This is a genomic window from Lutibacter profundi, from assembly GCF_001543325.1.
Classification (GTDB): Bacteria; Bacteroidota; Bacteroidia; order Flavobacteriales; family Flavobacteriaceae; genus Lutibacter; species Lutibacter profundi.
In genome coordinates, this window is record NZ_CP013355.1 from 57,672 (window position 1) to 173,014 (window position 115,343).

Here is a 115,343-nt window from a genome sequence, read left to right on the forward strand (position 1 = left end):
TGGAGGAGCAACATTATTTGTATTACCACTAATATATATATTTGAAAAAATGTTTGGCTTGGTTTCAGATGAGTCTTTGAAAGAATTATCTGACACCAATTCAAAGTTATTGAGGCAATTGGCTGAAAAAGCTCCAGGAACTTTTCAACATTCTTTGCAAGTGGCTAATTTAGCAGAAGCTTCGGCAAATGAAATTAATGCAAATTCGGTACTAGTTCGAACAGGAGCTTTGTATCATGATATAGGAAAAATGGATAATCCAATGTATTTTACTGAAAATCAATCAACGAATGTAAATCCGCATAATGAACTTACCCCAAAAGATAGTGCGCATATTATAATTAACCATGTAATTAAAGGGGTAGAATTAGCAAAAAAGAATCATATACCAGATAGAATTATAGATTTTATTAGAACACACCACGGAACTTCACTAGTCTATTATTTTTACAAAAAAGAAGAAGAACTAAATGGAGGAGAAGTAGATAGTACTTATTTTCAATATCCAGGTCCAATACCTTTTTCTAAAGAAACTGCCATATTAATGATGTGTGATGCTGTAGAAGCGGCTTCACGAAGTTTAAAAGAGCCTACGGCTCAAATGTTAGATAATTTAGTTGAAAAAATAGTTAGCAAGCAGTTAGAAGATGGGCAATTTATGAATGCAGATATTACTTTTAAAGAATTGCAGACTATTAAGAAGGTTTTAAAAAAGAAGTTGAAAAATATATACCATTTAAGAATTGACTATCCAGAATAAATAAGTCTATTTTTCTAATAAAAAGAGTGAAAAATGTTGTGTAAATGCATTTCTAATGTTACATTTGCACTCGCAAAAATAAGTTCAGATACATATTTTTAGGAGAGGTGCCAGAGTGGTAATGGAGCAGATTGCTAATCTGTCGACGGGTAACTGTCGCCAGGGTTCGAATCCCTGTCTCTCCGCTTTTTTATTTTTCGGGGTGTAGCGTAGCCCGGTCATCGCGCCTCGTTTGGGACGAGGAGGTCGCAGGTTCGAATCCTGCCACCCCGACAAAGTAAAAATAATGGTCGCGTAGCTCAGCTGGATAGAGCATCTGCCTTCTAAGCAGACGGTCACAGGTTCGAATCCTGTCGCGATCACGAATGAATCAAAAAAAAGATTTAATTACAAGCGAGTTTCAAAATGAAGCTCGCTTCTTTTTTTGAAATGAAGTGCCGTAATTATTTTTTTTGATTCTCAGCACGGAGTGCTAAGGAGCTATAATCCTGTTTTAGTTGTAAATTGTAAAACATACAATTAAATTGAGTTTCAAAATGAAGCTCGCTTCTTTTTTTGAAATGAAGTGCCGTAATTATTTTTTTTGATTCTCAGCACGGAGTGCTAAGGAGCTATAATCCTGTTTTAGTTGTAAATTGTAAAACATACAATTAAATTGAGTTTCAAAATGAAGCTCGCTTCTTTTTTTGAAATGAAGTGCCGTAATTATTTTTTTTGATTCTCAGCACGGAGTGCTAAGGAACTATAATTCTATCATTTCAATAACCATTCTAAATTAAGAAACCCTATAAATTACATCTCTTTTTTTATTAAATTAGCATTAAAATAAATTGAATCTCAATAACTTTTTAAATACAGTTATAATCATTTGTTCAAAGTAATTATAGGTTGTAATAGTATTATATAAGGAGTTGTGCTTTATTAAAAAATTAAGGTATGAAAACAAGAACACTAATTAAACAGATATCTATATTTAGTTTGTTTGTTTGTTTGTTTGTTTGTTTGTTTGTTTGTATTTTTAATCTATTCGTGTATTCTTGATGATTACAATAAGCCTAATTCTGGCTATAAATATTTTATAGGAGAATTCCCTGAAACCCCTACTAATTTAACCGATTTTAACACCCAATATGATGATTATAATTCCACTGCGCCAAGTTTAGGAGAAACCTTCCCTTTTTGTTTTTCTTCTAATAGAAGAAGTAATGGAAATAATTATGATATTATATATAAACTTATGTCAATTGATTTTTCCAAAACAAGTGGAATTCTAAATGTTTTTAATAATACAAATGGGAATTTAAATGTTGTTATTGAAAATAGTAATTTAACTATTGCATTAAATATAATAAACACAACATCTAATGAATTTGGCCCATATTTAATTCCAAAAGGAAGGAAACAAGGAGGAACAAATATTAATGGACGATATGAATCCTATATTTTCTTGTATTCAAGCGGAAGTTCTGGAAATCAAGATATCATGTACACACATAATCTTGATAGAGAAGCATATGTTTTACCAAAAGGAGTAGATTTTATGAACTCTGAATTTGATGATGCTTACCCTACTTTTAATAAAGATAACTCAAAATTATTTTTCACATCAAATAGAGAAGGCACCTATAATATTTATTCAAATGAAACTGATAATACAAAAGGTGTTCTTGAAATATTAAATAATACCAATTCCGCATCTCTAAAATCAACAATATTATCATCTTCTTTTGATGATAAGTGCCCATTTATACTTGGTGATTTTATGGTTTTTACTTCTAATAGAGATGGTGGTTACGGGGGGTACGATTTGTATTATTCAATTTATGATAATGGAGAATGGTCACTCCCTATAAATTTTGGAGATAAAATAAACACTCAATATGACGAGTTTCGCCCTATTGTTAGAGAGCAATGGGACTTTAGTAATGATATTATGATTTTCTCATCTAATAGACCGGGAGGATTAGGCGGGTTCGACTTGTATTATGTTGGTATTAAAAAAATTAACTAAAACATATACAGCCACATGTGAGTTTCAAAAAGAAGCGAGCTTCTTTTTTTGATTCTCAGCACATGGAACCAAAGAAAGTATAGTTGATTTTACTTTCGTCTTTAACAAAGTATAATTTAAAAAGACAACTATGAAAATAACAACTACACTTTTAATTACTTTTTGTCAATAGAAAACTGTAAAGTATATTGTGAATACCTAAAAAAGCATGATAAATCATTCAATAATGCTTAAAATATAATATTATGAATGATATAACATACATTTGATATGCTATCTATATTAAATGTTGTATATTTGTATGATAAATCATACGTAATGTATAAAATAACCTATTATGAATGATAAATCACGCAATGATTGGTATGCAATGAGCGATAGAGCACTTAATGGAACTATTGGAACATTTATAAAGCATCATCGCCTACAACAAAATAAATCTCAAACAGAAGTGGCTAATGCGGCTAATATAAGCAGATCAACACTTAGCCTATTAGAAAGGGGAGAAACAGTAACAGTAGCAACGTTGATACAAGTGCTTAGAGTGCTTCAGCTACTTCATATTATGGAGTGTTTTCAAGTACAAAAAAAAATAAGTCCAATAGCTTTAGCAAAATTGGAACAAGAGCAAAGAAAAAGAGCAAGTGGTACTAAAAAAAATGAAAACAATAAAAGTAATTGGTAATGGTAACAACAGCATTTATTAAAATTTGGGGAGAAATGGTTGGTGCAATTGCTTGGGATCAAGAGCAGCAATTAGGTTTATTTGAATATGACCCCAAGTTTGTACAGAAAGGTTGGAATTTAGCACCTTTAAAAATGCCTATAAATTCAAGTCAAACAATTTTTTCATTTCCAGAGTTAAGACCATCTAGAAATAGTGAGTACAATACCTTTAAGGGGTTACCTGGATTATTGGCCGACTCACTTCCTGATAAATATGGAAATCAGTTAATAGATATTTGGTTGGCAAAACAAGGCCGCCCAGCAAAAAGTATGAACCCAGTTGAGCAATTGTGTTTTATAGGAGCGAGAGGTATGGGAGCTTTAGAGTTTGAACCTGCTCAACTAAAAGAAACGAAAAATACTTTTAAAGTTGAAGTTGAGGGATTGGTTGATATTGCTCAGAAAATGTTAAATCAAAGGGGAGATTTTAATGCAAATATGAATGTGAATACAGAAGAGGCAATTAAACAAATTATCACTATTGGTACTTCGGCAGGAGGTGCACGTCCAAAAGCTGTGATAGCTTACAATAAAAAAACAGGAGAAGTCCGCTCTGGACAATCAAAAGCACCTAAAGGATTTGAACATTGGTTACTAAAATTAGATGGTGTAAGTAATGTTCAATTAGGTGATACTCAAGGGTATGGAAGGGTAGAAATGGCTTATTATTTAATGGCGAAAGATTGTGGTATTAATATGATGCCTTGTGATTTGTTAGAAGAGAATGGTAGGGCTCATTTTATGACAAAGCGTTTTGATAGAGGTGAAGGAAATGTAAAACATCATATTCAAACGCTTTGCGGGATAAAACATTTTGACTACAATGAAGTAACTAGTTTTAGTTATGAGCAATTGTTCCAAACAATGAGAGAGCTTAGACTGAGTTACCAAGAGGCTGAAGAAATGTTTAGAAGAATGGTGTTTAATGTATTGAGTAGAAACTGTGATGATCATACAAAAAACTTTTCTTTTCGTTTAAAAAAAGAAGAAAAATGGGAATTAGCTCCTGCTTACGATATATGCCATGCTTACAAACCTGATAGCATTTGGGTAAGCCAGCACGCCTTGAGTATAAACGGAAAACGTAAAAATATAGCTTTAGATGATTTTTTAGTACTAGGAAAATCTATGAATATAAAAAATGTTAAAAAAATAGTGAAACAAGTTGGAAATATTGTAGGGCAATGGGGAAAATTTGCAAATCAAGTAGGTGTTGAAGAAAAGAAGAAAAAGGCAATAGAAGAAACCTTATTAAAATTATAGTACAAATGGTTATTAAAAAAACAACGAACATTAAAACATTAAAAAAAAGGAAAAGCAAGTATTTTAAGTTGAATGCAATTTAACCATTGCGTATAGTTAACCTTGCGACAGTTACAAAACTATAGACCATGTAATAATGTTTTTCTTGTTTTTATTAAGAAAATGAACGTACAGTAACTCTATGCTTATATGGCGTTTTGTTAACCTATTTTTTTAGGGTTTTTCATGTTTTCATCCATTTCCTTTTTTAAATCTACCGCTCCAATATAAATAGCGAGTTTACTACGTATAAAATATAAAATAACAAATATTATGGCAGTAATAGGTACTGTGTATATAAAATCGACTTCATCTACATATTGTTCACTATCGTTAATAACAGCAATTAGTTGAAACAAATAAACAGACATGGGGATAATTAGGGCATGTACCCACCAGTGTTTATTGGTGACAAACCATATAATTAAGAGGACGAGTGGTACAAATTTAGATAAGAAAAAATATACATACGTTTGAACTCTTAGATAATAACCTCCTTTAATTACACCAAATATTGTATCAAAATTTTCTATTTCTCTTGGGATACTTTGATGAATATATAATAAGTATGGAATAAATATTATAATTAAAATAATAATACTACCAATCCATAATGAAGTTTTTCTACTGCCTTTCATTAAATAAATATATTAAATACATAAATCAAATGTAATAAAATTAATTTTAATAAACACAAAAACCACAATAAGTAATTATTGTGGTATTATTATCATCGTGATTAAGATGTAAAGGTTAGAAATTACCCTTGTCTAGGTAAAATAATATCAGATTTTAAAATAGCTTGATCACTAGAAGTGTAGCTTAAAACTGCAACTGCAACAAAAGCAGATACCATAAGCAATCCGAAAATTAATTTTAATTTTTTCATTTTTTGTAAGAATTAAATGATTAGTAAGAACATCAAATATATACTTAATCTTACAATTAGGCAAAAAAAATCCTCGTTATTTTTAAAATATTTTAAAAATAAGGGGTTCGAAAAGCTATTTTTCTCTTATTTTACGGGGTTGCACCTTTTGAAAATAAGAAATGAAATACTTTTAATTTTAGTATATAAAATCTCTATTTTGGAGATATTAAAAGCAAAATTTGATTTTTTGTTAACTAAAAACGGGTATTTTTAGCGTAAAAATCAACAAACCGCAAACCCTCTCCGTAAAAATTTGCAATTATAGGGACGCTCTTACAGTGCAAATATACAAATAAATATTTATGTAATGCAAATTATTTGTTAAAAAGTGTATTTTATTACTTAAAACGTGTAGTTTATTGTTTTTATAGTTCAACATTGCAAAGTTTTAAAGAAATTGTGGCAATCTTTTATTTTAAGAGATAGCTTTACCTTGCCTGCCGTGCCAGATAGGCAGGTTCGCTATGGCGGTTAGTTTTAGTGATAAAGTCTTGAACAACTTTAAATGACATTTAAATTTTTTCAAAATCAACCGCTACAACTTTGTATTCAGGAGTTAAAGTTTCTTTGTCGCCAACATTCCCAGTAATTAAATTGATAAAAATTTCAGGCTGGTGAAATGTTGTACGTACAATACCCGGTTTTACGGTATAATTTAATTTAACAGGAATGTTTACGCTTCCACGATCAGAAAAAATACGAACGGCATCACCTTCTGAAATATCTTTTTTACCTGCATCTAGCGGATTGATTTCTAAATAATCGTTTGAAGATATTAATTGATTTTCCGTTCTACGTGTCATAGTACCAGAATTGTAATGTTCAAGCTGGCGAGCTGTAGTTAGAATGAAAGGAAACTTTTTACGGTGTTCCACTAATTCTGGAGTTTCTTCAAAATCAAAATGATGAAAAGTTCCTTTTCCTTTTTTAAAATTCCCGTTAATATGTAGCATTTTGGTATCGGTACCATCATCTTTTACAGGCCATTGCAATCCGTTTTTACCTAAACCTTCCCAAGTTACACCTTTCATAAACGGAATTACATCCGCTATTTCTTCAACTATTTTAGCTGCATCATATAGTTGCCCAGTAGGTTGTTTGTACCCTAATCTATGCATCATATCAATCATAATTTGCCCATCAGATTTACAATTTCCAATGGAGTCAATTACTTTATTAACACGTTGCACTCTACGCTCACCATTGGTAAATGTTCCGTTTTTCTCAAAATAGGAAGCAGCAGGTAAAACTATATCAGCCATTTCAGCAGTTGCACTCATAAATAATTCTTGAACTATCAATAGGTCTAGTTTTTCAAATGCTTTGCGTATATGATTAGAATTTGGATCGGTCATTAACGTATCTTCTCCCATAATCCAAAGTGCTTTAAATTTCCCTTGAAGTGTAGCATCTATCATTTCAGGAATTTTTAAACCTTCGTGTTCAGGCATTTTATCTACGCCGTATTTTTTAGCATAATATTGTTGGACTTCAAAATTGTTAACATCCATATATCCAGCACCTTGATGTGGTTGTACACCCATATCAGCAGCACCTTGTACGTTGTTTTGTCCACGTAGCGGATTTAATCCAGCACCATTTTTGCCAATATTACCGGTCATCATAGCTATATTTGAAAGTAACATTACCGTTTTACTACCTTGGTAATGCTCGGTAACTCCTAAACCGTGGAATTCCATGGCTCTTTCAGCAGACGCATACGCAATAGCAGCTTTTTTTACCAATTCTTTAGAAACGCCTGTAAGCTCCTCTAATTCACTCATATCTAAATCGGCAACATGTGCCTCAAAATCTTTGTAAAACTCAGTATATTGATTTATAAACGATTGATTCACCAATTTTTCTTTAATAATATAATGTGCCATCATATTTAAAATAGCCACATTTGTTCCGGGGCGTAATTGCAAATGATAGGTAGCCAGTTTTGCTAACTTTGTTTTTACAGGATCAACAACAATACTTGTAACTCCTTTCATAAAAAGTTGCTTAATTTTTGCTCCAGTAACAGGATGCGCTTCTGTTGGATTTGCACCAAATAAGAAAATGGCATCGGTTTGATTTAAATCTTCAATAGAATTTGTTGCTGCACCAGTTCCAAAGGCTTGTTGCATTCCGTAAGCGGTAGGAGCGTGGCATACACGTGCACAACCATCAATATTATTGGTTCCAATGGCAACACGAATCATTTTTTGCATTAAATAATTTTCCTCGTTGGTAGCTCTTGAAGATGAAATTCCACCAACAGCATCAGCTCCGTATTCATTTTTTATGCTTATTAATTTTTTTGTAATAAAATCATAGGCTTCATTCCAAGAAACTTCTTCAAACTTTCCATTTTTTTTAATCAAAGGCTCTTTTAACCTATCGGGATGGTTGTAAAATTGAAAAGCAAAGCGTCCTTTTAAACAAGTATGACCTTCATTAACTTCGGCAGTTTCAGGTGCTTGAATTCCTTTAATTTCACCATTAATTACGGATACATCTAACTGGCAGCCAACACCACAATACGTACAGGTTGTTCTTACAGTTTTATCAGCAATTAGTGTTTTTGTTTCAAATTTATCGGTTAAAGCATCAGTTGGACACGTTTGCACACAAGCACCGCAAGAAACACAGGCCGATAAATTAAACGAAGTATCAAAACCTTTAATAATGTTAGTTGCAAATCCTCGTCCAGACATTCCTAAAATCATTTCACCTTGAATTTCTTCACAAGCACGAACACATCTAAAACAATTGATACATTGGGATAAATCAGATTTTATATAAGGATGTGATGTATCGGGTTCAATATCTAAATGATTTTCTCCTTTTGGGTAGCGAATAGTTGGAATTCCTATTTGAGTAATGGTTTCTTGAAAAGGTGTTGCTTTTTTACCTTTTGCAGGGAATATTTTATCAGCAGGATAATCTGTTAAAACCAATTCAACAATATTTTTGCGAAGACGTTTAATTTTTTCAGTATTGTGATAAATGTATAATCTTTCAGCAATTGGCGTATGGCATGATGCCATTGTTTTTGTAATTCCGTCTTTTTCACGAGCTACTTCTACTGAACAAACCCTACAAGAACCAAAATTTTCCAATCTATCATCTTGGCACATAGTTGGAATGGCGTTGTTATTTTTTTCAATTCTTCTAACAAATTCTAAAATGGTTTCACCTTGTAAAAAATCGTATGCTGTATTGTTGATATATGCTTTCATAATTGATTTTAGTTTGAAGTAAAGAATTGTTTCAATTCATCATTAAAATACTGTAATGCATTTTTTATTGGAAGCGGAACTCCCCCACCTAATGCGCATAGCGATCCAATTTCTAAAGTCTCTAACAAGTCGTTAAACAGTTGTTTATCAATCTTGTAATTTGCTGTTTGTGCTTTTTGAAGCAATTCCATTCCTCTATGAGCGCCAATTCTACAGGGATAACATTTTCCGCAAGATTCATCAGCGGTAAATTCTAATAGATGTTCTAAGAATTGAATCATTGAAAAATCTTTTGGGATAGAAACAACACTTGCGTGTCCTAATAAAAAGCCGTTTTGATTTAATGATTCAAAATCCAACGTTAAATCGGCAATTTTGTGCATTGGAACAATTCCTCCCAAAGGGCCACCAATTTGTAATGCTTTTATTTCAGATTTAAAACCGTTTCCAAAATCATTAAAAACAGTTTGTAAAGCTGTTCCCATTTCAATTTCATAAATACCGGGATTGTTAAAAAAACTATCTAAGGAAACTAATTTTGTTCCGGTAGATTGTTTAGTTCCCAAATTAGCATAAGCATTTCCTCCATTTTCTAAAATCCAGTGGATATTGGCAAAAGTTTCAACATTACTCAATACCGTTGGTTTGCCAAATAAACCATATTGTGCTGGGTACGGTGGACGGACACGAACTTCAGGACGCAAACCTTCAATTGAATTTAAAAGCGCTGTTTCTTCACCACAAACATATGAACCTTGTCCGCGTATTATTTTAAACCTAAAATCACCAATTAAGTTTTTTTCTTTCAATTCATGAATAGCATCTGAAATAATTTTTATTGAATTTGGATATTCTCCTCGAATGTATAAAACACCAGTATTTGCACCAACGGTTAAACCAGATATATACATTCCAAACAATACTTTATGAGGTTGATGTTCCATTAAATACATATCAGAATATGCACCGGGATCACCTTCATCGGCATTGCAAACAATGTATTTTTGGGTGTCATCCTCAGCGAAGTTGGAGGGTTCTTTAAATACGGCATCTAACTTAAACCAAAATGGAAATCCGGCACCACCTCGTCCGCGTAAATTGGAAGTTTTAATTTCCTGAATTACTTGCTGAGGCTTCTTTTTAAAAGTTTCAGCAAGGGCATAAAATGTTTCTATATTTTCAATTTTTGAAGTTAAAATAGGTGTTGTGTTACAACCTATGTTGTAATAGTTCTCGACTGCGCTCGAACTGATATTTTTCAAAATAATTTGTTTTAATTCTTTGTTTGAATGTGCAGAGTATGTTTTGTCATCAAACATAAATGCATTATTTGAATGACAGTGACCAATACAAGCAGCATGACCAATTTCATCTTTTGAAAAATAATTTTCTATATTTTTATGAAGGTTGTTTTGAGTATTGGCAACCATACAGGCAGTTCCGCTACAAATATGTATTTTTTTGTTTCGATTACTTTCTCTGGTAAAATCGTAAAAAGAAGACGTTCCAATAAGTACAGAATCATCAATAAGAAATTTTTTTGCCAATTCTTGAAAATCTTCTTTAGCAGCATTTTTGTGAGATAAACGTGCTATATTTTCAAATAAGTTATCATCTAATTCTTTTCTTGATGATAAGGTACGTATATTTTTATTTGCCATTTTTAACAGAATATAATTGGGTTAAAAATACTAAAAATTAATGAAGAATTTTGTTAAGGTTTTTAAACCTTTTCACAAATTAATACAATATGCTTGTTGTTTAAGTTTGTTGTAAAAAAAAGGTATTGATTTCCACCTTCTTTAAATTTTGTTTTTTGTCGAATTTGAGCAACAGTTTCCGGAAAATTACGAGTTGTTATATTTGCTTTTTTTGAAGGGATTAATTTTTTCAATTGTTTTTTATCATACGAAATTAGCTGTTTTATTTTAAACCTCCTTCCGGGAAATTCTATTAAATTATTTGATGTGTATAAGTGAGAGTGAGTATGTAATTTATCTATTTTGAAATGCTCAGAAACTTGAGTAAATCCCCCCGATTTTAAAATGGCAACATTGGGTTCGTATAAGTATTTTTTTGGTTCTGAAAAAGTAGCAAAACTTTCTTTATCTACACTAAAATTAAAATACTCGTTATTTATTTTATTAAAGTTAACTGTTTTAATATCAATAGTTTGCGTGTAATTGTTTTTTAACAGAAATAACAATTCTTTCACTTCATTGTCAACAGCAATCACATGAATTTCTTTTACAAATATCAATTCATTTATAGCACTTGTAATGTCTAATATTGGTGAGATTTTTAATAAAATAGCATTTGATTTATCAAACAATAATTTTAAATTATCAGGGATGTTTGGCGAGCAATCTTTTAGCAAAAAAACTTTTTCTTTTAGGTCATTTCTTCGTGAAGGATCGGCATAAATCCAATCGTATTTTGTACTATTTATTTGTAAATACGCAATTCCATCAGCGTTTACAGTTTTTATATTTTCAATATTTAATTGTTTTAAATTATGTGAAGTAATTGATGATAATTCTTCATTTATTTCACAATGTATTACTGAATTAACTTTTTTTGAAAAACAAGAAGCATCTACTCCAAATCCGCCAGTTATATCAATTAAATTTTTACCTGAGATTAAATTTGCTTTATATTTTGCGGTAATTTCAGAAGAAGTTTGTTCAATATTTAGTTTGTTTGGATAGTAAATTTTTTTTGCAGAAAACCAAGTTGGTAATTTTGTTTTGCATTTGTTTTTGGCAACAATTTGTTCAGCCAATTCTTGAATAGAAACTAAAGAAAAAGGGCTTCCTTTTAAAATCAGTTTTGTGATGTCTGTTTTTAAATTTGTATTTATAAAATGTTGGACTTCTTTAGTTAAAATATTGCTATTCAAAATAATTGATTATTTAGTTCACTAAATTTAGGAATGGTTCTGCTGTTATTCAGTAAACACAAAAGGAGCATATTGTATCATAAATTTTTAGTCAATGATTTTACAATTTTGTTATCTGATAAGAAAGCTTTTAGAATTACTTTAATAGATGTGTATGTTGGTACGGCAACAATCATTCCAACCACTCCAAACAAAACACCACCAATCATAATCACTAAAAATATTTCTAAGGGATGTGATTTTACACTATTTGAAAATATAAGAGGCTGACTTACAAAATTATCTATAAGTTGCGCAATTAAATAACCAATCATTACATAGATAGTGGTTGGTAAAATTACCGTTTGAAAATCTTCACCCAAATTATTGCTCATAGTTAAAAATAGCATTAAAACACCTCCAATTAGTGGACCTACGTACGGAATTAAGTTTAATAAAGCACATAAAAAAGCAATTACTACAGCATTTTCAATACCAAAAATAAGTAAGATTACGGTGTAAATAAGAAATAGAATTGTTATTTGAAAAATAAGCCCAACAAAATAGCGCGATAGTAAATTTTTGATGCTTGTGAGTGATTTTTTTAGTTTACTTTCACTTTTATCATTTACCATTGTGTAAATAGAATTTTCAAGTAAATGTGTATCTTTCATAAAAAAGAAAGAGATAAATAATACTGAAAATAAACCAATACTTAAATTTCCTACCATTCCAATTACTGAATTTAATAGATTGGGAATTACTATTAAGTTTTTAAATAAATCGGCATTTTTTAACTCGTTTAAAATATCAATATTGTGTAATAAAAAATAATCATTTAACTGATTTAAGATATTTTGAATATTAGATTGCAGTTGATCAATATTTAATAAAGATAAATTTTGTCCTTGTTTAATTATAAGTGGAATAAACATACTAATTAGCCCAGCTAAAAGGCCTAAAAACACCAACATTGTAGTAATAACAGCAAATGTATTAGGCAATTTTAATTTTCTTTTTAAAAATTGAATTATGGGTCTGGCAATTAATGAAATAACGGCTGAAATAGCAATGTAAATTAATATTGATTGTATGCTAAATAAAAAATAAAGTAGTAGCAAAACGCCAACAATAATGGCAATTGCTTTTAAAATTCCGTTGGCAATTGTTTTAGAATTCATAGTGTTTTATTTAAATTTATTTAGTTAAACCTCTAAAATAATTAATTTAAAATTAAAATCCAGCTGCTTTATCATCACCTCTATAATCTGCTCCACCTTCTAATTTTCCATTTGGAAGTACTAAAATAGCATCTACTTTACCGAGTATTCTAGAGTTTTTCTTGTTTATTTTATATCCCTTTTCTTGTAGTTTTAGCAATGTAATGCTATCAAAACCTTTGGGTTCAAATGTTATAACATCTGGTAGCCATTGATGATGAAACCTAGGGGCATTTACAGCCTCTTGCATACTAAAATTGTATTCATATACATTTAAGATGGTTTGCATAACTGAAGTAATAATGGTTGAACCTCCTGGAGAACCTAGAGTCATATAGAGTTGTTTGTTTTTTTCAACAATTGTAGGAGTCATAGAGCTAAGCATTCGTTTTTCAGGTTGAATAGCATTTGCTTCAGCACCAATTAATCCAAACATGTTTGGAACTCCGGGTTTTGAACTAAAATCATCCATTTCATTATTTAGTAAAAACCCACCTTCAGGCACAAAAACTTTAGAACCAAAAGCACCGTTTAAAGTGGTGGTAACTGAAATGGCATTGCCATAAGTATCAATAATTGAGTAATGGGTAGTTTCATCACTTTCAAAACCAACAATATTTCCATGGCTAACTTCTGAAGATAGTGTTGCTTTATCCCATGAAAAATTAGCCATTCTTTTTTGAGTATAGTTATATGAAATTAACGTATCAATAGGAATTTTAACAAAATCTGGATCACCTAAATAAAAAGATCTATCTGCATAAGCTCTTCTTTCGGCTTCTGTTATTAATTGGATTGTTTTTACAGAATTATGACCAAAAGAAGCAATATCATAAGGTTCAATAGCATTAAAAATTTGTGCAATACAAATTCCGCCACTAGAAGGAGGCGACATCGATATAATTTTTAAATCTTTATACTTAAACTCAATAGCATTACGCCATTTTGAATCGTAAATTTCCAAATCTTTTTTAGTAATTATCCCTCCTAATTCCTGAACGTAATTTACGAGCATATCGGCAGTTTTCCCTTTGTAAAAACCATCTCTACCGTTGTCTCTTATTCGCTCAAGGGTTTTTGCTAAATTGATGTATTTAATACTGTCCCCTTCTTTCCAATTGGCATCTAACATAATTGTGGTGTTATTTGCTTGCGAGAAATATTTTCGGTACTTGGCAAAACTTTTAGCTTGCTTTTTTGTAACAACAACACCTTTTTTAGCCAAATCAATAGCAGGTTGTATTAATTCTGCAAAAGGTAATGTTCCATATTTTTCATATACTTTAAAAACACCATCTACACTTCCAGGTACGCCAATTGCAACAGACCCTAAGGTGCTTTTACCTTTAATAACATTTCCTTTTTCATCTAAGTACATATTTTTTGAAGCAGCTAAAGGAGCTTTTTCTCTAAAATCCAAAGCTCCTGTTTTTCCTTTATTTGTTCGGAAAACCATAAATCCGCCACCACCTATGTTTCCTGCAAATGGATAAGAGACAGCCAAAGCAAAATGAGTAGCTATCATTGCATCAAAGGCATTCCCTCCTTTTTTTAAAATTGCAGTTCCAATTTTAGAGGCTTCTTCTCTGGCACAAACCACCATAGCACTATCGGCAATAAACCCAGTTGTTTTAGTGTTTTTTGGTTCAGTATTAGATGTGTTTTTGCACTGTAAAAAGAGTATAGAAACTAGTGAAAGTAAAATAATTTTTTTCATGTTAAAAGTAATAAAGTTGTTTTTTCTTCTGTAAATTGTTCTAAACTTTTAAAAAAAGTTGTGAAATCTAATTCAAGTTCTTTGTAGTTATTTTTTAAATCTTCAATGGCCATATCCATTTTAGAAATTCCTTTCGTTCGTTTGTTCATTCCCTGTAATATTTTTTCAATTCCATTAATTGAAGCATAGGCTACTAACCAATTATGTTCAATCATATAGGGTAATATTTTTTGAATTTTTTCAGGAAATATATCAACATTGTTTTGTAAAAATGTGTAGGTATTAGCAGCATAGAGTTCAAGAGGTATAGTTGAATAATTTTGCCAGTTTTTAGCTAAAAAATGATCGTATAAAATATCAATAATAACCCCATCATAATGTTTGTATCGTTCGTGTAAACGACGTTTGCTTTTTCGCACAATTGGGTGTTTGTCTGTATAATTATCAATTTCTCGATGTAATAAAATACCTGCTTTAATTTCTGCAGGAAAATTATTGTATTTATTTCCTTTTACAGCGTCTGCAATAAAATTACCAATTAGAATATTTTTATTGTTTTTAGAAAGATATAAGTGAGCAAGAAAATTCATAAGTTATTATTCGTATTTAATACTTGCATACCCCACCCAATGTCTTTGGGTTGCAATAGCTGTTGTTCCCATTTGTAAATCTTCAACTTCAATAAGAGAGTGGTCTATACTTGTTTCATATTTTAAGAAAGTACCTTTAAGTGGTTTGTTATTTTGTAAAATATTTAATTTATTAGCAGTTGCTAAACCAAAGGGAACAGCATATCTGCCGCACCAAACCCAGTTGTATTTAGTATAATCTTCTTTTTGTGTAGTTTCATATAAAAAAGAGTCTATTTTAGTTTTATCTATGTTATTTATTAAATAAGAATTAATAATTTTCAAATCGTGTTTTCTTGCTTTGTTTGTTCCTAGCGAATCTACGCCATACGGTGCTAAATTTTGACTCCAATCTACATCGCCGTAATGTACTGCATCATTTGAAATTACAATAGCTAAATCTTTACCAAAAGTTAAGTTTCTAGATTTAAGAATATTATAAATCACTTTGGATAAATGAGTACTTACAACATCAATTTTTTCAGAATTCATATAGGGAACTAATATAGGAACAATTTCTATATTCCTATTTTTTTTATGTAAAAAGGGAATAATAGCTTCTAGAGAATGTTCTAGTTGTTGCATGTCATCATGAATTAAATAATCTTCTTCAGGTAATTTTGAATAAATTTCTTTGTTTAGGGGCGAAACAGGAAGTTTTCCGTAGGGAGATTTCCAGTGTGTATAGCTTCCAAAAATAATTTTATCTTTTAAATTAAATTTTTTGGCTTTATGCGCTACACCAATTAAAATTATGGTATTAGTATTTATACCTTTTAATGCTTCATAATATAGTTTTCCAGCATATTTGTAATCGTCATGAGGGCAAATAACAGCTTTCCACTGGTTGTTATTTTTCTTATCCTTTAGTTGAAATCGGTTATAAATAGAATCCATTTGCCATTTGTATTGTGCAAAGCCAATAGTATCATGGAGATTTCTTAATTTCTCTTTTTTTTGTTGATGGTTGGTTTGACAGCTTATAAAAAAAAGGAAGCCAAATAAAATCGAAAAAAGGGGCAAAAAATATTTTATTTTCATAATTATTGAAGCAAAGAATAATAAAAGCTAAATGTAAGATTTTTAAATAAAAAAACCACAACGAATAAGCTGTGGTTTTTTAGATTTTAAATAGAAGTTATTTATAAAGCTTCATTGTTAACTGTTTAACATTACAGGCATTACTAACATTGTTATATTTTCTCCTTCATCAACGCCATCAATTGGAGTTAAAATACCAGCTCTATTGGGTAAAGACATTTCAATTAAAATTTCATTTGAAGTTAAGTTACTCAACATTTCAGTTAAAAAACGCGAGTTAAAACCAATTTGTAAGTCGTCTCCTTGATAATCACAAACTAAACGTTCTTCAGCTTTGTTTGAATAGTCTAGGTCTTCAGCAGAAATATTTAATTCAGTACCTGCCATTTTTAAGCGGATTTGATGCGTAGTTTTACTGGAGAAAATAGATACACGTTTAACTGAATTTAAAAACGTACCTCTATCAACAGTTAATTTATTTGGATTTTCTTTTGGAATAACCGCTTCATAATTAGGGTATTTTCCATCTATCAACCTACAAACAAGTATTACATTGTCAAATGTAAATTTTGCATTCGCATCATTGTATTCAATAGTTACATCACTTTCTGAATTCCCTAAAATTCCTTTTAATAAGTTTAGAGGTTTTTTTGGCATTATAAATTCTGCAGTATCATTTCCGGTAATATCTGTTCTTGAGTATTTAACTAATTTATGGGCATCAGTTGCCACAAAGGTTAGACTGTCTGATGAAAATTGGAAAAATACACCACTCATTACGGGTCTCAAATCATCATTTCCTGCAGCAAATATTGTTTTTGAAATTGCGGTTGCTAAAATAGCACTCGGTATAATTGTACTCTTTGGAGATTCTATTGAAATTGCTTTAGGAAATTCATTACCATCAAAGTAAGCCATATCATATTTACCTTGACTTGAGCTAATTTCAACCGTGTTATTTTCCTCCGTTTTAAATGTTAGTGGTTGGTTTGGAAATGTTTTTAAGGTATCTAATAATAAACGTGCCGAAATTGCTACAGAACCCTCTGAGTCCGACTCAACATTTATAGTGGTACTCATGGTGGTTTCTAAATCTGAAGCAGATATTTTTAACTCATTTTGGTTTAATTCAAATAAGAAATTATCCAAAATAGGTAATGTATTACTATTATTGATAACACCACCTAAAATTTGAAGCTGTTTTAATAATTGACTACTTGATACAATAAATTTCATCTACGATTATTTTAATGGAATGAATTACAAATATATTCTAAAAAAGTTGTTTTAAAAAAGATATTTATTAACAGTTTATAACTAAAAATTAATAACTAAATATACGCCAAATAAATATAAATTATAACAGCAATAAAAGTTATAATTATGTTAATTATTAGTGTTGAAAAGTGAAGTCTTAAATTTAATTTTATATTTGTTTACACTACTAAATAATTAAATTTTATATGAAGAATATACTATTACTAGTATTCCTGTTATTTTTTTGTCCCTTTATAATTTTAGCACAAGCACCTAAAAAACCTACCTCAGGAGACATTTATACCTCAATACAAAAACTTAATTTTTTGGGAAGTGTTTTATATGTGGCTGCACATCCTGATGATGAAAATACACGATTAATCTCCTATTTTTCTAATAATATTAAAGCTCAAACGGCTTATTTAAGTTTAACTAGAGGTGATGGTGGACAAAATTTAGTAGGTTCAGAAATTAGGGAACTGCTAGGCGTAATTAGAACTCAAGAATTATTGGCTGCTAGAAGAATTGATGGTGGACACCAATTTTTTACTAGAGCCAATGACTTTGGATATTCAAAACACCCAGACGAAACACTTAAAATTTGGAATAAAAAAGAAGTATTAAATGACGTTGTTTCTGTTATTCGAAAATTTAGACCTGATGTGATTATTAATAGATTTAACTACAGAACACCAGGAACAACACATGGTCATCATACAGCTTCTGCAATGTTAAGTGTAGAAGCTTTTAATTTAGCTTCAGATAAAAATTTTAAAACACATTTAAAAAATGATGCAACTTGGAAACCAAAACGTTTATTTTTTAATACTTCATGGTGGTTTTATGGCAGTGAAGAAAAATTTAATGAAGCCGATAAAACAAATTTATTAAGTTTAGATATTGGTAGTTTTTATGTTAGCAAAGGGATGTCTAATAGTGAAATAGCATCTTTAAGTAGAAGCCAACATCAATCTCAGGGTTTTGGAAGTACAGGGACAAGAGGTAGCCAAATAGAATATTTAGAGTTTTTAAAAGGTGATTTTCCTTTGAGTAAAAATATTTTTGATGGAATTAATACCACTTGGAGTAGAGTTGATGGAGGAGAGGAAATAGGGAAAATATTAAATGAAGTTGAAAAAGAATTTAATTTTAAAAACCCAGCTGCAAGTATTTTTAAATTGGTTAGGGCATATCAACTAATTCAAAATATAAAAGATGAGCATTGGAAAGTTATTAAACTAAAAGAAATAAAGGATATAATAGCCGCTTGTGCAGGTTTGTATTTGGAAGCGGTAGCTTCAGAATCGAATGCTTCCCCCAATAGTAAAATAGATCTAGATATTGAAGCAATTAACAGGAGTTTAATTCAAATTACATTGAACTCGGTTATTATTTTACCTGAACAAAAGGAAATTATAAGTTCAGTAAAATTATTGAATAATAAGGATTACAATAATAAGGTATCAATCTACATACCTTCTGAAGAAAAATATACTTCGCCGTACTGGTTATTAAAAAAAGGGAGTTTAGGAATGTATAATGTTACTAACAAAAGCTACATAGGTTTACCAGAAACGCCACATTCAATAAAAGTTAAGTTTAATGTAAAGTTTGGAAATGTTGTAATTCCATTTTTTAGAGAGGTTGTTTATAAATATACTGACCCTGTTAAAGGAGAAGTATATAAACCTTTTGAAATTTTGCCAAAAATTTCAGCTTCATTCAATGAAAAGGTATATATTTTTCCAAATAATGAAGTACAAGAGATAACAGTTAAAATAAAATCGAACACCAAAAATTTAAAAGGAAAATTAGTATTAAACACACCAAAAGGATGGCAATTTTCGCCTGAAGAGTATCAATTTGAATTCGTTGAAAAAGGAGAAGAACAAAATTTTAATTTTAAAGTAGTTCCGCCCGTAAATGAGTCTGAAGGATTTATAACTCCAATTGTTAAGGTTGGTGATAAAACCTATACAAATGAATTAATTGAAATTGATTATAATCATATCCCTTTTCAATCTGTTACAATGCCTTCAGAAGCAAAAGTAGTTCGATTAAATATTCAAAAAAAAGGACAAGTATTAGGCTATATTCAAGGAGCCGGAGATGTAATTCCAACCAGTTTGCGTCAAATAGGATATACGGTTATTGAATTGGAAAATAGAGACATTACTCCAGAAAAATTAAAGAATTTTGATGCAGTAATTTTAGGAATTAGAGCTTATAATACGAATACTAGAGCTAAATATTATCAAAAAATATTACATAATTATGTAAAAAATGGAGGTACTTTAATTGTACAATACAATACAAATCGAAGATTAAAAGTAGAAGCGGTAGCTCCTTATCCATTAAAATTATCTAAAGATAGGGTTACCAATGAAAATGCAGAAGTTAGAATAATTATGCCTTTTCATGAAATTTTAAATTATCCAAATAAAATAACTGAAAATGATTTTAAAGGTTGGGTACAAGAGAGAGGATTGTATTTCCCAAATGAATGGGATAGTCATTTTATTGCTGTTTTAAGTATGAATGACACTAATGAGTCTGCTAAAAAAGGGAGTTTATTAGTTGCTAAATATGGGAAAGGGAATTTTATTTATACCGGACTTAGTTTTTTTAGAGAATTGCCGGCAGGTGTACCTGGAGCTTATAAATTGTTTGCAAATATGATTTCAATAGGTAAAAATAATAACAAACAATTGAATAACTAGAAATGGAAAAACATAAATTTAGTTGGAAAAAAGAATTTACCATTGTTCTAATTGTAAATGCAGTATATATTGTTTTATTCTATGTTATAATGAAAATTTACTCATAAAAGATGGAACAATTAGACTGGATTATACTTATAGGAACATTATTATTTATTGTGTCGTATGGTGCGTGGAAAACACGAGGTAGTAAGAATGTAACAGACTATATAAAAGGTGGTAGTGAAGCAAAATGGTGGACTATAGGCTTGTCTGTTATGGCAACTCAAGCGAGTGCTATTACTTTTTTATCAACTCCCGGACAAGCATTTCACAGCGGTATGGGATTTGTACAATTCTACTTTGGATTACCAATAGCAATGGTAGTTATTTGTTTGGTTTTTATTCCTATTTATCACAAGCTAAAAGTTTTTACTGCCTACGAGTATTTAGAAACCCGCTTTGATTTAAAAACACGTAGTTTAGCAGCTCTTTTGTTCTTAATTCAGCGTGGTTTAGCAGCAGGAATTACCATTTTTGCTCCTGCCATCATTTTATCAGCAGTATTGGGATGGGATTTAACTACCTTAAATATTATAATTGGAGTTTTAGTAATTATTTATACAGTTAGTGGAGGTACAAAAGCAGTAAGTGTTACTCAAAAACATCAAATGGCTGTAATATTTGCAGGGATGTTTATTGCGTTCTACTTAATTGTAAGTTATTTACCAGCTGATATTACCTTTTCTAAAGCATTGAAAATTGCAGGTGCAAGTGGGAAAATGAATGTATTAGATTTTTCGTTTAATTTAGATAATAGGTATACTTTTTGGAGTGGAATTATTGGAGGAAGTTTTTTAGCACTCTCTTATTTTGGAACAGATCAAAGTCAGGTGCAACGCTATTTATCAGGGAAATCTGTGAAAGAAATGCAATGGGGTTTAATTTTTAATGGATTGTTAAAAGTACCAATGCAATTCTTTATTTTGTTAGTTGGAGTTCTAGTTTTTGTGTTTTACCAGTTCAATGCTTCACCTCTAAATTTTAATCCTGCAGCAACGGAAATTGTTAAAAATTCTGAATATGCTTCTGAATATAAAGCGTTAGAAAATAAACATAAAGAAATTGAATTAAGGAAAGCAAAAGTAAATTTGAATTATGGTGCAAATTTAAATAGTAAAGTATTAGAGAAAGAAATACAGCATTTAAACCTTTTAGAAGAACAAAATAGAGAAGAAGCTAAAAAAATTATTAAAAAAGCAGATGCTTCTGCTGAAACAAATGATAAAGATTACGTTTTTATTCATTTCATTTTAAATAATCTACCGAGAGGATTAATAGGTTTGTTATTGGCTGTAATTTTATCGGCAGCCATGAGTAGTACTGCCTCTGAATTAAATGCTCTAGCAAGTACTACCGCTATAGATTTATACAAAAGAAATGTAACTACTGAAAAAACAGATAGGCATTATGTAAAAGCGTCTAAATGGTTTACGTTAGCTTGGGGAATTATTGCAATTTTGGTAGCTAGTTTTGCCAATTTATTTGATAATTTAATACAATTGGTAAATATTATTGGCTCTATTTTTTATGGAAATGTTTTAGGAATTTTTTTATTGGCATTTTTTATAAAATATGTAAAAGGGAATGCCGTTTTTGTAGCAGCTTTAATAACTCAAGTAATTGTAGTTATTGGTTATAAATTTGATTGGATGCCGTACTTGTGGTTAAATTTATTTGGGTGTTCGTTAGTTATTGGTATTGCAATTATTATTCAACTATTTTTAAATAAAAAAGGATAGAAAAAAGTATAAAAAAAACATCTCGAAAGAGATGTTTTTTTATGATTATAGTTATAATTAGTTTTACTTTACAGGAAGTGTAATTCTCATTTTTCCCCAAGCTAGTTGTATTCCTTTTGCTACAATAGAATACATTAAACTTTCTTGATTGGTATCTACAAATTTTGGAGCTACATTTAAACGTACAATATCTTCTTCTTTATTGTATGAAAAAGCTCCCCAGCCATCATTTTTTTTATTAAGAATAAGTACCCAATCTTTATTCTCGTTAGGGATAATAAAAAAACCATATTTCCCAGCAGGAACTAATGCTCCTCCAATTGTCACTTCTTTATCAAAAGAAAAAGTAGTATTTTCATTGGCTCCTGCTCTCCAAACTTTACCGTATTTTACTAAACCGCCCCAAATAGTTCTTCCTTTAACAAAAGGAGAACCATAATCAATAGTAACGGTTACTTCACCAATTTTTCCAGTTGCTTGCTTTCTAGGGCTTTCTTGTGCAAAAGTAATAGTAGTAATTAAAATAAGGATAAGTGTAAATTTTATTTTTTTCATAATTATTGATTTTGCCATTTAGCAATTGATTCTTTATTCATTTTAATATAATCTTCGTTTCCTTCTTTTTCAGCACCAGCCAAAGATTTTTTTGCCGTTGCAATAGCTCCTGCTTTATCTCCTAAATCAGCTTGAATTAAGCTCATTCTACGCAAATACCAATAAGGAGGATTATCTCCTTTGGTTGCTTTTTGCATCCAAGCCAATGCTTGTTTTAAATCTTTGCCTTCAGTATGATAATAAGTTGCTGCTTGAAAATAATCACCAGCTGAAGGACCTGCCATTATTTTTTCAATATTCTTTAAAACAGCCATGTCAGTAGGAACTTCAAAAGGAACTGAAACATACGTTTTTCCCCAAATTATATTTAAAGTTGCACCATTGTTTGAAATGTCATTAATGTCTATTGTAAATGATTCTACATTAAAAGGAATGGAATGTACATCAACCGTTGTTTTAGCACTAACTTTACTTTCGTCTAACTCTTTAGGTGCTCCCCAGTTAGTAGCATCATTGTAAAAAATAACATCCCAAGAGGTTTCGTTAGGAATAGTGAAAATAGCATACGTTCCTTTTTTTAATTCTTTACCGTCAATAGTTACGTTGTTGCTAAAAGTAATTTTTGTATTTGCATTTGCTCCGGTTCTCCATATTTTACCGTAAGGTACCAAATCTCCAAAAATAGTTCTTCCACGCATTGCAGGTCTAGAATATTCAAGGGTAATATCTGTTAATCCAACAACCTGTTCTAATTTTGAAGCCGGACTTGGTTGTGGTGTTTTAATTTGAGCATTTACTGTTGAAGTGAATCCAATTATTAGTAAAAGGATAGTTAATTTTTTTAACATAGTAGTTCTGTTTAAGTTATGTAACAAATATAACTTATATAAGCATTAGGCAATTGGCAAATGTTAATTTTAACAATATTTTAAGATGGAATAAAAGTAATTTTATTGGTATTTCCTTTTTCTTAAAAAGTGAAATAACAATCCAAAAACAATTAGAATTAGTAGGGGAAATAAAATATTTATCAATTGCCATTTCGTAGTTTCTTCAAAGGCTTTTTGTTTATTTAAAAAGTTAATTTTAACTGTTTTTGAACGAATATTTATTAAGCCATTATCATCTAATAAATAATTAATGGTATTCAATAAAAACTCTTTATTTCCATAGCGTTGGTTTGTCCATCTATTAACACCTAATTCAAGAGGTTTTCCTTTTGAAATTTCATTAGCAATAATATCTCCATCTGAAATCACAATCATTTTAGAGGACACTCCAATCTCTTTTGGATTCTTTATTCTAAATGGTTTTATCCGACCATTGTAAGCCGATTTAAAGTTTCCTTCTAATAAAACGGCAATGGTTTTATTACCGTTATTATATTTAAGAGGATCTTTTTTTTGAGTAATACTTTTTAGGGATATTATTGAAGGCGTTCCAATAGGTTTGGAAAATTTAGAGCTTTGTAATAAAATTGTTTTTTGGATTGTATTTTTAAGGGTATCAATGCTATTTGCAAATTTCACATTTACAGCTTCAATATTGTTGTTTATTGGGTGATTATTTGGAGAGTTTAATAGCGGGAAAAATTCCCATTGAAATTGACTAAATTGAGTTTTGTTACCAATATTTCCCGTTACTAAAGGAATTTCAGAAGCATATAAATCTTGAATTAAATCTGTATTTATTCGAACACCATAATTAAAAAATAAGTCTGTTAACCCTAAATCTCTTGGGTATACCAATGTTTCACCAGTTTCCATTAAGCTATCTAGTTCTGCCTGTACATTATCAATTAGCCATAATGTTTTGCCTCCATTCATAATGTACTGATCTAAAGTGTATTTTTCTTCTTCAGTAAATTTTTTAGTTGGTTTGGTAATAATAGCTAAATCAAACTTTGAAATTTGTTTTAATGTTTTTTGAGGTTGTTTAGCAACAGAGTCTAATGTAAAGGGTGCAAGAAAATAATATTCATTTAATTTTCGTAAAAAATCAGCAATATAAACATCATTAAGTTCTCCATTTCCTTTAATAATGGCAATTTTTTTTGATTTTTTTGAAGTTAACTTATAAATGGCATTTATAAAAGCATATTCTAAATTTTGAATAGAACTTTCAAGTTGCTCTTCCTGTGAGTTTGAAAATATATCTTTTAGTAAAGGTACATTTTCTGTCTTGTTTTTTGAAGAAACAACAGCCCAAGGAAATATAATTATTTCCGATAATTTTCCTTCCTCTTGAACTTGCAATCTGCTTGGTTCTAATCTGTTTTGTATGAGTTCTTGAGAAATTTTTTCAGGATTAATAAATCTAAAATGTATATTTTTATTTTGAGTATTTAATTCTTCTAAAAATTGTTTAGTTTCAATTTGTAGTCGTTTAAATTCAGCTGGAAAATTACCTTGTAAATATACTTTTATGGTTATTATGTCATCAATATTTTTAATTATAGATTTTGAGGTAGTAGATAACGTATAACGATGGTCACTTGTTAAGTCTACTCGTTTATACACTTTAAAACTAATATAGTTAATTAGAAATAAAGTAACTAAAGTTATTATTATTTTAGAATATTTAGTGTTCATATTGTACTCTAAAATTGGTTAGTAGCAGAAAGAAATAGGTTAAGGTAATAAAATAAATTAAATCACGTGTGTCAATAACACCTTTGCTAATACTATTAAAATGAGCACTCATTCCAAAATTTTGAATTGTATAATCTAAATTTCCAAAAAGATTATAACTTGATAAGGCTTCAAACCCATAATAAAAAAAGAAAGAAATAAAAACAGCAATAATAAAAGACACAATTTGATTTTTTGAAATAGTTGAAGCGAAAACACCTATAGAGGTATAAGTACTTGCTAAAAAAAGCAGGCCAATAAAAGAGCCAACTGTAGAGCCAAACTCAATATTTCCAATAGGGTTTCCCAATTGAAAAACACTATAAATATATATTAAAGTAGGAGCTATAGCGATTATTACAAGTATTAATGAGGCAAAATATTTACCAAAAATGAGTTGCCAATTTGTGATGGGTTTAGTTTTTAAAAGTTCTAGTGTTCCTGTATTTATTTCATCTGAAAAGCTACGCATTGTAATTGCAGGAATTAAAAAAATAAAAATCCATGGAGCCAATAAAAAGTAATTATTTAAATCGGCAAAACCTGCGTGTAAAATATTAAAATCTCCATCAAAAACCCATAAAAATAGCCCATTTATTAATAAGTACACAGCAATTACTAAATAGGCAATTGGTGAAGAAAAAAAGGAATTTAGCTCTTTTAATAAAATAGATTTCATTGGTTATAAAAGTACTTATATTGTTTTAAGGTAAACTTTCAACAGTATCAACGCTCCAAGCCTCAGGTTTGTTGTTGAATAGGATTTTTGTTTTTTTCCAAACAGTTTTAAAGAGATCAGAATTTTTATAAGCTTCTAAATGAGATTCAGATTCCCAATAACTATAAGTAAAAAAGATAGATGGGTTATTTTTATCTCTTAATAATTCTAAATAGTGACAACCTTCAAAATTTTGTATTTTCTTTTTGTTATTATTAAAATTTTCAAGAAACAAATCAATTTTGTCAATATCAAAACTCATTTTCACAATTCTTTTAAACATAAAGTAGATTTAAAATTAAAATTTATAAAAATTTAATGGTTAATACATCTCTATAATTTAAACCTAAAAGAGAAAATGCACCACCAACAGTATTGGAATTACTTCTGTACATTGCAATTTCTAGATAATTTGCAGAGTTAAAAATAGCCATTCTTGTACCATCTTTTTGTCGTTGTTCTTTAGGTAATGAAAAATCAACAATATCACTGTATTTGGTGTAAATTTCTTTAAAAATATACCTGTTGGCAATTACTTCAAAAGCTCTTCCTTTGCCAACTTCTTGAAATATTTTTTTACTAATATTGCTAATAGAATTTCCGTAATTATCTACATAAATTATATTTCCTGAAATTGTTGTGTTATCTGCAGAGATACTAGGTTGCAATTCTATTATTTGTCTAAATTTTGGAATAACTTTCCCAATAACTTCTAATGTTCCTCCACGTGCTATATGGCATGCAACTTTCACAAAAACATCTAATACAGGAAAACTAGTTTTAATTCGGTCATGAATATTTATTTCAACTATTTTTTCTGGTTGTATTTCTGCTGCCAATAATGAGATAACACCATTATCTGGGCATATAAAAAAATGATTATCTAATTTTAATGCAATGTGTTTGTTTTCACTATTTAATTCAGAGTCTACACCTATAATATGAATACTTCCTTCAGGAAAACTCTTATATGCATTTTTTAGAATATAAGCTGTTTCTGTTATGTTAAAAGGAGAAATAAGGTGTGATATATCAACAATTCTGGCATTGGGTAATTCAGTATATATGGTGCCTTTTATTGCACCAACAAAATGGTCTTTAGTCCCAAAATCAGTAGTTAAAGTAATTATTGACATATAAAATAAAAGCGATTTTTTTACAAACAAAAAGTTATAAATTCTTAATAAAATGTTTAAAACTTATTAACGAAAATATAAAGTTTGTTATTTGATATTGATTACATTTGTTATGCAAATCTAATGAAATATTCGGTTATTTAACATACATTTTTTATTTAAACATTATAACACCACTATCATTTGAACGAACGTATTATTGAACTGACAGAGATTAATCCAAACGATATGTTTGGCACTCAAAATGAGAATGTAGAAATTTTAAAAAAATATTTTCCAAAACTTAAACTTGTAGCAAGGGGTAATGAACTTAAGGCTTATGGAGAACCTGAAATTTTAGATGAATTTGAAAAGAGAATGAGAATGTTAATTACTCATTTTAACAGGTACAATAAGCTAGATGAAAATAGCATTGAACGTGTTTTAACTTCAAATGGAAATGAGCATAAAAGCTCAAAATTAAGTGATGGAATATTGGTACATGGTGTAAATGGAAGATTAATTAAAGCACAAACAACCAATCAAAGAAGAATAGTTGAGTTAATGACTAAAAACGATATGCTTTTTGCTATTGGCCCTGCAGGTACTGGAAAAACATATACAGCGGTTGCATTGGCTGTAAGAGCTTTGAAAGAAAAAGAAGTACGGAAAATAGTTTTAACGCGTCCTGCTGTTGAATCTGGTGAAAATTTAGGTTTTTTACCAGGTGATTTAAAAGAAAAATTAGATCCATACATGCAACCATTATACGATGCGTTGCGTGATATGATACCACACGAAAGATTAAATTCATATATAGAAAAAGGAATTATACAAATAGCTCCATTAGCGTTCATGAGAGGTAGAACTTTAGATCACGCATTTGTAATTTTAGATGAAGCTCAAAATACAACACATAATCAAATGAAAATGTTTTTGACTCGAATGGGTAAAAGCGCAAAATTTTTGGTTACTGGAGACCCCGGTCAAATAGATTTGCCTAGGCGTCAGGTTTCAGGCTTAAAAGAAGCGATACTTACTTTAAAGGAAGTTAAAGGTATTGCTTTTGTGCATTTAGATGATAAGGATGTAATAAGACATAAATTAGTGAGGCAAATAATTTCAGCATATAAAAGTATTGAAGTAGGAAATGATTAGTTTAATTAATAATTAGCAACAATAAAATGGGTAACACAATAAATAATACGGCATTTAATTTCCCAAATCAAAAATCGGTTTACAAGGGAAAAGTACGTGAAGTTTATAATATTAATAATGAATTGCTGGTTATGATTGCTACCGATCGTCTGTCTGCTTTTGATGTAATTATGCCTAAACAAATACCATTTAAAGGTCAAATATTAAATCAGATAGCAGCTAAAATGATGGAAGCAACAAAAGATATTGTTCCAAATTGGATTATTGCTATTCCAGATCCAAATGTTGCTGTTGGTCATTTATGTACTCCTTTCAAAGTTGAAATGGTTATTCGCGGTTATTTATCAGGGCATGCAGCACGTGAATACAAAGCAGGGAAAAGAATGCTTTGTGGAGTTTCTATGCCTGAAGGAATGAATGAAAATGATAAATTTCCTGAACCAATTATAACACCTGCAACAAAAGCAGAAGAAGGAAATCACGATGAAGATATTTCAAAGGAAGCTATTATTGCTAGAGGTATTGTTTCAAAAGAAGATTATGAAATTTTAGAGAACTATACAAAAGCATTATTTAAACGCGGAACTGAAATTGCAGCAGAACGCGGTTTAATTTTAGTAGATACAAAATATGAATTTGGAAAAACAAAAGAAGGTAAAATTATTTTAATTGATGAAATTCATACACCAGATTCTTCTCGTTATTTTTATGCTGAAGGTTATAAAGAAAGGCAAAATAGAGGAGAAGCTCAAAAACAATTATCTAAAGAGTTTGTCCGTCAATGGTTAATTGCAAATGATTTTCAAGGATTAGAAGGTCAAAAAGTTCCAGAAATGACAGATGAAAAAATCAATGAAATTTCTGAACGTTATATTGAATTATATGAGAATATTACAGGTGAAACTTTTGTAAAATCAGATGTTTCTAACATATTGAAACGTATTGAAAATAATGTAGTTACTTTTTTGAATACGTAAATTTAATTGTCCGTAAAATTCCTGAATTTAAGGTGTATGTCAGTCTGAACTTGTCATATTAAGCACCGTCGAAATAGCATTTTACAATCGTTTAAATTAACAGAACAGCGAGAGACCCTGAAATAAATTTAAGATGACGATAACCATTTGACTAAAAGTGAGTACATACTTAAATTTACTATTCAAATTTAAAATAGTTGTTATAGGAAGTATAATTGATTGGGCTTGTATTATTTTTTAGATAATCAATAATTCCTTCTGCAGTTGTATACGTTTTATATAAAGGTGTTTGTGTAAAATAACTGTCGTAAACAGCAGGAATATAATCGTTTAATCCTATTGTTAGGCTAAAATTATCACTCAAAATTTCTTGATTATCATTTTTTATTACAATATCATTTCCTTGCTGTTCAATTGTACCTCCAGAATAATAAAATCCAGTGCCACTGCCTTTTAAGAAGTTTTTAATTTCGCTAACAGTCATTGTATAGATAACGCTTCCGTTGTTAAACGGGTCAATAGTATAAATTTCTCGTTTTAAAATGTCACCTTCATTTAAACTTGCTCTTATACCTCCTGTATTTTGAAATGTTAAACCAACATTCATTTTATTTCTTAAAATATCTGTATAAAAATAGCCAACCTGTGATCTGGTATGGTTTGTTTCAGCATAGCCAATCACCTCATCTAAATTAGCATCTTCATTATAAGTGTCAATTAATGATTTTAGTGTAGAATCAAAATTAGTATAGGTTGATAAATCAATTAAATTATAGGTTAAGCTTTCAATTTTTTTATCTTTTAAAATTATTTTAATTTTACCTAAGTAATTTAAATTTGAACCTGCTTGAAATATAGGTGTATTATTTACAATTGTATTTGTTATTGAATGAGAATGCCCTCCAATAATTAAATCAAAATAAGGATAGTTGTTTGCTATGTAGGTATCTGTTGATACTCCTAAATGAGTAAGCGCAATATATAAATCAGCGTCTACTGTTTCTTTTAGTTGTGAATACTTATTTATTACAGAAGTATATTTTTGAAAAATTAAATTTTGAACTCGCCAAGGGTGTGTTGAAGGAATAATAGCATCTTTTTTCCCATTGGTTTCAACCAATCCCAAAAAAGTTACTTTTACATCATTTTTTGTAATTGTTTTATATTCATTTGGTTCTGGAATTCCAGTAGTATTCATATCAACATTGGCACAAACCCAATCGAATTGAGATTGTAGAATTCTATCTTTTAAAATTGTTTCACCGTAGTCAAACTCGTGATTGCCAATTGTGGAAATATCAAACCCAACTTTATTCATAATAGCTATCATAGGGAATCCTTTTTCTTCATAATTATCAACTACAGGATTGCCTGAAAATATATCTCCAGCACAAACAACAATAACAGTTGTTTGTTCTTTTTCTTTATCAATAATATATTTTATTTTAGAAAAATTATCAAGTTTTCCATGTTGGTCATTTATGTGGAAAATGGTTATTTCTTTGCTTTTATTTTGTGGGGTTGAAACAGGAATATTTCCTTTATTTGAACAACTTAAAAAAAAGAATAAAATAAAGTTTATTACTAAATATAGTCTTAATAATTTCATGGGTAATTTATTTGAAATCAAAATTACTTAAAAAGCAGTTAGTTTTTCAAACTTTCTTTGATTTCAATAATATTATCTATTGAAATACTTTTAATATTAAGCCATTCCAAAGCTCGTTTGCTTGTAGAAAAAATTTCTATAGTAACTAATGAATTACTCTCTTGTTGTTTGATTTTATATAAAGTTGCAGAAACTACTTGTTTTGGAGTGCTTGTAAGTACAGCAATATTTCTTCTTTCTCCTTTAGTTAGTAATTCTTTTGCGAAAAAACCGACAGATTTAGTTATATCATTTTTGGTAGTGTTAAAAGTAACATCCTTAAAATCAATCAAATGATTTAAACCTAGGTAAAATTTGGGATCAGATATCTTTTTTTTAACGAATTTAATAAATGATTCAAATTCTAGAATTCCTGAATGGTACTCTATTACAAGATTGTGTTCTTTTAAAATTTTATAGCGACTTATTAAACCTGACATTTATCATATTTTGAAGCTAAAATAATAAAAAAGCCGCAAAATATTTACATTTTGCGGCTTAAAATTTGGGTGTAATTATTTTTTCCTTTTTTGTTTTGCCTGTTGTTCTTGCGCTTGTTTCATAGCGTCATTTAAACGTTTACGAAATTTACCTTCTTTTTTAGGCTTCTTTTTATTTTCTTGAATTTTTGCGTGAATCTTATCTTCATCAATAATGTAATTTTTAATTACCAGCATAATTGTAATGGTTAATAAGTTTGATACAAAATAGTATAAACTTAAACTACTGGCATACATATTAAAGAAAATTAGCATCATCACAGGAGAGAAGTACATCATCATTTTCATCATCTTTTGCATATCAGGCATTCCTTCTTGTGCTGGAGCTTGCATATTCATTTGCTGACTTTGACTCATTCTCATATAGAAGAAAATAGCCACAGATGCTAATATTGGAAATAAGCTAATATGATCTCCATATAGAGGAATTTTAAATGGAAGTTGATATACAGAGTCATAGGCAGATAAATCTGTAGCCCATAAAAAACTTTGTTGCCTTAAGTCAATATTTGCAGGGAAAAATCTGAATAAAGCAAAAAACACAGGCATTTGTAGCAATGCAGGAATACAACCTGCCAATGGACTAACACCAGCTTTACTTTGTAATGCCATAGTTTCTTGTTGGCGTTTCATAGCATTTTCTTTACCAGGAAGGCGTTTGTTTATTTCTTCCATTTCAGGTTTTAAAACCTTCATTTTAGCACTTGATAAATAGGATTTATAAACTAGTGGCGACATAAAAATTCTTACAATAATTGTAAGTAAAATAATAATCAAACCATAACTGCCAATAAATCCTTTTAAGAAGTTAAAAATAGGTATAAATACAGATCTATTAATAAATCCAAAAATTCCCCAACCAAGGTTTATAACCTCTTTGATATTACGATCGTATTTTTTTAGAATTTGATAATCATTTGGTCCAATATACCAATTCATTTTGTAGTTAAATTCTCCGTTTTCTAATTCCAAAGGCGTTTTTAAATAGAATTCTTTAGTAAAAACAGTATCAATTTCTTCGTCTTCTACAAGGTTGTTAGAAGCTAAATTGGCATTGTTAAATCCTTTTTCAGTAATTAATATTGAAGAGAAAAATTGTTGTTTAAAGGCAACCCAATTTACATCATTTTCAATGGCACTATCATCACTTGACATAGATAGGTAATCAATATTCTCATCATCTTTTTCATAATACAATTCGGTGTGTTGATTTTCATATTGAATACTTTTTTCGTGTCTATATCCTTTTAAATTCCAATCTAAACCAACTGTTTGCGCTGTGTTTAATGATGAATTTAAACCTTGAGATTGTATATTGAAATCAACCATGTACTCATTTGGTTTCATTTCATAGCGATATTCTAAGTACTTATCATTGGCAACTTTCAGTTTCATTGAAAGCACTTGGTTTTCACCATTTTTTGAGAGTGTTGGTTCAAAAAATAAATCTTTTGTATTTAAAGTTCTATTATCGTTTGTGCCAAAACTAATATTAAAAGATGCATTATGATTTTTTATTAAATAAAGCGGTAAAGAATCATAAGTGGTGAATTTTTTTAGCAGTGCTTCTTTAATTTGACCACCTTTATTTGATATGACTAATTTTAGTACATCATTTTCAAGAATTGTCTCGTTATCTAGGGCTGAAGGAAGTGTTGCTGAATAAGCAAAATCACCTAACTGCGCTTGTATTTTGGATAAAGATAGAGAGTCTGTTACTTGTAAAATAGGTTCTCTAACATTTTTTATATTTACAGTATCTGTACTAGTTTTTTTTATTTGAACGTCCTCTGTTTTTGCTTTTTCCTGAGCTTTAAGTTCTTCAGGTGTTGGTTGATTGCTATACATCCACCATAGCATTATTGCGCCTAATAATACAAATCCTATAAGTGAATTAAAATCGAATTTCTTTTCTTCCATATGAGTAATTAAAATGTCAGTTTGTCAGTTGTTATTCAACAATACGTTTAAAAAGACCGACAAATGTACTAAATGTATTGTTATAATTGGGTTTTTATTAATGAATCTATGTTAGCTCAAAGAGTGTTCCAAAGAAGCTTTTACAAAATCTACAAATAAGGGGTGTGGATTCAATACTGTACTTCTGTATTCGGGATGATATTGTACACCTATAAACCAAGGGTGAGAAGGAATTTCAATTACCTCAACTAAATTGGTTTTCGGGTTTTTCCCAGTTGCTATCATTCCTGCTTTTTCAATTTGTGATAAAAAATCGTTATTAAATTCATATCTATGCCTATGACGTTCACTAATTAGATTTTTAGTATAAATACTTTTCACCTTACTATTTTTTTCTAATTTACAATCCCAACTACCCAAACGCATTGTACCACCATAATTGGTAATACTTTTTTGCTCTTCCATTAAATCAATAACAGGATAAGGTGTTTTATTGTCCATTTCGGTTGAATTGGCGTTTTTTAAGCCTAAAACATTTCTTGAAAATTCAATAACTGCCATTTGCATTCCTAAACAAATGCCTAAAAAGGGAATGTTGTTTTCACGTGCGTATTTTACAGCTTCAATTTTTCCTTCTATGCCACGTTCACCAAAACCAGGAGCTACTAAAATTCCATTTAAATGGTTTAATTTTTTTTGAACATTATCTTTAGTTAGTTCTTCAGAGTGTATCCAATTAATATTAACTTTTACTTCATTTTTAGCGCCAGCGTGTATAAAAGATTCAGAAATAGATTTATAAGCATCATGTAATTCTACATATTTACCAATAAGTCCAATTTCAATGGTGTTTTTAGGTGTTTTAAAACCCTTTAAAAAATTATTCCATTCTTTTAATTGTGGGTTTTTGCCTAAAGGAAGTTTTAATTTTTTTAAAACAACTTTATCCAACCCTTCTTCAAGCATTAAATTTGGAACGTCATAAATGGTTTCAGCATCAATAGATTCTATAACATCTTCTTTTTTCACATTACAAAATAATGCTAATTTATTTTTTATAGAGTCGGAAATTTTATGTTCAGTTCTACACACTAGAATATCAGGGCTTACACCACTTTGCATTAGCATTTTTACTGAATGTTGCGTTGGTTTTGTTTTTAATTCACCTGCTGCTGCTAAATAAGGAATTAGGGTTAAATGAACAACAATGGCATTTTCATGACCTAATCCCCATAATAATTGGCGAACAGATTCAATATATGGTAAAGATTCAATATCTCCAACAGTACCGCCAATTTCAGTTATTATAATATTAAATTCTCCCGTGTTTCCTAATAGTTGAATTCTACGTTTAATTTCATTAGTTATATGTGGAATTACTTGTACAGTTTTACCTAAATACTCGCCTTTACGTTCTTTATTTATGACAGATTGATAAATTCTACCTGTGGTAACGTTATTGGCTTGTGAGGTAGGAATATTTAAAAAACGCTCATAGTGCCCTAAATCTAAATCGGTTTCAGCTCCGTCATCAGTCACAAAACATTCACCATGTTCGTATGGGTTTAAAGTTCCTGGGTCAATGTTTATGTATGGATCTAATTTCTGAATAGTTACAGAGTAGCCTCTTTCTTGTAAAAGTTTAGCTAAAGAAGCCGCAATTATACCTTTTCCAAGCGAAGAAGTAACACCTCCTGTTACAAAAACGTATTTAGTGTTTTTCATTGTTATTTGGTTTGGGCAAAAGTACTAACTCTATTTTAGTTGGCAAAAAAAGAAACCTCAAATATTTCTAATTATTTAGAACGTAAATCTCCAAATAAATTTAGCAGCACCGTTATTTATTATAGGTCTTATAAAGTTGGCCTGTTTAATAGGTGTGTAACCATTGTTCCAAACAAAATAAAAATCACTACCAATTTTTGGTATCCAATGAATTCTAAAATTAGTAAGTAATTGATCTTCTTCTGAATTGTATTGACTTAGTAAAGTAATATTAAATTTAGTATTGAAGGCATAACTTAATGTTGAAATAAATTGCTGAATATTATCTTTCGCAGTATCTATTTCAATTAAGTTATTTTCATATTGTTGAGTTAGGTTAAAATGTTTATTGATATTTAAACCAAACAAGGCAGTTATTTTTTCAATATTACCATTGTAAAAGGTACCTTTATTATATTGAATTTCAGTAAAAAATTTTCTTCCTTGAAATGAACTGATTTGAAATTCATAGGCATGCATATAATATTTTCCAGTATCGATAGATATATTATCTGATAAATTAAAAGATTCATCAATTCTATCGAAAGATTGTTGGAGATTAAATTCAAAAGTATCACCAGAGTTTAGTATAAACCCAAAAGGCCTTATTTCATTTGAATATGATTCTAGTTCATGAGTGGTTTGTGTACGGTAAATGGTATATTGCCAAGGCTTAAAAACCATTTTTCTAATGCCTAAATTGGTAAACCACCTAGGTGTAAATCTTAGACCCCAAGAGAATGATTCAAAATTGGTACGTGTTAAAAAACCAAGCTCAGGAGAGAAATTATTTTGTACTGAAGAAATACCAATATAATTGTCAATTAAATCATTTGGATAATCTACATACAAACGATAAGCTAAGGAATTATTCTCTACATTTCCATTGTTAGCACTTAAACTAATTAATGCGCCAATTGCTAAATTTTTATCTTTTAAAAAATTAGAAGTAGTATAATTCCCATCTATTCCTAAAACAATATTTTGATGATTGTTTTCTAGTTTTGAAGTTATAATACCTCCAATGTATGATTGAGAACCTACATCATATTTATATCTAAACACACTATTGTTTACTGTGGGTATATTATCTGTAGCTGCCGTTTGTAATGATAAAAAGCCAATATTATTTTTGCCAATTTTCCCAAATAAACGTGCACCTCCCAAAACATTTACACTTTGAAAGTTCTCAATTCCAATATTACGTGAATAAAAAACACTATTTCTATTTCCGATATAAAAATCAAAGTTTCCTGCACCTTCAAGAAAAAACTCTCTTTTTTCAGGGTAATATAAGTTGAAACGTGTTAGGTTTATTTGTAATACATCAGATTCTACCTGAGCAAAATCGGTATTAACAGTTAAGTTTAGTTTTAATGTGGGGGTAATATTATAATTTAAATCAGCGCCAATTTTACCAATACCGCTATAGGAAATTTTATCATTTTCTAAATTCCATCCTCCAAGTAAATATGGTTTGAGTTCAAATCTATCGGTGTATGATATATTTTCTAATCCAATCAATGTACCGGCAGAAGTAAAATTTTCTAAACTTAAGTCTCTAGACCATCCTTGCCAACGATCGGTTTCATTTTTATTTGCAATATTTCGTTCAAAATTAATACCCCAAATTTGCTTTTTATTATTTTTAAATTTTAAAGTATTAAATGGTATTTGTATTTCCACAAACCAGCCTTCATTTGTTATGGTGGCTACTGCGTCCCAAACACCATTCCAATCACTTGAGGTATTATCACTTGATGTTATTAATAAATCTGCTCTTGCACCGTAGGGGTTAACAATAAACTCATACCCGGTACGCTTATCATTAAAAGGGTTTATAACAATTTTAAAATTATCTTCCCCTTCAAAATTAAAATCTCGTTGCAGTGATTTTGCTATAATTTTTGTTGAAGGATGCTGATAGCACCATACAGCAATATATAATGTTGATGAATAATAAGAAATGGCAACTTTTGTTTTTTCAGTAGCAGGTTTTTCAAAATCGGGTTCACGTTGAATAAAATTAGAAATACTGTTTTTTTGTTGCCAAACTAATTCATTCAGTTTACCATCTAAAGTAATTTTGTTGGTTATTGGTGTGGCAATAGCAACATTTGAATCTTTTTTTTGTGCAAAAGAGAAAGAAAAATAGAATAGACTTAAAATTAAGAAAATTTCCCTTTTAAAATTAGAGTATTTCAACATGTCAAAGCAATTGATTAATATTTTCTATATCAGTTGAATAAATTATTGCTTTTGGTACTTGTAATAAATTAGTTACAATCCTTTCTACTTAATTTTATTAACCAAATTAAAATAATTAGATTTTCATTAAAATATTGGTAACCTTTAACAGGTTAAAATTAAATATAATTTTTTAACTAGGTGTAACATAAATATCACAGTTGATAATTTTAAAATTTTTAATGAATAAAATTACTTCTTTTAAGGTTCGTAGATAATTACCGAATACGAATTTATAATTTTCTTTGTTAGTGTTAGGTAAAGCGCAGTCGAGATCTATTTATATTTGATATAATTCTCGGCTGCGCTCGAACAGACAAATTTTAAAATTTAGATACTTAACACTCCATATTTTATCATTTTAAATATAATATGTAGCTATCTACTTACCTCTATAATTTCTTTTTTTTACTTCTTATCATCATTTCAAGCGTATCCCACATTTCTTCAGAAATTTCTTCAAGCATATTAAATTCTCCAGCACCTTTTAACCATTCTCCACCATCAATGGTAATTACCTCCCCGTTAACATAAGCAGAATAATCACTCATTAAATAGGCTGCCAAATTTGCTAATTCCTGATGCACCCCAACTCTACCAACAGGAACTTTCTTTTTCATATCAAATTTTTCTTTTAACTCACCTGGGAGTAATCTATCCCAAGCACCTTTTGTTGGAAAAGGGCCAGGTGCTATTGCGTTAGAACGTATTCCATATTTAGCCCATTCAACAGCTAAAGAACGTGTCATTGCAAGTACACCAGCTTTTGCTGTTGCAGAAGGAACTACATAGGCAGAACCGGTCCAAGCATATGTTGTTACAATATTTAAAATAGTAGATTTTGGTTGTTTTATTTTTATCCAGTGTTTACCAAAAGCTAAGGTGCAGTTTTTACTCCCTTTTAAAACAATATCAATAACGGTGTCAAAGGCATTTGAAGATAGGCGTTCTGTAGGGCTTATAAAATTTCCTGCGGCGTTATTAAGAAGCCCATCAACTTTACCAAACGTATTTAGCGTTTGAGTTAACACATTTTCAACTTCATTATAATTTCTTACATCGCATTGTACGGCCAAAACACTTCCACCTGTTTTTTCTTCTAATTCAATTTTTGCTTTCTCTAATTTTTCAATATTTCTTGAAGTAATAACTACACTTGCTCCAAGTTCTAAAAAATAAGTTGTCATGGCTTTTCCTAAGCCGCTTCCTCCACCGGTTACTACAATAATTTGACCTTTTAAACTATCTTCTTTGAGCATTGGTTTTTGATACATGTTTTATTGTTTTTAATTTGTATAAAAATATGTATTTTTTCTATTCTAAATATGAAAATATTTTTTTTATTTTTTTTTAAAATCTATTTGTCAAAAACAAAACTAATTGTATATTTGCCAACGCTTTTAGGGAGAGTTATTCTTGAAGAAGACAACAATATTAGAAACACGATTTTAAAATATATAAGCAATGCCAAAAAGAACATTTCAGCCATCAAAAAGAAAAAGAAGAAATAAGCACGGTTTTAGAGAACGTATGGCTAGTGCAACAGGAAGAAAAGTGTTGGCAAGAAGAAGAGCGAAAGGTAGAAAAAACTTAAGTGTATCTTCTGCTCCTAGACCTAAAAAATAATGAGATAATAGTTTTAAATATAAGGCGTTACTTTTTAGTAACGCCTTTTTTTATACCCTTTTAATAAGTTTTGAAAACTATTTAACTTAGTAAAACGAATTTTTATAGATATTTACAGTCAATAATATACAATTAATTACCAATGCCTAAAAACACAAACATAAAATCTGTTTTAATAATTGGATCGGGCCCAATTATTATCGGTCAAGCTTGTGAATTTGATTACTCTGGTTCTCAAGCAATTAGATCTCTTAAAGAAGAGGGAATTGAAGTGACTTTGATTAACTCAAATCCGGCTACAATTATGACGGATCCTTCTTTAGCTGATAACGTTTATTTAAAGCCATTAACAACAAAATCTATCATACAAATTCTAGAAATACATCCTGAAATAGATGCTGTACTGCCTACAATGGGTGGACAAACAGCATTAAATTTATGTATTGAAGCTGATGATAAAGGTATTTGGGATGATTTTAATGTAGCGCTTATAGGTGTTGATATAGCAGCTATTAATATTACTGAAGATAGAGAGCAGTTTAGAAAGTTAATGATTCAAATAGGGGTTGGGCAAGCACCATCAACAATAGCCAATTCATTTTTAAAAGGAAAAGAAATTGCACAAGAATATGGATTTCCATTAGTAATACGACCTTCATTTACATTGGGTGGTTTTGGAGCTTCAATAGTTTACGATAAAGAAGATTTTGATGATTTATTAAGTCGAGGGTTAGAAGCTTCCCCAATACATGAAGTAATTATAGATAAAGCTTTGTTAGGTTGGAAAGAATTTGAATTGGAATTGTTACGAGATAACAACGACAATGTAGTTATAATTTGTGCTATTGAAAATATGGATCCAATGGGAATTCATACAGGAGATTCAATTACTGTTGCTCCTGCTATGACTTTAAGTGATACTACATATCAAAGAATGCGTGATATGGCTATTCATATGATGCGTTCAATAGGAGATTTTGCAGGAGGTTGTAATGTACAGTTTGCTGTAAGCCCTGATGAAAAGGAAGATATAATTGCAATTGAGATAAATCCACGTGTTTCACGGTCTTCTGCATTGGCTTCAAAAGCAACGGGTTATCCTATTGCAAAAATTGCCGCAAAATTAGCACTAGGTTACCATTTAGATGAATTAAACAATCAAATAACCAAAACTACATCTGCTCTTTTTGAACCTACATTAGATTATGTAATTGTTAAAATACCACGTTGGAATTTTGATAAGTTTGAAGGCTCAGACAGAACTTTAGGGCTGCAAATGAAATCAGTTGGTGAAGTGATGGGGATTGGGCGTTCTTTTCAAGAAGCACTTCATAAAGCAACACAATCATTAGAAATTAAACGTAATGGTTTAGGCGCAGATGGAAAAGGAGAGAAAGATTACGATACTATTATTCAAAAATTAACCTATGCAAGTTGGGATCGCGTTTTTGTTATTTATGATGCTATTCAAATGGGGATTCCATTAAGTAGAATTTATGAAATAACAAAAATTGATATGTGGTTTTTAAAGCAATATGAAGAATTATTGGTTTTAGAAAATGAAATTTCTACATACAAATTAGGAGAATTAACCTATGAATTGTTACTAGAAGCAAAACAAAAAGGTTTTGCAGATAGGCAAATTGCACATATGTTGGGTTGCTGGGAGAGTGAAGTACACGCAAAAAGAATGAAATTAGGTGTTAATAGAGTTTTTAAACTAGTTGATACCTGTGCCGCAGAATTTGATGCTCAAACACCTTACTATTATTCAACATTTGAGAATAAAATGATTACTTCTAAAGGAAGTTGTGCAGATAATGAAAGTAAAGTTTCAAATAAGAGAAAAGTAGTTGTTTTAGGATCTGGCCCTAATAGAATAGGGCAAGGAATTGAATTTGATTATTGTTGTGTTCATGGGGTTTTAGCAGCTAAAGAAATGGGTTATGAAACTATTATGATAAACTGTAATCCAGAAACAGTTTCAACAGATTTTGATACCGCTGATAAATTGTATTTTGAACCCGTTTTTTGGGAACATATTTATGATATTATAAAACATGAAAAACCTGAAGGAGTTATTGTTCAACTAGGAGGTCAAACCGCTTTGAAATTAGCTGAAAAATTAGATAAATGGGGTGTGAAAATTATTGGTACTAGTTTTGAAGCCCTAGATTTAGCTGAAGATAGAAAGCGTTTTTCAGAATTATTGGTCGATTTAAAAATACCTTTTCCAAAATATGGGACAGCAACAACTGCTGATGAAGCTTCTGAAATAGCTGATAGTTTAGATTTCCCTATTTTGGTACGTCCTTCTTATGTTTTAGGTGGACAAGGAATGAAAATTGTAATTAACAAGGAAGAACTAGAAAAACATGTAGTAGATTTGCTTCGTAAAATTCCAAATAATATGTTGCTGTTAGACCATTATTTAGATGGGGCTATTGAGGCTGAAGCTGATGCTATTTGTGATGGAAAGGATATTTATATAATTGGAATTATGGAGCATATTGAGCCTTGTGGAGTGCATTCTGGAGATTCAAATGCAACATTGCCACCATTTAATTTGGGTGAATTTGTTATGCAACAAATTAAAGATCATACCAAAAATATTGCATTAGCTTTAAAAACTGTTGGGTTAATTAATATTCAGTTTGCTATAAAAGAGGATGTTGTTTATATAATTGAAGCTAACCCAAGAGCTTCACGTACGGTGCCTTTTATTTCAAAAGCATATCAAGAACCGTATGTTAATTATGCGACAAAAATAATGTTAGGAGAAAATAAAATAAAAGATTTTAAATTTAATCCACAATTAGAAGGTTTTGCTATTAAACAACCTGTATTTTCATTTAATAAGTTCCCTAATGTTGATAAAAAATTAGGACCAGAAATGAAATCTACAGGAGAAAGTATTCTATTTATAGATAGCTTAAAAGATGATCAATTTTACGAGTTGTATTCTCGTAGAAAAATGTATTTAAATAAGTAATTTAAAAGTCAAAATCATTTTTTTGTACTAAGCCAACATTAATATTAAAATATTGTTTAAATTTACTCTGGTAGTCCACTTATTTGCCAATCTTTAATCGCTTTTATTTGTGTTGAAGATAATGAGCCATTTAATGGCATAGAACCATCTTCAATCCTGCCAATTAAATTTCTGTTTTGAACCGCCTCTTTAACATTGTCGTATGATATTAAAGGCATAAGAGCTCCATTTATTGGTGGACTTGTATGGCAATTAAGGCAATTAACATCAATAATTGTCTTAACAGTATTCGTATACGTAATATTACTAGCTTCTACAGGTAAATTATTATCTTCACTGGTACATGAAATTAAGAGTAATGTTAATAATAGTATTTTAGAAGATAGTTTTATATATGATTTCATTATAATTTTTTTTTAGTTAGGGTATATACATCATATAATCGTTTTAAATTGTAATAAATTGCATTTACTAATGTGAATGTTTTTATATTCATACATGGAAAAGAAGTAATAATATTTAAATTATTTGTATGAAATATAGAAGATTTAAAAGTCTTTTTTTATGTAAAACTTAATGCTGTTCTTTTTACATTTTATTTTTTTTATTCCTTAATATGCTTATTATTAACTCATTAAATATGTTTTGTTAAAATAATTTTTTAAAATTAGGGTTCCTAATTTGCTGACATATATCATTATAAATATAAGTTTATTACTATAATTTTACTGGGTCAAATCGAATAGTAGAATAATAAAGATTTGTGGAATGATTCCATAGTAGCTATCCATTTTACAAATAATTATAGTTAAATATCAAAGTTAAGATGAAAGAAGAGAAAAAAAAATTAATTTGTGATGCTAATGAAGCAGTTGCTATAATGGCACACAAAACAAATGAAGTTTGTGCAATTTATCCAATTACACCAGCATCACCTATGGGTGAGCATGCTGAAGTTTACAGTGCAAAGGGACAACAAAATATTTGGGGAAATATTCCTCGAATAATTGAAATGCAAAGTGAAGGAGGTGCTTCAGGTGCAGTTCACGGATCATTACAAGGAGGAGCTGTAACTACTACTTTTACGGCATCGCAAGGATTGTTATTAATGATTCCAAATATGTATAAAATGGCAGGTGAATTATTACCTACTGTAATTCATGTAGCTGCAAGAACAATTGCAACACATGCATTGTCAATTTTTGGAGATCATTCTGATGTAATGGCAACAAGAGCTACCGGTTTTGCTATGTTATTTGGTGGTACTGGACAAGAAGCTTATGATTTCGCACTCATTTCTCAAGTGGCTACTTTCAAAAGTAGAATTCCATTTTTAAATATATTTGATGGTTTTAGAACTTCACATGAAATTACTAAAATTGATGCTATTTCAGATGAGGTAATTTCATCAATGATGCCAGAAGAAGAAGTGATGAAACTTAGAAAACGTTCATTAAATTCTGATAATCCTGTTATTAGAGGTACTTCTCAAAACCCTGATGTTTTCTTTCAAGCAAGTGAAGCATCAAATATATATTATCAGAAAGTTCCTGAAATAGTTCAAGAAACTATGGATGAGTTTTACAAACAAACAGGAAGAAGATATAGTTTGTTTTACTATGTTGGTCATCCTGAAGCTGAAAAAGTAATTGTTATTATGGGTTCAGGTGAAGGTCCAGTTGGTGAAGCTGTTGAAGCTATGGTAGCAAATGGAGAAAAAGTAGGAGCTTTGTATGTACGTTTATATCGTCCATTCTCAATTTATCATTTTATAAAAGAATTACCTAAAACTGTAAAAAAAGTAGCTGTTTTAGATAGAACTAAAGAACCAGGAAGTATTGGAGAGCCTTTATACCTTGATGTAGTTAGTGCATTTGTTGAAATGGGAGAAACAATGCCAACAATTATAGGAGGTCGTTACGGTCTTTCTTCAAAAGAATTTACACCTGCAATGGTAAAAGGTATTTATGATGAGTTAGAAAATAATTCTCCAAAAAATCACTTTACAATTGGTATTAATGACGATGTTACTCATACCAGTTTAGATTATAATCCAGAATTTAAAACTACTAGAAATACATTTAACTGCATGTTTTATGGCTTAGGGTCTGATGGTACTGTTGGAGCAAATAAAAATTCAATTAAAATTATTGGTGAAACTACAGATAATTATGTACAAGGTTATTTTGTATATGATTCTAAAAAAGCAGGAGCGCAAACAATATCTCATTTACGTTTTGGACCAGAGCCAATAACAGCATCTTATTTAGTTGATAAAGCGAATTTTATTGCAGTTCATCAATTTAATTTTATATACAAGTATGATGTTTTAGATAATATAAAAGAAGGAGGTACATTTTTATTAAATTCACCTTATTCAAAATATAAAGTTTGGACTGAGCTTCCAAGTATTTTACAACAAAAAATTATTGATAGAAATATAGATTTTTATGTAGTTGATGCCACAAAAGTAGCTCATGAAGTAAATTTAGGAAAACGAACAAATACAGTATTACAAACTTGTTTCTTTGCTATTTCGGGAGTTTTACCTAAAGATGAGGCTATTAAAAAAATTAAAGCAGCCATTGTTAAATCCTATTCTCACAAAGGAGAAAAAGTTGTTAATATGAACTTTAATGCTGTCGACAAATCTTTAGAAAACTTAGAAAAAGTAGAATACCCTCGTCATACTACCAATAATGATGAACTCAAGCCAATGATGCAAGAAGGTGCCGATGAGTTTGTTACAGAAATTTTAGGAACTATTTTAGCAGGAAAAGGAGACTCTTTACCTGTAAGTGCATTTACTGCTGATGGTACTTTCCCTACAGGAACTACCAAATTTGAAAAACGTGGTATTGCAGATTATGTTCCTGTTTGGGACGATGCAGATTTATGTACACAATGTAATAAATGTGTAAGTATTTGTCCACATGCTGCAATTAGAGCCAAAGTAGTACCTAATGATATGCTAACTGATGCTCCAGCAGGATTAAAACATGTACCTGCAAAAGGTAGACCATTTAATAGTGAAACAGAAAGTTATATTTTACAAGTTTCTCCTGAAGACTGTACAGGTTGCGATTTATGTGTAGAAGTTTGCCCAGCAGAGAGTAAAGAAGTAGAAGGTATTTTTGCAATAAACATGTCTAGAAAATTAGACGTTGAAAAGGTTGAAGATGAAAATTGGGATTTCTTTATTGATTTACCTGATTATGATAGAAAAGAATTAAAAATATCTACAGTAAAAGGATCACAATTTTTAGAACCATTGTTTGAATTTTCAGGAGCTTGTCCTGGTTGTGGAGAAACACCATACATAAAATTGGTAACTCAGCTATATGGAGATAATATGATTGTTGCTAATGCAACTGGTTGTTCTTCAATTTATGGAGGAAATTTACCTACAACACCTTATACAACAAATAAGTTTGGAAGAGGACCTGCTTGGGCAAATTCACTATTTGAAGACAATGCTGAATATGGTTTAGGTATGCGTTTAGCATTGACAAAAAAACAAGAGATAACTTTTGAGCTATTAAAATCTTTGGAAAGTAAAATAGGAAGTACTTTAGTCAATAAAATTATTGATAATACTGAAGAAAATGAAGCTCAAAAAGAAGAAAAATTAAAAGATATTGAAGAGCTTAATGCTATTTTAGATACAATTGAAACTAAAGAAGCTAAAAAACTGAGAAACCTTTCAGAATATTTGCGTAAAAAATCGGTTTGGATATTTGGAGGTGATGGTTGGGCTTATGATATAGGTTTTGGTGGTTTAGACCATGTGTTGGCTTCAGGTGAAAATGTAAATATTTTGGTTATGGATACCGAAATATATTCAAATACAGGAGGTCAGGCATCAAAAGCTACCCAAATGGGAGCAAGTGCTAAATTTTCAATAGGAGGTAAAAAAACAGCTAAAAAAAGTTTGAGCTTACAAGCTGTATCTTATGGAAATGTATATGTGGCTCAAATAGCAATAGGAGCTAAAGATAACCAAACTCTAAAAGCAATTCAAGAAGCTGAAGCCTATCCAGGAACATCAATAATTATTGCTTATTCACATTGTGGTGATCACGGATATGATTTAAGATATGGAGCAGAGCATCAAGTAAAAGCCGTTGAAACAGGTTATTGGCCATTGTTTAGATTTAATCCTTTGGCAGAAAAAGGAAAGAAATTTAGATTAGATTCTAAAGCTCCTTCAGCACCATTAGAAGACTTTATGTATTCTGAAACTCGTTTTACAAGAGTTGTTAAAGACAATGCAGAAGTGGCCAAAGAATTACTAAATCAGGCACAAAAAAATGTTGACACTCAGTGGGAACGTTTGGAACTTTATAAAAATTTATAATTTCTAAAATTTAGAAGTGCCAAGTAGAAAATACTTGGCACTTTTTTGTATCTTTAGTTAAAATTACAGTAAAAATTTACTGCATTAAAGGAATCACTTTTATTTTTTTAGAACATAAAATTAAAAAATTAACAGATGAAATCAAGATCAGATGCTTTTTTAAAAGAAGCGACAAAGAAACTTCAAATTGCCAAAGAAGAAATGTTTAAACCTGCTGAAGATATTGTAAGTTATTCAGTATGTAAAAACTCACAATTTGCTATTGAGAACTTTTTAAAAGGATTTTTAACAAAAAATAACGTTAAATTACAGCCAAACGAAACAATTGCCACACTATATAGTAAATGTATTACTATAGATAATAATTTTAAAGCAATTGAAATGAGTGCCATTAGTTGTAAAAATCATACAATTGATTCTCGTTATTGTTCCGAGATTAATACAGTTAGCGCTTGTTATGATACGGCAGATAATATAGATACTTATTTAAGAAAAAATAGTATACTATAATTTTATTTTACGTTTGAGAAAGAAAAAAACTTGCTGTACCTTTGTGTAAATTACAATTAAAATGAATTATATTTTATTTGATGGGGCAACTCGTAATACACTTTTACCTTTAACGTATACAAAACCAGTTGCAGATTTACGAATAGGTATACTTACCATTCGTGAGAAATGGGAAAAACAATTGGGATATACAACATCTACACTTACCGAAGATTATTTAGAAGAAAAGTATCCAATGGTTGAAATGGAGCAAAATATTATGATAAATGCTTCTTTTTTGCCAACAAAATTACTTGTTAATCAAATTCTAGAACTAAAAGAAAATCAGGCTATCTATAAAAATGATGAAATTATAGCATTTTATACAACAAAATCTCAAGATGAGGTTGATTTTAAAAAATACAAACAAATTGAGTTTATAAGTGAGGTATTTCAAATTAAAAATACCTGGGACTTATTTTCATTAAATGATAAAGCCATTAGAAATGATTTTGAATTAATAACTAAAGGAAGAAAATCTCAACCAATACCTGATAGTGTTCAATGTTTAAGTAAAGAGAATATATTTATTGAGAAAGGAGCTAAAATTACCTTTTCAGTTTTAAATGCAAGTAAAGGACCCATTTATATAGGTGAAAATACAGAGGTAATGGAAGGAAGTTTAATTAGAGGCCCTTTTAGTTTAGGAGAAAATGCTGTAGTTAAAATGGGAACTAAAATTTATGGAGCAACCACCGTTGGTCCATATTGTACAGTTGGAGGTGAAGTAAAAAATTCCGTATTAATGGCATATTCAAATAAAGGACATGAAGGTTATTTAGGAGATTCTGTATTAGGTGAATGGTGTAATATTGGAGCAGATTCAAATAACTCTAACCTAAAAAATAACTATGCCCAAGTTAGAATGTGGAACTATGAAACTGAGAGCTTTACTAAAACAGGATTACAATTTTGTGGCCTAATTATGGGCGATCATTCTAAATGCGCTATCAATACAATGTTTAATACGGGAACTGTTGTAGGTATTAGCGCCAATATTTATGGAAGTAATTTCCCTAGAAATTTCATTCCTTCTTTTAGTTGGGGAGGAGCTGCAGGGTTTTCAACATATCAAATTAATAAAGCCAATGAAACAGCTAAATTGGTAATGCAACGAAAAAAGATAGAATTTGATGAAAAAGAGCAGAAAATTTTAACTCATATTTTTGAAATTACTAAAAAGTATAGAAATAATTAAAATAATTGATGCCCCGTATAATTAACTTTTCCTTCATAAAACTTATCCGTAACTTCGCAAACTAAAATAGCATAAAGTGAAACGTGTAATTGTAGGTCTTTCAGGCGGAGTAGATAGTAGTGTTGCTGCATATTTGTTAAAAGAACAAGGGTATGAAGTTATAGGCTTATTTATGAAAAATTGGCATGATGATTCTGTAACCATTTCAAACGAATGCCCTTGGTTAGAAGATAGTAATGATGCAATGCTAGTTGCTGATAAGTTAGGAATCCCTTTTCAAGTGGTAGATTTAAGTGAGCAATACAAAGAGCGTATTGTAGATTATATGTTTAGAGAATATGAAATGGGACGTACACCAAACCCTGATGTACTTTGTAATAGAGAAATTAAATTTGATGTATTTTTAAAAATATCAGAAGAATTAGGAGCAGATTATGTGGCAACAGGTCACTATTGTAGAAAAGGAGAAGAAGAAATTAATGGGAAGCCAGTTTTTCAATTATTAGCAGGTTTAGATAAGAATAAAGATCAATCCTATTTTTTATGCCAATTATCTCAAAAACAATTATCAAAAGCTCTATTTCCAATTGGTGAATTAACAAAACCTGAAGTTCGTAAAATAGCAGCAGAACAAGATTTAATTACAGCAGAAAAAAAAGATTCTCAAGGGTTATGTTTTATTGGAAAAGTTCGATTACCTGAATTTTTACAACAAAAATTACAGCCAAAAGAAGGTGTGATTGTTAAAATTCCAAGTGATTCAAAAATTTATAACAGGGAAATTCCAACCTTTGAGACTAAAGAAAAAGAATTGGCATTTTTTGCAACTAAATACAATTACAATATAGTTGATGGAGATGTTGTTGGGAAACATCAAGGGGCACATTATTTCACAAAAGGTCAGCGTAAAGGACTGGCAGTTGGAGGAATGAAAGAACCTCTATTTGTAATTGAGACTGATGTTGTACAAAATGTTATTTATGTTGGAGAAGGTAAAAGTCATAAAGGATTATACAGAAAAGTATTGTTTATAACCAATGAAGAAATACATTGGATTCGAAAAGATTTAACACTAAAAAATGGCGAGACCATGGAAGTCAAAAGCCGCATTCGTTATCGTCAAAAATTAGAAAGGGCTACATTGTACAAAGTTGAAAAAGGTATGTATGTCCAATTTGAGAGCAATCAATCTGCCATAACCGAAGGACAATTTGTTGCTTGGTATATTGATGATGAATTATTGGGGTCAGGTGTAATAGCTTAACCTTTAACACTTTTAAAGTGAAAAGATTCAATTAAAATCAGTAATTTTGAGTATGTAATCCCAAATAAATTAATGTGAAAATAAAATTACTCTTATTTTTTTTATTTTTTTCACTGGTAAAATTAGTTGCTCAGGTAGAGGATGCTTGGGTTTATTTTAGTGATAAGCCCAGTGAAGTATCATTTGTTTCAGCACCTTTAACAATGCTCACACAGAGAGCTTTAGATAGAAGAACGCGATACAATATACCAATAGATTTTAAAGATATACCAGTTGAAGCATCTTACATTACCCAAGTTCAAAATACTACAGGTATTAGTGTAAAGGCAAAATCTAAATGGCTAAACGCCATACATGTACAAGGGCTTCAAAGTGACATTAATAATCTATTAAATTTAAGTTTTGTTGCACAAATTGAATATGCTAATAAATTATTAAATACTAGTGGTAAAGAAGTTGTAAACAAAATAATTACTCAAAAGAAAAAGAGTTTAGATTTTAAATCAGATTTTAATTATGGGAATGCATCCAATCAAATTCAGATGTTGAAAGGAGATGTGTTACATCAAAATAATTTTACAGGAGAAGGAATACAAATAGCCGTTATTGATGCTGGATTTCCTAATGTAGATAACTTTACTGCTTTTCAACGAATTCGTGATAATAATCAAATTTTAGGCGGATACGATTTTGTAAATAGAAGCACCAATTTTTATACAGGGCATTATCACGGTATGGCAGTACTTTCAACAATTGCTGGCTATATTGACAATGAATTTATAGGTACTGCACCTGATGCTAAATTTTATTTATTTATTTCAGAAGATTATTTAAATGAAACTCCACTTGAAGAAAGTTTGTGGGTTGAAGCTGCAGAAAGAGCTGATAGTTTGGGTGTTGATGTTATAAATACGTCATTAGGATATACAACTTTTGACAATTCGAATTATAATCATTCATATAGCGATATGGATGGGCAAACTACTTTTATTTCTAGAGGAGCAGAAATTGCTTTTTCACGTGGAATGATTGTAGTAAACGCTGCGGGTAATGAGGGAAGTAGTTCATGGAAATATATTAGTGCACCTGCTGATGCCACTTCGGTTTTAAGTATTGGAGCCGTAGATGCTTTAGGTGTAATTGCTAGTTTTAGTTCATTTGGGCCAACACCTGATGGTAGAATAAAACCTGATATTTGTACTCAAGGAGCCAATGTTTATATAATAAATTCTTCAGGTGTTACTGCTACCTCTAACGGAACGTCTTTTGCTTCTCCAATAGCAACCGGAGTTATTGCTTGTTTATGGCAGGCATTTCCAGATAAGACAAATACTGAAATAATTCAGCTTGTTAAAGAATCATCACATTTATATGCAAGCCCTACCGCTCAGGAGGGATATGGTATTCCAAATTTCGAAACAGTATATAATGTTCTTGATATTGATATGAATGAAACTATAGAGTTTACATTGTTTCCCAATCCAACAAATAGTAGCATCAATTTTAAATTTCCAAGAAATATTGAAAAAATTGAAGTTAATATATATAATTTATTAGGGAAAAAAGTATTTCAAAAAAATATTCAACAAAATGCTCCTGTGGTTGATGTGTCTTATTTATCTAGTGGTATTTACCTAGTTCAAATAAAGGGAGATAACAAAATAGAAACACTAAAATTGATAAAAAATTAAATGACAAATCGTATTACGAAACTTTTTGATATTAAATTTCCAATCATTCAAGGAGGAATGATTTGGAATAGTGGTTGGAAACTTGCTTCTGCAGTAAGTAATGCAGGTGGTTTAGGATTAATTGGAGCAGGGTCTATGTATCCTGAGATTTTAAAAGAGCATATTCAAAAGTGCAAAAAAGCAACCAATAAACCTTTTGGAGTTAATGTTCCAATGCTATACCCTAACATTGAGGAAATTATGCAAATTATTATTGATGAAGGAGTTGAAATTGTATTTACTTCAGCAGGAAATCCAAAAACATGGACTTCTTTTTTAAAAGAAAAAGGTATTATTGTTGTACATGTAGTAAGTAGTGTAAAATTTGCTGTAAAATCTGAATTAGCCGGTGTTGATGCAGTTGTTGCTGAAGGTTTTGAAGCCGGTGGGCATAACGGGCGAGAAGAAACCACTACGTTCACATTAATTCCTATGGTAAAAGAGAAACTAAAAATTCCTGTGATTGCAGCAGGTGGTATTGCAACCGGAAGAGGTATGTTGGCTGCTATGGTTTTAGGTGCTGATGGAGTTCAAATAGGAAGTAGATTTGTTGCAAGTAATGAGGCATCTTCTCATATTAATTTTAAAGAAGAAGTTGTTAAAACCCAAGATGGTGATACACAATTAACATTGAAAGAATTAGCACCTGTTAGATTGATTAAAAATCAATTTTACAATGAATTACATGATTTATATCAACAAAACCCAACTGTTGAACAGTTGAAAGAAAAGTTGGGAAGAGCAAGAGCTAAAAAAGGAATGTTTGAGGGAGATATAAAAAATGGTGAACTTGAAATTGGACAGGTTGCAGGGTTAATTCACGAAATTAAACCAGTAAGTGTAATTGTACAAGAAATTGTGAATGAATTTAACGAAGTAAGTTCTTCATTTTCTTCAAAATTTATTTTTTAGCAGGAAGTTGTTTATCTTCTTTTTTTGGCATTGGACCACGTAAATGTATTACCAATCCGTTTAAAAAATTTCGTAATATTTGATCTCCACATTCCATATATTTTGGGTGGTCTTCCTTTCTAAAAAAAGCTCCTAGCTCACTTTTAGAAATTTTAAAATCTACCAAAGCACATATTTTTACAATATCATCATCTCGTAATTTTAGTGCAACACGTAATTTTTTAAAAATATCATTATTTGTTAATCCCATTAGGCAAAGATACTATTTTTTCAATGCTAACTGCATTTGTTTTACTGTTTGTGTACTATTATCATGACTCCAGCCAGGAGGGCCAAAAATATACATAAATTTATGATACCAATTTTTTGATTTTTTAGTGTCATTCCAAATATCTTTGTATTCATGTGTTAGTATTACCCAAGGGTTATATGAATCTGGGGCGTGAGTAACACCATATTCTATAGCAACTGTTTCATCTAATTCTTTCCAAGAACCAAATATTTTATCGAAAATATTCAAAAAACCGCCATGGTTCTTATCCATATACTCCACATTTTTTGCGTGATGAACTTGATGCATTGTGTGTGTATTAAATATTTTTTCAATGAATCCCATTTTTGGAATATACTTTGTATGTAGTTGAAATTGCCATAAAGCTTCTATACCTAAACATACAACAACCATTTCAGGTCTAAAACCTAATGCAGGAATCCACATATAAAACAAAGGTTTATATAAAATTGTAAACCAACCATTTCTAACAGCAGTACCTAAATTATAATTATCGGATGAATGATGAACAATATGAGCAGCCCATAAAAAGCGTACCATATGATTCTGTCTATGGAACCAATAATAGGTAAAATCATCTAAAATTTGACAAGCTATCCAAATATACCAAGCATAGCCGAAAGATTCCCATCCCATAATATTTGTTCTTACACCATTAATTTCTGGATTAAATATTTCAAAAATAAAATTAAATATAACAATTGCTGAAATAGTTTTAATTAGTGGAGCAATTATAGCAGAGCCAACACCCATAAATAGACTTGAGCCTAAGTCTTTCAAATGATATAGTTTTTTATTATTGTGACTTTTACTATAGGTATATTCAAGTAAAATAAGCGCTAAGAAGAAAGGTACTCCGTACACTAAAGGGTTTGTAAAATTCATTTAGTATTTTTAAGATTCGAAAAATAGTAATAAATTATGGAACCTTAATTATTTATTGAAAAAGATATTGCTATTTGTTATTAAATTAAATAATATTTTAAGATTTAAGAGTTTCTATTTTGTAAATATTAATTTAATGGCTACAATTAACATCATAACACCAAAAATCTTTTTTAACATCCTTTGGTCAATTTGTAGCGCAATTTTTGAACCTAAAAAACCACCAATCATAAATAAAACAGCCACAAGTAAAGCTATTCTCCAATCTATATTTCCGCCTTCACCAGCAGTATGATAGTTGTAAACGGCAAAAAAAGTAACAGGAGGCAGCATAACGGCTAAACTTAATCCTTGCGCATTATGCTGTGTTAAACCTAAAAACAAAATAAATAGGGGAACCATAATAATTCCACCACCAATGCCTACCAATCCACTTAAAATTCCTGCTAATAAACCTATGATACTTAAAATAATAATTGTTGTTAACGTCATTTTCATCTATAAATTTTATTTTTTAGGGGTAAACAGTTGCTGTTCGCTATTAATCATTCCTTTGTGTATCAAAATTTGTTATGTTCGTTTCATATTAGTTTTCAATAGGAATTTTTAGTTGATACAATTTTCTTGATTTATTATTTAATTTATTTTCACGTAACCAAGGGTTGTGTAGTTTTAAAACTTTATAATTGATTCCTAATTTTTTAGAAAAAACAGCAATATTAGAAATTACAGTATCAACTTCAATAATTTTTGTAGGAGTTAGTTTATACAAATCCTCTGTATCAAAAAGGAAACCATATTTTGTAGGGTTTGTTAATATTTCTTTTAAAGCAACCATTCTAGGAACATAACGTTGTGTTTCTTCTCCCAGAAGTAAATCGTAATAATCAGTCACTTTTTGTGCTTCAATTTTTTTAGCGACACCTCTTATTCCAGCATTGTAGGCCGCAGCGGCCATTGTCCAACTTCCAAAACGCTCTTTGGCTTTTTTTAGATAATCACAAGCTGCTTGTGTTGCTTTTTCTAAATGGTAACGTTCATCAATATTCTCATTAATTTCTAATCCGTTTTCTCTACCAGTACCTTTCATAATTTGCCAAAATCCTTTGGCACCAGCAGGAGAAGTTACATTTTGTAATCCACTTTCTATAACGGCTAAATATTTAAAGTCATTTGGAATACCATTTTTTGCTAAAATAGGTTCAATAATAGGAAAGTATTTGTGAGTTCTTTTAAAAAGGAGTAATCCATTAGATTGCCAATAGGTATTTACCAATAATTCTCGGTCAATACGTTCTTTAATATCAGCTTTTTCTATAGGTACATGTTCTCCTGCAAATTCAAGATTTAAGGGTACTTTTAAGGCTCTAATTTGATAAGTTTCACTAGTGTTTTTGTCACTTTCATTTATTTTGTTGCTTTCTTTTATCGTTTTTGTTTCTCTTGCAAAAATTAATAATGAACTTATCATTATAATGGCAACTAAACCTAAAATTTTAACTAAATTATTCATAACATAAGGTATTTGTTGATGTAAATTACAATTTATTTTGGATTTTAGATAAAAAAGTATGCTATTTTAACAGCAAAAGAGAATCAGCAATTATTTTACTAATTATTTTTGCTTTGTTAAGTATCATAACATGAGTACCATTTTTGATTTCAACACAATTTTTAATATGTTTGATGGGGAAAATATTGTCGTTAGTACCATGAATATGTAGTAAATTCTCTATGGGTTTAGTTTGGTTCCAATGCAAAACATTGTAAATGGCCCAATTCAAGTAATTACTATTTCTAACAGATAAGTATTTTTTATAGAGTTCAACTTTAGTTTTTGCTTTTTTACCAAAAGCATATATTGTAAATTCTTCAATATTTGTAATTACTTTTGTTGGAAATAGTTTGTATGCCTTCGTTTTTTGAATAATTTTTAATCTTTTAGGCAATTCATTTGAAGTTTTAACACTTGAAATAATAATTACTTTTTTAGGATTTAAATGCTTACTCATTTCTTGTGCAATAATACCTCCAAAAGAAACACCTACAATAACAGGATTACTGTTGGTTATTGAGTCTGTCATTCTTTTAGCATAATCTTGTATAGATTCATGTTCTGAGAGTGGAATTAACCATTCCAAAAAATGGAGTTCAAAGTCAGTTTCAGAGAATTTTAAAAACTCAAAAATTTTAGAGCTTGCAGCTAAACCTGGAACAAAATAAATATGAATTTTAGTTTTTTTCATTAATTAAATTAAGCATAAGTAGGAACGTCTATCCAGTTAAAACGAACAATTCCATCTTCATCAATTTCAGTTAACTTTATATGTTGAAGTGTATTTACCAAGGCTGGATTCCAAGGGGTTTTTACCTTCACATAATTTTCTGTAAACCCATGAATAAACCCTTCTTTATTTTCGTTTTCAAACAGCACTGTTAATTTATTTCCTAACTGACTTTCATAAAAAGCTCTACGTTTTTTTACGGATAAACCACGCAACATTTTACTGCGTTTATTTCTAACTTTTTGAGGAACAATTTCAGCCATTTCAACAGCCTCAGTATTTGGTCTTTCTGAATAGGTAAAAACATGTAAATACGAAATATCCAACTCGTTAAGGTAATTATAGGTTTCTAAAAAAAGTTCGTCTGTTTCACCCGGAAACCCAATGATTACATCAACACCTATACATGCGTTAGGCATTACTTTTTTAATAGTTTCAACCCTGTTATCATAAGTTTCTCTTAGATAACGACGCTTCATTTTCTTTAATAATTTATTGCTACCACTTTGTAAAGGGATATGAAAATGAGGGACAAAACTATTAGATTGTGCAACAAAATTTATAGTTTTGTTAGTAAGTAAATTTGGTTCTATGGAAGAAATTCGTAACCGATGAATGCCCTTAACCTTATCTAACGCTTGTACTAACTCAAAAAAGGTATGTTCGTGTTTTTTATTTCCAAACTCACCCTTGCCATAATCTCCTATGTTTACACCTGTTAGTACAATTTCTTTAATACCTTTTTCTGAAATTTCTTTGGCATTTTTTAGAACATTCTCTAAAGTATCACTACGTGAAATACCTCTAGCTAATGGAATTGTACAGTATGTACATTTATAATCGCATCCATCTTGAACTTTTAAAAAAGCGCGTGTTCTATCTCCAACAGAGTAAGACCCAACGTAAAAATCAGCTTCTTCAATTTCACATGAGTGAACTTCACCCATCTCATTTTTTGAGAGGTCATTTATATAATCAGTTACCTTAAATTTTTCTGTGGCTCCTAACACCATATCTACACCGTCAACAGCTGCTAATTCTTCAGGTTTTAATTGAGCATAACAGCCTATAGCAATTAAAAATGCGTTTTCATTTTGTTTTAAAGCTGACCTTACAATTGTTTTAAAACGTTTGTCCGCATTGTCAGTTACTGAACATGTATTTATAACATAAATATCGGCCTTTTCATCAAATTCAACACGATTAAACCCTTCGCTCTGAAAGTTTCGAGCAATGGTTGAAGTTTCTGAAAAATTTAATTTACATCCCAATGTGTAAAATGCAACTTTTTTTTGTGCGCTCATTCTTGTACATTTATCGGATGCAAAAGTACAGAATTTTATTTTTATAATATGATTGCAAATACGCCAAAACCACCTTATTATGCTGTAATATTTTCGTCAATTAGAGCTAAGGAAGATGTGAGTTATAGCGAAATATCAGATAAAATGATTGAATTAGCCCAACAACAGGAAGGTTTTTTAGGAATGGAATCTGCTAAAAATGAAATAGGGATAACTGTTTCTTACTGGGATAGTTTAGAAGCAATTAAAAATTGGAAAATGAATGTTGACCACGCAGAAGCAAGAGAAAAGGGGAGAAGTATTTGGTATGAAAAATTTAAGGTTAGAATAAGTAAAGTAGAACGAGATTACGGGTTTGACAGCTTTAGTCTAAAGAAATAGCCTAAAAATAGTTGATATTCTAACTGTTTTTAGGCTTGCTTAAATTTTAGTTATTGTTTTCAACAATATAATCTAGCATTTTTTTAACTAAATGAACTCTATCAACTCCACGAACATTGTGTTTGTGCATTGGATAAGTAAAAAAGTCTAGTTGTACTTTATTTTTTACAGCTTCTTGTAATAAAGTCATGCTGTGTTGTGGCACAACAGTTGGATCAACACTTCCAATAATAAGTAATAATTTTCCATCCAAATTTTTGATATAATTATGCACTCTTGCTTTTTTATAACCTTCAGGATTTTCTTGTGGAGTATCCATATAACGTTCACCATACATTACTTCATAATATTTCCAATCTGTAACAGGACCTCCAGCAACAGCAGTTGTAAATACTCCTGGATTGCGTAACATTAGGCTTGTGGTCATAAACCCACCATAACTCCATCCGTTTATAGCAATTCTATTACTATCAACATAATCTAACGATTTCAAATAGTTGATTCCTGTTAACTGATCTTCAATTTCAATATCTCCTAAATGTCGGTGAATAATACTTTCAAAGGCAAATCCTCTATTAGCAGAGCCTCTGTTATCGAGTGTAAACACAATATAGTTTTCTAATGTAGCAAACGCAGGCATCCATAAGCTAGAACCAGCAAGCCAAGAATTAGTAACTAGTTGAGCGTGTGGTCCACCGTAAACGTATATCAAAACTGGGTATTTTTTTGAAGCATCAAAATCTGCAGGTTTTGTTATTTTTGCGTATAAATTGGTTCCATCATCAGCTTTTAAGGTTATAAAATTAGTTGTTCCTAGTTTGTAACCTTTTAGTGGGTTTTTAGCAGAAAAAATAACAGTTATTTTACCATTTTTGGTGTTTGCAATTTCAATATTACGAGGGATATTAATATTGCTGTATGAATTAATTAGGTAATTTCCATCAAAACTAAGTTGCGTTGTGTGTGTGCCTTCTTGTTCAGTTATGCGAGTGTATTTACCTGTTTTTAAGTTTACTTTGAATGTGTGATGTTCTCTTGGGTCAACACCTGTACCTGTTATAAATACATTTTTCCCATTTTTATCAAACCCTAAAATACCCGTAACTACCCATTTAAAGTTGGTAACTTGTTTTTCTAGTTTGCCTTCGGTAGTGTATTGGTATAAATTCATAAAACCATCACGTTCACTAAGCCATAGAAAATTAGTGGTGCTATTGGGTAAAAATACGGCGTCGTGCTCAGGTTCAGTCCACTTTTCATTTGTTTCTTCAAATAAAGTAGTTGTTTTTTTTCCTGTTTCAGCGTTGTAACTATTATACCATACATGGTTCTGAGCTCTGTTTATTTCGGCAACGAGCACATATTTTTCATCAGGAGTCCACGATAAATTGGTTAAATAATGTTCATCAGAAGTGTCAATATCAAGATAAATAGTTTTAGATGTTTTTAGGTTGAAAATACCAATTTTAGCTTTTTCACTCCCTTGTCCTGCCATTGGGTATTTAATATTATTTAATGAAGCAGGGTAAGTAGTAATATCAACTAAAGGATAGTTAGTGACATTACTTTCATCTTTTTGATAAAAGGCTAACAAATTACCTTTCGGGCTCCAAAAGGTGCCTTTTACGATACCAAATTCACTTCTGTGAATTGCTTGTCCTGAAACTATATTTTTATCATTTATTGAAGTTACTGCAATTTTTGATGATGAAGCAGTTTCTATATATAAATTATTGTCTAACGTATAGGCAATTGCCTTGGCTTTTGGGTTGTATTCAGCATTTTTAGCCTCTTTTTCAAAAAGAACAGGTGTTTCTTTTGAATTATTTAAGTAATTAAATAATTCAATAGTATTTTCATTTCTAAATGTAAGTGTTGTGGTTGAAACTTCTTGTAAACGAGGAAGACGCTTTAATGTTGGGTATTCTTTTTGAAGTTGTTTTAAAGAAATAGTAGCAGTAATTTTATTCGATTTTGCATTTGTAAAAATGAATTTATTATTTTCTTGAAATACATAAGTGTTAGCGTTGTTAACCCAATGTAAATTGTTTAATGTTTTAGGATACAAGCCTTTGTAGAAACCTAAAACAGCATTTTCAAGAGTTAATTCTTTTTGTTGAGAGAAACCTAAGAAGTATGCAAATAAAAATAGAAATGGTATTATTTTTTTCATGAGTAAGTTTTTTAATGGTTTACAAAGTTAAAGATTAATCGTTTTTAATCACTGATTATTATCACTTTGGGTATTAAAGTTCAACCGAGCCATAATTGGAAAATGATCGGAATATTTAACATTAAATGTTTTAAAATTATTGACTTTAATTTGTTTACTGGCTAAAATAAAATCGATACGAAAAGGAAAATATTTATAATCAAAAGTTTTTCCAAAACCACTGCCAGCAACTTCAAAAGCATCGTTTTTACCTTTTTTTAGTTGATGGTAAACCCAAGAAAATGCAGTATTGTTAAAATCTCCACATGTAATTGATTTATACCTTGTTTTTTTTTCATGCTGCATTATCAAGTTAGTTTGATTTGCCTGTTTTTTGAAAGCTTCTTCAACCCTAATTTTAAATTTTTTAGATTTTTCCTGATTAAAATAATCTTCTGTAGGACTAATTTTTAATGATTCAAGGTGAATATTATAGATTCTAACTGTGTCTTTATTTATAACTATATCAGCAAAAATGGCATTATTACTACTATTTGAGAAATCTAATGAACCGGCATCAATTATTTTATATTTAGAAAAAATGGCATGTCCAAAACGATTGTTTTTACTACTTACTTTAATGTATTTGAAAGAGTATTCAAATCCTAATTTTACAGTAGGGTTAAATTCTTGGATACATAAAATATCAGGATTTTTAGTATTTATAAAATCGTAAATGTTTTGATCAACATCCTTTTTTTCAATCCAGTTATAAAGGTTAAACATTCTAACGTTATAACTCATTACTTTAACATCAGTACTTAGTAAAACTTTTTTTCCTTAAATCTATATAAGTTGTTAATATGTTGAAAACCAATTAATAAAATAATTGTTGAAATCAAAAATTGCCGTTTTAATTTTAAAATCCAATAACATACAAATAGAAGATTTATAATAATTAAGATAGGTACTGAAAGTCCTATAAATGAAATTAATGAAATAGTATTTGGAGAAATATAATAGCTTAAAAATGAAATTAGCAAGATAGCTGCAAATAATGAGTTAATTGTTGCTATTAATTTGTTTATGAATGATAGTTTTTTCATCCGTTATTTTTTACCAGCCCTAAATAAAAAATCTTTTTCTTCTTTTGTTAAACTTTCGTAACCAGATTTGCTTATTTTATCTAAAATGTCGTCTATTTTACGTTGTTTACTTTTGGAAACTTCATTTGTTGAAGTTCTTTTTTTTGTTTTATATACTGCTTTGAATGGCGATTTCTTTTTAGGTTTTAACAAGTTACTAAAATATTCTACAATATATTCAAACCAACTTCCTATATCATTTCCTTTACTTAGTTGTTTTGTATAAATGTAACCAAAAATTGCACCACTTAAATGTGCAATAGCAGATCCTTTATCAGGGTTTGCTAGTTGTAAAATACTTAGCACTACCCAAATAGCAGCTAACACCCATAATTCTACACTTCCAATAAAACGTAATTGAAGTGAGTATCTAGGTATTTTAGTAGCAATAGCAATAAATAGGGTTGTTACTGCTGCAGAAGCTCCAGCTAAAGGAAGTGCAACAGTTTTAGCTACAAAGTAATAATATCCTAAAAATACAATTCCGCCAAAAATTCCTCCCAAAAAGTAAAAATTAATAAATTGCTTTTTGGTATAAAAATCTAAAAATAAATTACCAATATAATATAAAACTAGCAGGTTTGATAAAATATGAAATAAGTTTTGATGTATAAAAGCGTAAGATAGAAGAGTCCATGGTTTACTTAAAAAACTGTCTAAATTTGAAGGCAATGCAAACCATTCAATAATGTATTTATTGAGTAAAACGGTTATTAAAAATAAAAATACGTTGATGTAAATTGTTTTTTCAACAATGTTTGCTTTGTAATAGGCTTGCTTTATGTCATTAAATATACTCAAAACTAATTCCAACGTTTAAATTGGTTTTGTTTCCAATACCAAACAATAATAAAACCTATTAATGCACCACCAATGTGTGCCCAATGAGCAACATTTGGACCACTACCAATAGAATAGCCAGTTAAACCAAAGAATAAATCTCCTAAAATTATTAAAGGGATAAAATATTTTGCAGCAATAGGGACAGGGAAAAATATCAATGCTAGTTTTGCATTAGGGAATGCAAACCCGAAAGCAACTAGAACGCCATAAATAGCACCAGATGCACCTACCGCAGATGAATGATAAGCACCGTATATGGTAGCAAGACTTTCTTCAGAGATACGGTCTAAAATTTGAGGATTGTAACTTCCTGTAGTTAAAATATGTTGAATTTCAGAAGATGATAATCCTATATTAACCAATTTATCAGAAACAGTATTAAACTGTAAATAGTTTGCCAATGTATAAATTGCTGCAGCACCTAAACCTGCAGAAAAATAGAAAAATAAAAATTTATTTCGCCCCCACATTTGTTCCAAAGGGGTTCCAAAAGCCCAAAGAGCATACATATTAAATAAAATATGCATAAACCCTCCATGCATAAACATATGTGTTAAAATTTGCCACACACCAAAGTTTGGATTCATAGGGAAATGTAATGCAAATAAGTTTTGTAGGCCTAGGTTAGGTAATAATTGTGGAGCAATAAAAAATATTACATTAATAATTATTAAATGTTTAACAGCTTCGGTAATTCTTCCCATAATCTATAATAGTATGATGTTTAATGGTTAAATATTTTATCTATTTCTTCAATATTTATAGTTATAAATGTTGTTTTTCCAAAGGGTGATAAATCAGGTTGTTTACATATAAATAGTTTATTTACAATTTCTTCCTGTTCTTTTAAATTTAATATAGTACCCGTTTTAATGGCTAAACTTTTCGCAAGACTTTTTGCCATAATATCTAGTTGGCTAAAGCTAGCATTTGGGATGTCATTTTTTATATCTTCTAACAATTGTTCAATAATAATTGTAATTTGACTTTCAATAATGCCAGTAGGGATTCCATTTATAATGATAGCATCTCCTAAAATTTCATCAAATTTAAAACCAATATTTTCCAAATCTTCTTTAATTTCTTTTATCAGTTCAATGTCGTTCTTATTAAATGAAATTTCTAAAGGAAATAGTAGTTGTTGACTTACAGCTTCTTTTACAGTAATGTTTTCTAAAAACTCTTCATATAAAATACGTTGATGAGCCAAATTTTGATTGATATATACAATGCCAGATTTTATGCTACTCACAATGTATTTCTTATGAATTTGATATGTTTTATTTGTTGTATTTTCTTCAGAGAATAATGATGCATTTACGGTTTCAGATTCTACTTCAATATTATGAACATTTATATTGGTGTATAAACTCTTCCATTGTTGCTTCTTTTCACTTCTGAAAGGGTTAAAGTCTGGATTAACAGTTATTTTTGGCGTATTAGATTTTTTATCTTTGAAGTTGTAAGGTGTATCTAAGGATGCACTTCTTTCAAAGTCGAGAACAGGTCCAACATTGTATTGTCCTAAGCTGTGTTTAACTGTTGAATGTAAAATGGCATACAGTGTTTTTTCATCATCAAATTTAATTTCTGTTTTTGTAGGATGAATATTAATATCAATACTTTTGGGAGGTACAGTTAAGTATAAGAAATAGGATGGATGATATCCGCTAGAGAGTAGGCTTTCAAAAGCACTTGTAACTGCATGATTTAAATAGGCATTTTTAATGAAACGATTATTTACAAAAAAGAATTGTTCACCTCTTTTTTTCTTAGCGAATTCAGGTTTAGCAACAAATCCATTAATTTCAATAATGTCGGTTACTTCATTTATTGGTACTAGTTTTTCATTGGTTTTTTTACCAAAAACAGTCACAATTCGTTGGCGTAAATTACTTGAACCTAAGTGGTAAATTTCATTATCATTATGATAAAGTGAAAATGAAATAGTTGGATGTGCTAAAACAACTCGTTGAAATTCATTAATAATATGGCGAGTTTCTATGGTATTTGATTTTAAGAAATTTCTTCGAGCAGGAATATTATAAAATAAATGTTTCACGGCTATTGAAGTTCCTTTTGGTGTTGAAATATTTTCTTGAAAGATAATATTACTGCCTTCTATTTTTATATAAGTTCCTAATTCTTGGCCCTCTTGTTTGGATTTTAAATCTACATGAGATATGGCAGCAATAGACGCCAATGCTTCACCTCTAAAACCTTTTGTATGTATATTAAATAAGTCTTCTGCTTTTTTTATTTTTGATGTAGCATGGCGTTCAAAACTAAGTCTGGCATCAGTTCTACTCATTCCATTACCGTTATCAATTACTTGGATAAGTGTTTTTCCTGCTTCCTTAATTAGAAGTTTAATAACAGTTGCTTCTGCATCTATGGCATTTTCTAGCAATTCTTTAACTACTGAAGCAGGTCTTTGTACAACTTCACCTGCTGCAATTTGATTTGCAACATGGTCGGGTAGTAGTTGAATAATATCAGGCATTAGAATAAAGTATGTAAGTCAAGAATATAAGCGGCAATACCAACTAAAATAGCTATTATAATTGCCAATCTCAAGTTAGAAGATTTATTAGTAGCACTTCTTTTACTTTTTACCCAGTCATTTTTTAAATTGTTTTTTGTGAGCGTAATTTTAGAGCTTTGATTTGTTTTATCTTTATTTCCATGATATTTTTCTTCTAAATTCCGCAAACGTTCCTTCCTTTCGTTGTAGAAACGAGGTTTATAATCAAATACATAATGAGCGCGAGGCTTAAATAATTTGCCGAACATAAAATTTAAATTAATCTGTAAAAACCAAAAATACAGAATTATAAAGTGGTGGTCAAGTTTTGTGAATAAGAAGTCTGTTAAAACTCTCTTAAAGCTGCCATTTTAATTGCTGCAATAGCACATTCAATTCCCTTATTTCCCAGTTTTCCTCCAGAGCGATCAATAGATTGTTGTTTAGTATTATCTGTTAAAACACAAAAAATTACAGGAATATCGTATTTAACATTTAAGTCTTTAATGCCTTGTGTAACAGCATCACATACAAAATCAAAATGCTTTGTTTCTCCTTGAATAACATTGCCAATGGCTATAATAGCATCTAATTTTTGAGTTTCTATCATTCGTTTACATCCAAAAATAAGTTCAAAACTTCCAGGCACATCCCAACGCAAGATGTTTTTTTTAGATACACCATTTTCTAAAAATGCTTTTTGAGCCCCTAAAAATAAGTTATCAGTAATATCAGGATTCCATTCTGAAACAACAATCCCAAACCGAAAATTTTTCGCGTTTGGGATTGTTGTTTCATCGTAATAAGATAAATTAGTTGTTGCCATTACATCTTATTTTTTTGATGCATAGGTTGCTTTACTAATATAAATATCAATATTTTTTGCCTCGTCAGAGGTAGGGTAATCTGATTTAATTCTATTAAATAGTTCTAGAGCCTTAGAATATTGTTCTAAATCCATAGCCGTATTTCCTGCTTTAAAAAGAAAGAGAGGTGTAGAAAAATTATTATCTCTTAAATTAGCTGCTTTTAAATAGTAATCTAAAGCATCTTCAGGTTGATCTATGTCTGAAAATGCATCACCAATAGCACCTTTAGCAATAGGAGCTAATAACTCATCTTCTGAAGTGTATTTTTCTAAATAGTCTATAGCTTCTTTATATTTTTTTAATTTTAAATAAGAAATCCCAGCATAATAGTTAGCTATATTACCAGCCTTGGTTCCTTTATATTCATTCGCAATATCAATAAATCCATATTTCCCATCAGCGCCATTTAAGCCTAAATTAAGTAGAGAATCTACCGCTACTAAACTTTTATTCGCTTCTTCAAAATAAACTTTTGGAAAAGCTAACTCGTTTGCAGCTTCTTTTTCTTTAGGAGCTTTTATATATTTTTGATATGGTAAATAACTTAAAATTAAGACGACTATTAAACTCAGAACAATAAAAATTGTTTTTTGATTTTTTATTACCCATTTTTCTGATTTTGAAGCAGTTTCATCTAACGTATTAAATACTTCAGCCGTTGTTGATTTATCTTCAACAGAAGCATGTTTCTTTTTTGCTTTACTTCCAGTCTTTTTATATGTTGCCATTTAATGTAAAATTTGTAGGCGCAAAAATAGCCATTTTAATTGGAAAGTAAAAATGCAATTATATCAAAATTTTCATTTATTTTCAATAATTTTAGAAATTCAAAAATAATACATGTATTTACAAAAAATAACATTGGTGAATTTTAAAAATTTTGAAACTCAAACATTTGATTTTCAGGAAAAAATAAACTGTTTTGTGGGGAACAATGGTGTAGGGAAAACCAACGTTTTAGATGCTATTTATTATTTATCTTTTGCAAAAAGTTATTTTAATCCGGTGGCTACACAAAATATTAGGCATTCTGAAGATTTTTTTATGATTGAAGGAGAATATCAAATAGACAACAAAATTGAGACCGTAATTTGTAGTTTGAAACGAGGAAGCAAAAAAGTAGTTAAACGAAATGGTAAAATTTATGAAAAATTTTCTGATCATATTGGTTATTTACCCTTGGTTATAATTTCACCTGCAGATAGAGATTTAATAACTGACGGAAGTGATACAAGAAGGAAATTTATAGATAGTGTTATTTCACAATCAGATAATAAATATTTACAAACTTTAATAAAATATAATAAAGTATTAGTACAACGTAATTCTTTGTTGAAATATTTTGCCGTTAACAGAACTTTTGATGCATTAAATTTAAAAGTTTATGACGAACAACTGGCTAGGTATGGAAATATAGTTTATGAAAAAAGGAAAATATTTTTAAATGAGTTTATTCCAATTTTTAAAAATAGATATAAAATAATTTCTAATAGCTTAGAAAGTGTTGCTTTAATTTATAAATCACAACTGAATGAAGGAGTTTTTTTAGAATTATTGGCTCAAAGTGTAGCTAGGGATCGCGTTTTACAATATACAAGTACAGGAATTCATAAGGATGATTTAACTTTTGAAATTGATGGACATCCTATTAAAAAATTCGGATCTCAAGGGCAGCAAAAGTCTTATTTAATAGCGTTAAAATTAGCTCAGTTTGATTTTATCAAGGCTCAATCTAATGTAAAACCAATTTTGTTGTTAGATGATATTTTTGATAAACTGGATGATTTAAGAGTAGCTCAAATAATAAGTTTAGTAAATAAAGATGAGTTTGGGCAGTTATTTATAAGTGATACACATAAAGAACGTACTGAAGCTGCTGTAAAAGTAACAAAGCAACCATATAAAATATTTCAATTGTAATGGCAAAACGGCAAAATGAATTTCATTCAATAAAAGATTTAATGAAAGATGTTATTAAAGAAAATAAGTTAACTAAAGGAATGCTTCAACTTTCAGTTAAGGAAGCTTGGACAAAGTTAATGGGTGTTGGAGTTGTTTCGTACACAAATAATATAGAACTGCATGGCAAAACGCTAATTGTAAATTTAAAATCCTCAGTTTTAAGGGAGGAATTAAGCTATGGTAAAGAAAAAATAATTAGAATGATGAATGAAGAATTAGGAACTAATTTAATTTCAAAACTTATTTTGAGCTAAATAAAAAAATCATTGCAAACACAACGATTTTTTTATTTTTTTGAAGATATAGAAAACCTTTAGAATTGTTCTCTTCCTGAAAAATGATAAGCAGCTTCAATTGCAGCATTTTCATCACTATCTGAACCATGAACTGCGTTTTCTCCCATAGAAGCAGCATATAATTTACGAATAGTTCCTTCTGCTGCATCAGCAGGATTGGTAGCACCAATCAGTGCTCTAAAATCTTCAACTGCATTTTCTTTTTCTAATATAGCAGCTATAATTGGACCACGAGTCATATACTCAACTAATTCACCAAAGAAAGGACGTTCATTATGAACGGCATAAAATTCTTCTGCGTTAGCTACTGTCATTTGCGTCATTTTCATTGCTACAATTCTAAAACCCGCAGCATTTATTTTTTCTAATATTGCTCCAATATATCCCTTTTCAACTGAATCAGGTTTAAGCATTGTAAATGTTCTGTTTGTTGCCATTATTTTTATAATTAATTTTTTAAAATTGGGGCAAATATACTATTTTAAACTAAAAGTTGTATTTGCTACTAGTAATTTTGAGTTAAGGTTTCGTGAAGTTTATTGTTTTCACCTCTAATTTCCATAATTACGGTATTGGTTTTAAAATTAAACTTTAAAATTCCAAAGTTCTTTTTTGAAACTACATTGCCAACTCTATACTTATTTGGCTCACCACTATAATTTGTATATGAATGCGTTAACCCACTAGAAGTAAAATCTATTAAAGGGTAGTTTAAACCTGCAATGTTTTTTTTAGAAAACTCAGCAATATGTCTATCTCCAGAAAGGATAATTACATTTTTTGATTTTGTTGTTTTTATTAAATTTTCTAGTTTGTCTACTTCATGTGGCATATTTCCCCAGCTTTCGTAACCGTGTTCTGAAGATAAAAATTGAATACTGCTAACAATTATGGTATAAGAAGCTTTAGAGTTTTCTAACTGATTTTTAAGCCAATTCCATTGTACTTTTCCTAACATAGTTCCCTCTCCATATTTATTGGGTTTATATCTTTTTTTGGTGTCGGTATCAGGAGTTAAAGCGCTTCTAAAATAACGAGTATCTAATAAAATAATTTTTATAGTTTTGTTCATTGTGGTGAAATCTTTCGAGAAATAAACACCTTCTTGTTTCCTTCTTTCATCGTTGTTAGGGACATTGAAAAAGTCTAAAAATAATTGTTGTGATGCCGCTTTTTTAGGATACTCGGCACCACCATCATTTATTCCATAATCGTGATCATCCCAAGTAGCAAGAATATCCATGTTTCTACTAAAATTAGAATAACTTTCATTGTTTTTCAGCATTAAGTAATTTTGCTTTAAATATTCCATATCCTCAGTGTCAGAATAAATAACGTCACCTCCCCATATCCAAATATTAGGATTGTTTTTAACAATTTCATCCCATAAAGTATTTGGTGCATGTTGATTGTTACAAGATCCAAATGCAATTACAAAATCGGTTGTAGTGTTTTTTGAATCTGTAATTTTTTTTGACTTTTCTTCAGTTTTACAAGAAATTAGTGTTACAAATAAGAAGAAAAATAATTTAAAATAATTCATTTTTTAAATTTTAATAATGATTTAACAAGTATACAAAGATTCATAAAATAAAATATGGTATTAAATTGTATATTTGCAAACTTATGAATGTAGATGAAATAAAGGAAATAAAAGAACTACTTTCTACACCCAAAAAAGTAGTTATTGTACCACATAAAAACCCTGATGGAGACGCTGTAGGAGCAAGTTTAGCAGTATACCTTTATCTATTAAAAAAAGGACACCAAGTTACTGTTGTAAGCCCCAATGACTATCCAGATTTTTTGAAGTGGTTACCAAAATCAAAAGAGGTATATAAATTTGATATGCAAAATAGGCAGTCAAAAAGAGCTATTGATGAGGCATCAATAATTTTTTTATTAGATTTTAATGCCTTACACAGAATTGGCAGTGATATGCAGCATTATTTAGAACAATTTTCAGGAGATTTTATAATGATTGATCATCATCAACAACCAGATGACGTTGCAAAGTATTTGTATTCAGATACTTCAATCTGTTCAACTTGTCAAATGGTGTACCATTTTTTAGAGAAATTAGATGATTTAGATAAAATTGACACTGATATTTCAACGTGTTTATATACGGGTATTATGACTGATACAGGCTCTTTCAGGTTTCCATCTACAACAAGTACTACTCATAAAATTATAGCAAATTTAATTGATAAAGGAGCAGATAATGCAAAAATTCACAACAATGTTTACGATACAAATTCCTATGGTAGATTACAGCTTTTAGGGAGGGCTTTAAGTAATTTGGTAGTTATTGATAAACTAAAAACGGCTTATATTACGTTAACTCAACAAGATTTAGATGAATTTAATTATCAAAAAGGAGATACCGAAGGAGTTGTAAATTATGCACTTTCACTTAAAGAAATTATTTTTGCAGTTATTTTTATTGAAGATATAGACCAGAAAATTATTAAAATTTCATTGCGGTCAAAAGGTAAGTTTTCTGTTAATAAATTTGCAAGAGAACATTTTGATGGAGGAGGACATGATAATGCAGCAGGAGGGAAATCACTCATTTCTTTAGATGCAACGGTCTCAAAATTTTTGAGTATACTTCCTAATTATAAAAATGAATTATTAAGCTCTTATGAAGAATAAAGTTGTAATTTATATTCTTGTTTTCACCTTGTTTTCTTGTGCGAATTCAATACCTAGAAAACCCATAGTAAGAAAAACTACTTCACTAATGAAGGAGTCAGTTTCATTCAATAAATCTTTAAATAAACTTGAAGAAAATAAGTTTAAAGAGATAATTAAAAATGATTCATTAAATAGTTACAATGCTTCATCAAGTGGTTTTTGGTATAAATTTAACAATAAGAATTCAGCAAGTTATTTACCTCAGAGAGGTGATAATTTGGTTTATACCTATGAAGTTTATGATATAAATAATAACATTATTTACTCTAAAGATGAAATAGGAGAACAAACATATGTTGTAGATAAGCAAGAAATAATAGAAGGTCTTAGAAATGGATTGAAATTGATGAGAGAAGGTGATAATGTAACTTTTTTATTTCCATCTCATAAAGTTTTTGGATATTTGGGAGATCAAAAAAAAATAGGCATAAATCAGCCTTTAATATATAAAGTTCAATTAAATAAAATAAATAAGCAAAATGAAAGTAATTAAGTTTTTAGTAATTATTACGCTAGTTTCAACAGTTTTATCGTGTAATAGTAAAGGAGTTACAAAAAAATCGTTAAAAAATGATATCGATACCGTGAGTTATGCCTTAGGAATGGATATAGCTAAAAAGCTAAAAGTAAATTTCTCAGAAGTAGATAAAGACCTATTTATGCAAGGAGTTATAAGTGGTATTGATTCTACAGATATTTTAATAAACCCAGAGAAGATAGAAGTGATTATAAGATCATTTTTTCAAAAAAAACAAGCTGAAGTTAGAAAGAAAAAACAAGAAGAAGCATTGAAAAAAGTGGAAGCTGAGTTTGGTGATGCAAAAAAAGCAGGTGAAAAGTTTTTAGAAGAAAATAAATCGAAAAAAGGAGTTAATGTTACAGAAAGTGGGCTGCAATATATTATTTTAAAAGAAGGAAAAGGAGATAAACCAAGCGCAACTTCAAGTGTGAAAGTACACTATAAAGGAATGCTTGTAGATGGAACCGTGTTTGATAGTTCGTTAGATAAAGGGATGCCTGCTACATTTGCGGTAAACAGAGTAATTAAAGGGTGGACAGAAGGACTTCAATTAATGAGTGTTGGTTCTAAGTATAAATTTTTTATTCCTCAGGAATTGGCTTATGGTGCTTTTCCGCGCAACGGCGGTAAAATACCACCATTTGCGCCGCTAGTTTTTGAAGTAGAATTATTGGAAATTGTAAAATAGATGAAAACAGTTAAATTTTTTATTCCTATTTTTTTAGTACTTATTGCATCTTGTAAACCAACTAAGTATGCTGATTTAGCTGATGGTTTGTATGCGAATATGGAAACAAATAAAGGCGATATTTTATTAAAACTAGAATTTGAAAAAACACCAATAACAGTTGCTAATTTTGTTTCCTTAGCAGAAGGAACTAATAAACAGTTACCAGATTCATTAAAAGGGAAACCATATTATAATGGTATTACTTTTCATAGAGTTATAAAAGACTTTATGATTCAAGGTGGTGACCCAACAGGTACAGGTGAAGGAGATCCAGGCTATAAGTTTAAAGATGAATTCCCTAAAAACAATAAAGGGGAATTATTGTTGAAACACGATAAATCAGGCGTTTTATCAATGGCTAACTCAGGTTCAGATACAAATGGAAGTCAATTTTTCATCACACATAAAGCAACTCCTTGGTTAGATGGCAAGCATACTGTTTTTGGCAGTGTTATCAAAGGGCAAAATGTAGTAGATTCAATTGTTCAAAATGATACTATAATAAATGTAGATATTATAAAAATAGGAAAAGCTGCACGAAAGTTTAATGCAAAAAAAGTATTTTCAAGTTTTTATAAAAATTATGCTGAGGAGCAAATTAAAAAACAGCAAAAAATTAAAAATGCGATAGATAATACCTTAGCATTAATTGATGAAAATATAGCAAAAGCAACTGAACTTCCTTCAGGGTTGAAAATGACCATTATTGAAACTAAAAATGGAGAAAAACCTAAAAAAGGTGTTGATGTAAAAGTAAATTATGCGGGTTATTTTACGGATGGTAGATTGTTTGACACTAGTTATAAAGAGGTAGCAAAAGCATATCAAGTATATGATCATATACGTGATGATAAAGGTGGTTACGCCTCGTTTAGAACAATTTATAATTCTGAAGCTAGATTGATTCCCGGATTTAGAGAAGGATTATTAAAAATGAGAATAGGAGATAAAGCTATGTTATTTATCCCTTCACATTTGGCTTATGGAACACAAGGAGCAGGAGATGTTATACCTCCAAATACCGATTTAGTTTTTGTAATAGAATTGGTAAAGGTAGTTTCCAATAAACAATAATTAAATATAAGTTAGGGCTTATGTTAGAAACACTTTTGAATAAAGACATAGAGCTACTAATCTATTTAAATAATTTAGGTTCAGTACAATGGGATGGGTTTTGGTTATTTGTTACAAATAAATTTAGCGCCATTCCATTGTATTTATTGTTACTTTATCTTGGGTACAAACAATACGGTATCAAAAAAATAGTGATAGCAGTACTTTTTATTGTTTTGCTAATTACTTTTTCTGATCAAACAAGTAATCTTTTTAAATATGGTTTCAAAAGGTTACGTCCGTGCCACAATGAAAATATTTCTAATTTAATAAGATTTGTTGGAAATAGATGTGGAGGTTTATATTCTTACTTTTCAGGACATGCAACAAACTCAATGGCAATTGCAGTGTTTTTTGGTTTCCTATTAAAAAATAAATACAACTATTTATTTTCTATATTAATTTTTTGGGCTTTACTGGTTGCTTATAGTAGAATTTATGTTGGTGTTCATTTCCCATTAGATGTTTTTACAGGAATTCTTTTTGGTCTTCTATATGGTCTTCTATTTTACAAACTCTTTAATTTATTTTTAAAAAAGTTTATGAAGTAACATTATAAATTTGTTTATTGAGTGGATTTAAAAATATTAAAAAGAAAATTACACCAAAGGCTAATTCATACAGCTCCCATTTTCTATCTGAATTCACAAAAAATATCAATCCGGTTGAAGCTAAAAAAGCTATAGTATGATGCCATTTTACAATTGGGATTGCAAATAAATTTATAAGCTTCTGAATAGATTTAAATTTTCTATAGAGCACAGGAAGAATTAAAATGTAAATTATTAAAATAATAGTTAAAAGCTGACTGAATATAATTTTATTTATTTTTTTACCTTCAACAACCATATTGTGTAAATTAGTTTCACCTTGGGCATTATTTTCTATAAAATACTCTGATGATTGAATATTAAAAATACGCTGACCCCAAGAAATTTCTTCACCAGCACCAAATAAAAACACCAATGCCATACCTAGAACACCTATTTTCCAATAAATATTTTTGTGTTTAAAAAGTTTAAAAAATCTGTAAAATAATAATACACTTGAAAAGAAAATAAATATAAACTGGCTGTTTTCTATAAAGCCATCTTCTTTACTGTAAACAGTATCAAAATATGTAATATTTGTTGAAGCATAATAAATACCAATTGCAAATGCAATAATTAGAAATGCATAACCAAGATAGTCTGTTTTTGTAAGTGTTTTTATATTCATAAGTCAAAAGTACTATTTTTTTGAGATTAAATAAAACTGTCGAATTAAACGTTCTTTGCTTTTGCTTCCTACGTTCAAATTATATGTTTCAATAAGTTTAGTGTTGTAATCATTTTCTAATTGAGCTAAAATTAGTTTAATGTCCTTATTCATTAAAAGTAATCCAAATTGATTTTCATTAGGGATTTTCAACTTTTCATTTTTATAAACATTTTTTAAAATACCATTATAATCCCATAATAATTCAGGAGTAATTTCACCTATTACATACGCTTTAATGTTGTAGCTCCTTTCAAGTTTATGAAGTTTATGAATTGAATTAAAGGCTTTATTTTTAGTTAAACTTTTTGAAATAGGTAATCCAAAGGTAAAAATGGTAACCATAAATAAAATGGTTAAATAAAATACAGACTTTATCTTTTGTTGAAATAATTTTTTAATAATTAGAAGCCCTATTAAAAAGATAGATATTGATGTTAAGACATAACTTACCCAGTGTTGTTGAATAGCTTCATTAAGAAAAAAATAAAGTGCAAATGGTAAAATTAGACCTAATAATGCGATGAGTAAGAAATTAAAATAAACCGGGTAAATTTCAATTTTACGCTTCATTTTAGAAAAATTAGTAATTAAATATTGTATGTAAAAACCAGTATTTAAGGCTAATGGAATTAATACAGGAACTAAATAGCGAGGTTTTTTTTCTGGAATTAGTGAAAGTAAAATTACAGCAATTATAGTCCACCAAAATGTGAATTTATATACTTTGTTATTTTCAACACGATTCCTTAAATAAGGATATAACAAACTTATAAAAGCTGGAATTGCCCATAAACCAGATTGAATAAAAAAGCTCCAGTAGTAATAAAAAGGTTTTACATTGTAACTACTCCAATTTGCGGTTTCTTTACCTGCAATTTCTAAAAACGCCTTAGAATCTGCTAAGCGAACGTATATAAACCACCAACCACCAATAATTATAAATAAAATTACAAAGCTAATTAGCGGAGCAATTTTGGTTTTCAATTTTTTAAATTTATAGGTTATACCATAAGAGATTAAAAAAGGTAATAAAATTGCATAAATTGAAACAGGCCCTTTACTTAAAAATGATAAGCCAACAAAAATAGCAGCAATTAAAGCTTTTTCCCAGCTTACTTTTTCTTCTTCAAAAAATTGAAATATATAATATACGCCAGCTAACATAAATCCGTGTGTAAAAATATCCCAAGGAGCCTCGTTAATAATAGCAATAATATAAAATGAAGTAACTAAAATAAAACCATTTTGAAGACTCTGTTTTTTTGATAGCTCAAGTTTTAACGATAAAAAATAACCAAAAACACCTAAAAATAACACCATAATTGCTGCAGGTAATCGTAAAGCGAATAGATTATCCATTCCAAAAATCAAACCTGAAATTGCTGTAATCCAGGTTGGTAATGGGGGTTTTTGGTAACGTGCTTCACCATTCATTGTAGTTAAAATCCAGTTGTTATCATGTACCATTTCACGTGCAGTGATAAAATTGCGAGCTTCCATAATGGTTACGTTTGGAACATTTAAATGCACTAATAGCATCAATAAAACAACAATTGATAAAGATGCTATTGGATATTTTTCAATGGTTTTTATCATTTAGAAAGAGCTATAATTTTAAATATAAGTTATTTATTTTTTGAAGATATAAATACCTTTTTTGTAATTAGAGTCTATTTTTTTTAATAAACTCATTTCTTGGTTATCAATATTTTTAATTTTTTTAGTTGGAATAATAATTAAAAATGGGTTTTTGGTTTTAAAAGCTTCTTTTAATTTATGAGTATTCTCAATAGTTTTCATGTTACCTTTTGTATAAAACTGTCCAGAATAACTTTTATTTTGCCAATGATAAATAGGAATATTATTATCTGCGGTATTTTCAATTAGGTATTTATCAGTGTTTATGTAAAACTCTTTTTTGTCACTAATAGTTAATCCAATATAAAATAACAAGGCAATAAATGGAAAAAACAAACTCCCAATAATAATTTTTTTTCTATGTAAAATAGTTTTCCACCAATGTGTTATTAGCAAAGCAATAGGCACCATTACAGGTAAAATATAAGGGTGAATTAAACTTTTTGAAACTGTAAAAAATAGAGGAGTCCATAGTAGCCAAAAAAGTAAAAATGTAACCCATTTATTTTTAAATATAACGGTTTTATTTTTCCATAATTTACGAATTGTTATTTGAATCCAAGGAAGTGCAAACAATACTAAAAATATCCAAATCATTCCAAGTGGTTGAGATTTAGGGAAACCATATTTATCACCTTTCCAACTAGAGTCTAAAAACCTTTTAAAATGTTCTCCAACAATAAAGTAATCTATAAAACCAGGTGTTTTTTGTTCTGCCAAATAATACCAAGGAATCGCAATTATTGCTGTTATTAGTATTCCTAAAATCCATGGAAAGAATTTCCATAAGTTTTTAAATTCTTTAAAAACAACAAGCCAAATAAAAATAGGAGGCCCTGTTAAAATAATTATAATAGGACCTTTTGCAAGTAAACCTAAACCTATACCTACAAAAAACAAATATTTCCAAATTTTTTGTTTGTTGTTGATTCCTTCCCAAAAAGAAATCATAACTAGCGTAACACAAAATGCTAAGGCAGTATCTGTTGAAACAACACCAGCATGAATTAAAAACTCAGGAATTGTTAAGAGTATTACCCCTGGAATAAAGAAATCTAACCCTTTTCGTTTAGCGTATTTACCTATAAGAAGCACCATTAAAATGCTTAAAAGTAGATAAGGTAATCTAGCAGCAAACTCATTAACACCAAATAGTTCAAAGCTTATTGCAGATAACCAAGTTGAAAGAGGAGGCTTTGCCCAAAAGGGAACACCATAATCTATTTGTGGTGTAATCCAATTGTTAGTTTCAGCCATAATTCTAGCAATATTAGCGTAACGAGCTTCTGTTTTGTCCATTAAAGGGATAGCATAATTTAAGAAAGCTCTAAATAGAATGAGACCGATTACTATACTCAAATAGGGTGATATTTTTTTTGAAAACAATTTCATTTTTAGTTTAATTGGTTTTACCTATTTGTAATGTTTTTGGATACGATATAAATCTAACCAAAGTTTAAAGAAGTAAGTCATTTTAACTTTAGAATCATCGTAATCTATCCAAGATTTTAAAGGTACTTCCTTGCATATTTTATGCATTTTTTCTTCTCCATAAATTTTAATAATTCTGTGAAAGAGTTCTACATCAAATAACCATTTTGAGATAAATTTTTCGTTAAAAATATTTTTAGAAAGTTTACTATCAAATATTTTACAGCCACATTGCGTATCGTAAACCCCTAATTTTAGCTGTTTTGATATAAACGTAGCAATAACTCTTCCTATTAAAAAACGAGATGTTTTTCGCTGAATATTCGTATCAATTTTTTTTATTCTTGATCCAAATGCAAATACCACTTTATTAGTAACTAATTTACTAATCTCATAGCACTCCTCCAAAGTAGTAGCTAAATCTGCATCTAAATAAGCAATTTTGTTGAATTTTAGATTTTTATTACAGTATGTTATTCCCGTTCTAACGGCTTCAGCCTTTCCTACATTTTTTGGCGTAGAAATAGCTTCAACATTGTTAGGATAAGCAATTTTTATGGAATTTAAGACTTCTAAAGTATTGTCACTAGAGCCATCATTTACAAAGCATAATAAAACATTTTTTTGTGCTTCAAGAAAATTAAGCATCCGTTTTTTGTCTAATCTTTTTTCTTCATTATAGCAGGGTATAACAATACATAGCTCAAATTGTTTAATCATTCTTGTTTTTTTAAAATACTTTCAACTTTTACAAATGTATGGATAATTAGGAAAGTACAATAAGCACTTAATTTAATTTTTATTGTTTTCTTAAAATAAAAATATTTCTTATATATATGATAGACCCCATTAAATGCCCAACTAAAAGTACAGGGTCTTCTCTAAAGATGGCATAAATCAATATCATAATTGAACCAATTAAGCTTAACAACCAAAATCCAAAAGGTAAAGATGATTCTTTTTTCTTTTCAGAGTAAATCCATTGATACACAAATCGAAGTGTAAAAATAACTTGTGCTACACTTCCCCAAATTAACAACCAAAAAGGAATGGCTTCATTTTTAAGAAGTTTATTTAAATCGTAGATATTATTATTAAAAGAATAAATAACTATTAATAAGGGGAAAATCCATAAAAACCACCGTAAAATCTTAGGTGCTTTTTGCCATTCTCCTTGTAATTGTAAGTTTCTAATGTATATAAAATAGGTAAGAGTTTGCCCTAACATAATGGCAAAATCATCACGTAAATATCCATAAACAAATAATAGGAAAGAGGCAAATAGGCTTAGTTTCCAAAAAATGGAAGGGGTTAAAACTTTCTTATTCTTTTCTGATAAAATCCATTGTAAAATTAATCTTCCTGAAAATAAAAGTTGTGCTAAAAAGCCTATGCTATAAATTATCCAACTACTCATTAATTTATTTTAGCAATTTTGTAATTGATATATTTTTTCTTCATCCATAAATAGGCAAAACAATCTATGAGTGGACCTATAAGTCTATTCCATAAACCGTATTTTGCTTCACCGGCAATTCTAGGGAAATGTTGCACAGGTATTTGTTTAATTTTTCCATTTTGCAATAAAATCATAGCTGGTAAAAAACGATGTAAGCCTTTAAACATAGGTATTTTTTTTGCATACTCAGTTTTAATTACTTTTAAAGGGCAGCCAGTATCATCCATTCCGTCATGTGTAAAAGCACGCCTAATTCCATTTGCTATAGTTGATGACATATTTTTCACAAAAGTATCTTTTCTATTTGCTCTTACTCCTGTAACTAAATCATATTCTCCAATTTGAGCCAATAATAAATTAAAATCTTCAGGAGCAGTTTGTAAATCAGAATCTATATAACCAACCAATTCAGTATCAGTATTCTTAAATCCAGCAGTTATTGCAGCACTTAACCCACAGTTTTGTTGAAACTGAATAAAATTAAAATCTGAATTGTTCATACAAATTTCTTCAATTAATTGTTGGCTTTTATCTTTGCTTCCATCATTTACAAAGAGGATTTTTGTTTTTTTTGCAGCTATTTTTAGATAGTTAGAAAGTTCTTGTTCAACTCGTTGTAAATTAGCTTCTTCATTGTAAACAGGAACAATGATAGTAAATTCGTAGTTCATTATTTTTTTGATAGTTTTAGGATTTCTTGAGCAGCTTTAAAAGGTGTTGTTTTGAGGTTTTTTATGTCCTCTTTATATTTTTTTAATCCTTCTTTTACCCTTTTTTTGTTGTAAAAATTGGTAATTAGCTGGTAATTAATAGTTTCTAGAAACCAATAATTATTTTGTTCATTTCTATGCTTTTCAAAATAGCCATTTGACTTTGTTAAGTTAAAATAATCATTAATAATTTTGTAAACGGTGTCAATGCCTTCATTATAAATGGCACTACAAGTTGTTACTTGTGGTTGCCAGCCACTTTCTTTTGGCGGATACAAATGCAATGCGCGTGTAAATTCATTTTTTGCAAGTTCAGCATATTTTTTATTGTCATTGTCAGCTTTGTTAATTACAATTGCATCAGCCATTTCAATTATACCACGTTTAATTCCTTGTAATTCGTCACCAGCACCAGCTAATTTTAATAATAAAAAGAAATCAACCATTGAATGCACTGCTGTTTCACTTTGACCAACACCTACAGTTTCAATAAAAATAACATCAAAACTAGCAGCTTCACATAAAATAATAGTTTCACGTGTTTTTTGTGCAACACCTCCCAAAGAAGAACCACTTGGAGAAGGACGTATATATACATTTTGATCCTTTACCAATTCTTCCATACGAGTTTTATCACCTAAAATACTTCCTTTATTAATAGAACTACTTGGATCAATAGCTAATACAGCAACTTTTTTATTTTGTTTAGTGAAATATTTTCCAAAAGCTTCAATAAAAGTACTTTTCCCTACGCCTGGAACACCAGTTATGCCAATTCTAACAGATTTATTTGCAAAAGGTAAACATTGTTCTAAAATTGCAGTTGCTTTTTTTTGATGATTTGAATTGGTACTTTCAATTAACGTTATTGCACGGCTTAAATAAGAAATATCTCCTTCAATAATTTTCTCAACAAACTCTTCTTCAGTAGGTTGTTTCCTTCGTTGTCGTTTTATTTTTTTTATTGAACTATCATTAGTTGTTGCAGGTTGTTGAATTCCTTCAACCTCATGTAAAGCAGATTTCAATGATTTTTTGTTGGTCATATTTCAAACTCAATAATTGATGTAAATTTAAAATATTTTTTTTGATATAAAATACAAGGTATAAAATAAAGATGTATGAAATTTTATTTAACCGTTTATGCATTCTGTGTAATAGTTTATATTTCTAAGTTACTAAATCCATTGCAGTATTAATTTCTCCATTAGAGATTTGTTTTTATCTTTACATTCTCAAAAATAAGTAACAATTAATGGAATTATACAAAACAAACCAACTTAAAATATACAATTCTTTAAGTAAATCAAAAGAAGTTTTTAAACCAATTGTTGAAGGTAATGTTGGTATGTATGTTTGTGGCCCTACAGTTTATAGTAATGTACACTTAGGAAATGTTAGAACGTTTATGTCGTTTGATATGATTTTTCGTTACTTAAAACACTTGGGGTATAAAGTACGCTATGTACGTAATATTACTGATGCAGGACATTTAACAGATGATGATGCAGAAGATAAAATTGCTACCAAAGCTCGATTGGAAAAAATAGAGCCTATGGAAGTTGTACAACGTTATACAATAGATTTTCACAATACGCTACAAAATATTAATAATTTACCTCCAAGTATTGAGCCAACAGCTACAGGGCATATAGTTGAACAAATTGAAATAATTAAAGATATTTTAGCTAAAGGAATGGCTTATGAAGTTAATGGCTCTGTATATTTTGATGTTTTAAAATACAATGAAACTGAAAACTACGGCATACTTTCAGGTAGAAAAATTGAAGATTCTATACAAAATACACGAGAGTTAGAGGGGCAGTCTGAAAAGAAGAATCCACAAGATTTTGCACTTTGGAAAAAAGCTGATGAACGGCACATTATGCGTTGGCCTTCACCTTGGAGTGATGGTTTTCCAGGTTGGCATTTAGAATGTAGTGCAATGAGTACTAAATATTTAGGGAGTGAATTTGACATTCATGGAGGCGGAATGGATTTAAAGTTTCCACACCATGAATGTGAAATTGCACAGTCTAAGGTTAAAAATGGTGTAAACCCTGTACATTATTGGATGCATGCAAATATGTTGATTTTAAATGGAGAAAAAATGTCTAAATCAACAGGAAATTATATTTTGCCTAATGAGATATTTTCAGGTAAAAATAACATTTTAAGTAAACCATTTTCCCCAAGTGTAACACGATTTTTTATGTTACAAGCAAATTATAGAAGTATATTAGATTTTACAAATGCAGGAATTGAAGCATCTGAAAAAGGCTATATTAAATTAGAAGAAGCCGTAAATAATTTAGATAATATAATAGTATCAAAAGAATCTTCAATAGATATTAAAGGTTGGAAACAAAAATGTTATGATGCTATGAATGATGATTTTAATACACCTATTTTAATTGCAAATTTATTTGAAGCAGTTAAATTTGTGAATTTATTACTCGTTAAAAAAGAAACCATAACAGAAGTAGATTTAAAAGAATTTAAGTTTACGTTAAAAGCATTTTTTTACGACGTGTTAGGTTTAAAAAATGAGATTCAACAAAACAGTTCAGATAAATTAACGGGTGTGGTAGAATTGTTAATTCAAATGAGAAAAGAAGCTAGAGATAATAAAAATTGGGCATTATCTGATCAAATTAGAGATGAACTTTTAGCTTTGGGTATTCAATTAAAAGATGGTAAAGATGGAACTACTTTTTCAATAAATTAATTTTGAAAAGTTTTACTAAAATATTGGCAATTCCATTTATATGGTTAGTTCGTTTTTATCAAGCAGCAATATCTCCTTATACACCATCAAGCTGCAGGTATACACCAACTTGTTCTAGTTATACGTTAGAAGCACTTCAAAAACATGGAATATTTAGAGGTGGTAAATTGGCAATTAAAAGAATCTTTAGTTGTCATCCTTGGGGAGGAAGCGGTTATGATCCGGTACCCGATACAGAAGATAAAAAAAGTAAAAAATAAGTTTAATTATATTAAAAGTTACTACAACTAAACATTTATTATATATTTACAACACTAAAAATAAAATTAATGATACTACTTCAAATTGATTGGAATCCTTCACCAATATTATTCAAATTAGGTCCAGTTGCAATACGATATTATAGTTTAATGTTTGTTTTTGCATTTACATTAGGCTTGTATATAATGAAAAAAATATTTATAAATGATAAAATTCCTTTAGAAAAATTAGATTCATTATTTATGTACGCTGTTATAGCAACATTGATAGGAGCAAGGATAGGGCATTTTTTATTTTATCAGCCAGAATTTCTATTTAAACACCCTCTTGAAGTTTTGTTACCAGTTAAATTTTCTCCAAAATTTGAGTTTATTGGCTATAGAGGCTTGGCAAGTCATGGTGCTGCAATAGGAATAATTTTGGCTATGTATTGGTTTAGTAAAAAAATATTAAAAAAACCATTACTTTATATTTTAGATAGAATTGTAGTTCCAGTTGCGTTAGGTGCAATGTTTGTTAGAATAGGAAATTTAATGAATTCAGAAATTATTGGAAAACCTACAAATTCTAATTATGGATTTGTTTTTAGAAGATTAGGAGAAGATTTTCCTAGGCATCCTGCACAATTATATGAAGCCATTAGTTATTTGGTAATATTTATTATTCTTTGGTACATTTACTGGAAAACAGATAAAAAACAAAAACTAGGTTATATTTTTGGACTCTTTTTTGTGTTACTCTGGTCAGTTAGATTTGTAATTGAGTTTTTCAAAGAAGCACAGGTTGATGATCGTTCTCAATGGGCACTCAATACGGGACAATGGTTGAGTATTCCTCTAATTTTTGTTGGATTTTATTTTATGTTTCGAAAAACAAAATCTTAAATTAAACACCTAAAATAGTATAACTTGTTTTTACGAATAAAGTATCATATAATTATGAGATTTTATTCTTATAATTAGGTAAATCTTTTGCTGTTAAAGTTTTTTTATATCTTTAGAAGATAAATTTAAACTCTTTTCAATGAAAACAAAACTATTATTAATTGTAGCACTGTGTTTTACAATTACAACTTCATTTTCTCAAAAAAAAATAGGCAAAACAAAAAAAGCGATTATAAGTTCTGTGGAAAACCATAAAAAAGATCTTATAAATATTAGTGATGAAATTTGGTCATTGGCAGAAACTGCTTTTGAGGAAAATAAATCTTCAAAATTATTGGCAGATTATGCAGAAAAACAAGGATTTAAGGTTGAGCGTGGTGTAGCTGGTATTCCAACCGCTTTTGTAGCCACTTATGGTTCTGGTAGGCCAGTAATAAGTGTTTTAGGTGAATTTGATGCACTCCCAGGTATTTCACAAAAGGCAAAACCAACAAAAGATCCTATTAATGAAGGAGAGCCTGGTCATGGTTGTGGTCATAACTTATTTGGGTCTGCAAGTTTAGGCGCAGCAATAGCTATTAAAGAATTAATAGAGAGCGGTAAAATTAAAGGAACTGTTAAGTTTTTTGGAACACCAAGTGAAGAAAAATATTTCGGAAAAATTTGGATGGTACGCGCAGGACTTTGGAATGATGTTGATGTTAACATAAGTTGGCATCCTTCTGCTGAAATTAAAGCAGATGTGCAAAGTTCATTAGCATTGGTAGATTTTAAAATTGAATTTTATGGGCAATCAGCTCATGCTTCCGCTGACCCTTGGAATGGTAGAAGTGCATCTGATGCATTAGAATTATATACTACAGGCATTAATTACTATAGAGAACATGTAAAACCTACAGTAAGAATGCACTATCATATACAGGATGCAGGTAAAGTGGTTAATGTAGTTCCTGATTATGCAAGACTTTGGATGCGAGTTAGAGATACAAAAAGATCTGGGTTAATGCCTGTATATGAACAGGCTATGAAAATGGCTGAAGGAGCAGCAATTTTAGCGAATGTAGACTATAAGGTTTCACTAATTTCAGGAATATACGAAGTGTTGGTGAATAGAGAAGGAGGTAAAATAATGCAAAATAATCTTGAATTATTAGGGCCTATTAGTTATACGGATGAAGAAATCTCATTTGGAAAAAAAATACAAGAAGCTACAGGTAAAAAACAAATAGGAATGGATAGTACTATAAAGCCCTTAAAAGAAACAAGAGAAAATCCAGGAGGTGGCTCAACAGATGTAGGAGATGTAAGTTGGAATGTTGCAAACATAAATTTAGGTGTTACTACAGCACCAAAAGATACACCTTGGCATTCGTGGGCAGTAGTGGCTTGTGGAGGTATGAGTATTGGCCATAAAGGAATGCTGTATGCATCAAAAGCAATGGCAATGACTATGCTTGATTTATTTGAAAACCCTGAATTGCTTAAAAAAGTTAAGGATGAATATGTTAAAAGAAAAGGGAGTGAAGTTTATAAGGCAATTATCCCTGATGGGCCTCCTCCAATTCCTGTAAATTAAGGATAATTATATAAAATAATAAAGCCACTCTTTTGAAGTGGCTTTATTTTAACTTTTAATTTGAGTTTTTTTAAATTTTTCAAATTTAGTTTCTTTGTTTTTTGGCCAGCTATTGTTACTTAAATTTACATCAGCGGTTTGTTCATCTGGATCAATAGTAATTTTTTTAATTGCTTTACTAGAAGGAAAAACTTTGGTAACTTCTTTATCATTGTGTCTCCAAATTTGAGCTGGATATTGTTTGCGTTCTTTGGTACCATCTTCATATTCAAATTCAACAATAATAGGCATTACTAAATCTCCTGGTTTTTCAAACACTAGTTCATAAAAATATTTTGGTGCTTTTAGGGATGCTTTTTCTTGTTCATCAAAGTTAGCAGAAATATACTCACTTAATAAATTATAATCTTCGGGTTTTTTATTTTTTAAATCGTTTGTAAATTCATCACTATCTTCAGAAACTAAATAAAGAGCAGGAGGCAGTTGATCAATAGTAATACCGTACCGTTTTGCCATGTTTTTAGCTCTTTCAGTAGGTTTATCGGTTACATAATATTTTTTTACTTCTTTAATACCAATATCGTTATTTCCTGTAGTATAAAACCAACCTCTCCAAAACCAATCTAAATCCATAGCAGAAGCATCTTCCATAGTTCTAAAGAAATCGGCAGGAGTAGGGTGTTTAAATGCCCAACGTTTGGCATAAGTTTTAAATGCTTTGTCAAATAATTTAGGTCCCATAATTGTATTTCTAAGTATGTACAAGCCAGTTGCAGGTTTTGCATAAGCATTGGCTCCAAAACTATAGACGTGGTCACCTTGTGTCATAATTGGAGCTATTTTACTTTGATCTCCTTTCATATATCCAACAATATTCTTTGGTAACCCTCTATTTAAAGGGTAGTTATCTTCATACTCTCTTTGAGCCAACATTTGAACAAAAGAATTTAAACCTTCGTCCATCCAAGTCCATTGACGTTCATCAGAATTAATAATCATTGGAAAAAAATTATGTCCAACTTCATGTATAATTACTCCTAACATTCTATATTTAATTCTGTCATTATAACTTCCATCGGGGTTAGGTCTTCCTCTATTGAAACAAATTTGAGGATATTCCATCCCTATATTTTTTGCATGAACCGAAATAGCCTTATGGTAAGGGTAATCTACAGTATATTTTGAATATGTTTTTAGAGTTTGAGCTACTGCTCTTGTAGAATGTTTTTCCCATAGTGGGTTCCCTTCTTTTGGATAGTATGAATATGCCATAACCGTATTGCCATTAATATCAACAGCCATTCCATCCCAAATATATTTTCGAGAAGAAGCAAATGCATAATCACGTACATTTTTAGCCGAAAACTTCCAAGTTTTAGTTTTTTTAGTATTGTTTTGCTCAGCTTTTATGGCTTCATCTTGTGTGACAATAATTACAGGGTTATCAAAAGATTTTTTAGCCAATTCAAATCTTTTATATTGATTTTTTGAAAGGACTTCTTTAGGGTTTAATAATACACCTGTTGCACCCAAAATATGGTCTTTAGGTGTAGTAATATTCACATCAAAATCACCAAATTCTAGTGCAAATTCACTACGACCCCAAAATTGTAAATTTTGCCAACCATCAACATTGTCGTAAACTGCTAATCTTGGATAAAATTGAGCAATAATATAATCATTATTTCCATCTGGAAAGTGTTCAAAACCTGAACGACCACCATCTTTAACATGATTATTGATGTTATACCACCACTTTATTTTAAATGAATATGTACCACCTGAAGTCAATGGTTTATCTAAATCTAGGCGCATCATTGTGTGGTTTATTTGATAGGGAATATTACTACCATCAATATTTTTAACATATTCAATTTTAAATCCGCCGTCAAAAGGATTTTTAATAAATGTTTTTGAAAATTGAGAAGGAGAATACAATGTATTTGCATCACTCCCTTGTATATCAGGTGTTTCAGAATTAGCAGCACGCATATTTTGATCTAACTGAATCCATAAATATTCTAAATTATCTTTAGAATTATTGTGATATGTTATAGTTTCTTCACCATAAATACGTTGATTTTCATCATCTAAAATAATATCCATTTTATAATCAACTTGTTGTTGGGTATATTCATAACCTGGAGCTCCAGAAGCAGTATGTTGAGTATTTGGTGTTGGTAATTCTTGATGTAATTGTTTAAACTTACTTGTATTGTAATGCCCTTTTTGTTGCTGAGTTTTTTGAGCAGAAGTGACGGTAGTATAAAAAAGTAATAGGATAAGAGAAGTAAAAGTGAATAATTTTTTCATTGAGTAGTTAGATTAGAGTTTAAGAATAGAAATTATAAAATAAATAAAAATAAACTGACTAAAAAGTAGGTTTTCATTATTTGAATTTCAACACTTTTAGTCAGCTTTAGTTATTTTTAACTTTTAATTTGAGTTTTTTTAAATTTTTCAAATTTAGTTTCTTTGTTTTTTGGCCAGCTATTGTTACTTAAATTTACATCAGCGGTTTGTTCATCTGGATCAATAGTAATTTTTTTAATAGCTTTACTAGAAGGAAAAACTTTAGTAACTTCTTTATCATTGTGTCTCCAAATTTGAGCCGGATATTGTTTGCGTTCTTTAGTACCATCTTCATATTCAAATTCAACAATAATAGGCATTACTAAATCTCCTGGTTTTTCAAACACTAGTTCATAAAAATATTTTGGTGCTTTTAGGGATGCTTTTTCTTGTTCATCAAAGTTAGCAGAAATATACTCACTTAATAGGGCATAATCTTCGGGTTTTTTATTTTTTAAATCGTTTGTAAATTCATCACTATCTTCAGAAACTAAATAAAGAGCAGGAGGCAGTTGATCAATAGTAATACCGTACCGTTTTGCCATGTTTTTAGCTCTTTCAGTAGGTTTATCGGTTACATAATATTTTTTTACTTCTTTAATACCAATATCGTTATTTCCTGTAGTATAAAACCAACCTCTCCAAAACCAATCTAAATCCATAGCAGAAGCATCTTCCATAGTTCTAAAGAAATCGGCAGGAGTAGGGTGTTTAAATTTCCATCGTTTGGCATAAGTTTTAAATGCTTTATCAAATAACTCAGGTCCCATAATAGTTTGGCGTAAAATAAATAAACCTGCAGCTGGTTTGGCATAAGCATTTGCTCCAAAGTTAAAAACATTATCGCCTTGCGACATAATTGGTGCTATTTTACTTTGGTCACCTTTCATATAACCAATAACATTTTTTGGATATTTACTAAAAGGAAATAGGTTAGAATCATACTTATTTTCTGCTAAAATTTCAACAAAAGAATTAATACCTTCATCCATCCAAGTCCACTGTCTTTCATCTGAATTTACGATCATTGGGAAAAAGTTATGTCCAACTTCGTGAGTCACCACACCAATCATACCTTTTTTTGTTCTTTCTGTATATTTCCCATCAGGGTTCGGTCTTCCAAAATTCCAACAAATCATAGGGTATTCCATACCTTGACGTTTTGCATTAACAGATGTTGCTTGTGGATAAGGATAATCAAAAGTGTGTTCAGAATAAACTTTTAATGTATTGGCTACTACTTTTGTTGAATGTTCTTCCCATAGAGGATTTCCTTCATTAGGGTATAAAGAATAAGCCATTACTGTTCTTTCATTAAGTTTAACAGCCATAGCATCCCAAATTAATTTACGAGATGAAGCAAAAGCAAAATCACGTACATTTTCAGCTTTCAATTTCCAAGTCTTAGAATCTTTTGCTCTTCCTTTTTCGGCTTCAAGAGCCTCTTCAGGAGTTACAATAAATACAGGGTTATCATAAGAATTTTGAGCTGCTTGATATCTTTTAAATTGTTTTTTATTAAATACTTCTTTAGGGTTTTGTATTACTCCAGTTCCATTTAAAATATGGTCTTTAGGTGTTGTTATAGATACTTCATAATTACCAAATTCCAGTGCAAACTCACTACTTCCCCAAAATTGCATATTTTGCCATCCTTCAACATTGTTGTATACTGCTAAACGAGGAAAAAATTGCGCAATTACATATAATTTATTTCCATCAGGAAAAGGCTCATAACCTGAACGTCCTCTTTCAGAAGTATAGTCATTAATATTATACCACCATTTAATATTAAACACAAATTTTGCTCCCGAAACTATTGGTTTTGGCAAATCAATTCGCATCATTGTTTGGTTTATAGTATAGTTTATTGAATTTCCATTAGTATCAGTTATAGATTGAATGTTGAAACCACCTTGGAATGGTTTTCCCATAAACATTTTTGTGAATTTAGATGGCGAATATAAAGCATCAGGGCCACCACCACTAATGTCAGGTTTTTTCGAATTTGGGGCTCTTATATTTTGATCAAGTTGAATCCATAAATACTCTAAATTATCTTTTGAATTATTGTGATATGTGATAGTTTCTTCACCAAACAATTTTTGATTATAATCGTCTAAAATAATATTCATTTTATAATCTACCTGTTGTTGAGTGTATTCATATCCAGGAGCTCCAGAAGCGGTGTGTTGTTTATTTGGAGTGGGCAACTCTTCCTTTAACTGTTTAAATTTACTTGTATTATAATGCCCTTGTTGTCTCTCTTTTTTCTGTTCAACTTCTTGGCTGTATAATGTTGTTGAAACACAAATAATAGACAATACTAAAATTAATAATTTTTTCATAGATAGTTAGCTTAAAAAAAATGATAATTAAAATTAATTATTTTTATTAAGAAAAAAGTTTAAGTATTAAAACTTTAACAAACCTTTATCATTTTTTCTGTTTAAATAAAATGTTTTGTTAATGTTGTTAGCCTTTATTTTAATAATATTTTCTTGATCTTCAAATGTTTCAAACAAACAATTATTTATCACTTCTATAGAGTTAATACTTTTAATGTTAGTTATTTCTAAGTAAAACCGAACAAGATCACCATCGTATTCTTTTCCAATGTAGTTATATATTTGTAGTTTGTTATTTACAATAATTTTAAAATGTTTATTTAAATAACTTTTGTAGTATTTATCAATATTTTTAACTTCATCAGTTGTAGCTAAATTTAATATTGTATCATTACTCTTGTTCAGTGTAACTTCAAGGTCATCAATAAACATCCCCAATGTTATTTGTATCGATTTTTGTTCTTCAACATATTCAATTTCACATAAACTTATATAGTATTTATGCACAGAAAATGCAAGTAGAGGAATAACTATAAGGAGTGTGAAATATTTTAAATGTTTCATTGTTTTATTTTTTTGCTAATAAACAAAAAGCATTCCAAAAAACAATACGAGGCTATCTTAAAAAATTAATATTTAAGTGAATTAAATTCTCTTGCTTGTTTTATTAAAAAATTTTTGATTGTAATTTCATTACTATTGTAAAAATTTTTGAGACCATTTCCTTCGCAATAGTCTAAAAATAAATTTATTTTATTTTTTGGTATGTGAAGCCATTCAGTAAAGAAATCTTCTTCGTATTGATTTTTGAGTGTTGTAGAAAGATTATCTTTTAATTGTAGAATTCTTTCTTGTTCATCTTTTCTTTTTTTACTTTTTAAGCGTAATTTTTTAGTAAGCATGCCTAATATAGTTATAAAGTCAGCACCTTTAAATTTAGCATTTGGATCTGTAAGTCTTCTTGCATTAGGAGGTTTGCTTCTAGCTATTTTGTCATTGTTTAAAACAGTCCCTTTGATAATAGATAGGTTTCCCCAATTAGTGTTTATTTTTTTTGTTAGCATAACTTCATTTAATAAATTGTAATTTGGTTCTAAATACACTACAATTTCTTTTGTGTTTAAATGTGTATCTGAAATTACAATAATTCGTTTTTTATAAACAATTGATGAAATTAATATAGAATCTCCTTTAGCTGCATAAATTATAAAGAGTCCGTTTTTATCACTAGAAGCGCCATTTTTTGTAGCTTTATTAATAATATTTACGTCTTGAAGGGCTATGGAATCGTACTTTACTGTTCCTAAAAGTTTGGTGCGCTTTTCTTGTGCCTTCAATAGTATTTGAGACAATAAAAATAGGACTAGTATGTAATTTTTAATTTTTAATTGCATTGTAAATTTTGCTTTCTTGCTGTAAAATTTCTATTACCTCTAATAATCTATGGTTATAATATTTATGAATAATAGCTCTATACTCACAATAAGCTATAAAATTATTAATTCTTTCTTTTGGAATTTTTAAATTTATTGTAAAAAAATCTAAACCTAATTCTTTTTTTATTTTGCTGGGGAATTCTTTCTTTTTTAGAAGGTCACTTTTTAATTTTCGTAATTTTATCATACGAAAATCTGGAAGTGTAGCTCCACCATTACTTCTCATTTTAATGGGGTCAGTCATGTTTTGGGCGTTAGGAGCTTTCAAAAAACCATGTATGTCTGGCCCTAATTTTTTACTTAAATCACTTAATTTAAATACAAAGTTATGTTTTGGGAATGTGTCTTTTGGGACACTTTTAATATCAATATCTAAATTACCAGATAAACTTTCCAAAAAAACTTCATTCAAAATATTTACCAATGGGGTTAAATGAACCTTTAATTTTTTAGTTTCAATAATATTTTTTGTTATCAAAATTTTTAATGTTTGATATTGAATGGACGAAAATAATATGGTATCATTTACTGCTACTTTTAGTTCAAATTCTCCAAAATTATTACTAACAGAGCCTAATTTTGTATTTAAATTAAGGATATTAATATTACTTACAACTTTATGAACGCTAATTATTTCTCCCGTAATAGAGGTGCGTTTTTCTTGAGTAAAACAGTTTATGGTACTGAAAATAGCCAAAAATAAAGTGGTTAGTTTAAAATTCATTAACAACAAAGAAAGTTATTGAAATCTTAAAATAGTATTAATACTATGGTAAACTTTTGTTAAAGCGCCTAAATTAGTACATTTGATAAAATGTTTTACAATGAAAAAATTAGTTGTTGCAAGTACCTCAACAGTGCATGGAAAAGGTTATTTAGAATACATTTTACCTTCGCTGTCTGACTTTTTTAAAGGAGTGCACGAAATACTATTTATTCCATACGCTCGCCCAAGTGGACTTACTTATGAAGCTTATACAGAGATTGCAAAAAATGCTTTTGAAAAAATACATATTAAAATAATAGGTATTCATGAATATTTAAATCCTATAGATGCCATAAATAACGCTAAAGGTATATTTATTGGTGGAGGAAATACATTTTTATTAGTTGAGCAGTTGTATAGCCATAAATTAATTTCTGCCATTAAAAATGTAGTTGAAAATGGTGTTCCTTATTTTGGAACCAGTGCAGGAAGTGTTGTTACAGGTATAACAATGCAAAACACCAATGATATGCCCATAATTTACCCGCCAAGTTTTGACACATTTAAACTTTTAAAGTTTAATTTAAATTGCCATTATTTAGATCCAGACGTTAATTCTACTCATATGGGAGAAACAAGAGAAACACGTATTCATGAATTTCATACACTTAATAAAATTCCTGTTTTAGGATTAAGAGAGGGGAGTTGGCTGCAAGTTGAAGGAAGTAAAATAATTTTAAAAGGCAAGCTGAATTCACGATTGTTTCAACAAAATAAACCAACAGTTGAGTTACCTCCTGAAACGGATTTTAGTTTTTTAATGTAAGGCTAAAAATGATGCAATTATTTGAGCATCAGGTGAATTTTTTATTTCGTTTGATAAATTTTGATAAGTTCTTTTTATTCTAAGCGTATCAATGGTAGTAGATTTCAACTGATCTCTTAAAATTATTGGTGCTATGTATGAGTTTTTGTTTTGAAGAATATAATCAAAACTGAAATTTATAAATTCTTTTTCAATTGATTTCATTTTAATTCTTATTTCGTGCAATTCTTTTGCATCATTTTCTAATCGAGCTTTTTGAAATTGGGGAAATAAATAATCTATTTTTTTAAATAGCTGTTTTGATTTTGTTTTGTACTCACTAAGTTTATCATTTAACTTTGATCCTTTAATCAAAGGCTCATTTAGCTGGTTTGAATTTAAAAATATCTCAAAGTTAGTATTTTCAATAATAAGTAATACAACGGTAGAAAAATCTTGAAAAGTTAACGCAAAGCGTTCAGGAAATTCTACCATTCCCTTAAAAGTAAATGTATTGTTGGTTACTTTTGATGAATCTATTGGGTAAAGTGAGTTTTCAATTATCTTATTTAGATAAACTTTTTGGGGATAAAAATTTTCTAAAATCCCTTTTAATTCAAATCCTTTAGTATCAGTTGGTATTGAAACAGTTGGTTGCTTTTCTTGTGAATCATATTCTTTACATGAAAGTAATATCAAACTAAAAATAACAAGTAAAAAAAAGTGTTTCATACCATAAATTTTACATTAATAATTTACATATTCAATTATTTCTAAACCATAACCTGTCATACCAACTCTTTTTCTAAATGTATCAGCATTTGATAAAACGCGTAGTTTTGTAATTCCAATATCATGTAAAATTTGAGCTCCAATCCCAAAATCTTTTTCATCCATTTGAATATTTGGAGTATATGTTTTTTTCTTTAATTGATTTTCTTTTAAAACGGCTAATCTATTCAATAAATTAAATGATTGATTTTCCTGATTAATAAAAACAACAGCACCTTTCCCTTTTGTGTTAATAATATCAAATACACGTTTTAATTTATCGTCAGGGTTATTTGTTAATGTTCCTAATATATCATTATTAACTAATGTTGAATTCACTTTAACTAATATTTTTTCATCTTTTTTAAATTCACCTTTGGTTAATACAATGTGTACTTGATTGTTGGTTGTTTGTTTATAGGCACGTAACCTATATTCACCAAAACGTGTGTTTATTGTAAAATCTTCAGACAATTCTATTAAAGAATCGTGTTGCATACGGTATTCAACCAAATTTTCAATTGAAATTATTTTTAATTGATGTTCTTTAGCAATTTTCATTAATTGAGGAAGCCTAGCCATAGTGCCATCTTCATTCATAATTTCAACAATTACTCCAGCGGGGTTTAAACCAGCAAGTTTTGCTAAATCAATAGCTGCTTCTGTATGCCCTGTTCTACGAAGTACACCACCTTCACGTGCTTTTAATGGGAAAATATGTCCGGGTCTGCTTAAATCATGAGGTTTAATGGTTGCATCTGTCAAAGATTTTACTGTTGTAGCTCTGTCTTTAGCTGAAATTCCAGTAGTTACGCCTTTTCCGTGGTAGTCTATAGATACAGTAAAAGCGGTTCCTAACGGATCTGTATTTAACCCTACCATTAAATCTAAATTTAACTCTTTACACCTACTTTCAGTTAAAGGAGCACAAATAAGCCCTCTACCTTTGGTAGCCATAAAATTTATCATTTCAGGAGTAACTTTATCTGCCGCTGCAACAAAATCACCTTCATTTTCTCTATTTTCATCATCAACAACAATAACAATTTTACCTTTTTTAATATCATCTAAAGCCTCTTCAATAGTATTTAGTTGGATGTTATTTCTATAAGCCCCCATATTTTTTAATTACGTTTTATAATTTTTTTATAAATATTTTGAATTTTATCAAAAACAGCATCAATATTGTAAATGCCCATTCCTTTTGTAGCTCTTCTTGTTAATAGAATTCCAAAGGGTAATAATATTATTGTAGATAACCAACTTCCCAATAGCGTACTAATGGCGCTTTCTTCTGATAAGTTTCCTCCAAGTTTAGAGATAAAGAAGTAAATCACAAAAATTACGATAGCCATAATCATAGGTAATCCAAACCCTCCTTTTCGTATGATTGAACCCAATGGAGCCCCAATAAAAAACAAAACTAAACAAGCCAAAGAAAATGAAATTCTGTAGTAAAACTCATGGTCATATAGGTTTAATAATTTTCTTTTATTTTTAAAACTAGTTTTCTGATTTGAGCTGTGGTCTATTGTACGTTTTAATAATTGCAATGATTCACTAAGTACAATGGTTTTATTATTTAAGTTAAAATTATTAAGTATTTCAGGATCTAATTTTTTATCAATAAGTGAATCAGGGTATTTAATTAATTTATGACCTTCAATCATATCGTAAAAATACTTAGCTCTACTACTAATAAACTTATCGTATTTAATTTTATTTACTTTTGAAATAGAGTCTAATTGAGTTATGCTAAGCATACTATGGTGTTGCTTTATATCTTCCTTATTTAAATTGTCTTCATCATTAAAAGAAGAAATATCAATGTTTATAACATAGGTATCAAATGTAGCATTTGAGAAAGGCATTTTTGCTTTGTCATTTCGTTGAGCAGTTCGTTTTATATAATCTTCATAATAATTACCATCTAACAGGGTCAATGTCATATATTTACTGCCTTCTTCTGTAGAAATTATTCCTTTTTTTGCTGTTATTACTTTTATTTTCCCATTAGCAGCACTTAAATCTGCTATTTGAACATTTTTTAATAAGTTTTTTTCTTCACCATACTTTTCATCAAACTTTATGCTATAACCTGGTATTTCAGTATTAAAAGCACCTGGAACCAACGCTAAAGCAGGTTTTTTCTTTTTAATATTTAAGTATAAATTTTTTTGTTTAAGAGTTGCCCATGGATAAATATTATTTAAGAAAATAAAGTTGAAGACACTTATAAATAAGATAAAAATAATTAAAGGTCTCATAATTCTTTTTAGCGAAATACCGGCAGATTTAAGTGCTGCAAACTCATAGTTTTCAGATAAATTTCCCAGTGCCATAATTGAAGATAGTAGTATTCCAATTGGCAAAGCCATGGGGGTGAGGGTAAGCGCTAAATAGCCAAGAAATTTTAGTATAAAAAAAACGTCTATTCCTTTACCTGCAATTTCATCAAATGCCAACCAAAGAGATTGCATAACCAAAACAAAAAGAACTACAAAAAATGTAGCTAAAAAGGGTTCTAAAAAACTTTTTAAAATATATTTATCTAATATTTTCAACACTATTATTTTGGTTCAGAAATCGTATATCTTTTTTGATCTCTGTATTTTGCTGTGTCAAAGATAAAAAGCTTTTCTGAAATAGGTTGATTTGTTTTGAAAGTTCTTATTTGAAGTGTGGTAACAGTATCATTTTTACCAACTTCAATAATGTTGTAAATATGTTTTGTTTTAACATCAATTCCAATCAATACACTTTTAATTTCTGAATTACTATCAATAGGCGTTAGCTTTACATATTGTATTTTAATACCTTTTGTAGATTTTAATTCACCCATTTTATACGTATAACCATTTTTATAGAATGAAAACATTATGGAAGGTGTTAGTGTTTCACCTTCATCATCTGATGGTTTTTGAATAATTACCTCTTCATCTTCATGAATTATAAGATATACTTTTTTCCCATCAAAAATTTGTTCAGTACCCATATAATTTAAATGGTATAAATCCCCTTTTAGGGTAACATTGCCTCTTGTTTCTTGGTGTACGTCAGCTTCTGTATTGTCAAATTTATGATTAAATTCTATATAGATATTTTTATAGGCTTCAATTTTTTGAGCCACTTCATCTAACAACGTTTTAGCCTTGTTAGTGTTTTGACTGAACCCAGAAAAACTGAGTACAATTATTGCTAGTATTAATGTTGTTTTCCTCATTTTATTTGGTTGTTCTTTATTGCTTAATTTGTTTCGTTATCTAATAATTGATTCAATGCCATTTCATCTGGAATGAGTACTTGCCTTGCTTTACTACCTTCAAACTGCCCTACAATACCAGCAGCTTCTAATTGGTCAATTAGCCTTCCAGCTCTATTGTATCCTAATTTTAATTTTCGTTGTAATAAAGAGGCTGAACCTTGTTGTGCATGTACAATTACTAAGGCGGCATCTCTAAACAAAGCGTCTCTTTCACTAATGTTAATATCAATACTTGTGCCAACTTCTTCACCACTATATTCAGGTAATAAATAAGCTTGAGGGTAAGCTCGTTGTAAGCCAATAAAGTCTGTAATTTTTTCAATTTCAGGTGTGTCAACAAATGCACATTGTAGTCTAATGATATCATTCCCTCCAGAGAAAAGCATATCACCTCTACCAATTAATTGATCGGCACCTTGACCGTCAAGAATTGTTCTAGAATCTATTTTTGAAGTAACTCTAAAAGCGGCTCTTGCAGGGAAGTTTGCTTTTATAATACCAGTTATTACGTTAACAGATGGACGTTGTGTAGCTACAATTAAATGAATACCAATGGCACGTGCTAATTGTGCTAAACGGGCTATTGGAGTTTCAATTTCTTTTCCTGCAGTCATTATTAAATCTGCAAATTCATCAATAACTAAAACTATATAGGGTAAAAACTTATGTCCATCATTTGGGTTTAATTTTCGAGCTTTAAATTTTACATTATACTCTTTTATGTTTCTAACCATTGCAATTTTTAGTAAGTCATAACGCGCATCCATTTCAATACATAGTGAGTTTAGCGTATTAACAACTTTGGTAGTATCTGTTATAATTGCTTCTTCTGTATCTGGTAATTTAGCCAAATAATGTCGTTCAATTTTATTGAATAGTGTAAGCTCTACTTTTTTAGGGTCAACCAATACAAATTTAACTTCGGCAGGATGTTTTTTGTATAATAATGAAGTTAAAACAGCATTTAAACCAACAGATTTACCTTGGCCTGTTGCACCAGCCATTAAAAGGTGAGGCATTTTAGCAAGATCAATTACAAAAGTTTCATTTGAAATTGTTTTCCCCAATGCTATTGGTAATTCCATTTCTGAATTTTGAAACTTTGTTGAAGAGATTACCGATTTCATTGAAACCATAGTTGGGTTTTTATTTGGAACTTCTATACCAATGGTTCCTTTACCAGGAATTGGTGCAATAATACGAATTCCCATTGCTGAAAGAGATAATGCAATATCATCTTCTAGATTTTTAATTTTTGAAATTCTTATACCAGCTACAGGAACTATTTCGTACAAAGTTACCGTTGGTCCAACGGTTGCTTTAATACGATCAATACCAATATTGTAATTATTAAGTGTTGAAACAATTCGATTTTTGTTTGCTTCTAATTCTGCTTGATCTACAGAAATACTTTCATTATAATCTCGTAATAGATTTAATGTTGGAAATTTATAACTACTCAATTCAAGTGTAGGATCAAATTCACCAAAATCTTTCACCAATTTATCAGACAAGTTTTCATTCACGTGATTTTCTTCTACAATTTGATCTACTGCAATTTCAACATTGTTAGTCTCAACATTTTCATCAATTGTATTCTCTAAATTTAGGGTTGATTTTTCTTCTTCAAGAGGGGTGTTGGAATTGGTTGAATAATTTTCTTGAGTAGATTGATTATTATTTAAAGGTAATTCAATAGATTGATTGTCATCTTCTAAGGAGCTTTCGGTTACTTCATTACTGTTCTTTTTTGAGCTTTTAAAGTTGTTTTTTAAGGCTTCAGGTGTTAATTTAAAACGAATTACTAAATAAGAAATACCTAAAAATAATAGTAGTAAAATTAATCCTGTTTTCCCTAAAAATTGTTGTAAATACAAATTAATTTCATACCCTAATACACCAGCTAATAAAGAGTTTTTATAGGCCAAAAATCCAAAGGTGATTGACACCCAAAGAATTCCTAAAACTCCCCAGCCCCAACTTTTTTTAATTTTTTTTAATTTTCCTTTTAAAAAAATAGATATGCCAGAAAAAAATAAAAGGAAAGGTATATAAAGTGCTGCAACTCCAAAACTTTTATAAATAAAAAAATGACTAATGCTTGCTCCAATTTTTCCTAATAAATTTTTTACGGTAATATTTTTATCTGTAAAATTTGAAAGTTGACTTTGATCTTCTTGCCAGTTAAAAAAATAAGATATAAATGAAATTAATAAAAATATAGCAAACAATATTACAAACACACCAATAATAGTTTGTGTTTGCTGGTTTCCAAAAAAAGATTTGGTCTTTTGAAAACGAGGCTTGATTATTTTTTTTGTTGAAGTTTTTTTCTTTTTAGCCATTTACCGTATTATCTCACAAAAATATAAAATTAATATGATTGTGGTTAAATTCCTAGATAAATTTAGGTATATAAATAATTAAACCAATAATAATAGCAAATATTGCAGCAAAAAACGCTGCACCGGCAGAAATATCTTTAACTCTACCAATTTGTTTGTGATATTCAGGGTGAATAAAGTCGGCAATTTTTTCAATAGCAGTATTTAATGCTTCTGCTACCAAAACAAGTCCAATTACAACTAATTGAAACATCCATTCGGTAGCAGAAATATGCATTATAAAGCCCATAATTGTCATGAAAATTACAATTATAACTTGTGCTATGATACTATTTTCAGAAGTAATTAAAATCCAAAAACCCTTAGCAGCATATTTTACTGATTTTAGACGATTTAGAAAAAAATTATTTCTTGAACTCATATTTAATTTATAATGCTTTTAGCGCATCTTCATAATTTGGTTCATCAACAATTTCAGGAACTTGTTGTGTATATGTTACTTCTCCTTCTTCATTAATAATTACAATTGCTCTTGAATGTAAATTGGCAAGAGGACCATCTTTAATTGTTACGCCGTATGCTTTTCCAAATTTTCCTTTTGCAAAGTCAGATAATGTAATAACATTATCCAATCCTTCAGCACCACAAAAGCGTGCCTGAGCAAATGGTAAATCTCTAGAAATACATAGTACTTTTGTATTTTCAAGATTTCCAGCCTCTTTGTTGAACCTTCTAACTGAAGCTGCGCAAGTACCTGTATCTAAACTTGGAAAAATATTTAAAATTAGTTTAGATCCTTTAAAATCTTTTAGTTTTGCTTTGGATAAATCAGATTTTATTAAATTAAATTTTGGTGCTTTCTTACCAACCTTAGGTAATTTTCCTACCGTGTTAATTGGATTACCTTTTAGTGTTATTTTAGTCATAATAATTATATTTTAAACATCAAAGTTAGTTTAAAAAGTAAAAACTCCCGAATTAATTCGGGAGTTTTTAAAATATATTTGATTTTTGTTAGTGTTTAGATAAGTAATCGGCCACACCTTCATGCGTAGCTTTTAATCCTTCTTTTTCTGAACTCCAATTTGCAGGGCAGGCTTCACCGTGTTCTTCTGTAAATTGTAATGCATCAACCATTCTTAAAGCTTCATCAACATTTCTCCCTAAAGGAAGATCATTTACAACTTGGTGACGTACAATTCCATCTTTATCAATTAAAAATAAACCACGATAAGCAATTAATTCTCCGCTAGCCTGTAATTGATCGTTATCATCGTAATAATAATCACCCGCTAATACATCGTAATTTTTTGAAATTGTTTTATTGGTATCAGCAACAATTGGATACGTTACACCTTGAATTCCTCCTTGAGATTTTGGCATTTGTAACCATCCCCAGTGAGATTGTTCAGTATCTGTAGATACAGCAACTAATTGAACATTTCTTTTTTCAAATTCTGCTAATTTCTCTTGAAAAGCAAACAATTCAGTAGGGCAAACAAATGTAAAATCTTTAGGGTAAAAGAATAAAATAACATATTTATTTCCTTCAAATTGTTCTAAAGAGTAATTTTCAACAAATTCCACTCCGTTTACTACCGCTTGTGCGCTAAATTTTGGTGCTTTTTTTCCAACTAATACAGCCATTATTATATTTTTAATTTATGGTTAATAATTTTGTTTTGCAAAGCTACAAATTTATATACAGATTTAAAATGATGTTAATTTTAATATTTTATTACGAAATAGATTTTCTCTATAATAAATAACTTTCTAACATTTCAATACGTATAAAATCTTGTATATTCGCAATCTAAAATTTAAACCTTTTGAAGCTTAAAAATTACACTTCTGAATTTAAAAATAATTTAAAGTTAGCAACTCCAATTATGATGGGTTCATTAGGCCATTTATTAGTTGGTTTAATTGATGATATTATGGTGGGTAGGCTTGGCCCAGTTGAGTTAGCCGCTACTTCACTTGGAAATAGTTTGGTTTTTATTGCACTTTCTATTGGTATTGGATTTTCGTTTGCAATAACACCTTTAATTGCAGAGTCTGATGGAGAAGGAGATGAAGAAAAAGGAAGAAATATTTTTCAGCATGGATTAATTTTGATGACTATTTTAGGCATTGCCGTTTTTGGAATGTTATTGTTTATTAAACCCATTTTGTACCATTTAGACCAACCAGAAGAAGTGGTAGCATTAGCAATTCCTTATTATGAAATTGTTGCAATGTCTATGATTCCACTAATGATTTTTCAAGGTTTTAAACAATTTGCAGATGGCTTGTCCCAAACAAAATATGCTATGTATGCCACAATACTTACCAATGTTGTGAACATTATTTTAAATTTTGCGCTAATTTATGGTATATGGATTTTTCCAAGGTTAGAGTTAGTAGGAGCTGCAATAGGTACCTTAATTTCTAGGATTGTGATGGTGGTTTTTTTATATATTGTATTAATGAAAAAACAAAAATTTGTAGTTTATATGAAAAGATTACAATTTCATGAGATTAAAATTAAAACTTTCAAAAAAATAATAAGTATAGGATTTCCAACAGCACTACAAATGTTATTTGAAGTTGGGTTATTCACAGCTTCAGTTTTATTAGCTGGCACTTTAGGAGCCTTGCCTCAGGCTGCAAACCAAATAGCGCTAAAATTAGCTTCAACTACATTTATGATAGCAGTAGGTATTGGCGTTGCCGCAACAATTAGGGTGAGTAATCAAAAAGGACTGAATAATTTTATTGAGTTAAGGCGTATTGCGTTCTCAAACTTTTTGTTAATATTAATAATTATGTTTACCTTTTCAATTGCATTTATGCTATTTAGAAATGTACTACCTTGGATGTTTACAGATAATTTAGAAGTTATTGAAATAGCGTCAAGCTTATTAATAATTGCAGGTTTTTTTCAACTGTCAGATGGGTTGCAGGCCGTTATTTTAGGAGGGCTAAGAGGGTTGCAAGATGTAAATATCCCTTCAGGAATAACATTTATAGCTTATTGGATAATTGGTTTTCCTGTCTGTTATTACTTAGGAAGAGTTGCAGGCCTTGGTACTTTGGGAATTTGGATAGGCTTACTTACTGCATTAACCAGTTCAGCAATTATGCTGTTTTTTAGATTTAACTATTTATCAAAGAAATTAATAAAAGAAAAAAATGGACTTACCTAAATTTTTACTAGGAGATAATACCGATTACTCAGATAATATCTTTATCATTCATACAGAATTCCCACGATTTATTATCAATTTAATTGATGATGAAATAGAGTGGTTAGAAGATTTTCAAGGTGAAGATCAGAAACAATTGGAAAGTGAAGTGGTAACACTTATAGACTTGGCTAGTAAATTTTATGATCGTGAAATGGAGCGGTATAAAGAAGAATAAAAATTAGTTTTTAGATTCATTTATTAATTTAAATGCTTGTCCAACCCAGTCATCTCGTTCAATTCTACCTGCAAAAAATTTAATTAGTTCGGTAATTTTAGCAATATCTCTGCTATTAAAATTACTTATTTGTTCAAAGGTGAAAATTCCAATGGCATTTAGTTTCTTCTCAATTGAAGGTCCAATGCCTTTTATTTTTTTTAAATTGTCTTTATTTTCAATAGATGCAAATCCTATACGATTAAAATTTAAACCTCTGTCATAGGTGTCTATAGGAATTGTTTTTATCATTTTTTTACCACCGCGCTCAAATGTTTTGGTAGCTCTAATTTTGGATAGATCATCTTTTATATTTAAATCAACATACTTATCTGAGTTATGAGGTTTACTATTCTTTTTTCTATATGCTTTAATTTTTCCAAAAAACAAACCAATTAAAAAGGCTCCTAGCATCCAAAAAAAAATTTCTAATAGGTGTATGATACTTGGGTTTGAAAAAATGGATAAGGACATAGTAAATTATAAATGTTAGTTAATTTTAATTTCAATTCTTCTATTTTTTGCTCTTCCTTTTTCAGTCGTTTTTTCGGCAATTGGTTCAGACTCACCTTTAGATTGCGTTAATATCTTATTAGCGTTAATACCGTTATTAATAAAGTATTTTTTAATTATTTTAGCTCTATGGAGTCCAATAATTAAATTGTTGTTAAAATAACCTAAGTTATCGGTATGCCCTGTAACCAGCACTTTTTTAGTAGGGTATTTTTGTAAATATTGTTTTAAAATTTGAGTGTATTCTTTTAAATTTTTAGCAGGTATTAGAACATCATTCTGAAAGTTAGGATAAAGAGTTTTATTGTGAATAATAGCCTCAATACTATCTAAATAATTTTGCGCTATTTTGTCAAAACTCAGCTGAATACCATTGTTGAAAATTTCTTTGTTATTGAATGAGAAATTTTCAACTTTTCCCGAAATTTTAATTCTATTTGTTTTTATACCTAAATGTAGTAGCATATTTTTTACAGTCTCTGCACGTTGAATTCCTATATTTTTGTTGGGGGCAACTTGAATTTCAGTTTTTAAATATTTTCCAATTATATGAAGTTCTTTTGCATAATTGTTTGTTAAAATAAATTTAATACTATCAGCTAAATATGGGATATTAGTTATGTTTGAAACAGATGGTTCATTTTGTTTTATGGTAAATCCAGTTGAGAAATTGTAAATAGTACCATTAGTTTTATCAATAACCGATAACTGGAATTTTTGAGGTGAGGTAACAGTTGTGTTTTTTGATGAAATATTACAATTGTTGAAAAATTTATAGCTAATAAAATAATGAGACGTAAGTGCAATTAAAACCCAAACAAAAAAAACAGTGATGGCTTTAAAATAGTGTAGCATGATTTATTTTTTAGCACGCTAAATTTAAGGATAATTTTTTTTGGTTGCAAATTTATCTTTCTGCAAATGAAAAGATTAGAACTGTAAAACTATTTGTTTTTAAAAGGTTCAACTAACTCAAGTTTGTTTAAAGTAGTTTTTGTTGTAAAAATGCCATAATTAATAAAGACGTTATTTTTTTCAATCTTATCAATAGTTCCACATGAGTTGCTACCAATAATACGAACTTTATCTTTTGCTTGAAAAACATAATTGGCTTTATGTTTTGCAATTTTAGTTGCTTCTATTTTTTTTATTTTTCTAACTTTAACTACTTCAGCTAACACTTCAATTTCAGTAGTTTTTAGTTTCTTTTCAATTTGCCATTTTTTAGCTTTTTCCTTATTTTTTTGAGGCTTAGTTTTAAGTTTAAGAGGGGTATTTTTTAAATGCTTTGTTTTTTCATTGGCTACCCATTTATTAAAATCTGTAATAAGTTGTTTTTTATTATTGGTTTGGAAATATTTATGTACAAATTCATGAACTTTTCTTCCTAAAGAAAGCATTTTTTGATTGTTATCATATAATTCTTGAAAATTTTCTAGTTTCTCTTGAACTTTTTGTTTCTTTTCAATTAAGCTATTGGTTTGTTCTGTAGCTTTAGATTTTATTTTTTCTAAAACTTCTGAAGTTTGCTGCAGTTTATTCCTTTCTTTTTGAAGTTTTGAGATTGTTTTATCTAATCTAATTTTTTCACCTTGAACTCTTTTTTTTGCTTTGTTAATTAAACTAAATGGAATTCCATTTTTTTGAGCAACTTCAAAAGTAAAAGAGCTACCCGCTTGCCCAATAAATAATTTATATAATGGTTCCAACGTTTTTTCGTTAAATTGCATATTAGCATTGGCAACATTTTCCAATTCACTTGCTAATACTTTTAAATTTGCATAGTGTGTAGTAATTATTCCAAAAGCCCCTTTTGTGTAAAACTCTTCTAAAAATATTTCAGCTAAAGCACCTCCTAATTCAGGGTCGCTTCCCGTTCCAAATTCATCAATTAAAAATAGGGTATTACTATTGCATTTTTGTAAAAAATTACGCATATTTTTTAAACGGTAGCTATATGTGCTTAGTTGATTTTCAATAGATTGATTATCTCCAATATCTGTTAATATTTTTTCAAAGAAAAAGGTTTTTGAACGTTCATGAACAGGTATTAATAAGCCACTTTGAAGCATTACTTGTAGTAATCCAATAGTTTTAAGCGCTATACTTTTACCTCCAGCATTTGGTCCAGAAATAACAATAATTTGTTGATTTTTATCAAGTTCAAGTGTTTGTGAAACGGTTTTTTTATTTTGTTCATTATTTTTTACTAATAAAATAGGGTGATATGCATTTTTTAAAAAAATTCTTTTCTCGGAAGTAATTTTAGGCAAACATCCCTTTATTTTTACGGCATATATTGCCTTTGCAGCTGTAACATCAAGTTTTATTAAGTAGTTTTGATAGTCTTTTAAATCTGGGGTGTATTGTCTTAATAAATTTGTTAATTCCTTTAAAATTCTGACTATTTCTTGATGTTCTTCATAAATTAAATTTTGTAATTCTCTACTAAATTGTAAAGTAGTATCTGGTGCAATAAAAACAATACTTCCTGTTTTGGAACTTCCTACTAAGCTACCTTTTATTTTTCTTCGGTGCATTGCTTGAACCGCTAAAACACGTTGATTGTCAATAACTGATTCCCTAATTTCATCTAAGTAACCTGCATTGCTGTATTGGCTTAGAGCTTTGTTAAAACTTCCGCCAATTTTAGAGCGAACCAAATTAATATCTTTTCTCAGTTGTTTTAATAAGGTTGAAGCATTTTCTTGAACTTCTCCAAAAGGAGTAATTATTTTTTCTATATTTAGTACTATTTGCTTTTGGTATGTTATTTTTTGAGAAGCTTCAAAAAGAAAAGGATGGTATTCTCTAAATTTTTTAAAAAATTGCAGTAGTTCAAAAATTGTAGTTGAATTATTTAGTATTTTTAAGAAAGAAGTAGGCTCTAGATAACTATTTTCAATAGATAATAAATGTAATTCTTTTTGAATATCATCAAAATAATGATTGGGTATTTTAGTGTCGTTTTCAAAGGTTGATAAATATTCATTTACTTCTTCTAATTCTGGCTTTAGTTTTTCAAGAGTTTGAAAAGGTTTTATTTGTAAAGTTTCAGCTTTACCTAAATTTGAAATACAGAATTCACTTACAGATTGTAAAACGGTATTAAATTCTAAATCAATTAATGTTTTTTCTGAAATGTTACTCATAAAAAATAGTACTTTTGAAAAGTTAAGCAAAAGTATAAATTTAAGACGAATAGCAACAATGAAAGTTGAAATAGCTGAAAGTTGGGTAAAAGTATTACAACCTGAATTTGAAAAACCATATTTTAAACAACTTGCTCAGTTTGTTAAAGATGAATATATAACAAATAATTGCTTTCCTAAAGGAAATCAAATTTTTGAAGCCTTTAATTTATGCTCTTTTGAGGATTTAAAAGTGGTAATAATTGGTCAGGATCCGTATCACGGTATTGGACAGGCACACGGACTTTGCTTTTCTGTTAATGAAGGTGTTGCTCATCCACCATCATTAATTAATATTTTTAAAGAAATTGAGACAGATTTAAATATTCCTTACCCAAAAAGCGGGAATTTAGAGCGTTGGGCAAAACAAGGGGTACTTTTATTAAATGCCACATTAACTGTGAGAGCTCATAATGCTGGTTCTCATCAAAAAAAAGGCTGGGAAGAATTTACAGATGCCGTTATTGAAAAAATTTCAGAAGAGAAAAAGAATGTAGTTTTTTTACTTTGGGGAGGTTTTGCTAAAAAGAAAGGATCGAAAATTGATAAAAATAAACATCATATTTTAACTTGTGGGCACCCATCACCTTTAAGTGCTAATAGAGGTTATTGGTTTGGTAATAGGCACTTTAGTAAAGTGAATGATTATTTAGAAAGAAAAAAAATAGAAAAAATAAAATGGTAGTTGTTACACAAGGTTGTACAAAAAATAAAAAAGCACTACTAGAGTGCCTTTTTATCTAATTAACTCAAAAAGTTATACAATGAAAACAAAGTTATGCAAGTACTTTGCTGACAGATATATTGCAATTCTTATGCCAAAATTAGGGAGGTGTTGTTAATTAAAAGTTAAAGTAAAAATAAATCTATATTAAGTGTCTTTGTGCTTTGTAAGAAGAACGTACTAATGCACCACTCTCAACATATTTGAAGCCCATTTTTAACCCTAGTTCTTTATATTTATCAAACTGTTCAGGTGTTATGTATTCAATAACTGGTAAATGTTTTTTACTTGGCTGTAAATATTGCCCAATGGTTAAAATATCAACTTTAGCATTTGCTAAATCTTGCATAGTTTCAATAACTTCAGTTTCAGTTTCACCCAATCCAAGCATAATACCAGATTTTGTTCTAAGTTGGCCTTTATCTTTCATATATTTTAAAACTTCTAAACTACGATCATATTTAGCTTGTATTCTAACTTCTCGTGTTAAGCGCCTAACAGTTTCAAGATTATGAGAAATTACTTCGGGAGCAACAGTTAAAATTCTATCAATATTTACTTTATTCCCTTGAAAGTCGGGTATTAATGTTTCAATTGTTATTTTTGGGTTTGCTCTTCTTATGGCGTTAATTGTTTCAGTCCAAATTATAGAGCCACCATCTTTTAAATCATCTCTATCTACAGATGTAATAACAGCGTGTTTAATTTTCATTAATTTAATTGAACGTGCTACTTTTTCAGGTTCTTCCCAATCTACAGTTTCAGGTCTTCCAGTTTTTACACCGCAAAAACCGCATGAACGTGTGCAAATATTTCCTAAAATCATAAAGGTGGCTGTACCTTCAGTCCAGCATTCACCCATATTAGGGCAACTTCCACTAGTACAAATGGTATTTAATTTGTACTTATCTACTAACCCTCTTAGTTCAGTATATTTTTTACCAACAGGTAATTTTACTCTTAACCATTGGGGCTTTTTAATTTTATTAGGTGATGAAATTATTTTTTCTGACATTTTTTATGAAAATTGACTGCAAAAGTACGAAGAATTTATAAACTAAAGAGGTACCAAATACTAAAGCTAATTAAAAATAGTATGCCAAACCAACTCATGATTTTTAAAAAAATGGAAGGTCTCCATTTTTTTGGAGTATGTTTTCCTGAAATTAAAATATAGTTTATAATAGCAAAGAAGGGGGCGGTTAAAAATGATAAGATAGTTGCAATTTTTATAAGCACTCCCATTTCAGACATAAAGAAAACCAATATTGATATGGTTCCAATTGCTAAAAAACTAATCCAAAACCAGTACATGTTTTTGTAATATTTTTTTGTTAGAAGTTCAAATGTTTTGGTCATTGCCCGTGGAGACGCATCTAAAGTAGTAATGGTAGTGCTAAACATAGTTGTAAATGCAGCTGCTGCTATAAAAATAGTTGTTTTACTTCCTAAATTTTCAGTATAAAGGCTAATTAGTTGCTTAGAAAATTGTGTTGCGCTTCCGCTAAAAATTTCACCTGAGTGATTCATTACAATTGCGCCTAAAGAAACAAAACAGATTCCTAAAATTAACGTTGCTACAAAGCCAATATTAAAATCGAAAATAGCCTGTTTTGTGGTAAATTCATTACTCTTATCTTTTTGTTTCTCTATGGCCCAAAGAGATTGCCAAATAGAAATGTCAAGTGGTGCAGGCATCCAACCTAAAAATGCAATTAAAAAACCAATTTCAACACTTCCTTTAGGCAAAACTTGCGTAAAATTATAAGTTGAGGGAGTATTATAAGCTGCAATTATTAAAGCAATTATGGTACTTAGTGTTAATGTTATAATTATAATTTTCATTAAATTATCTAGTAGTTTGTATTTCCCTACAATTAATAATGTAACGCAAATAAGTGTTATTAGAATACTCCAAATAATGGGATTTGTAGTGATTCCAAATAAATTAGCAGCCAAACCAGCTGTAACAATAGTAACAGCAGCCTGTATGGTAAACATGGTTGCTATGTTTAGTATAAAGTAGGTAATAAGTACTCCTTTTCCCAGCCTTTTGTACCCGTCCAACAAGCTTTCACCTGTTGCTGTTGCATATCGAGGGCCAAATTGAAAAAATGGATATTTAACAATATGAATTAATACTAAAGCCCAAATTAATCCAAAACCAAAATCAGCTCCAGCTCTTGTAGATTGTACTAAGTGTGAAACGCCAATTGCTGCACCAGCAAAAAGTAATCCTGGGCCTAATTTTTTTAACCAGTTTATTCTTGCGATATTCAATTTTTAGAAGATTTTTTTATTATTTCAGCTAATAAGTTTTTAGCACGTAATAATTTAACTTTAATGGTATTCATAGGCTCATCTAATGAATTTGCCATTTCTTTATAACTCATTTCTCTAAAATATCGAAGATTTATAACTTCCTGGTAGTGAGGTTTTAGTAGTTTGATGAAATTTTTTAGTTGTATTAAATTTTGTTCAATAATAAGTTGGTCTTCTGGAGATGGAGTTTCGTCAAATATTTTATATGCTTCTGATTCTTTTTTGTTTATTGAAATAGTATCGGTATGTTGCTTTCTTAAATGGTCTAAAAAAATATTTTTCGAAATTGAAATTAGCCAAGTTTTAAAATTATATTTATCATTATATAAATGAATTTTGTCAAATGCTTTTGAAAAAGTTTTTATAGTAATATCTTCTGCTTCATCTTCATTGTCAGTTTTAGAAAATTGAAAGCGGTAAACATCACTCCAATAAGTGTTTAGCAAGGTGTTAAAAGCCTTTCTGTCATTTTTCTTGGCTTTTTCAATTAAATTAAGAATATCAATATTTTTTTTCACCAGTGTGTGGGCTTTGAAATAAGATTTTTGATAAAGATAAACATTTGTACGAAGATTAAAAATATTTCATAAAACGGTATTAGTAATATTAAATCTGTTTCATTTAATTTCTTTGCTGAAAAACCTATAATAACGTACAGAAATAGAAATCTTATAAAAATTAAAAAAATAATTATTGGCCATTTGTATAAATTCAATAAAAGAATAGTTCCTAAAATCCAGAATAGTATTTGTGAACTATAAAAAAAGGCTAATAAAAATTTGTGAAGTGGTTTGTAATAAGCGGCAGTTGAAATATGTCTTCTCTTTTGTTGAATCCAACTTTTAAATGTTGTTTTTGGAGATGATTCAGTATAACTGTCTTTTGAATAGCAAATGGTTGTATTTTTTTTTATAGCAGTTTGATTGATAAATAAATCATCATCACCAGATTTTATTTTTAGATGTTTAGCAAAACCATTAACACTATAAAATAAAGATTTAGTATAGGCTAAATTACGACCAACACCCATATAGGGAATCCCTATTTTGGAGTAAGAAAAATATTGGATGGCTGTTAAAAGAGTTTCAAACCTTATTAATTTATTTAAAATGGATTTTTTAATTTTTTTGTAAGACCCAAATCCAAGTACAATTTTATGTTGGCTGTTAAAATTGCTTGCCATTTCAGTAATCCAATTTTTGGAAAGAGGTTTGCAATCAGAATCAGAGAATAATAAGTGCTCGTATGAAGCATCTTTAATTCCTTGTGCTAAAGCATTTTTTTTACTTTTCGGTGTAATAATATTTATAATTTTAATTGAGACTGAAGCTTCCTCTTTAAATTGCCTCATTATTTTCAAGGTGTTATCACTAGAAGCGTCGTTAATTAAAACCAGCTCAAACAATGGGTAGTTTTGATTTGTAAAAAAAGGAATATTTTTTTTGAGGTTTTCAGCTTCATTTTTTGCACAAATAAGGACTGAGACGGGTTGGTTAAAATAATTTTTGGGTGGTATATTTTTGAACCAAACAAATGAACCAAAAATAAAAATATAGTAAACAAATTGAATACAAATAATTACTATAAAAGCAATAAAAATGTATATAATCATTTTTTATTTATTTTCACATTGGTCAGGTAATTTACCACAATAACCGCATGCTTCACCATTTTTGTTTAAGTGAGGATTTTGACTTGCACAAGTTCCAGCAAATTTACCATCTTTTTTTGCCCAAAGTTTAATTGATAGGCCTGCAATTCCGAGTCCTAGTAACGCTAATGTAATTAATAAAAGTTTCATAAGTAATAAATTTATAGTGCAAATATAATTAATTCTAACTGGAAGAATGTGTAAAATTTAGTACTAAATCACCAAAATTATTTAATTATTAAATACATATTGAATTGTTCTTAAAAATAGATTATTCACACTTAAAATGTTAATTGTTAATAAGTTTACTTATTATTTAAATAAAAAAATGATATATTGCCAATCAATTAATATTTTAAACCTTTTCTTAAAATACCTTTGTTTTAAATACCAACTAAAGCTTTAAGAATTATAAATTGATTGAATTAATAAATATTAATTGATTATTACTAACAAAAAAGACTCGTCATTTCGGCGAGTCTTTTACTGTTTTAAAAGTAGGTTCGCTATTCTTTATTCTTTTTTATAAGTTCTTCTTGAACATTGTTAGGTACCAATTCAAAACTTGAAAATTTAGTGCTAAAACTTCCTCTACCTTGGGTTATAGATCTTAAAGTTGTTGAATATTTATACATTTCTGCCAATGGTGTTTTAGCTTTAATGGTTTGATATTTACCATCACTATCCATACCTAGTATAATTGATCTTCTAGACTGTAGGTCAGTCATAACATTCCCCATTAATTCTTCAGGAACTTTCACAGTAATTTCATGTATAGGTTCTAGTAATTTAGGTTTAGCATTTAAAAAAGCTTCTTTAAAAGCGTGTGCAGCTGCAATTTTAAATGAAATATCATTAGAATCAACAGCATGCATTTTACCATCAAAAAGCATAACCCTAATGTCTCTTGCGTAAGATTTTGTTAAAGGGCCTTCTTCCATAACCTCTAAAATTCCTTTTAAAACTGAAGGTAAGTAGCGTGTGTCAATAACACCTCCAACAATACAATTATAAAATACCAATTTACCTCCCCATTCTAAATCTACTACTTCCTTACCTCTTATGTTAAACCCATCTGGTTCAGGCATTCCTTCAAAATAAGGTTCTATTTTGATATGAACTTCGCCAAATTGACCCGATCCTCCTGATTGTTTTTTGTGTTTGTAACTAGTAGTTGCAGAGCGTTGAATTGTTTCTCTATATGTTATTCGTGGTTGCTCAAAATTGGCTTTTATACCATATATTTTTTGTAAAGTCCAATCTATAGTTGCTAAATGTAACTCACCTTGACAAGATAAAATTTGTTGTTTTAATTCTTTTGAATATTTGATAATAACTGTAGGGTCTTGATTGTGAATTTTTTTAAGAGCATCGTTTAATTTTTCTTCATCATTTTTATCAGCTGCAGTTATCGATTTATTTATTCTTGGTTCTGGAAAATGTATAGGTTTAATTGTAATGTTTGAACCTTTGGTTCTTAAAGTGTCATTTGTTTTAGTATACTTTAGTTTTAATGTAGCCCCAATATCTCCTGCGCATAATTTTTCAACAGGTTCACGATTTTTACCATCCATAATGAACAATTGATTTACTATTTCAATTTCTTCATTTCTAGAGTTTTCCAATTTATCATTTTGTTTAATTTCTCCAGATTTTACTTTAAAGAAGCTAATTTGCCCTAGATTTGGTTCATATAAAGTTTTGAAAATAAATAATGATGTTGGTGCGTCAGACTTACATTCAATGGTTTCACCTTCAACACTTTGCTCTGGTTTTAAATCTGCTGATGATGGCGCAACGTTATCAATAAATCCCATTAATCTACCACTTCCCATATCATTTAGTGCAGAAATACAAAAAACAGGAAATAACTCATGATTTAACATTCCTTTTTTTATTCCTTCTCTCATTTCATCTTCATTTAAGGTACCCTTATCAAAATACAATTCCATTAAATCTTCATCATTTTCGGCAGCTTTTTCAATCAATTCATTTTGTAGTTTATTGGCTAATTCTTTTTGGTCTTCAGGAATTTCTAATTTTTCAGGTTTACCACCGTTAGGTCCAAACTTGTACATTTTCATTTTAAGAACATCAATAATACACTGTGCACCATCAACAATAATAGGGTATTGAATTTTAATTGCGTGTTTTCCTATTAAATTAACAATACTTTTAAAGCTTTCTTCAAAATCAGCATTTGGGCTATCTATTTGGTTTATGGCAAAAACTGTTGGTAAAGAAAATCTATCTACATAATTCCAAATTATTTCAGTACCAACTTCAACACCTTGTTGTGCGTTTACAACTACAATAACCGAATCTGCAACGCGCATTGTTGAAGCAATTTCACCTATAAAATCGTCTAAACCAGGAGTGTCAATAAGATTTATTTTGTAGTTACGCCATTCAGTATGAAGTGGGGTGGCAAATATGGAAGTTTCTCTTTCTTGTTCAATTTCGTGATAGTCTGAAACAGTGTTTTTGTTCTCTACGCTACCACGACGTTTGACTAATCCAGCTTCAAAGAGCATTGTTTCTGCCAGTGTAGTTTTGCCACTTTTATTTGCGCCTACAATAGCAACATTTTTAATGTGTTTGTCATCATATATTTTCATAATATAATTGTTTTTGTGAAAAGTTGTATAAAGTTACAAACTTTTTAATACAAAAATATGACTAATGTTAGTGTTTTTTTGAAAGGGGATATTTTAGTAGTTGTATTGAATTTTCTTATGGTAGATTATATAAAAATAACAACTCATCATTATAAAGTCACAATTCAGTTAATTAAAATTGTGGTTTGTACATTTTTAAAAGACTTTTGAAATGTAAAACAAAAATAATATTAATTAAAAATAAGTAATATGCAACATTTAATTTTAACACTCGTATTAGTCTTTTCATCAATTGGGATGTCATTTGCTCAAGAAAATGATACAAACAAAAAAGGTACAATAGTTACTGCATTTGTGGTAAATGCTTTGAATGATAAAGGAACCATCAAATTTGCTTTTTATACCAAGGAAAATTTTAGAATGAAGCCTCTATTTGCAAAATCGGCAAATATTGAAAATGGAAAAAGCACTGTAACTTTTAACAATGTTCTAAAGGGAGAATATGCAATTATTTGTTATCATGATGAAAATGATAATGGCAGAATGGATTTTCTTGAAAATGGGATGCCTCAAGAGAGTTATGGAACTTCAAACAACCCAATGAATTTTGGCCCTCCAAATTTTGAAAGCTCTAAATTTGAAGTGGCTAATGAAAATTTATTTTTAGAAATTAAGTTTTAAATTGCAATTAATAAAAAGTAAGCCATTATAAAATGAAAACAGACATTAAATATTTATTAAAAATTTCACTAATAATTGCAATCGCAATATTTGTAATAGAACGATTGTTTTTTACAGGAGGTTTTAATCAGCCAATAAATGAGTTGGTTAAAATATTTGGTATTCATTTTATGTATGCTTTTGTTTTAACAGTAATTAATATTTATTTCTTTTCCTTTATTGGGAAAAAAATTTCTTGGAAAGAGAATGCAACTAAGAGATTAATTATTGGAGCTTTAGGTTCTGTAATTTTAACTATGATTGCACTTGTTTTATTAAGATTTGTAACAATAGTTATTGTTTTAGGAAATCCAATTGAGCAATTTTTAACAGACAAATATGCAAGCAGTTATTACACTTTTGGACTAGTTATTACATTGTTTGTATCACTAATTTTTCACGCTATATTTTTTTACAAAGCATTAACAGAAAAAAAAGTTGCTGAACAGCAAATAGTGGCAAAAACAGAAACTGCTAAATATGAATCTTTAAAAAGTCAGATAGATCCACATTTTTTGTTTAACAGTTTAAATGTTTTAACATCATTAATAAGTGAAAATCCAAAACAAGCAGAAAAGTTTACTACCAAACTATCAAAAGTGTATAGGTATGTTTTAGAACAAAAAAATAAAGACTTAATTGAATTGGATGAAGAGCTACATTTTGCAAAAACATATATGGAATTGTTAAAAATGAGATTTGAAAATGCAGTAACATTTGAGATTCCTGAAAAAGCAAGCAATTCTGAATTTAAAATCTTACCATTATCGTTACAATTATTATTAGAGAACACTATTAAACATAATGTGGTTTCAGAAGAAAACCCATTAAAAGTTACTATTAAAGAAGAAAATGGGTATTTGGTAGTTTCTAACAATTTTAGCCCTAAAACTATTTTAGAGAAAGGTACAAAAGTAGGATTGAAAAATATAATTGACAGGTATAATTTAATAACATTAAAGAAGGTAGTAGTTGAAAAAACAACTAATCAATTTATTGTAAAATTACCATTATTAACACAAAAAATAAAAAACATGAGAACATCAGAACATATAGAAAGTAAAAAATATATGCGTGCCGTTGAACGTGTAGAAGAAATAAAAGGATTTTATAGTAGCTTAATAGCTTACTGTATTGTAATTCCGTTTTTAATATTTATAAATATAAAGTACAGCCCGGCTTTTTATTGGTTTTGGTTTCCAATGGTAGGTTGGGGGATAGGGCTCTTATTTCAAGGGTTCAAAGCCTTTTCATATAACCCATTTTTAGGAAAGGATTGGGAAGATCGAAAAATACAGGAATACATGAATGAAGATAAAAAGCAATACTGGGAGTAGCGTTAATTAAAAGTAAAAGATAAAAGTTTAAAAAGGCAAAAAGTTATAAATACTAAAAAAACATTAAAATGAAAACGCACTATACAGAAGAAAATAAATATATAAAAGCAAAGAAAAGAGTTGATAATTTAAAAGGATTTTATTCAAATTTGTTATCTTATTGCCTAGTAATACCTTTTTTAATTTTTATAAATTTAATGACATCTCCAAATCACTTATGGTTTTGGTGGCCAATGTTTGGATGGGGAATAGGGATAGTTTTTCATGCATTTGGAGTATTCAATCATAAAATTGGATTGGGCAAAGAATGGGAAGATCGTAAAATTAGAGAATATATGAATGAAGATAATTATAGTGAATTTTAAGAAGATGGAAAATAACTTTACAGAAGAACAAAAATATATAAGAGCAAAAAAGAAAGTTAAATCAATAAAGGGTTTTTACGTACATTTAACTGTGTATCTTTTGGTAAATGGATTTCTATTATTATCACAGGCATTATCTCATGGAGGATGGAAAATATTTTGGGAATGGCAATCGTATTCAACTATGATATTTTGGGGGATAGGAATTTTATTTCACGCTTTTAATGTGTTTGGAATGGGGATTTTATTAGGTAAAGATTGGGAAAATCGTAAAATAAAAGAACTAATGGATAGAGATAAACAAGATACTTGGGAATAGGTAAATAGTTAAAAAAAGCTAGAAAGTTTGAATACATAAAGGTAGTGAAGCTACACAATTAAACAAATAAACAATTCAGCATTAATAATGAAAGTAGTTATAA

Annotated in this window: 106 protein-coding genes and 3 tRNA genes (2 of these 109 cut by a window edge); 40 read left to right on the forward strand and 69 right to left on the reverse strand. The window is 29.5% G+C overall.

The annotated features are described in order from the left end of the window. The 7 genes from Lupro_RS00265 to Lupro_RS00295 form a co-directional block, all read left to right on the forward strand. Nucleotides 1-760: the final stretch of an HD family phosphohydrolase gene (locus tag Lupro_RS00265; RefSeq protein ID WP_068205508.1), read on the forward strand. Its footprint begins 1,295 nt before the window's first position; 760 of the gene's 2,055 nt are visible here — the last part of the coding sequence; its start codon lies off the left edge, out of view; it ends in the stop codon at nucleotides 758-760. A gap of 101 nt (nucleotides 761-861) precedes the next feature. After that, nucleotides 862-945, forward strand: a tRNA-Ser gene (locus tag Lupro_RS00270). A 13-nt stretch (nucleotides 946-958) separates the two neighbouring features. Next, nucleotides 959-1,033, forward strand: a tRNA-Pro gene (locus Lupro_RS00275). A gap of 15 nt (nucleotides 1,034-1,048) precedes the next feature. Beyond that, a tRNA-Arg gene (locus tag Lupro_RS00280) sits at nucleotides 1,049-1,122 on the forward strand. A gap of 644 nt (nucleotides 1,123-1,766) precedes the next feature. Next, nucleotides 1,767-2,771: a TolB-like translocation protein gene (locus tag Lupro_RS00285; RefSeq protein ID WP_068205509.1), complete on the forward strand. Its 1,005-nt coding sequence runs from the start codon at nucleotides 1,767-1,769 to the stop codon at nucleotides 2,769-2,771. Between the two features lie 337 nt (nucleotides 2,772-3,108). Continuing rightward, entirely contained in the window at nucleotides 3,109-3,456 is a 348-nt protein-coding gene (locus Lupro_RS00290) for a helix-turn-helix domain-containing protein (protein WP_068205510.1), read from the forward strand. After that, complete coding sequence (locus Lupro_RS00295; RefSeq protein WP_068205511.1) at nucleotides 3,456-4,760, forward strand: type II toxin-antitoxin system HipA family toxin; 1,305 nt, start codon at nucleotides 3,456-3,458, stop codon at nucleotides 4,758-4,760. The genes Lupro_RS00290 and Lupro_RS00295 overlap by 1 nt, the downstream gene beginning before the upstream one ends. Before the next feature lie 200 nt (nucleotides 4,761-4,960). Here the strand turns inward: Lupro_RS00295 and Lupro_RS00300 are convergent, their stop codons facing one another. The 10 genes from Lupro_RS00300 to dnaN all read right to left on the reverse strand — a co-directional run bounded on the left by Lupro_RS00300 (nucleotide 4,961) and on the right by dnaN (nucleotide 17,678). After that, nucleotides 4,961-5,437, reverse strand: a complete 477-nt coding sequence (locus Lupro_RS00300) for a hypothetical protein (protein ID WP_068205512.1) — start codon at nucleotides 5,435-5,437, stop codon at nucleotides 4,961-4,963. 122 nt (nucleotides 5,438-5,559) lie between these two features. Next, on the reverse strand, nucleotides 5,560-5,688 hold the full coding sequence (locus Lupro_RS13815) for a hypothetical protein (protein ID WP_257720994.1): 129 nt from the start codon (nucleotides 5,686-5,688) through the stop codon (nucleotides 5,560-5,562). 554 nt (nucleotides 5,689-6,242) lie between these two features. After that, nucleotides 6,243-8,957 carry a formate dehydrogenase subunit alpha gene (gene fdhF, locus Lupro_RS00305; protein ID WP_068205513.1) on the reverse strand — a complete coding sequence of 905 codons (2,715 nt, stop codon included), beginning with the start codon at nucleotides 8,955-8,957 and terminating at the stop codon, nucleotides 6,243-6,245. Between the two features lie 8 nt (nucleotides 8,958-8,965). Then, nucleotides 8,966-10,618: an NADH-ubiquinone oxidoreductase-F iron-sulfur binding region domain-containing protein gene (locus Lupro_RS00310; protein ID WP_068205514.1), complete on the reverse strand. Its 1,653-nt coding sequence runs from the start codon at nucleotides 10,616-10,618 to the stop codon at nucleotides 8,966-8,968. 62 nt (nucleotides 10,619-10,680) lie between these two features. Then, the gene (locus Lupro_RS00315) at nucleotides 10,681-11,856 is read right to left on the reverse strand and encodes a THUMP-like domain-containing protein (protein WP_068205515.1); all 1,176 of its coding nucleotides are present in this window, start codon (nucleotides 11,854-11,856) and stop codon (nucleotides 10,681-10,683) included. Nucleotides 11,857-11,933: 77 nt separating this feature from the next. After that, nucleotides 11,934-13,016 (reverse strand): AI-2E family transporter, encoded by a 1,083-nt coding sequence (locus Lupro_RS00320; RefSeq protein WP_068205516.1) that lies wholly within the window; start codon nucleotides 13,014-13,016, stop codon nucleotides 11,934-11,936. A gap of 52 nt (nucleotides 13,017-13,068) precedes the next feature. Beyond that, nucleotides 13,069-14,772 (reverse strand): gamma-glutamyltransferase, encoded by a 1,704-nt coding sequence (gene ggt, locus Lupro_RS00325; RefSeq protein ID WP_068205517.1) that lies wholly within the window; start codon nucleotides 14,770-14,772, stop codon nucleotides 13,069-13,071. Beyond that, nucleotides 14,769-15,362, reverse strand: coding sequence for an acyl carrier protein phosphodiesterase (locus Lupro_RS00330; protein ID WP_068205518.1), 594 nt, complete (start codon nucleotides 15,360-15,362; stop codon nucleotides 14,769-14,771). Before Lupro_RS00330 ends, ggt begins: the two co-directional genes overlap by 4 nt. Nucleotides 15,363-15,368: 6 nt before the next feature. Then, on the reverse strand, nucleotides 15,369-16,298 hold the full coding sequence (gene amrB, locus Lupro_RS00335) for an AmmeMemoRadiSam system protein B (protein ID WP_158499540.1): 930 nt from the start codon (nucleotides 16,296-16,298) through the stop codon (nucleotides 15,369-15,371). A 261-nt stretch (nucleotides 16,299-16,559) separates the two neighbouring features. After that, nucleotides 16,560-17,678, reverse strand: a complete 1,119-nt coding sequence (gene dnaN / locus Lupro_RS00340) for a DNA polymerase III subunit beta (RefSeq protein WP_068205520.1) — start codon at nucleotides 17,676-17,678, stop codon at nucleotides 16,560-16,562. A gap of 227 nt (nucleotides 17,679-17,905) precedes the next feature. Here dnaN and Lupro_RS00345 point away from each other — a divergent pair, with 227 nt between their 5' ends. Next, on the forward strand, nucleotides 17,906-20,419 hold the full coding sequence (locus Lupro_RS00345) for a PIG-L family deacetylase (protein ID WP_068205521.1): 2,514 nt from the start codon (nucleotides 17,906-17,908) through the stop codon (nucleotides 20,417-20,419). Nucleotides 20,420-20,529: 110 nt separating this feature from the next. Further along, complete coding sequence (locus Lupro_RS00350; protein WP_068205522.1) at nucleotides 20,530-22,200, forward strand: sodium:solute symporter family protein; 1,671 nt, start codon at nucleotides 20,530-20,532, stop codon at nucleotides 22,198-22,200. Between the two features lie 63 nt (nucleotides 22,201-22,263). Here Lupro_RS00350 and Lupro_RS00355 read toward each other — a convergent pair whose 3' ends face one another. From Lupro_RS00355 to Lupro_RS00380, 6 genes are all read right to left on the reverse strand, one after another. Further along, nucleotides 22,264-22,755 carry a DUF2911 domain-containing protein gene (locus Lupro_RS00355; protein ID WP_082703921.1) on the reverse strand — a complete coding sequence of 164 codons (492 nt, stop codon included), beginning with the start codon at nucleotides 22,753-22,755 and terminating at the stop codon, nucleotides 22,264-22,266. Nucleotides 22,756-22,757: 2 nt separating this feature from the next. Next, nucleotides 22,758-23,603, reverse strand: a complete 846-nt coding sequence (locus Lupro_RS00360; protein ID WP_068205524.1) for a DUF2911 domain-containing protein — start codon at nucleotides 23,601-23,603, stop codon at nucleotides 22,758-22,760. A 102-nt stretch (nucleotides 23,604-23,705) separates the two neighbouring features. Continuing rightward, a complete protein-coding gene (gene gldG, locus Lupro_RS00365) occupies nucleotides 23,706-25,346 on the reverse strand; it encodes a gliding motility-associated ABC transporter substrate-binding protein GldG (protein WP_068205525.1) in 1,641 nt (546 codons plus the stop codon). Continuing rightward, on the reverse strand, nucleotides 25,336-26,064 hold the full coding sequence (gene gldF, locus Lupro_RS00370) for a gliding motility-associated ABC transporter permease subunit GldF (protein WP_068205526.1): 729 nt from the start codon (nucleotides 26,062-26,064) through the stop codon (nucleotides 25,336-25,338). Before gldF ends, gldG begins: the two co-directional genes overlap by 11 nt. Before the next feature lie 25 nt (nucleotides 26,065-26,089). Then, the gene (locus Lupro_RS00375) at nucleotides 26,090-26,386 is read right to left on the reverse strand and encodes a putative quinol monooxygenase (RefSeq protein WP_068205527.1); all 297 of its coding nucleotides are present in this window, start codon (nucleotides 26,384-26,386) and stop codon (nucleotides 26,090-26,092) included. A gap of 22 nt (nucleotides 26,387-26,408) precedes the next feature. Then, nucleotides 26,409-27,239, reverse strand: coding sequence for an SAM hydrolase/SAM-dependent halogenase family protein (locus Lupro_RS00380; RefSeq protein WP_068205528.1), 831 nt, complete (start codon nucleotides 27,237-27,239; stop codon nucleotides 26,409-26,411). Nucleotides 27,240-27,422: 183 nt separating this feature from the next. Between Lupro_RS00380 and Lupro_RS00385 the strand changes: the two genes are divergently transcribed. Further along, the gene (locus tag Lupro_RS00385) at nucleotides 27,423-28,376 is read left to right on the forward strand and encodes a PhoH family protein (protein ID WP_068205529.1); all 954 of its coding nucleotides are present in this window, start codon (nucleotides 27,423-27,425) and stop codon (nucleotides 28,374-28,376) included. A 26-nt stretch (nucleotides 28,377-28,402) separates the two neighbouring features. Then, complete coding sequence (locus tag Lupro_RS00390) at nucleotides 28,403-29,353, forward strand: phosphoribosylaminoimidazolesuccinocarboxamide synthase (protein ID WP_068205530.1); 951 nt, start codon at nucleotides 28,403-28,405, stop codon at nucleotides 29,351-29,353. A gap of 178 nt (nucleotides 29,354-29,531) precedes the next feature. On the opposite strand, the gene Lupro_RS00395 is transcribed toward Lupro_RS00390, so the two are convergent. From Lupro_RS00395 to Lupro_RS00420, 6 genes are all read right to left on the reverse strand, one after another. Beyond that, entirely contained in the window at nucleotides 29,532-30,962 is a 1,431-nt protein-coding gene (locus Lupro_RS00395) for a bifunctional metallophosphatase/5'-nucleotidase (protein WP_068205531.1), read from the reverse strand. A 38-nt stretch (nucleotides 30,963-31,000) separates the two neighbouring features. Beyond that, the gene (locus tag Lupro_RS00400) at nucleotides 31,001-31,441 is read right to left on the reverse strand and encodes a hypothetical protein (protein ID WP_068205532.1); all 441 of its coding nucleotides are present in this window, start codon (nucleotides 31,439-31,441) and stop codon (nucleotides 31,001-31,003) included. Between the two features lie 75 nt (nucleotides 31,442-31,516). Then, complete coding sequence (yidC, locus tag Lupro_RS00405; protein ID WP_068205533.1) at nucleotides 31,517-33,421, reverse strand: membrane protein insertase YidC; 1,905 nt, start codon at nucleotides 33,419-33,421, stop codon at nucleotides 31,517-31,519. Between the two features lie 111 nt (nucleotides 33,422-33,532). After that, complete coding sequence (locus Lupro_RS00410; RefSeq protein ID WP_068205534.1) at nucleotides 33,533-35,146, reverse strand: CTP synthase; 1,614 nt, start codon at nucleotides 35,144-35,146, stop codon at nucleotides 33,533-33,535. 75 nt (nucleotides 35,147-35,221) lie between these two features. Then, a complete protein-coding gene (locus Lupro_RS00415; protein ID WP_068205535.1) occupies nucleotides 35,222-37,393 on the reverse strand; it encodes a carbohydrate binding family 9 domain-containing protein in 2,172 nt (723 codons plus the stop codon). Nucleotides 37,394-37,824: 431 nt separating this feature from the next. After that, the gene (locus tag Lupro_RS00420) at nucleotides 37,825-38,706 is read right to left on the reverse strand and encodes an SDR family oxidoreductase (protein ID WP_068205536.1); all 882 of its coding nucleotides are present in this window, start codon (nucleotides 38,704-38,706) and stop codon (nucleotides 37,825-37,827) included. Between the two features lie 190 nt (nucleotides 38,707-38,896). Here Lupro_RS00420 and rpmH point away from each other — a divergent pair, with 190 nt between their 5' ends. After that, nucleotides 38,897-39,058, forward strand: a complete 162-nt coding sequence (rpmH, locus tag Lupro_RS00425) for a 50S ribosomal protein L34 (RefSeq protein ID WP_068205537.1) — start codon at nucleotides 38,897-38,899, stop codon at nucleotides 39,056-39,058. A gap of 142 nt (nucleotides 39,059-39,200) precedes the next feature. Further along, on the forward strand, nucleotides 39,201-42,050 hold the full coding sequence (gene carB / locus Lupro_RS00430) for a carbamoyl-phosphate synthase large subunit (RefSeq protein ID WP_068205538.1): 2,850 nt from the start codon (nucleotides 39,201-39,203) through the stop codon (nucleotides 42,048-42,050). A 62-nt stretch (nucleotides 42,051-42,112) separates the two neighbouring features. Here carB and Lupro_RS00435 read toward each other — a convergent pair whose 3' ends face one another. Then, the gene (locus Lupro_RS00435) at nucleotides 42,113-42,454 is read right to left on the reverse strand and encodes a hypothetical protein (protein ID WP_068205539.1); all 342 of its coding nucleotides are present in this window, start codon (nucleotides 42,452-42,454) and stop codon (nucleotides 42,113-42,115) included. Nucleotides 42,455-42,876: 422 nt separating this feature from the next. On the opposite strand from Lupro_RS00435, the gene nifJ reads away from it, so the two are divergent. From nifJ to Lupro_RS00465, 6 genes are all read left to right on the forward strand, one after another. Beyond that, nucleotides 42,877-46,407: a pyruvate:ferredoxin (flavodoxin) oxidoreductase gene (gene nifJ / locus Lupro_RS00440; protein ID WP_068205540.1), complete on the forward strand. Its 3,531-nt coding sequence runs from the start codon at nucleotides 42,877-42,879 to the stop codon at nucleotides 46,405-46,407. 135 nt (nucleotides 46,408-46,542) lie between these two features. Further along, nucleotides 46,543-46,917, forward strand: a complete 375-nt coding sequence (locus Lupro_RS00445; protein ID WP_068205541.1) for a HEPN domain-containing protein — start codon at nucleotides 46,543-46,545, stop codon at nucleotides 46,915-46,917. A gap of 61 nt (nucleotides 46,918-46,978) precedes the next feature. Then, nucleotides 46,979-48,154 (forward strand): GlmU family protein, encoded by a 1,176-nt coding sequence (locus tag Lupro_RS00450; protein ID WP_068205542.1) that lies wholly within the window; start codon nucleotides 46,979-46,981, stop codon nucleotides 48,152-48,154. 76 nt (nucleotides 48,155-48,230) lie between these two features. Next, nucleotides 48,231-49,418, forward strand: a complete 1,188-nt coding sequence (gene mnmA / locus Lupro_RS00455; protein WP_068205543.1) for a tRNA 2-thiouridine(34) synthase MnmA — start codon at nucleotides 48,231-48,233, stop codon at nucleotides 49,416-49,418. A gap of 74 nt (nucleotides 49,419-49,492) precedes the next feature. After that, the gene (locus tag Lupro_RS00460) at nucleotides 49,493-51,109 is read left to right on the forward strand and encodes a S8 family serine peptidase (RefSeq protein ID WP_335339120.1); all 1,617 of its coding nucleotides are present in this window, start codon (nucleotides 49,493-49,495) and stop codon (nucleotides 51,107-51,109) included. Beyond that, nucleotides 51,110-52,060 (forward strand): NAD(P)H-dependent flavin oxidoreductase, encoded by a 951-nt coding sequence (locus Lupro_RS00465; protein ID WP_068205544.1) that lies wholly within the window; start codon nucleotides 51,110-51,112, stop codon nucleotides 52,058-52,060. Here the strand turns inward: Lupro_RS00465 and Lupro_RS00470 are convergent. The 6 genes from Lupro_RS00470 to mtaB all read right to left on the reverse strand — a co-directional run bounded on the left by Lupro_RS00470 (nucleotide 52,050) and on the right by mtaB (nucleotide 56,826). Continuing rightward, nucleotides 52,050-52,310, reverse strand: coding sequence for a DUF1456 family protein (locus Lupro_RS00470; protein WP_068205545.1), 261 nt, complete (start codon nucleotides 52,308-52,310; stop codon nucleotides 52,050-52,052). The genes Lupro_RS00465 and Lupro_RS00470 overlap by 11 nt on opposite strands. A gap of 12 nt (nucleotides 52,311-52,322) precedes the next feature. Continuing rightward, entirely contained in the window at nucleotides 52,323-53,237 is a 915-nt protein-coding gene (locus tag Lupro_RS00475; RefSeq protein WP_068205546.1) for a sterol desaturase family protein, read from the reverse strand. Between the two features lie 114 nt (nucleotides 53,238-53,351). Next, entirely contained in the window at nucleotides 53,352-53,735 is a 384-nt protein-coding gene (locus Lupro_RS00480) for a sulfite exporter TauE/SafE family protein (RefSeq protein ID WP_335339121.1), read from the reverse strand. Nucleotides 53,736-53,823: 88 nt separating this feature from the next. Then, nucleotides 53,824-54,750, reverse strand: coding sequence for a lytic transglycosylase domain-containing protein (locus tag Lupro_RS00485; protein WP_068205547.1), 927 nt, complete (start codon nucleotides 54,748-54,750; stop codon nucleotides 53,824-53,826). A 61-nt stretch (nucleotides 54,751-54,811) separates the two neighbouring features. Then, nucleotides 54,812-55,483, reverse strand: a complete 672-nt coding sequence (locus Lupro_RS00490; RefSeq protein ID WP_068205548.1) for an alpha/beta hydrolase family protein — start codon at nucleotides 55,481-55,483, stop codon at nucleotides 54,812-54,814. 8 nt (nucleotides 55,484-55,491) lie between these two features. Further along, the gene (gene mtaB / locus Lupro_RS00495) at nucleotides 55,492-56,826 is read right to left on the reverse strand and encodes a tRNA (N(6)-L-threonylcarbamoyladenosine(37)-C(2))-methylthiotransferase MtaB (protein WP_068205549.1); all 1,335 of its coding nucleotides are present in this window, start codon (nucleotides 56,824-56,826) and stop codon (nucleotides 55,492-55,494) included. A 48-nt stretch (nucleotides 56,827-56,874) separates the two neighbouring features. Between mtaB and Lupro_RS00500 the strand changes: the two genes are divergently transcribed. Next, nucleotides 56,875-57,207 (forward strand): antibiotic biosynthesis monooxygenase family protein, encoded by a 333-nt coding sequence (locus Lupro_RS00500; RefSeq protein ID WP_068205550.1) that lies wholly within the window; start codon nucleotides 56,875-56,877, stop codon nucleotides 57,205-57,207. A 46-nt stretch (nucleotides 57,208-57,253) separates the two neighbouring features. Here Lupro_RS00500 and Lupro_RS00505 read toward each other — a convergent pair whose 3' ends face one another. The 9 genes from Lupro_RS00505 to Lupro_RS00545 form a co-directional block, all read right to left on the reverse strand. Then, entirely contained in the window at nucleotides 57,254-59,380 is a 2,127-nt protein-coding gene (locus Lupro_RS00505) for a S9 family peptidase (RefSeq protein WP_068205551.1), read from the reverse strand. Nucleotides 59,381-59,428: 48 nt separating this feature from the next. Beyond that, the gene (locus Lupro_RS00510; protein ID WP_068205552.1) at nucleotides 59,429-60,163 is read right to left on the reverse strand and encodes an endonuclease/exonuclease/phosphatase family protein; all 735 of its coding nucleotides are present in this window, start codon (nucleotides 60,161-60,163) and stop codon (nucleotides 59,429-59,431) included. 17 nt (nucleotides 60,164-60,180) lie between these two features. Next, nucleotides 60,181-60,465, reverse strand: a complete 285-nt coding sequence (locus tag Lupro_RS00515; RefSeq protein ID WP_068205553.1) for a hypothetical protein — start codon at nucleotides 60,463-60,465, stop codon at nucleotides 60,181-60,183. Between the two features lie 3 nt (nucleotides 60,466-60,468). Then, nucleotides 60,469-61,305, reverse strand: coding sequence for a rhomboid family protein (locus tag Lupro_RS00520; protein ID WP_158499541.1), 837 nt, complete (start codon nucleotides 61,303-61,305; stop codon nucleotides 60,469-60,471). A gap of 2 nt (nucleotides 61,306-61,307) precedes the next feature. Continuing rightward, entirely contained in the window at nucleotides 61,308-62,051 is a 744-nt protein-coding gene (locus tag Lupro_RS00525; protein WP_068205555.1) for a rhomboid family intramembrane serine protease, read from the reverse strand. 20 nt (nucleotides 62,052-62,071) lie between these two features. Next, a complete protein-coding gene (mutL, locus tag Lupro_RS00530; protein ID WP_068205556.1) occupies nucleotides 62,072-63,850 on the reverse strand; it encodes a DNA mismatch repair endonuclease MutL in 1,779 nt (592 codons plus the stop codon). Then, the gene (locus Lupro_RS00535; RefSeq protein ID WP_068205557.1) at nucleotides 63,850-64,140 is read right to left on the reverse strand and encodes a hypothetical protein; all 291 of its coding nucleotides are present in this window, start codon (nucleotides 64,138-64,140) and stop codon (nucleotides 63,850-63,852) included. Before Lupro_RS00535 ends, mutL begins: the two co-directional genes overlap by 1 nt. A 77-nt stretch (nucleotides 64,141-64,217) precedes the next feature. Then, nucleotides 64,218-64,697 (reverse strand): 6,7-dimethyl-8-ribityllumazine synthase, encoded by a 480-nt coding sequence (gene ribH, locus Lupro_RS00540; RefSeq protein ID WP_068205558.1) that lies wholly within the window; start codon nucleotides 64,695-64,697, stop codon nucleotides 64,218-64,220. Between the two features lie 6 nt (nucleotides 64,698-64,703). After that, a complete protein-coding gene (locus Lupro_RS00545; RefSeq protein WP_068205559.1) occupies nucleotides 64,704-65,468 on the reverse strand; it encodes a tetratricopeptide repeat protein in 765 nt (254 codons plus the stop codon). Nucleotides 65,469-65,580: 112 nt separating this feature from the next. On the opposite strand from Lupro_RS00545, the gene recF reads away from it, so the two are divergent. Next, nucleotides 65,581-66,660, forward strand: coding sequence for a DNA replication/repair protein RecF (gene recF / locus Lupro_RS00550; protein WP_068205560.1), 1,080 nt, complete (start codon nucleotides 65,581-65,583; stop codon nucleotides 66,658-66,660). Then, nucleotides 66,660-66,956 carry a DciA family protein gene (locus Lupro_RS00555; RefSeq protein WP_068205561.1) on the forward strand — a complete coding sequence of 99 codons (297 nt, stop codon included), beginning with the start codon at nucleotides 66,660-66,662 and terminating at the stop codon, nucleotides 66,954-66,956. The genes recF and Lupro_RS00555 overlap by 1 nt, the downstream gene beginning before the upstream one ends. A 59-nt stretch (nucleotides 66,957-67,015) precedes the next feature. Here Lupro_RS00555 and Lupro_RS00560 read toward each other — a convergent pair whose 3' ends face one another. Both Lupro_RS00560 and Lupro_RS00565 read right to left on the reverse strand, forming a co-directional pair. Further along, nucleotides 67,016-67,435 carry a nucleoside-diphosphate kinase gene (locus tag Lupro_RS00560; protein WP_068205562.1) on the reverse strand — a complete coding sequence of 140 codons (420 nt, stop codon included), beginning with the start codon at nucleotides 67,433-67,435 and terminating at the stop codon, nucleotides 67,016-67,018. A gap of 68 nt (nucleotides 67,436-67,503) precedes the next feature. After that, nucleotides 67,504-68,541, reverse strand: a complete 1,038-nt coding sequence (locus tag Lupro_RS00565) for an alkaline phosphatase D family protein (RefSeq protein WP_068205563.1) — start codon at nucleotides 68,539-68,541, stop codon at nucleotides 67,504-67,506. 83 nt (nucleotides 68,542-68,624) lie between these two features. Here Lupro_RS00565 and Lupro_RS00570 point away from each other — a divergent pair, with 83 nt between their 5' ends. From Lupro_RS00570 to Lupro_RS00590, 5 genes are read left to right on the forward strand one after another with little or no spacing between them, the layout of a single operon-like run. Next, complete coding sequence (locus tag Lupro_RS00570; RefSeq protein ID WP_068205564.1) at nucleotides 68,625-69,656, forward strand: DHH family phosphoesterase; 1,032 nt, start codon at nucleotides 68,625-68,627, stop codon at nucleotides 69,654-69,656. Beyond that, the gene (gene gldI, locus Lupro_RS00575; protein ID WP_068205565.1) at nucleotides 69,646-70,191 is read left to right on the forward strand and encodes a gliding motility-associated peptidyl-prolyl isomerase GldI; all 546 of its coding nucleotides are present in this window, start codon (nucleotides 69,646-69,648) and stop codon (nucleotides 70,189-70,191) included. The genes Lupro_RS00570 and gldI overlap by 11 nt, the downstream gene beginning before the upstream one ends. Continuing rightward, entirely contained in the window at nucleotides 70,178-70,906 is a 729-nt protein-coding gene (locus Lupro_RS13820; RefSeq protein WP_068205566.1) for an FKBP-type peptidyl-prolyl cis-trans isomerase, read from the forward strand. Before gldI ends, Lupro_RS13820 begins: the two co-directional genes overlap by 14 nt. After that, a complete protein-coding gene (locus Lupro_RS00585) occupies nucleotides 70,907-72,022 on the forward strand; it encodes a peptidylprolyl isomerase (RefSeq protein WP_068205567.1) in 1,116 nt (371 codons plus the stop codon). A gap of 20 nt (nucleotides 72,023-72,042) precedes the next feature. After that, nucleotides 72,043-72,612, forward strand: a complete 570-nt coding sequence (locus tag Lupro_RS00590) for a phosphatase PAP2 family protein (RefSeq protein ID WP_068205568.1) — start codon at nucleotides 72,043-72,045, stop codon at nucleotides 72,610-72,612. Here Lupro_RS00590 and Lupro_RS00595 read toward each other — a convergent pair. From Lupro_RS00595 to meaB, 7 genes are all read right to left on the reverse strand, one after another. Continuing rightward, nucleotides 72,602-73,279 (reverse strand): hypothetical protein, encoded by a 678-nt coding sequence (locus Lupro_RS00595; protein ID WP_099092382.1) that lies wholly within the window; start codon nucleotides 73,277-73,279, stop codon nucleotides 72,602-72,604. The two genes, Lupro_RS00590 and Lupro_RS00595, sit on opposite strands and share 11 nt — an antisense overlap. Before the next feature lie 12 nt (nucleotides 73,280-73,291). After that, the gene (locus tag Lupro_RS00600; protein WP_068205569.1) at nucleotides 73,292-74,917 is read right to left on the reverse strand and encodes an ArnT family glycosyltransferase; all 1,626 of its coding nucleotides are present in this window, start codon (nucleotides 74,915-74,917) and stop codon (nucleotides 73,292-73,294) included. A gap of 33 nt (nucleotides 74,918-74,950) precedes the next feature. Beyond that, on the reverse strand, nucleotides 74,951-76,258 hold the full coding sequence (locus Lupro_RS00605; RefSeq protein ID WP_227807454.1) for an ArnT family glycosyltransferase: 1,308 nt from the start codon (nucleotides 76,256-76,258) through the stop codon (nucleotides 74,951-74,953). Between the two features lie 114 nt (nucleotides 76,259-76,372). After that, nucleotides 76,373-77,110: a glycosyltransferase gene (locus Lupro_RS00610; RefSeq protein ID WP_068205571.1), complete on the reverse strand. Its 738-nt coding sequence runs from the start codon at nucleotides 77,108-77,110 to the stop codon at nucleotides 76,373-76,375. A gap of 79 nt (nucleotides 77,111-77,189) precedes the next feature. After that, complete coding sequence (locus Lupro_RS00615; protein WP_068205572.1) at nucleotides 77,190-77,807, reverse strand: lipid-A-disaccharide synthase N-terminal domain-containing protein; 618 nt, start codon at nucleotides 77,805-77,807, stop codon at nucleotides 77,190-77,192. Further along, complete coding sequence (locus Lupro_RS00620) at nucleotides 77,807-78,520, reverse strand: glycosyltransferase (protein WP_068205573.1); 714 nt, start codon at nucleotides 78,518-78,520, stop codon at nucleotides 77,807-77,809. The genes Lupro_RS00615 and Lupro_RS00620 overlap by 1 nt, the downstream gene beginning before the upstream one ends. Beyond that, nucleotides 78,520-79,605, reverse strand: coding sequence for a methylmalonyl Co-A mutase-associated GTPase MeaB (gene meaB / locus Lupro_RS00625; RefSeq protein WP_068205574.1), 1,086 nt, complete (start codon nucleotides 79,603-79,605; stop codon nucleotides 78,520-78,522). Before meaB ends, Lupro_RS00620 begins: the two co-directional genes overlap by 1 nt. A 209-nt stretch (nucleotides 79,606-79,814) precedes the next feature. On the opposite strand from meaB, the gene cysS reads away from it, so the two are divergent. The 4 genes from cysS (at nucleotide 79,815) to Lupro_RS00645 (ending at nucleotide 84,008) form a co-directional block, all read left to right on the forward strand. Then, complete coding sequence (cysS, locus tag Lupro_RS00630; protein WP_068205575.1) at nucleotides 79,815-81,287, forward strand: cysteine--tRNA ligase; 1,473 nt, start codon at nucleotides 79,815-79,817, stop codon at nucleotides 81,285-81,287. Between the two features lie 2 nt (nucleotides 81,288-81,289). After that, on the forward strand, nucleotides 81,290-81,547 hold the full coding sequence (gene yidD, locus Lupro_RS00635) for a membrane protein insertion efficiency factor YidD (protein WP_068205576.1): 258 nt from the start codon (nucleotides 81,290-81,292) through the stop codon (nucleotides 81,545-81,547). A gap of 69 nt (nucleotides 81,548-81,616) precedes the next feature. Continuing rightward, nucleotides 81,617-82,432 (forward strand): prolipoprotein diacylglyceryl transferase, encoded by an 816-nt coding sequence (lgt, locus tag Lupro_RS00640; protein ID WP_068205577.1) that lies wholly within the window; start codon nucleotides 81,617-81,619, stop codon nucleotides 82,430-82,432. Between the two features lie 139 nt (nucleotides 82,433-82,571). Further along, a complete protein-coding gene (locus tag Lupro_RS00645) occupies nucleotides 82,572-84,008 on the forward strand; it encodes an amidohydrolase (protein WP_068205578.1) in 1,437 nt (478 codons plus the stop codon). A gap of 48 nt (nucleotides 84,009-84,056) precedes the next feature. On the opposite strand, the gene Lupro_RS00650 is transcribed toward Lupro_RS00645, so the two are convergent. The 5 genes from Lupro_RS00650 to Lupro_RS00670 all read right to left on the reverse strand — a co-directional run bounded on the left by Lupro_RS00650 (nucleotide 84,057) and on the right by Lupro_RS00670 (nucleotide 90,868). Then, nucleotides 84,057-86,321: a M1 family metallopeptidase gene (locus Lupro_RS00650; RefSeq protein ID WP_158499542.1), complete on the reverse strand. Its 2,265-nt coding sequence runs from the start codon at nucleotides 86,319-86,321 to the stop codon at nucleotides 84,057-84,059. Between the two features lie 116 nt (nucleotides 86,322-86,437). Beyond that, nucleotides 86,438-88,708: a M1 family metallopeptidase gene (locus Lupro_RS00655; protein ID WP_068205579.1), complete on the reverse strand. Its 2,271-nt coding sequence runs from the start codon at nucleotides 88,706-88,708 to the stop codon at nucleotides 86,438-86,440. A gap of 66 nt (nucleotides 88,709-88,774) precedes the next feature. After that, the gene (locus Lupro_RS00660) at nucleotides 88,775-89,272 is read right to left on the reverse strand and encodes a DUF6702 family protein (protein WP_068205580.1); all 498 of its coding nucleotides are present in this window, start codon (nucleotides 89,270-89,272) and stop codon (nucleotides 88,775-88,777) included. 65 nt (nucleotides 89,273-89,337) lie between these two features. Then, nucleotides 89,338-90,102 (reverse strand): carboxypeptidase-like regulatory domain-containing protein, encoded by a 765-nt coding sequence (locus Lupro_RS00665; protein WP_068205581.1) that lies wholly within the window; start codon nucleotides 90,100-90,102, stop codon nucleotides 89,338-89,340. Beyond that, nucleotides 90,086-90,868 carry a peptidase associated/transthyretin-like domain-containing protein gene (locus tag Lupro_RS00670; RefSeq protein ID WP_068205582.1) on the reverse strand — a complete coding sequence of 261 codons (783 nt, stop codon included), beginning with the start codon at nucleotides 90,866-90,868 and terminating at the stop codon, nucleotides 90,086-90,088. Before Lupro_RS00670 ends, Lupro_RS00665 begins: the two co-directional genes overlap by 17 nt. A gap of 100 nt (nucleotides 90,869-90,968) precedes the next feature. On the opposite strand from Lupro_RS00670, the gene pepE reads away from it, so the two are divergent. Then, nucleotides 90,969-91,676: a dipeptidase PepE gene (gene pepE, locus Lupro_RS00675; RefSeq protein WP_068205583.1), complete on the forward strand. Its 708-nt coding sequence runs from the start codon at nucleotides 90,969-90,971 to the stop codon at nucleotides 91,674-91,676. On the opposite strand, the gene Lupro_RS00680 is transcribed toward pepE, so the two are convergent. The 8 genes from Lupro_RS00680 to Lupro_RS00715 all read right to left on the reverse strand — a co-directional run bounded on the left by Lupro_RS00680 (nucleotide 91,668) and on the right by Lupro_RS00715 (nucleotide 99,683). After that, entirely contained in the window at nucleotides 91,668-92,387 is a 720-nt protein-coding gene (locus Lupro_RS00680; RefSeq protein ID WP_068205584.1) for a DUF4369 domain-containing protein, read from the reverse strand. The two genes, pepE and Lupro_RS00680, sit on opposite strands and share 9 nt — an antisense overlap. 15 nt (nucleotides 92,388-92,402) lie before the next feature. Beyond that, nucleotides 92,403-93,545, reverse strand: a complete 1,143-nt coding sequence (gene ribB / locus Lupro_RS00685) for a 3,4-dihydroxy-2-butanone-4-phosphate synthase (protein ID WP_068205585.1) — start codon at nucleotides 93,543-93,545, stop codon at nucleotides 92,403-92,405. 5 nt (nucleotides 93,546-93,550) lie between these two features. Beyond that, nucleotides 93,551-94,993 (reverse strand): LptF/LptG family permease, encoded by a 1,443-nt coding sequence (locus Lupro_RS00690; protein ID WP_227807455.1) that lies wholly within the window; start codon nucleotides 94,991-94,993, stop codon nucleotides 93,551-93,553. Nucleotides 94,994-94,995: 2 nt separating this feature from the next. Continuing rightward, entirely contained in the window at nucleotides 94,996-95,649 is a 654-nt protein-coding gene (lolA1, locus tag Lupro_RS00695) for an outer membrane lipoprotein periplasmic chaperone LolA1 (protein ID WP_068205586.1), read from the reverse strand. A 23-nt stretch (nucleotides 95,650-95,672) separates the two neighbouring features. Then, nucleotides 95,673-98,036: an FtsK/SpoIIIE family DNA translocase gene (locus Lupro_RS00700; protein WP_068205587.1), complete on the reverse strand. Its 2,364-nt coding sequence runs from the start codon at nucleotides 98,034-98,036 to the stop codon at nucleotides 95,673-95,675. Nucleotides 98,037-98,088: 52 nt separating this feature from the next. Then, the gene (locus Lupro_RS00705; protein WP_068205588.1) at nucleotides 98,089-98,457 is read right to left on the reverse strand and encodes a diacylglycerol kinase family protein; all 369 of its coding nucleotides are present in this window, start codon (nucleotides 98,455-98,457) and stop codon (nucleotides 98,089-98,091) included. Between the two features lie 7 nt (nucleotides 98,458-98,464). Beyond that, complete coding sequence (gene tpx / locus Lupro_RS00710) at nucleotides 98,465-98,962, reverse strand: thiol peroxidase (RefSeq protein WP_068205589.1); 498 nt, start codon at nucleotides 98,960-98,962, stop codon at nucleotides 98,465-98,467. Between the two features lie 88 nt (nucleotides 98,963-99,050). Then, complete coding sequence (locus tag Lupro_RS00715; RefSeq protein WP_068205590.1) at nucleotides 99,051-99,683, reverse strand: peroxiredoxin; 633 nt, start codon at nucleotides 99,681-99,683, stop codon at nucleotides 99,051-99,053. Nucleotides 99,684-99,865: 182 nt separating this feature from the next. Between Lupro_RS00715 and Lupro_RS00720 the strand changes: the two genes are divergently transcribed. Both Lupro_RS00720 and Lupro_RS00725 read left to right on the forward strand, forming a co-directional pair. Next, nucleotides 99,866-101,224: an MATE family efflux transporter gene (locus Lupro_RS00720; protein ID WP_068205591.1), complete on the forward strand. Its 1,359-nt coding sequence runs from the start codon at nucleotides 99,866-99,868 to the stop codon at nucleotides 101,222-101,224. Continuing rightward, the gene (locus tag Lupro_RS00725; RefSeq protein ID WP_068205592.1) at nucleotides 101,211-101,441 is read left to right on the forward strand and encodes a hypothetical protein; all 231 of its coding nucleotides are present in this window, start codon (nucleotides 101,211-101,213) and stop codon (nucleotides 101,439-101,441) included. The genes Lupro_RS00720 and Lupro_RS00725 overlap by 14 nt, the downstream gene beginning before the upstream one ends. Before the next feature lie 3 nt (nucleotides 101,442-101,444). On the opposite strand, the gene Lupro_RS00730 is transcribed toward Lupro_RS00725, so the two are convergent. The 3 genes from Lupro_RS00730 to Lupro_RS00740 all read right to left on the reverse strand — a co-directional run bounded on the left by Lupro_RS00730 (nucleotide 101,445) and on the right by Lupro_RS00740 (nucleotide 105,145). Next, a complete protein-coding gene (locus Lupro_RS00730; RefSeq protein ID WP_068205593.1) occupies nucleotides 101,445-101,954 on the reverse strand; it encodes a hypothetical protein in 510 nt (169 codons plus the stop codon). A gap of 15 nt (nucleotides 101,955-101,969) precedes the next feature. Further along, nucleotides 101,970-102,848, reverse strand: coding sequence for an OmpA family protein (locus tag Lupro_RS00735; protein WP_068205594.1), 879 nt, complete (start codon nucleotides 102,846-102,848; stop codon nucleotides 101,970-101,972). 89 nt (nucleotides 102,849-102,937) lie between these two features. Beyond that, entirely contained in the window at nucleotides 102,938-105,145 is a 2,208-nt protein-coding gene (locus tag Lupro_RS00740) for an endonuclease MutS2 (RefSeq protein WP_068205595.1), read from the reverse strand. Nucleotides 105,146-105,203: 58 nt separating this feature from the next. On the opposite strand from Lupro_RS00740, the gene Lupro_RS00745 reads away from it, so the two are divergent. Then, complete coding sequence (locus Lupro_RS00745) at nucleotides 105,204-105,869, forward strand: uracil-DNA glycosylase (protein ID WP_068211287.1); 666 nt, start codon at nucleotides 105,204-105,206, stop codon at nucleotides 105,867-105,869. Nucleotides 105,870-106,050: 181 nt separating this feature from the next. Here the strand turns inward: Lupro_RS00745 and lipA are convergent, their stop codons facing one another. The 6 genes from lipA to Lupro_RS00775 form a co-directional block, all read right to left on the reverse strand. Further along, complete coding sequence (gene lipA / locus Lupro_RS00750; protein WP_068205596.1) at nucleotides 106,051-106,923, reverse strand: lipoyl synthase; 873 nt, start codon at nucleotides 106,921-106,923, stop codon at nucleotides 106,051-106,053. Between the two features lie 35 nt (nucleotides 106,924-106,958). Then, nucleotides 106,959-108,188 carry an NRAMP family divalent metal transporter gene (locus Lupro_RS00755; protein ID WP_227807456.1) on the reverse strand — a complete coding sequence of 410 codons (1,230 nt, stop codon included), beginning with the start codon at nucleotides 108,186-108,188 and terminating at the stop codon, nucleotides 106,959-106,961. Next, nucleotides 108,185-108,751 carry an RNA polymerase sigma factor gene (locus tag Lupro_RS00760; RefSeq protein WP_418001100.1) on the reverse strand — a complete coding sequence of 189 codons (567 nt, stop codon included), beginning with the start codon at nucleotides 108,749-108,751 and terminating at the stop codon, nucleotides 108,185-108,187. The genes Lupro_RS00755 and Lupro_RS00760 overlap by 4 nt, the downstream gene beginning before the upstream one ends. Next, complete coding sequence (locus Lupro_RS00765) at nucleotides 108,745-109,842, reverse strand: glycosyltransferase (RefSeq protein ID WP_068205597.1); 1,098 nt, start codon at nucleotides 109,840-109,842, stop codon at nucleotides 108,745-108,747. Before Lupro_RS00765 ends, Lupro_RS00760 begins: the two co-directional genes overlap by 7 nt. Before the next feature lie 3 nt (nucleotides 109,843-109,845). Continuing rightward, complete coding sequence (locus Lupro_RS00770; RefSeq protein ID WP_068205598.1) at nucleotides 109,846-110,031, reverse strand: membrane or secreted protein; 186 nt, start codon at nucleotides 110,029-110,031, stop codon at nucleotides 109,846-109,848. A gap of 356 nt (nucleotides 110,032-110,387) precedes the next feature. Continuing rightward, a complete protein-coding gene (locus tag Lupro_RS00775; protein WP_068205599.1) occupies nucleotides 110,388-112,499 on the reverse strand; it encodes an elongation factor G in 2,112 nt (703 codons plus the stop codon). A gap of 249 nt (nucleotides 112,500-112,748) precedes the next feature. On the opposite strand from Lupro_RS00775, the gene Lupro_RS00780 reads away from it, so the two are divergent. The 5 genes from Lupro_RS00780 to Lupro_RS00800 form a co-directional block, all read left to right on the forward strand. Then, entirely contained in the window at nucleotides 112,749-113,180 is a 432-nt protein-coding gene (locus Lupro_RS00780; protein ID WP_082703830.1) for a DUF2141 domain-containing protein, read from the forward strand. Between the two features lie 32 nt (nucleotides 113,181-113,212). Next, complete coding sequence (locus Lupro_RS00785; RefSeq protein ID WP_068205600.1) at nucleotides 113,213-114,556, forward strand: 2TM domain-containing protein; 1,344 nt, start codon at nucleotides 113,213-113,215, stop codon at nucleotides 114,554-114,556. Between the two features lie 68 nt (nucleotides 114,557-114,624). Then, the gene (locus tag Lupro_RS00790; RefSeq protein WP_068205601.1) at nucleotides 114,625-114,921 is read left to right on the forward strand and encodes a 2TM domain-containing protein; all 297 of its coding nucleotides are present in this window, start codon (nucleotides 114,625-114,627) and stop codon (nucleotides 114,919-114,921) included. After that, the gene (locus Lupro_RS00795; protein ID WP_099092384.1) at nucleotides 114,896-115,240 is read left to right on the forward strand and encodes a 2TM domain-containing protein; all 345 of its coding nucleotides are present in this window, start codon (nucleotides 114,896-114,898) and stop codon (nucleotides 115,238-115,240) included. Before Lupro_RS00790 ends, Lupro_RS00795 begins: the two co-directional genes overlap by 26 nt. Nucleotides 115,241-115,327: 87 nt before the next feature. Then, nucleotides 115,328-115,343 carry the start of a LytR/AlgR family response regulator transcription factor gene (locus Lupro_RS00800; RefSeq protein ID WP_068205602.1) on the forward strand. 737 nt of this gene lie beyond the right edge of the window, so only the first 16 of its 753 coding nucleotides appear in the window; its start codon is at nucleotides 115,328-115,330; the stop codon falls past the right edge of the window.

Excerpts from the sequence above, each read along its gene's own strand:
- Lupro_RS00290 (WP_068205510.1), top strand. The coding sequence starts at position 3,109 with ATGAATGATAAATCACGCAATGATTGGTATGCAATGAGCGATAGAGCA.
- Lupro_RS00295 (WP_068205511.1), top strand. The coding sequence starts at position 3,456 with ATGGTAACAACAGCATTTATTAAAATTTGGGGAGAAATGGTTGGTGCA.
- Lupro_RS00300 (WP_068205512.1), bottom strand. The coding sequence starts at position 5,437 with ATGAAAGGCAGTAGAAAAACTTCATTATGGATTGGTAGTATTATTATT.
- Lupro_RS13815 (WP_257720994.1), bottom strand. The coding sequence starts at position 5,688 with ATGAAAAAATTAAAATTAATTTTCGGATTGCTTATGGTATCTGCTTTT.
- fdhF (WP_068205513.1), bottom strand. The coding sequence starts at position 8,957 with ATGAAAGCATATATCAACAATACAGCATACGATTTTTTACAAGGTGAA.
- Lupro_RS00310 (WP_068205514.1), bottom strand. The coding sequence starts at position 10,618 with ATGGCAAATAAAAATATACGTACCTTATCATCAAGAAAAGAATTAGAT.
- Lupro_RS00320 (WP_068205516.1), bottom strand. The coding sequence starts at position 13,016 with ATGAATTCTAAAACAATTGCCAACGGAATTTTAAAAGCAATTGCCATT.
- ggt (WP_068205517.1), bottom strand. The coding sequence starts at position 14,772 with ATGAAAAAAATTATTTTACTTTCACTAGTTTCTATACTCTTTTTACAG.
- Lupro_RS00330 (WP_068205518.1), bottom strand. The coding sequence starts at position 15,362 with ATGAATTTTCTTGCTCACTTATATCTTTCTAAAAACAATAAAAATATT.
- amrB (WP_158499540.1), bottom strand. The coding sequence starts at position 16,298 with ATGGATTCTATTTATAACCGATTTCAACTAAAGGATAAGAAAAATAAC.
- dnaN (WP_068205520.1), bottom strand. The coding sequence starts at position 17,678 with ATGAAATTTATTGTATCAAGTAGTCAATTATTAAAACAGCTTCAAATT.
- Lupro_RS00345 (WP_068205521.1), top strand. The coding sequence starts at position 17,906 with ATGAAGAATATACTATTACTAGTATTCCTGTTATTTTTTTGTCCCTTT.
- Lupro_RS00350 (WP_068205522.1), top strand. The coding sequence starts at position 20,530 with ATGGAACAATTAGACTGGATTATACTTATAGGAACATTATTATTTATT.
- Lupro_RS00355 (WP_082703921.1), bottom strand. The coding sequence starts at position 22,755 with ATGAAAAAAATAAAATTTACACTTATCCTTATTTTAATTACTACTATT.
- Lupro_RS00360 (WP_068205524.1), bottom strand. The coding sequence starts at position 23,603 with ATGTTAAAAAAATTAACTATCCTTTTACTAATAATTGGATTCACTTCA.
- gldG (WP_068205525.1), bottom strand. The coding sequence starts at position 25,346 with ATGAACACTAAATATTCTAAAATAATAATAACTTTAGTTACTTTATTT.
- gldF (WP_068205526.1), bottom strand. The coding sequence starts at position 26,064 with ATGAAATCTATTTTATTAAAAGAGCTAAATTCCTTTTTTTCTTCACCA.
- Lupro_RS00375 (WP_068205527.1), bottom strand. The coding sequence starts at position 26,386 with ATGTTTAAAAGAATTGTGAAAATGAGTTTTGATATTGACAAAATTGAT.
- Lupro_RS00380 (WP_068205528.1), bottom strand. The coding sequence starts at position 27,239 with ATGTCAATAATTACTTTAACTACTGATTTTGGGACTAAAGACCATTTT.
- Lupro_RS00390 (WP_068205530.1), top strand. The coding sequence starts at position 28,403 with ATGGGTAACACAATAAATAATACGGCATTTAATTTCCCAAATCAAAAA.
- Lupro_RS00395 (WP_068205531.1), bottom strand. The coding sequence starts at position 30,962 with ATGAAATTATTAAGACTATATTTAGTAATAAACTTTATTTTATTCTTT.
- Lupro_RS00400 (WP_068205532.1), bottom strand. The coding sequence starts at position 31,441 with ATGTCAGGTTTAATAAGTCGCTATAAAATTTTAAAAGAACACAATCTT.
- yidC (WP_068205533.1), bottom strand. The coding sequence starts at position 33,421 with ATGGAAGAAAAGAAATTCGATTTTAATTCACTTATAGGATTTGTATTA.
- Lupro_RS00410 (WP_068205534.1), bottom strand. The coding sequence starts at position 35,146 with ATGAAAAACACTAAATACGTTTTTGTAACAGGAGGTGTTACTTCTTCG.
- Lupro_RS00415 (WP_068205535.1), bottom strand. The coding sequence starts at position 37,393 with ATGTTGAAATACTCTAATTTTAAAAGGGAAATTTTCTTAATTTTAAGT.
- Lupro_RS00420 (WP_068205536.1), bottom strand. The coding sequence starts at position 38,706 with ATGTATCAAAAACCAATGCTCAAAGAAGATAGTTTAAAAGGTCAAATT.
- rpmH (WP_068205537.1), top strand. The coding sequence starts at position 38,897 with ATGCCAAAAAGAACATTTCAGCCATCAAAAAGAAAAAGAAGAAATAAG.
- carB (WP_068205538.1), top strand. The coding sequence starts at position 39,201 with ATGCCTAAAAACACAAACATAAAATCTGTTTTAATAATTGGATCGGGC.
- Lupro_RS00435 (WP_068205539.1), bottom strand. The coding sequence starts at position 42,454 with ATGAAATCATATATAAAACTATCTTCTAAAATACTATTATTAACATTA.
- nifJ (WP_068205540.1), top strand. The coding sequence starts at position 42,877 with ATGAAAGAAGAGAAAAAAAAATTAATTTGTGATGCTAATGAAGCAGTT.
- Lupro_RS00445 (WP_068205541.1), top strand. The coding sequence starts at position 46,543 with ATGAAATCAAGATCAGATGCTTTTTTAAAAGAAGCGACAAAGAAACTT.
- Lupro_RS00450 (WP_068205542.1), top strand. The coding sequence starts at position 46,979 with ATGAATTATATTTTATTTGATGGGGCAACTCGTAATACACTTTTACCT.
- Lupro_RS00465 (WP_068205544.1), top strand. The coding sequence starts at position 51,110 with ATGACAAATCGTATTACGAAACTTTTTGATATTAAATTTCCAATCATT.
- Lupro_RS00470 (WP_068205545.1), bottom strand. The coding sequence starts at position 52,310 with ATGGGATTAACAAATAATGATATTTTTAAAAAATTACGTGTTGCACTA.
- Lupro_RS00475 (WP_068205546.1), bottom strand. The coding sequence starts at position 53,237 with ATGAATTTTACAAACCCTTTAGTGTACGGAGTACCTTTCTTCTTAGCG.
- Lupro_RS00480 (WP_335339121.1), bottom strand. The coding sequence starts at position 53,735 with ATGAAAATGACGTTAACAACAATTATTATTTTAAGTATCATAGGTTTA.
- Lupro_RS00485 (WP_068205547.1), bottom strand. The coding sequence starts at position 54,750 with ATGAATAATTTAGTTAAAATTTTAGGTTTAGTTGCCATTATAATGATA.
- Lupro_RS00490 (WP_068205548.1), bottom strand. The coding sequence starts at position 55,483 with ATGAAAAAAACTAAAATTCATATTTATTTTGTTCCAGGTTTAGCTGCA.
- mtaB (WP_068205549.1), bottom strand. The coding sequence starts at position 56,826 with ATGAGCGCACAAAAAAAAGTTGCATTTTACACATTGGGATGTAAATTA.
- Lupro_RS00500 (WP_068205550.1), top strand. The coding sequence starts at position 56,875 with ATGATTGCAAATACGCCAAAACCACCTTATTATGCTGTAATATTTTCG.
- Lupro_RS00505 (WP_068205551.1), bottom strand. The coding sequence starts at position 59,380 with ATGAAAAAAATAATACCATTTCTATTTTTATTTGCATACTTCTTAGGT.
- Lupro_RS00510 (WP_068205552.1), bottom strand. The coding sequence starts at position 60,163 with ATGAGTTATAACGTTAGAATGTTTAACCTTTATAACTGGATTGAAAAA.
- Lupro_RS00515 (WP_068205553.1), bottom strand. The coding sequence starts at position 60,465 with ATGAAAAAACTATCATTCATAAACAAATTAATAGCAACAATTAACTCA.
- Lupro_RS00525 (WP_068205555.1), bottom strand. The coding sequence starts at position 62,051 with ATGGGAAGAATTACCGAAGCTGTTAAACATTTAATAATTATTAATGTA.
- mutL (WP_068205556.1), bottom strand. The coding sequence starts at position 63,850 with ATGCCTGATATTATTCAACTACTACCCGACCATGTTGCAAATCAAATT.
- Lupro_RS00535 (WP_068205557.1), bottom strand. The coding sequence starts at position 64,140 with ATGTTCGGCAAATTATTTAAGCCTCGCGCTCATTATGTATTTGATTAT.
- ribH (WP_068205558.1), bottom strand. The coding sequence starts at position 64,697 with ATGGCAACAACTAATTTATCTTATTACGATGAAACAACAATCCCAAAC.
- Lupro_RS00545 (WP_068205559.1), bottom strand. The coding sequence starts at position 65,468 with ATGGCAACATATAAAAAGACTGGAAGTAAAGCAAAAAAGAAACATGCT.
- recF (WP_068205560.1), top strand. The coding sequence starts at position 65,581 with ATGTATTTACAAAAAATAACATTGGTGAATTTTAAAAATTTTGAAACT.
- Lupro_RS00555 (WP_068205561.1), top strand. The coding sequence starts at position 66,660 with ATGGCAAAACGGCAAAATGAATTTCATTCAATAAAAGATTTAATGAAA.
- Lupro_RS00560 (WP_068205562.1), bottom strand. The coding sequence starts at position 67,435 with ATGGCAACAAACAGAACATTTACAATGCTTAAACCTGATTCAGTTGAA.
- Lupro_RS00565 (WP_068205563.1), bottom strand. The coding sequence starts at position 68,541 with ATGAATTATTTTAAATTATTTTTCTTCTTATTTGTAACACTAATTTCT.
- Lupro_RS00570 (WP_068205564.1), top strand. The coding sequence starts at position 68,625 with ATGAATGTAGATGAAATAAAGGAAATAAAAGAACTACTTTCTACACCC.
- gldI (WP_068205565.1), top strand. The coding sequence starts at position 69,646 with ATGAAGAATAAAGTTGTAATTTATATTCTTGTTTTCACCTTGTTTTCT.
- Lupro_RS13820 (WP_068205566.1), top strand. The coding sequence starts at position 70,178 with ATGAAAGTAATTAAGTTTTTAGTAATTATTACGCTAGTTTCAACAGTT.
- Lupro_RS00585 (WP_068205567.1), top strand. The coding sequence starts at position 70,907 with ATGAAAACAGTTAAATTTTTTATTCCTATTTTTTTAGTACTTATTGCA.
- Lupro_RS00590 (WP_068205568.1), top strand. The coding sequence starts at position 72,043 with ATGTTAGAAACACTTTTGAATAAAGACATAGAGCTACTAATCTATTTA.
- Lupro_RS00595 (WP_099092382.1), bottom strand. The coding sequence starts at position 73,279 with ATGAATATAAAAACACTTACAAAAACAGACTATCTTGGTTATGCATTT.
- Lupro_RS00600 (WP_068205569.1), bottom strand. The coding sequence starts at position 74,917 with ATGATAAAAACCATTGAAAAATATCCAATAGCATCTTTATCAATTGTT.
- Lupro_RS00605 (WP_227807454.1), bottom strand. The coding sequence starts at position 76,258 with ATGGACAAAACAGAAGCTCGTTACGCTAATATTGCTAGAATTATGGCT.
- Lupro_RS00610 (WP_068205571.1), bottom strand. The coding sequence starts at position 77,110 with ATGATTAAACAATTTGAGCTATGTATTGTTATACCCTGCTATAATGAA.
- Lupro_RS00615 (WP_068205572.1), bottom strand. The coding sequence starts at position 77,807 with ATGAGTAGTTGGATAATTTATAGCATAGGCTTTTTAGCACAACTTTTA.
- Lupro_RS00620 (WP_068205573.1), bottom strand. The coding sequence starts at position 78,520 with ATGAACTACGAATTTACTATCATTGTTCCTGTTTACAATGAAGAAGCT.
- meaB (WP_068205574.1), bottom strand. The coding sequence starts at position 79,605 with ATGACCAACAAAAAATCATTGAAATCTGCTTTACATGAGGTTGAAGGA.
- cysS (WP_068205575.1), top strand. The coding sequence starts at position 79,815 with ATGGAATTATACAAAACAAACCAACTTAAAATATACAATTCTTTAAGT.
- lgt (WP_068205577.1), top strand. The coding sequence starts at position 81,617 with ATGATACTACTTCAAATTGATTGGAATCCTTCACCAATATTATTCAAA.
- Lupro_RS00645 (WP_068205578.1), top strand. The coding sequence starts at position 82,572 with ATGAAAACAAAACTATTATTAATTGTAGCACTGTGTTTTACAATTACA.
- Lupro_RS00650 (WP_158499542.1), bottom strand. The coding sequence starts at position 86,321 with ATGAAAAAATTATTCACTTTTACTTCTCTTATCCTATTACTTTTTTAT.
- Lupro_RS00655 (WP_068205579.1), bottom strand. The coding sequence starts at position 88,708 with ATGAAAAAATTATTAATTTTAGTATTGTCTATTATTTGTGTTTCAACA.
- Lupro_RS00660 (WP_068205580.1), bottom strand. The coding sequence starts at position 89,272 with ATGAAACATTTAAAATATTTCACACTCCTTATAGTTATTCCTCTACTT.
- Lupro_RS00665 (WP_068205581.1), bottom strand. The coding sequence starts at position 90,102 with ATGCAATTAAAAATTAAAAATTACATACTAGTCCTATTTTTATTGTCT.
- Lupro_RS00670 (WP_068205582.1), bottom strand. The coding sequence starts at position 90,868 with ATGAATTTTAAACTAACCACTTTATTTTTGGCTATTTTCAGTACCATA.
- pepE (WP_068205583.1), top strand. The coding sequence starts at position 90,969 with ATGAAAAAATTAGTTGTTGCAAGTACCTCAACAGTGCATGGAAAAGGT.
- Lupro_RS00680 (WP_068205584.1), bottom strand. The coding sequence starts at position 92,387 with ATGAAACACTTTTTTTTACTTGTTATTTTTAGTTTGATATTACTTTCA.
- ribB (WP_068205585.1), bottom strand. The coding sequence starts at position 93,545 with ATGGGGGCTTATAGAAATAACATCCAACTAAATACTATTGAAGAGGCT.
- lolA1 (WP_068205586.1), bottom strand. The coding sequence starts at position 95,649 with ATGAGGAAAACAACATTAATACTAGCAATAATTGTACTCAGTTTTTCT.
- Lupro_RS00700 (WP_068205587.1), bottom strand. The coding sequence starts at position 98,036 with ATGGCTAAAAAGAAAAAAACTTCAACAAAAAAAATAATCAAGCCTCGT.
- Lupro_RS00705 (WP_068205588.1), bottom strand. The coding sequence starts at position 98,457 with ATGAGTTCAAGAAATAATTTTTTTCTAAATCGTCTAAAATCAGTAAAA.
- tpx (WP_068205589.1), bottom strand. The coding sequence starts at position 98,962 with ATGACTAAAATAACACTAAAAGGTAATCCAATTAACACGGTAGGAAAA.
- Lupro_RS00715 (WP_068205590.1), bottom strand. The coding sequence starts at position 99,683 with ATGGCTGTATTAGTTGGAAAAAAAGCACCAAAATTTAGCGCACAAGCG.
- Lupro_RS00725 (WP_068205592.1), top strand. The coding sequence starts at position 101,211 with ATGGACTTACCTAAATTTTTACTAGGAGATAATACCGATTACTCAGAT.
- Lupro_RS00730 (WP_068205593.1), bottom strand. The coding sequence starts at position 101,954 with ATGTCCTTATCCATTTTTTCAAACCCAAGTATCATACACCTATTAGAA.
- Lupro_RS00735 (WP_068205594.1), bottom strand. The coding sequence starts at position 102,848 with ATGCTACACTATTTTAAAGCCATCACTGTTTTTTTTGTTTGGGTTTTA.
- Lupro_RS00740 (WP_068205595.1), bottom strand. The coding sequence starts at position 105,145 with ATGAGTAACATTTCAGAAAAAACATTAATTGATTTAGAATTTAATACC.
- Lupro_RS00745 (WP_068211287.1), top strand. The coding sequence starts at position 105,204 with ATGAAAGTTGAAATAGCTGAAAGTTGGGTAAAAGTATTACAACCTGAA.
- lipA (WP_068205596.1), bottom strand. The coding sequence starts at position 106,923 with ATGTCAGAAAAAATAATTTCATCACCTAATAAAATTAAAAAGCCCCAA.
- Lupro_RS00765 (WP_068205597.1), bottom strand. The coding sequence starts at position 109,842 with ATGATTATATACATTTTTATTGCTTTTATAGTAATTATTTGTATTCAA.
- Lupro_RS00770 (WP_068205598.1), bottom strand. The coding sequence starts at position 110,031 with ATGAAACTTTTATTAATTACATTAGCGTTACTAGGACTCGGAATTGCA.
- Lupro_RS00775 (WP_068205599.1), bottom strand. The coding sequence starts at position 112,499 with ATGAAAATATATGATGACAAACACATTAAAAATGTTGCTATTGTAGGC.
- Lupro_RS00780 (WP_082703830.1), top strand. The coding sequence starts at position 112,749 with ATGCAACATTTAATTTTAACACTCGTATTAGTCTTTTCATCAATTGGG.
- Lupro_RS00785 (WP_068205600.1), top strand. The coding sequence starts at position 113,213 with ATGAAAACAGACATTAAATATTTATTAAAAATTTCACTAATAATTGCA.
- Lupro_RS00790 (WP_068205601.1), top strand. The coding sequence starts at position 114,625 with ATGAAAACGCACTATACAGAAGAAAATAAATATATAAAAGCAAAGAAA.
- Lupro_RS00795 (WP_099092384.1), top strand. The coding sequence starts at position 114,896 with ATGAAGATAATTATAGTGAATTTTAAGAAGATGGAAAATAACTTTACA.